The organism is Nonomuraea sp. NPDC050404 (genome assembly GCF_040655495.1).
GTDB lineage: Bacteria > Actinomycetota > Actinomycetes > Streptosporangiales > Streptosporangiaceae > Nonomuraea.
Window position 1 is genome coordinate 173,015 of record NZ_JBFAKB010000014.1, and the last position, 108,492, is coordinate 281,506.

The 108,492-nt window shown below is 68.9% G+C and carries 119 protein-coding genes, 7 tRNA genes and 2 pseudogenes (2 of these 128 only partly in view); 73 read left to right on the plus strand and 55 right to left on the minus strand.

The genetic code is table 11. The annotated features are described in order from the left end of the window. Positions 1–147, minus strand: the 5' portion of a protein-coding gene (locus tag AB0I81_RS34925; protein WP_360665632.1) for a helix-turn-helix domain-containing protein. Its footprint begins 66 nt before the window's first position; 147 of the gene's 213 nt are visible here — the first part of the coding sequence; the start codon lies at positions 145–147; the stop codon falls past the left edge of the window. 259 nt (positions 148–406) lie between these two features. Between AB0I81_RS34925 and AB0I81_RS34930 the strand changes: the two genes are divergently transcribed. Then, positions 407–1,648 (plus strand): site-specific integrase, encoded by a 1,242-nt coding sequence (locus AB0I81_RS34930; protein WP_360665635.1) that lies wholly within the window; start codon positions 407–409, stop codon positions 1,646–1,648. A 500-nt stretch (positions 1,649–2,148) separates the two neighbouring features. On the opposite strand, the gene AB0I81_RS34935 is transcribed toward AB0I81_RS34930, so the two are convergent. The 3 genes from AB0I81_RS34935 to AB0I81_RS34945 all read right to left on the minus strand — a co-directional run bounded on the left by AB0I81_RS34935 (position 2,149) and on the right by AB0I81_RS34945 (position 5,427). Further along, complete coding sequence (locus tag AB0I81_RS34935) at positions 2,149–2,751, minus strand: hypothetical protein (protein WP_360665638.1); 603 nt, start codon at positions 2,749–2,751, stop codon at positions 2,149–2,151. Between the two features lie 737 nt (positions 2,752–3,488). Then, positions 3,489–4,205: a creatininase family protein gene (locus AB0I81_RS34940; protein WP_360665641.1), complete on the minus strand. Its 717-nt coding sequence runs from the start codon at positions 4,203–4,205 to the stop codon at positions 3,489–3,491. Between the two features lie 28 nt (positions 4,206–4,233). Beyond that, complete coding sequence (locus AB0I81_RS34945) at positions 4,234–5,427, minus strand: hypothetical protein (protein WP_360665644.1); 1,194 nt, start codon at positions 5,425–5,427, stop codon at positions 4,234–4,236. Positions 5,428–5,633: 206 nt separating this feature from the next. Here AB0I81_RS34945 and AB0I81_RS34950 point away from each other — a divergent pair, with 206 nt between their 5' ends. From AB0I81_RS34950 to AB0I81_RS35025, 16 genes are all read left to right on the plus strand, one after another. Then, complete coding sequence (locus tag AB0I81_RS34950; protein WP_360665646.1) at positions 5,634–5,951, plus strand: hypothetical protein; 318 nt, start codon at positions 5,634–5,636, stop codon at positions 5,949–5,951. A 106-nt stretch (positions 5,952–6,057) separates the two neighbouring features. Further along, positions 6,058–6,231 (plus strand): hypothetical protein, encoded by a 174-nt coding sequence (locus AB0I81_RS34955; RefSeq protein WP_360665649.1) that lies wholly within the window; start codon positions 6,058–6,060, stop codon positions 6,229–6,231. Positions 6,232–6,347: 116 nt separating this feature from the next. Further along, complete coding sequence (locus AB0I81_RS34960; protein ID WP_360665652.1) at positions 6,348–6,566, plus strand: hypothetical protein; 219 nt, start codon at positions 6,348–6,350, stop codon at positions 6,564–6,566. A 126-nt stretch (positions 6,567–6,692) separates the two neighbouring features. After that, a complete protein-coding gene (locus AB0I81_RS34965; protein ID WP_360665655.1) occupies positions 6,693–7,640 on the plus strand; it encodes a hypothetical protein in 948 nt (315 codons plus the stop codon). Positions 7,641–7,730: 90 nt separating this feature from the next. Continuing rightward, positions 7,731–8,591, plus strand: coding sequence for an FtsK/SpoIIIE domain-containing protein (locus AB0I81_RS34970; RefSeq protein ID WP_360665658.1), 861 nt, complete (start codon positions 7,731–7,733; stop codon positions 8,589–8,591). 13 nt (positions 8,592–8,604) lie between these two features. Beyond that, entirely contained in the window at positions 8,605–8,808 is a 204-nt protein-coding gene (locus AB0I81_RS34975; protein ID WP_360665661.1) for a hypothetical protein, read from the plus strand. Next, the gene (locus AB0I81_RS34980) at positions 8,798–9,013 is read left to right on the plus strand and encodes a hypothetical protein (RefSeq protein ID WP_360665664.1); all 216 of its coding nucleotides are present in this window, start codon (positions 8,798–8,800) and stop codon (positions 9,011–9,013) included. Before AB0I81_RS34975 ends, AB0I81_RS34980 begins: the two co-directional genes overlap by 11 nt. Then, positions 9,010–9,378: a hypothetical protein gene (locus tag AB0I81_RS34985; RefSeq protein WP_360665667.1), complete on the plus strand. Its 369-nt coding sequence runs from the start codon at positions 9,010–9,012 to the stop codon at positions 9,376–9,378. Before AB0I81_RS34980 ends, AB0I81_RS34985 begins: the two co-directional genes overlap by 4 nt. A gap of 2 nt (positions 9,379–9,380) precedes the next feature. Continuing rightward, a complete protein-coding gene (locus tag AB0I81_RS34990; protein WP_360665670.1) occupies positions 9,381–9,614 on the plus strand; it encodes a hypothetical protein in 234 nt (77 codons plus the stop codon). 87 nt (positions 9,615–9,701) lie between these two features. After that, a complete protein-coding gene (locus tag AB0I81_RS34995) occupies positions 9,702–10,052 on the plus strand; it encodes an RRQRL motif-containing zinc-binding protein (RefSeq protein WP_360665673.1) in 351 nt (116 codons plus the stop codon). Beyond that, positions 10,049–10,306 (plus strand): hypothetical protein, encoded by a 258-nt coding sequence (locus tag AB0I81_RS35000; RefSeq protein ID WP_360665676.1) that lies wholly within the window; start codon positions 10,049–10,051, stop codon positions 10,304–10,306. The genes AB0I81_RS34995 and AB0I81_RS35000 overlap by 4 nt, the downstream gene beginning before the upstream one ends. Then, complete coding sequence (locus tag AB0I81_RS35005) at positions 10,303–10,719, plus strand: RRQRL motif-containing zinc-binding protein (protein ID WP_360665679.1); 417 nt, start codon at positions 10,303–10,305, stop codon at positions 10,717–10,719. Before AB0I81_RS35000 ends, AB0I81_RS35005 begins: the two co-directional genes overlap by 4 nt. Further along, entirely contained in the window at positions 10,710–11,306 is a 597-nt protein-coding gene (locus tag AB0I81_RS35010; protein WP_360665682.1) for a hypothetical protein, read from the plus strand. Before AB0I81_RS35005 ends, AB0I81_RS35010 begins: the two co-directional genes overlap by 10 nt. 4 nt (positions 11,307–11,310) lie before the next feature. Further along, entirely contained in the window at positions 11,311–12,939 is a 1,629-nt protein-coding gene (locus AB0I81_RS35015) for a replication initiator (RefSeq protein ID WP_360665685.1), read from the plus strand. Between the two features lie 31 nt (positions 12,940–12,970). After that, on the plus strand, positions 12,971–13,189 hold the full coding sequence (locus tag AB0I81_RS35020; protein WP_360665688.1) for a helix-turn-helix domain-containing protein: 219 nt from the start codon (positions 12,971–12,973) through the stop codon (positions 13,187–13,189). After that, positions 13,189–14,382 carry a tyrosine-type recombinase/integrase gene (locus AB0I81_RS35025; protein ID WP_360665691.1) on the plus strand — a complete coding sequence of 398 codons (1,194 nt, stop codon included), beginning with the start codon at positions 13,189–13,191 and terminating at the stop codon, positions 14,380–14,382. The genes AB0I81_RS35020 and AB0I81_RS35025 overlap by 1 nt, the downstream gene beginning before the upstream one ends. 66 nt (positions 14,383–14,448) lie before the next feature. Here AB0I81_RS35025 and AB0I81_RS35030 read toward each other — a convergent pair. Further along, positions 14,449–14,523, minus strand: a tRNA-Val gene (locus AB0I81_RS35030). A 458-nt stretch (positions 14,524–14,981) separates the two neighbouring features. Between AB0I81_RS35030 and AB0I81_RS35035 the strand changes: the two genes are divergently transcribed. Then, the gene (locus tag AB0I81_RS35035; RefSeq protein ID WP_020547189.1) at positions 14,982–15,398 is read left to right on the plus strand and encodes an SsgA family sporulation/cell division regulator; all 417 of its coding nucleotides are present in this window, start codon (positions 14,982–14,984) and stop codon (positions 15,396–15,398) included. Positions 15,399–15,488: 90 nt separating this feature from the next. On the opposite strand, the gene AB0I81_RS35040 is transcribed toward AB0I81_RS35035, so the two are convergent. Further along, a complete protein-coding gene (locus AB0I81_RS35040) occupies positions 15,489–16,109 on the minus strand; it encodes a DUF305 domain-containing protein (RefSeq protein WP_360665694.1) in 621 nt (206 codons plus the stop codon). Between the two features lie 80 nt (positions 16,110–16,189). Here AB0I81_RS35040 and AB0I81_RS35045 point away from each other — a divergent pair, with 80 nt between their 5' ends. Further along, positions 16,190–17,572, plus strand: a complete 1,383-nt coding sequence (locus AB0I81_RS35045; protein ID WP_360665697.1) for a hypothetical protein — start codon at positions 16,190–16,192, stop codon at positions 17,570–17,572. Between the two features lie 194 nt (positions 17,573–17,766). Here the strand turns inward: AB0I81_RS35045 and AB0I81_RS35050 are convergent, their stop codons facing one another. The 4 genes from AB0I81_RS35050 to AB0I81_RS35065 all read right to left on the minus strand — a co-directional run bounded on the left by AB0I81_RS35050 (position 17,767) and on the right by AB0I81_RS35065 (position 21,175). Continuing rightward, positions 17,767–18,240, minus strand: coding sequence for a hypothetical protein (locus AB0I81_RS35050; protein WP_360665700.1), 474 nt, complete (start codon positions 18,238–18,240; stop codon positions 17,767–17,769). 194 nt (positions 18,241–18,434) lie between these two features. Further along, positions 18,435–19,265, minus strand: a complete 831-nt coding sequence (locus tag AB0I81_RS35055) for an aminotransferase class IV (protein ID WP_360665703.1) — start codon at positions 19,263–19,265, stop codon at positions 18,435–18,437. Beyond that, positions 19,266–20,291, minus strand: a complete 1,026-nt coding sequence (locus AB0I81_RS35060) for a chorismate-binding protein (RefSeq protein ID WP_360665706.1) — start codon at positions 20,289–20,291, stop codon at positions 19,266–19,268. Further along, entirely contained in the window at positions 20,258–21,175 is a 918-nt protein-coding gene (locus tag AB0I81_RS35065; protein ID WP_360665709.1) for a LysR family transcriptional regulator, read from the minus strand. The genes AB0I81_RS35060 and AB0I81_RS35065 overlap by 34 nt, the downstream gene beginning before the upstream one ends. Before the next feature lie 7 nt (positions 21,176–21,182). Here AB0I81_RS35065 and AB0I81_RS35070 point away from each other — a divergent pair, with 7 nt between their 5' ends. After that, positions 21,183–22,400: a Rid family hydrolase gene (locus AB0I81_RS35070; RefSeq protein ID WP_360665711.1), complete on the plus strand. Its 1,218-nt coding sequence runs from the start codon at positions 21,183–21,185 to the stop codon at positions 22,398–22,400. On the opposite strand, the gene AB0I81_RS35075 is transcribed toward AB0I81_RS35070, so the two are convergent. Next, positions 22,397–22,729, minus strand: coding sequence for a helix-turn-helix domain-containing protein (locus AB0I81_RS35075; RefSeq protein WP_360665714.1), 333 nt, complete (start codon positions 22,727–22,729; stop codon positions 22,397–22,399). The two genes, AB0I81_RS35070 and AB0I81_RS35075, sit on opposite strands and share 4 nt — an antisense overlap. Positions 22,730–22,888: 159 nt before the next feature. On the opposite strand from AB0I81_RS35075, the gene AB0I81_RS35080 reads away from it, so the two are divergent. Both AB0I81_RS35080 and AB0I81_RS35085 read left to right on the plus strand, forming a co-directional pair. After that, a complete protein-coding gene (locus AB0I81_RS35080) occupies positions 22,889–23,326 on the plus strand; it encodes an STAS domain-containing protein (protein ID WP_360665717.1) in 438 nt (145 codons plus the stop codon). A gap of 72 nt (positions 23,327–23,398) precedes the next feature. Next, positions 23,399–23,608 (plus strand): hypothetical protein, encoded by a 210-nt coding sequence (locus AB0I81_RS35085; RefSeq protein WP_360665720.1) that lies wholly within the window; start codon positions 23,399–23,401, stop codon positions 23,606–23,608. An 85-nt stretch (positions 23,609–23,693) separates the two neighbouring features. Here the strand turns inward: AB0I81_RS35085 and hutH are convergent, their stop codons facing one another. From hutH to AB0I81_RS35100, 3 genes are all read right to left on the minus strand, one after another. Next, complete coding sequence (gene hutH, locus AB0I81_RS35090) at positions 23,694–25,244, minus strand: histidine ammonia-lyase (protein ID WP_360665723.1); 1,551 nt, start codon at positions 25,242–25,244, stop codon at positions 23,694–23,696. 16 nt (positions 25,245–25,260) lie between these two features. Beyond that, complete coding sequence (locus tag AB0I81_RS35095) at positions 25,261–25,968, minus strand: helix-turn-helix domain-containing protein (protein WP_360665726.1); 708 nt, start codon at positions 25,966–25,968, stop codon at positions 25,261–25,263. Positions 25,969–26,203: 235 nt separating this feature from the next. Then, positions 26,204–26,755 (minus strand): hemerythrin domain-containing protein, encoded by a 552-nt coding sequence (locus AB0I81_RS35100; protein ID WP_360665729.1) that lies wholly within the window; start codon positions 26,753–26,755, stop codon positions 26,204–26,206. Positions 26,756–26,866: 111 nt separating this feature from the next. On the opposite strand from AB0I81_RS35100, the gene AB0I81_RS35105 reads away from it, so the two are divergent. From AB0I81_RS35105 to AB0I81_RS35125, 5 genes are all read left to right on the plus strand, one after another. Continuing rightward, entirely contained in the window at positions 26,867–28,069 is a 1,203-nt protein-coding gene (locus AB0I81_RS35105; protein ID WP_360665732.1) for a hypothetical protein, read from the plus strand. Between the two features lie 186 nt (positions 28,070–28,255). Then, positions 28,256–28,981: an SDR family oxidoreductase gene (locus tag AB0I81_RS35110; protein ID WP_360665735.1), complete on the plus strand. Its 726-nt coding sequence runs from the start codon at positions 28,256–28,258 to the stop codon at positions 28,979–28,981. Positions 28,982–29,068: 87 nt separating this feature from the next. After that, positions 29,069–29,140 (plus strand) — tRNA-Gly (locus AB0I81_RS35115). Positions 29,141–29,155: 15 nt separating this feature from the next. Continuing rightward, a tRNA-Cys gene (locus AB0I81_RS35120) sits at positions 29,156–29,226 on the plus strand. Positions 29,227–29,231: 5 nt separating this feature from the next. Further along, positions 29,232–29,306: transfer RNA gene (locus AB0I81_RS35125), tRNA-Val, on the plus strand. 273 nt (positions 29,307–29,579) lie between these two features. Here the strand turns inward: AB0I81_RS35125 and AB0I81_RS35130 are convergent. From AB0I81_RS35130 to AB0I81_RS35140, 3 genes are all read right to left on the minus strand, one after another. After that, on the minus strand, positions 29,580–30,095 hold the full coding sequence (locus AB0I81_RS35130; RefSeq protein WP_360665738.1) for a hypothetical protein: 516 nt from the start codon (positions 30,093–30,095) through the stop codon (positions 29,580–29,582). Positions 30,096–30,213: 118 nt separating this feature from the next. Next, positions 30,214–30,669 carry a hypothetical protein gene (locus AB0I81_RS35135; RefSeq protein WP_360665741.1) on the minus strand — a complete coding sequence of 152 codons (456 nt, stop codon included), beginning with the start codon at positions 30,667–30,669 and terminating at the stop codon, positions 30,214–30,216. Between the two features lie 87 nt (positions 30,670–30,756). Continuing rightward, positions 30,757–31,125: a hypothetical protein gene (locus AB0I81_RS35140; RefSeq protein WP_360665744.1), complete on the minus strand. Its 369-nt coding sequence runs from the start codon at positions 31,123–31,125 to the stop codon at positions 30,757–30,759. Between the two features lie 253 nt (positions 31,126–31,378). Between AB0I81_RS35140 and AB0I81_RS35145 the strand changes: the two genes are divergently transcribed. Then, a complete protein-coding gene (locus AB0I81_RS35145) occupies positions 31,379–32,002 on the plus strand; it encodes a hypothetical protein (RefSeq protein ID WP_360665747.1) in 624 nt (207 codons plus the stop codon). A gap of 298 nt (positions 32,003–32,300) precedes the next feature. Then, positions 32,301–33,401: a hypothetical protein gene (locus tag AB0I81_RS35150; RefSeq protein WP_360665749.1), complete on the plus strand. Its 1,101-nt coding sequence runs from the start codon at positions 32,301–32,303 to the stop codon at positions 33,399–33,401. Between the two features lie 55 nt (positions 33,402–33,456). On the opposite strand, the gene AB0I81_RS35155 is transcribed toward AB0I81_RS35150, so the two are convergent. Then, positions 33,457–34,242 (minus strand): ATP-binding protein, encoded by a 786-nt coding sequence (locus tag AB0I81_RS35155; protein ID WP_360665752.1) that lies wholly within the window; start codon positions 34,240–34,242, stop codon positions 33,457–33,459. A gap of 344 nt (positions 34,243–34,586) precedes the next feature. Here AB0I81_RS35155 and AB0I81_RS35160 point away from each other — a divergent pair, with 344 nt between their 5' ends. From AB0I81_RS35160 to AB0I81_RS35180, 5 genes are all read left to right on the plus strand, one after another. Then, complete coding sequence (locus AB0I81_RS35160) at positions 34,587–35,438, plus strand: helix-turn-helix transcriptional regulator (protein WP_360665755.1); 852 nt, start codon at positions 34,587–34,589, stop codon at positions 35,436–35,438. A 14-nt stretch (positions 35,439–35,452) separates the two neighbouring features. Beyond that, positions 35,453–35,662: a DUF397 domain-containing protein gene (locus AB0I81_RS35165; protein WP_360665758.1), complete on the plus strand. Its 210-nt coding sequence runs from the start codon at positions 35,453–35,455 to the stop codon at positions 35,660–35,662. A gap of 304 nt (positions 35,663–35,966) precedes the next feature. Beyond that, the gene (locus AB0I81_RS35170; RefSeq protein WP_360665761.1) at positions 35,967–36,491 is read left to right on the plus strand and encodes a nitroreductase family protein; all 525 of its coding nucleotides are present in this window, start codon (positions 35,967–35,969) and stop codon (positions 36,489–36,491) included. 137 nt (positions 36,492–36,628) lie between these two features. Further along, positions 36,629–37,063 (plus strand): nuclear transport factor 2 family protein, encoded by a 435-nt coding sequence (locus AB0I81_RS35175; protein WP_360665763.1) that lies wholly within the window; start codon positions 36,629–36,631, stop codon positions 37,061–37,063. Between the two features lie 381 nt (positions 37,064–37,444). Next, entirely contained in the window at positions 37,445–39,307 is a 1,863-nt protein-coding gene (locus AB0I81_RS35180; RefSeq protein ID WP_360665766.1) for a hypothetical protein, read from the plus strand. 119 nt (positions 39,308–39,426) lie between these two features. Here AB0I81_RS35180 and AB0I81_RS35185 read toward each other — a convergent pair whose 3' ends face one another. Together AB0I81_RS35185 and AB0I81_RS35190 are read right to left on the minus strand one after the other, a co-directional pair. Beyond that, a complete protein-coding gene (locus AB0I81_RS35185) occupies positions 39,427–40,410 on the minus strand; it encodes an amidohydrolase family protein (RefSeq protein ID WP_360665768.1) in 984 nt (327 codons plus the stop codon). Then, entirely contained in the window at positions 40,407–40,775 is a 369-nt protein-coding gene (locus tag AB0I81_RS35190; RefSeq protein WP_360665771.1) for a metal-sulfur cluster assembly factor, read from the minus strand. Before AB0I81_RS35190 ends, AB0I81_RS35185 begins: the two co-directional genes overlap by 4 nt. A 71-nt stretch (positions 40,776–40,846) precedes the next feature. Between AB0I81_RS35190 and AB0I81_RS35195 the strand changes: the two genes are divergently transcribed. From AB0I81_RS35195 to AB0I81_RS35210, 4 genes are all read left to right on the plus strand, one after another. Continuing rightward, the gene (locus AB0I81_RS35195; RefSeq protein ID WP_360665774.1) at positions 40,847–41,578 is read left to right on the plus strand and encodes a helix-turn-helix domain-containing protein; all 732 of its coding nucleotides are present in this window, start codon (positions 40,847–40,849) and stop codon (positions 41,576–41,578) included. Between the two features lie 63 nt (positions 41,579–41,641). Then, on the plus strand, positions 41,642–42,289 hold the full coding sequence (locus AB0I81_RS35200; RefSeq protein ID WP_360665776.1) for an NAD-dependent epimerase/dehydratase family protein: 648 nt from the start codon (positions 41,642–41,644) through the stop codon (positions 42,287–42,289). A gap of 338 nt (positions 42,290–42,627) precedes the next feature. Next, the gene (locus AB0I81_RS35205; RefSeq protein ID WP_360665779.1) at positions 42,628–42,882 is read left to right on the plus strand and encodes a helix-turn-helix transcriptional regulator; all 255 of its coding nucleotides are present in this window, start codon (positions 42,628–42,630) and stop codon (positions 42,880–42,882) included. Between the two features lie 126 nt (positions 42,883–43,008). Beyond that, positions 43,009–43,437 carry a hypothetical protein gene (locus tag AB0I81_RS35210; protein WP_360665782.1) on the plus strand — a complete coding sequence of 143 codons (429 nt, stop codon included), beginning with the start codon at positions 43,009–43,011 and terminating at the stop codon, positions 43,435–43,437. 177 nt (positions 43,438–43,614) lie between these two features. Here AB0I81_RS35210 and AB0I81_RS35215 read toward each other — a convergent pair whose 3' ends face one another. Both AB0I81_RS35215 and AB0I81_RS35220 read right to left on the minus strand, forming a co-directional pair. Continuing rightward, positions 43,615–44,241, minus strand: a complete 627-nt coding sequence (locus tag AB0I81_RS35215) for a hypothetical protein (RefSeq protein WP_360665785.1) — start codon at positions 44,239–44,241, stop codon at positions 43,615–43,617. Positions 44,242–44,407: 166 nt separating this feature from the next. Continuing rightward, complete coding sequence (locus AB0I81_RS35220) at positions 44,408–44,989, minus strand: RNA polymerase sigma factor (protein WP_360665788.1); 582 nt, start codon at positions 44,987–44,989, stop codon at positions 44,408–44,410. A gap of 205 nt (positions 44,990–45,194) precedes the next feature. On the opposite strand from AB0I81_RS35220, the gene AB0I81_RS35225 reads away from it, so the two are divergent. Genes AB0I81_RS35225 through AB0I81_RS35235 form a run of 3 tightly spaced genes read left to right on the plus strand, consistent with a single transcriptional unit; the run spans position 45,195 to position 47,671 of the window. Further along, positions 45,195–46,283 carry an LLM class flavin-dependent oxidoreductase gene (locus tag AB0I81_RS35225; protein WP_360665791.1) on the plus strand — a complete coding sequence of 363 codons (1,089 nt, stop codon included), beginning with the start codon at positions 45,195–45,197 and terminating at the stop codon, positions 46,281–46,283. An 8-nt stretch (positions 46,284–46,291) separates the two neighbouring features. Continuing rightward, positions 46,292–46,903: an FMN reductase gene (locus tag AB0I81_RS35230; RefSeq protein ID WP_360665794.1), complete on the plus strand. Its 612-nt coding sequence runs from the start codon at positions 46,292–46,294 to the stop codon at positions 46,901–46,903. A 9-nt stretch (positions 46,904–46,912) separates the two neighbouring features. Then, positions 46,913–47,671, plus strand: a complete 759-nt coding sequence (locus AB0I81_RS35235; RefSeq protein ID WP_360665797.1) for a chitosanase — start codon at positions 46,913–46,915, stop codon at positions 47,669–47,671. Between the two features lie 108 nt (positions 47,672–47,779). Here AB0I81_RS35235 and AB0I81_RS35240 read toward each other — a convergent pair whose 3' ends face one another. Next, entirely contained in the window at positions 47,780–48,688 is a 909-nt protein-coding gene (locus AB0I81_RS35240; protein WP_360665800.1) for a superoxide dismutase, read from the minus strand. Between the two features lie 238 nt (positions 48,689–48,926). Between AB0I81_RS35240 and AB0I81_RS35245 the strand changes: the two genes are divergently transcribed. The 5 genes from AB0I81_RS35245 (at position 48,927) to AB0I81_RS35265 (ending at position 52,274) form a co-directional block, all read left to right on the plus strand. After that, complete coding sequence (locus AB0I81_RS35245; RefSeq protein ID WP_360665803.1) at positions 48,927–49,505, plus strand: hypothetical protein; 579 nt, start codon at positions 48,927–48,929, stop codon at positions 49,503–49,505. A gap of 12 nt (positions 49,506–49,517) precedes the next feature. After that, the gene (locus tag AB0I81_RS35250; RefSeq protein WP_360665805.1) at positions 49,518–50,123 is read left to right on the plus strand and encodes a cyclodeaminase/cyclohydrolase family protein; all 606 of its coding nucleotides are present in this window, start codon (positions 49,518–49,520) and stop codon (positions 50,121–50,123) included. Positions 50,124–50,253: 130 nt separating this feature from the next. Further along, complete coding sequence (locus AB0I81_RS35255; protein WP_360665808.1) at positions 50,254–51,081, plus strand: bifunctional 5,10-methylenetetrahydrofolate dehydrogenase/5,10-methenyltetrahydrofolate cyclohydrolase; 828 nt, start codon at positions 50,254–50,256, stop codon at positions 51,079–51,081. An 88-nt stretch (positions 51,082–51,169) separates the two neighbouring features. Next, the gene (locus tag AB0I81_RS35260; RefSeq protein WP_360665811.1) at positions 51,170–51,568 is read left to right on the plus strand and encodes a DUF5655 domain-containing protein; all 399 of its coding nucleotides are present in this window, start codon (positions 51,170–51,172) and stop codon (positions 51,566–51,568) included. Next, complete coding sequence (locus AB0I81_RS35265) at positions 51,561–52,274, plus strand: type 1 glutamine amidotransferase (RefSeq protein ID WP_360665814.1); 714 nt, start codon at positions 51,561–51,563, stop codon at positions 52,272–52,274. Before AB0I81_RS35260 ends, AB0I81_RS35265 begins: the two co-directional genes overlap by 8 nt. A gap of 47 nt (positions 52,275–52,321) precedes the next feature. Here AB0I81_RS35265 and AB0I81_RS35270 read toward each other — a convergent pair whose 3' ends face one another. The 3 genes from AB0I81_RS35270 to AB0I81_RS35280 all read right to left on the minus strand — a co-directional run bounded on the left by AB0I81_RS35270 (position 52,322) and on the right by AB0I81_RS35280 (position 56,366). Beyond that, positions 52,322–53,935 (minus strand): AMP-binding protein, encoded by a 1,614-nt coding sequence (locus tag AB0I81_RS35270; protein WP_360665817.1) that lies wholly within the window; start codon positions 53,933–53,935, stop codon positions 52,322–52,324. Positions 53,936–53,945: 10 nt separating this feature from the next. Further along, positions 53,946–55,256 (minus strand): NAD(P)/FAD-dependent oxidoreductase, encoded by a 1,311-nt coding sequence (locus AB0I81_RS35275; protein WP_360665819.1) that lies wholly within the window; start codon positions 55,254–55,256, stop codon positions 53,946–53,948. Positions 55,257–55,322: 66 nt separating this feature from the next. Beyond that, positions 55,323–56,366 carry an alpha/beta hydrolase gene (locus tag AB0I81_RS35280; RefSeq protein WP_360665822.1) on the minus strand — a complete coding sequence of 348 codons (1,044 nt, stop codon included), beginning with the start codon at positions 56,364–56,366 and terminating at the stop codon, positions 55,323–55,325. 38 nt (positions 56,367–56,404) lie between these two features. Here AB0I81_RS35280 and AB0I81_RS35285 point away from each other — a divergent pair, with 38 nt between their 5' ends. The 5 genes from AB0I81_RS35285 (at position 56,405) to AB0I81_RS35305 (ending at position 58,594) form a co-directional block, all read left to right on the plus strand. Further along, positions 56,405–57,067 (plus strand): endonuclease V, encoded by a 663-nt coding sequence (locus tag AB0I81_RS35285; RefSeq protein WP_360665825.1) that lies wholly within the window; start codon positions 56,405–56,407, stop codon positions 57,065–57,067. Between the two features lie 116 nt (positions 57,068–57,183). Beyond that, the gene (locus tag AB0I81_RS35290; protein WP_360665828.1) at positions 57,184–57,393 is read left to right on the plus strand and encodes a hypothetical protein; all 210 of its coding nucleotides are present in this window, start codon (positions 57,184–57,186) and stop codon (positions 57,391–57,393) included. 118 nt (positions 57,394–57,511) lie between these two features. Beyond that, a complete protein-coding gene (locus AB0I81_RS35295; protein ID WP_360665831.1) occupies positions 57,512–57,670 on the plus strand; it encodes a hypothetical protein in 159 nt (52 codons plus the stop codon). After that, positions 57,670–58,290: a TIGR00645 family protein gene (locus AB0I81_RS35300; RefSeq protein WP_360665834.1), complete on the plus strand. Its 621-nt coding sequence runs from the start codon at positions 57,670–57,672 to the stop codon at positions 58,288–58,290. The genes AB0I81_RS35295 and AB0I81_RS35300 overlap by 1 nt, the downstream gene beginning before the upstream one ends. 4 nt (positions 58,291–58,294) lie before the next feature. Beyond that, positions 58,295–58,594, plus strand: a complete 300-nt coding sequence (locus AB0I81_RS35305) for a hypothetical protein (protein ID WP_360665837.1) — start codon at positions 58,295–58,297, stop codon at positions 58,592–58,594. Between the two features lie 48 nt (positions 58,595–58,642). On the opposite strand, the gene AB0I81_RS35310 is transcribed toward AB0I81_RS35305, so the two are convergent. Together AB0I81_RS35310 and AB0I81_RS35315 are read right to left on the minus strand one after the other, a co-directional pair. Beyond that, entirely contained in the window at positions 58,643–59,446 is an 804-nt protein-coding gene (locus AB0I81_RS35310; protein WP_360665840.1) for an HAD family hydrolase, read from the minus strand. A gap of 63 nt (positions 59,447–59,509) precedes the next feature. Next, the gene (locus AB0I81_RS35315) at positions 59,510–59,986 is read right to left on the minus strand and encodes a hypothetical protein (RefSeq protein ID WP_360665843.1); all 477 of its coding nucleotides are present in this window, start codon (positions 59,984–59,986) and stop codon (positions 59,510–59,512) included. Positions 59,987–60,111: 125 nt separating this feature from the next. On the opposite strand from AB0I81_RS35315, the gene pyrF reads away from it, so the two are divergent. Next, on the plus strand, positions 60,112–60,936 hold the full coding sequence (gene pyrF / locus AB0I81_RS35320; protein WP_360665846.1) for an orotidine-5'-phosphate decarboxylase: 825 nt from the start codon (positions 60,112–60,114) through the stop codon (positions 60,934–60,936). Positions 60,937–60,940: 4 nt separating this feature from the next. Here the strand turns inward: pyrF and leuA are convergent, their stop codons facing one another. Next, positions 60,941–62,611: a 2-isopropylmalate synthase gene (gene leuA / locus AB0I81_RS35325; RefSeq protein WP_360666074.1), complete on the minus strand. Its 1,671-nt coding sequence runs from the start codon at positions 62,609–62,611 to the stop codon at positions 60,941–60,943. 208 nt (positions 62,612–62,819) lie between these two features. Here leuA and AB0I81_RS35330 point away from each other — a divergent pair, with 208 nt between their 5' ends. Then, entirely contained in the window at positions 62,820–63,515 is a 696-nt protein-coding gene (locus AB0I81_RS35330) for an FCD domain-containing protein (RefSeq protein ID WP_360665849.1), read from the plus strand. A 7-nt stretch (positions 63,516–63,522) separates the two neighbouring features. Here the strand turns inward: AB0I81_RS35330 and AB0I81_RS35335 are convergent, their stop codons facing one another. The 10 genes from AB0I81_RS35335 to AB0I81_RS35380 are packed head-to-tail and all read right to left on the minus strand — an operon-like array spanning position 63,523 to position 73,277. Continuing rightward, positions 63,523–63,768: a hypothetical protein gene (locus AB0I81_RS35335; protein WP_360665852.1), complete on the minus strand. Its 246-nt coding sequence runs from the start codon at positions 63,766–63,768 to the stop codon at positions 63,523–63,525. A gap of 47 nt (positions 63,769–63,815) precedes the next feature. Then, on the minus strand, positions 63,816–64,700 hold the full coding sequence (rbsK, locus tag AB0I81_RS35340) for a ribokinase (RefSeq protein WP_360665854.1): 885 nt from the start codon (positions 64,698–64,700) through the stop codon (positions 63,816–63,818). Continuing rightward, positions 64,697–66,028 (minus strand): ADP-ribosylglycohydrolase family protein, encoded by a 1,332-nt coding sequence (locus AB0I81_RS35345; protein ID WP_360665857.1) that lies wholly within the window; start codon positions 66,026–66,028, stop codon positions 64,697–64,699. The genes rbsK and AB0I81_RS35345 overlap by 4 nt, the downstream gene beginning before the upstream one ends. After that, a complete protein-coding gene (locus tag AB0I81_RS35350) occupies positions 66,025–67,164 on the minus strand; it encodes an ADP-ribosylglycohydrolase family protein (RefSeq protein WP_360665860.1) in 1,140 nt (379 codons plus the stop codon). Before AB0I81_RS35350 ends, AB0I81_RS35345 begins: the two co-directional genes overlap by 4 nt. Beyond that, positions 67,161–68,156, minus strand: a complete 996-nt coding sequence (locus AB0I81_RS35355; RefSeq protein WP_360665862.1) for an ADP-ribosylglycohydrolase family protein — start codon at positions 68,154–68,156, stop codon at positions 67,161–67,163. The genes AB0I81_RS35350 and AB0I81_RS35355 overlap by 4 nt, the downstream gene beginning before the upstream one ends. A 6-nt stretch (positions 68,157–68,162) precedes the next feature. Continuing rightward, positions 68,163–69,158 carry an ADP-ribosylglycohydrolase family protein gene (locus AB0I81_RS35360; RefSeq protein ID WP_360665865.1) on the minus strand — a complete coding sequence of 332 codons (996 nt, stop codon included), beginning with the start codon at positions 69,156–69,158 and terminating at the stop codon, positions 68,163–68,165. Beyond that, entirely contained in the window at positions 69,155–70,456 is a 1,302-nt protein-coding gene (locus AB0I81_RS35365; RefSeq protein WP_360665868.1) for a sugar ABC transporter substrate-binding protein, read from the minus strand. Before AB0I81_RS35365 ends, AB0I81_RS35360 begins: the two co-directional genes overlap by 4 nt. A 9-nt stretch (positions 70,457–70,465) precedes the next feature. Then, positions 70,466–71,284, minus strand: a complete 819-nt coding sequence (locus tag AB0I81_RS35370) for a carbohydrate ABC transporter permease (protein ID WP_360665871.1) — start codon at positions 71,282–71,284, stop codon at positions 70,466–70,468. Next, positions 71,281–72,183, minus strand: a complete 903-nt coding sequence (locus AB0I81_RS35375) for a sugar ABC transporter permease (protein WP_360665874.1) — start codon at positions 72,181–72,183, stop codon at positions 71,281–71,283. The genes AB0I81_RS35370 and AB0I81_RS35375 overlap by 4 nt, the downstream gene beginning before the upstream one ends. 8 nt (positions 72,184–72,191) lie before the next feature. After that, positions 72,192–73,277 (minus strand): LacI family DNA-binding transcriptional regulator, encoded by a 1,086-nt coding sequence (locus AB0I81_RS35380; RefSeq protein WP_360665877.1) that lies wholly within the window; start codon positions 73,275–73,277, stop codon positions 72,192–72,194. A gap of 693 nt (positions 73,278–73,970) precedes the next feature. Between AB0I81_RS35380 and AB0I81_RS35385 the strand changes: the two genes are divergently transcribed. The 6 genes from AB0I81_RS35385 to tgmC all read left to right on the plus strand — a co-directional run bounded on the left by AB0I81_RS35385 (position 73,971) and on the right by tgmC (position 78,261). After that, positions 73,971–74,177, plus strand: coding sequence for a hypothetical protein (locus tag AB0I81_RS35385; RefSeq protein ID WP_360665880.1), 207 nt, complete (start codon positions 73,971–73,973; stop codon positions 74,175–74,177). Beyond that, entirely contained in the window at positions 74,174–74,692 is a 519-nt protein-coding gene (locus AB0I81_RS35390; protein WP_360665883.1) for a DUF6879 family protein, read from the plus strand. The genes AB0I81_RS35385 and AB0I81_RS35390 overlap by 4 nt, the downstream gene beginning before the upstream one ends. Before the next feature lie 15 nt (positions 74,693–74,707). Next, positions 74,708–75,562, plus strand: coding sequence for a helix-turn-helix transcriptional regulator (locus AB0I81_RS35395; protein WP_360665885.1), 855 nt, complete (start codon positions 74,708–74,710; stop codon positions 75,560–75,562). Between the two features lie 241 nt (positions 75,563–75,803). Then, positions 75,804–76,142, plus strand: coding sequence for a putative ATP-grasp-modified RiPP (gene tgmA / locus AB0I81_RS35400; RefSeq protein WP_360665888.1), 339 nt, complete (start codon positions 75,804–75,806; stop codon positions 76,140–76,142). A gap of 5 nt (positions 76,143–76,147) precedes the next feature. Further along, positions 76,148–77,110, plus strand: coding sequence for an ATP-grasp ribosomal peptide maturase (tgmB, locus tag AB0I81_RS35405; protein WP_360665891.1), 963 nt, complete (start codon positions 76,148–76,150; stop codon positions 77,108–77,110). After that, complete coding sequence (gene tgmC / locus AB0I81_RS35410) at positions 77,107–78,261, plus strand: ATP-grasp peptide maturase system methyltransferase (RefSeq protein WP_360665893.1); 1,155 nt, start codon at positions 77,107–77,109, stop codon at positions 78,259–78,261. Before tgmB ends, tgmC begins: the two co-directional genes overlap by 4 nt. 213 nt (positions 78,262–78,474) lie before the next feature. On the opposite strand, the gene AB0I81_RS35415 is transcribed toward tgmC, so the two are convergent. Then, entirely contained in the window at positions 78,475–79,767 is a 1,293-nt protein-coding gene (locus tag AB0I81_RS35415; RefSeq protein WP_360665896.1) for an MFS transporter, read from the minus strand. Positions 79,768–79,790: 23 nt separating this feature from the next. On the opposite strand from AB0I81_RS35415, the gene AB0I81_RS35420 reads away from it, so the two are divergent. The 3 genes from AB0I81_RS35420 to mihF all read left to right on the plus strand — a co-directional run bounded on the left by AB0I81_RS35420 (position 79,791) and on the right by mihF (position 81,938). Further along, a complete protein-coding gene (locus AB0I81_RS35420) occupies positions 79,791–81,017 on the plus strand; it encodes an ROK family protein (RefSeq protein WP_360665898.1) in 1,227 nt (408 codons plus the stop codon). 108 nt (positions 81,018–81,125) lie between these two features. Continuing rightward, positions 81,126–81,530 (plus strand): heme-binding protein, encoded by a 405-nt coding sequence (locus tag AB0I81_RS35425; protein WP_360665900.1) that lies wholly within the window; start codon positions 81,126–81,128, stop codon positions 81,528–81,530. Positions 81,531–81,632: 102 nt separating this feature from the next. Beyond that, on the plus strand, positions 81,633–81,938 hold the full coding sequence (gene mihF, locus AB0I81_RS35430; RefSeq protein ID WP_138697789.1) for an integration host factor, actinobacterial type: 306 nt from the start codon (positions 81,633–81,635) through the stop codon (positions 81,936–81,938). Positions 81,939–82,069: 131 nt separating this feature from the next. Here mihF and AB0I81_RS35435 read toward each other — a convergent pair whose 3' ends face one another. Both AB0I81_RS35435 and AB0I81_RS35440 read right to left on the minus strand, forming a co-directional pair. Then, positions 82,070–82,717, minus strand: coding sequence for a response regulator transcription factor (locus AB0I81_RS35435; RefSeq protein WP_360665904.1), 648 nt, complete (start codon positions 82,715–82,717; stop codon positions 82,070–82,072). After that, positions 82,708–83,955, minus strand: coding sequence for a sensor domain-containing protein (locus AB0I81_RS35440; RefSeq protein WP_360665908.1), 1,248 nt, complete (start codon positions 83,953–83,955; stop codon positions 82,708–82,710). Before AB0I81_RS35440 ends, AB0I81_RS35435 begins: the two co-directional genes overlap by 10 nt. Before the next feature lie 186 nt (positions 83,956–84,141). On the opposite strand from AB0I81_RS35440, the gene AB0I81_RS35445 reads away from it, so the two are divergent. From AB0I81_RS35445 to AB0I81_RS35455, 3 genes are all read left to right on the plus strand, one after another. Next, positions 84,142–85,428, plus strand: coding sequence for an acyltransferase (locus AB0I81_RS35445; RefSeq protein ID WP_360665910.1), 1,287 nt, complete (start codon positions 84,142–84,144; stop codon positions 85,426–85,428). 98 nt (positions 85,429–85,526) lie between these two features. Further along, on the plus strand, positions 85,527–86,030 hold the full coding sequence (locus AB0I81_RS35450; RefSeq protein WP_360665913.1) for an N-acetyltransferase family protein: 504 nt from the start codon (positions 85,527–85,529) through the stop codon (positions 86,028–86,030). Positions 86,031–86,084: 54 nt separating this feature from the next. Beyond that, positions 86,085–88,583, plus strand: a complete 2,499-nt coding sequence (locus AB0I81_RS35455) for a DUF3516 domain-containing protein (RefSeq protein WP_360665916.1) — start codon at positions 86,085–86,087, stop codon at positions 88,581–88,583. A gap of 130 nt (positions 88,584–88,713) precedes the next feature. Here the strand turns inward: AB0I81_RS35455 and AB0I81_RS35460 are convergent, their stop codons facing one another. Continuing rightward, positions 88,714–89,280 (minus strand): hypothetical protein, encoded by a 567-nt coding sequence (locus AB0I81_RS35460; protein ID WP_360665919.1) that lies wholly within the window; start codon positions 89,278–89,280, stop codon positions 88,714–88,716. 17 nt (positions 89,281–89,297) lie between these two features. Here AB0I81_RS35460 and AB0I81_RS35465 point away from each other — a divergent pair, with 17 nt between their 5' ends. Further along, on the plus strand, positions 89,298–89,792 hold the full coding sequence (locus AB0I81_RS35465) for a DUF2087 domain-containing protein (RefSeq protein WP_360665922.1): 495 nt from the start codon (positions 89,298–89,300) through the stop codon (positions 89,790–89,792). A 72-nt stretch (positions 89,793–89,864) separates the two neighbouring features. Here AB0I81_RS35465 and AB0I81_RS35470 read toward each other — a convergent pair whose 3' ends face one another. The 3 genes and pseudogenes from AB0I81_RS35470 to AB0I81_RS35480 all read right to left on the minus strand — a co-directional run bounded on the left by AB0I81_RS35470 (position 89,865) and on the right by AB0I81_RS35480 (position 94,472). Next, a complete protein-coding gene (locus AB0I81_RS35470; protein WP_360665925.1) occupies positions 89,865–91,796 on the minus strand; it encodes an NPCBM/NEW2 domain-containing protein in 1,932 nt (643 codons plus the stop codon). 14 nt (positions 91,797–91,810) lie between these two features. Continuing rightward, the gene (locus tag AB0I81_RS35475) at positions 91,811–93,355 is read right to left on the minus strand and encodes an alkaline phosphatase D family protein (protein ID WP_360665928.1); all 1,545 of its coding nucleotides are present in this window, start codon (positions 93,353–93,355) and stop codon (positions 91,811–91,813) included. Between the two features lie 8 nt (positions 93,356–93,363). After that, positions 93,364–94,472, minus strand: a pseudogene (locus tag AB0I81_RS35480) (sugar ABC transporter substrate-binding protein). A 20-nt stretch (positions 94,473–94,492) separates the two neighbouring features. Between AB0I81_RS35480 and AB0I81_RS35485 the strand changes: the two are divergent. Continuing rightward, positions 94,493–95,131 (plus strand): annotated as a pseudogene (locus tag AB0I81_RS35485) (ROK family protein); the annotation flags it as partial. 25 nt (positions 95,132–95,156) lie between these two features. Here AB0I81_RS35485 and AB0I81_RS35490 read toward each other — a convergent pair. Further along, the gene (locus AB0I81_RS35490; RefSeq protein WP_360665931.1) at positions 95,157–96,125 is read right to left on the minus strand and encodes a helix-turn-helix domain-containing protein; all 969 of its coding nucleotides are present in this window, start codon (positions 96,123–96,125) and stop codon (positions 95,157–95,159) included. 35 nt (positions 96,126–96,160) lie between these two features. Between AB0I81_RS35490 and AB0I81_RS35495 the strand changes: the two genes are divergently transcribed. Further along, the gene (locus AB0I81_RS35495) at positions 96,161–96,943 is read left to right on the plus strand and encodes a phytanoyl-CoA dioxygenase family protein (RefSeq protein ID WP_360665933.1); all 783 of its coding nucleotides are present in this window, start codon (positions 96,161–96,163) and stop codon (positions 96,941–96,943) included. 61 nt (positions 96,944–97,004) lie between these two features. Here AB0I81_RS35495 and dusB read toward each other — a convergent pair whose 3' ends face one another. Further along, entirely contained in the window at positions 97,005–98,117 is a 1,113-nt protein-coding gene (gene dusB, locus AB0I81_RS35500) for a tRNA dihydrouridine synthase DusB (protein WP_360665936.1), read from the minus strand. Between the two features lie 83 nt (positions 98,118–98,200). Here dusB and AB0I81_RS35505 point away from each other — a divergent pair, with 83 nt between their 5' ends. The 4 genes from AB0I81_RS35505 to AB0I81_RS35520 all read left to right on the plus strand — a co-directional run bounded on the left by AB0I81_RS35505 (position 98,201) and on the right by AB0I81_RS35520 (position 99,156). Next, the gene (locus AB0I81_RS35505) at positions 98,201–98,851 is read left to right on the plus strand and encodes an ACT domain-containing protein (RefSeq protein WP_360665939.1); all 651 of its coding nucleotides are present in this window, start codon (positions 98,201–98,203) and stop codon (positions 98,849–98,851) included. A 66-nt stretch (positions 98,852–98,917) separates the two neighbouring features. After that, positions 98,918–98,989 (plus strand) — tRNA-Gly (locus tag AB0I81_RS35510). 17 nt (positions 98,990–99,006) lie between these two features. Beyond that, positions 99,007–99,080 (plus strand) — tRNA-Cys (locus AB0I81_RS35515). A 1-nt stretch (position 99,081) separates the two neighbouring features. Beyond that, positions 99,082–99,156 (plus strand) — tRNA-Val (locus AB0I81_RS35520). A gap of 298 nt (positions 99,157–99,454) precedes the next feature. Here AB0I81_RS35520 and AB0I81_RS35525 read toward each other — a convergent pair. The 3 genes from AB0I81_RS35525 to AB0I81_RS35535 are packed head-to-tail and all read right to left on the minus strand — an operon-like array spanning position 99,455 to position 102,562. Beyond that, the gene (locus AB0I81_RS35525; RefSeq protein WP_360665941.1) at positions 99,455–100,288 is read right to left on the minus strand and encodes a carbohydrate ABC transporter permease; all 834 of its coding nucleotides are present in this window, start codon (positions 100,286–100,288) and stop codon (positions 99,455–99,457) included. Next, complete coding sequence (locus AB0I81_RS35530; RefSeq protein ID WP_360665944.1) at positions 100,285–101,205, minus strand: sugar ABC transporter permease; 921 nt, start codon at positions 101,203–101,205, stop codon at positions 100,285–100,287. Before AB0I81_RS35530 ends, AB0I81_RS35525 begins: the two co-directional genes overlap by 4 nt. Before the next feature lie 43 nt (positions 101,206–101,248). Then, complete coding sequence (locus AB0I81_RS35535) at positions 101,249–102,562, minus strand: extracellular solute-binding protein (RefSeq protein ID WP_360665947.1); 1,314 nt, start codon at positions 102,560–102,562, stop codon at positions 101,249–101,251. A 321-nt stretch (positions 102,563–102,883) separates the two neighbouring features. Here AB0I81_RS35535 and AB0I81_RS35540 point away from each other — a divergent pair, with 321 nt between their 5' ends. Then, entirely contained in the window at positions 102,884–104,374 is a 1,491-nt protein-coding gene (locus AB0I81_RS35540; RefSeq protein ID WP_360665950.1) for an alpha-N-arabinofuranosidase, read from the plus strand. Between the two features lie 337 nt (positions 104,375–104,711). Here the strand turns inward: AB0I81_RS35540 and AB0I81_RS35545 are convergent, their stop codons facing one another. From AB0I81_RS35545 to AB0I81_RS35560, 4 genes are all read right to left on the minus strand, one after another. Further along, the gene (locus AB0I81_RS35545; protein ID WP_360665953.1) at positions 104,712–105,725 is read right to left on the minus strand and encodes a LacI family DNA-binding transcriptional regulator; all 1,014 of its coding nucleotides are present in this window, start codon (positions 105,723–105,725) and stop codon (positions 104,712–104,714) included. A gap of 119 nt (positions 105,726–105,844) precedes the next feature. Next, positions 105,845–107,302: a family 43 glycosylhydrolase gene (locus AB0I81_RS35550; protein WP_360665956.1), complete on the minus strand. Its 1,458-nt coding sequence runs from the start codon at positions 107,300–107,302 to the stop codon at positions 105,845–105,847. Positions 107,303–107,425: 123 nt separating this feature from the next. After that, on the minus strand, positions 107,426–107,815 hold the full coding sequence (locus AB0I81_RS35555) for a nuclear transport factor 2 family protein (protein ID WP_360665959.1): 390 nt from the start codon (positions 107,813–107,815) through the stop codon (positions 107,426–107,428). A 25-nt stretch (positions 107,816–107,840) separates the two neighbouring features. Then, positions 107,841–108,492, minus strand: the 3' portion of a protein-coding gene (locus AB0I81_RS35560; RefSeq protein ID WP_360665962.1) for a DUF6348 family protein. It continues 38 nt past the right edge of the window; 652 of the gene's 690 nt are visible here — the last part of the coding sequence; its start codon lies off the right edge, out of view; its stop codon occupies positions 107,841–107,843.

A 108,492-nucleotide genomic window follows, 5' to 3' on the forward strand; every position in this document is an offset into this window, starting at 1 on the left:
GCGGGGCTTCCTGCAACCTGGCGGAGCGATGTTGAGATACGGAAGAGCGCCGCTGGCAATGTGCCTGCGCACGGTCCATTCCGATACACCCCATAGCTCACCGACCTGCTTAGGCGTGAGAAGTCGGGCGCTTTCCCCGTGTTTCATGAGCAAATTCTAGCCGTTCCCTCTTGCCAAATGCTGCGCTAATCCTTCGGGAACCTGCTCGCTGTTGATCTGTTCTGACACGTAGGCTTGAGGCATGGATGATCTCTCATTCAACATCAACATCGAGTTACCTCATCGTAGGCAGTAGTTCAGAAAGTCGGTGATCATGTATCTCCGTAAGCTCCCATCCGGGAAGTGGCAGGCCACTGTCCGGAAACCGGACGGGAAGAAGGTCACTCGCACGGACAGGTTGAAGTCCGTGGTGAAGGACTGGGCCCTCAAGCAGGAGGCCAAGTTCAGGAGCGGGGACCGTCGCGACCCCCGAGCCGGCGAGGTCAAGCTCGGCGACTGGCGCAAGCGCGTACGGAACGCCTCCGGGCTGGAGAGACCCACCCTGGCCAAGCATGACTCACTCTGGCGCACCCACTGCGAGGAGGAGTGGGCCGCTTGGCCCATGAACGCTGTGACGCGCACCGAGGCTCAGGGGTGGGTCAACCGGCTCAAGGGAACCACCAGAGCCCGCCACAAGGGCCGCGTGGTCATTGAGACCGAGGGCGTGCCCCTGCTAAAGGCGAGCACCATCCATGAGGTGGTGTTCGTGATGGGCAACCTCTATGTCGCGGCCATGACTGAAGATCCACCCCTCGTGGTGACGAACCCATTCGCCAAGCTCGATTTGCCGAAGATCGAGCCTCGCACGGTGGAGTTCTATGAGCGGGATGAGGCTGATCTCCTCTACGCAACCGTCATGGAGTTGTCTGGCCTCAAGTGGCGGACTCTGATCGAACTGGGCATGGATGTTGGACTGCGGCCTGGCGAGGCGTACGGCCTGCATGCCAACCAGATCGATTGGATCCGTGGCCTGATCACCATCACCCACGTGATGACTCGGTACGGGCTGAGGGAGTACCCGAAGTCTAAGAAGTCCCACCGGACCGTCCCGGTGCCGCCGCACACGCTGAAGGCCATGCGGGAACTGATGGGGCAACGAACCGCATGGGGCGTCTGCGCCTGCCCGAAGGTGCTTCCAGACGGCTCTCGGGTGCCCGGTGGGGGTCCTTGCCCTGGCCTGATCTTCCCGGCCGCCCAAGGCGGACCGATCGACGACGGGAACTTCCGAGACCGCATCTGGAACGTCGCGGTCGAGGCAGCCCGCCCCTGTGGTCAACTCTCCCCTGGACGGGCTCAGGACACCCTATGGACGGTTGGAGAGTGCGGTCCCAAAATCTGCGACGACCCGAGTCACAAGCTCCGGCGCTTCCCGCCGAAGATCATGCGGCACACGGCGGCGAGTTGGCTCGTGCAGGATGGCGTACCTCTGTATGACGTACAGCACCTCTTGGGCCACGAGTCCTTCGCGACTACGCAACGCTATGCCCATCTGGCCCCCGAGGCTCACAGCAAGGTCATCGAGAGCTGGAAGCGGCGGGCGTCTGCGCCAAGATCTTCGGAGGATGGCGCACGTGCGGCGCACGACATGCAGGAGGCCCGCCTCTCATGATGAGCTGCGAGCCTCTGACCTGCGACCTTCGTGGTGGGCGATACTGGGATCGAACCAGTGACCTCTTCGGTGTGAAGCAATAGTGAGACATCAAGGACCGTGCGTTCGGCCTGGTAGGTGGGTTCTGAAGGTGCATGGCTGTGCACGGACAAGCACCGGTTGGCATCGCGAATGTCACTCAGTTTGTCACTCAGGGTTCTGTGCGTAATCACTGTTCAGGAGGTACTTGAGGTCGTAGTGTCTCAGGTTATGGTGACGCATATCAGAGAGTGCCTCGAACCTCAGTTGCCAGCTTGGTATAACGATCAAGGAGGAACTGCGGCATTCGGTGGGTGCAGCGCTCACGGTACTCCTCCATGTTATGAACCTATCGTGGCTAGCCTCATCCTTGAAGACGCTGGCAGCGATGACATCCGGTGGGCGGTATGCCAGCGAGGGTTGGACAGTCTGCAAGAACAGAGCAGTTGAACCACTAGAAGGATCGGCTGCTGCATGACCTGTTATTTCAACGATACCTGTATCGCCCAAATACGGTGATAACTTGTCCCATGTACTGCAGTTGACTCTTGCCCTCGATAATTCACCGTTTGATGCGATTCCCACGAGCCGATTGCCTCGGCATCGTAGCCTTGGTCGCATAGGATGTCAGCCATGATGTGCGCCAGGCGATAGTTGAAATGGTCCTCCGGGGAGCTAGATTGACTATCGTCGCCAACTTTTACAACTACAGTAACGGTTCCCGCTAAGGCTGCAGAAGGCAAATCGACTACTATTCGCTCTTCGAGTTCCGCGATCTGATTTAACTGCCACCATCTTCCTGATGTTTTGAACATGCGGCGTCGAAGGTCTTCGCCGAGATGCCAATATGTCCCCGAGGACCTGGTTCTCTCGTAAAGGTCAGAGGCTGGAGCCATCTGATCACGCAGATCGCGGAGCAGATCCGGCTGCTCAATTAGCTCCCTAATGATCTCATCCTTGAGCATCCCATCCGGGTTATAGACGGAATCCGGGTCGCTCGCAGGGCTTTCCGGCGGAGGAGACTGCTCAGCATTGGCGTTGCTGAGCAACGATCGCAGATCATCTGGATCGGGAATCCATGTCACCACCGCAACGTACTCCGTCGAGCCACAATGGACAACGTATCGAGTTAGCCAGCATATCCAGCGAAAGGGATCCCACTTCCGTTTCTGTCGGGCTCGTTGCGAGACAGAGGCCGTCGCGTCACTCGTCACCGTCTGGCGTAGCGTCTCCGTAGAGATCGCTAAGTGCCCGGAGGCTCACCATGACAGTTGCGTAGCCGAGTGGAATGGGGCTCGGCAGTCGGCGCACGTGGGCATCCTTAAAACTGAAGCCGCCCGAGTGCATGATCGGATCTCGAACAGGCTCCCTTCTCGTGGCGTATCTGATCGCCCGTACCCCTCCCGCTCCGGACAGGTGCCCAAGCTCGCGACTGCGGGGCGGGTTCTGTCAAGGGTCGAGCTTGCTCGATCGCGTAGCGACGGCCGCAGGCCGCCCTTGATGGGTTCCGACCCCGCCGCGAAACAATTTCGCACCGGGAGCGATCACCCACACGTGCGGAACGGCGGCCGACCAACTGCGGACACCTCCCGCCGAAGGTTGACACGACGACCGACTGCACGTGCGCTGATGAGAGCGACCTCGTGACCCGAGTTGTGCGCCGCTCATGTTTCGCGGCCCTGGCTTCTCGTCCGCGCCAGCCGACCGGCGTTGTGGCGGGCCGGTGCGGGAGCTCAAGTGGACGCAGCCGGCCCGCGCCGAGTCGGCGGCGCGTGCGGCCCGGTCAGGGCCGCTTTAAGTTTGTAGAGAAAGTTCTCACAGATCAGACAGCTACATCAATGCTACGGAGACATGAGGCGAATGCTTCATTGAGGTAGTCAAGGACTGCTCTACCTTTCTCAGCGGTAGCTAGTGACGGTCGGCCAATGACGCCCGTTTGGGTATATGCTTCCATGCCCTTGGTAAGGAGATCATTGCGATCGTTGGCTATGTGATCAACAGTTGCGTAGCCGTCTTTTACCAGTTCGGGGTTAGCGGCCAGGAGGATGGAAACCTCTAGCTCGCCTGCGTGCATGTCCTCATGACTACTGGTTTCCATGCTCGCCTTGGTGCGTGCAGCTTTCCAGTTAGTGTTGGTTGGAAAAAGTGCCATGCATCGTTCGTTGACGGTGGCTTCTTGTACGACGTTGGAAAGCGCATAGTTACCGCCATGAGCGTTTATCAAGATTAGCTTTTGGACGCCGGATGCGCGTAGAGAGGACTGAATATCGATGATGAGCATGGAGAGCGTCCGAGCCGAAATGCTCACTGTTCCTGGCCAAGCTTTGTGCTCGTGGGAGCATGAGATGGTAATTGGCGGCAGATGGCGGACCGGGTAGAGCTGGGCGATTTCGCGGGCGATGATAGAAGCGATAGCCGCGTCAGTGCTTAGCGGCAAATACGGTCCGTGCTGTTCAAAGCTGCCAATCGGCAGGATGGCGACGTTTGCGTTTCGCGTGTGCTCATCCGTGGTTGTTTGCGTTGGCAGCAAATGAAGCACTGTATCTCCTTGCGGGAAGTGTGTGGCGCTATGCGATGTCACGTGTGCACTGGGCTAAGAGCCTCGTCAAGTCTCGCACGGAAGGCAGTTCAGCGACAGGTGCTAGACGAGCGTGGAGGGCTCCGAGCTGTGCTCGGATTCGGGCTGAACCCGTTCTCTGGGCGATGGTCAGGGCTTGCGTTCCAGCCTGGATGGCCTGCTCGATCTCGCCTTGCACTGCGGCTGCTGTGGCTAGCCGGGCAAGACAGAGGCCCTTGTCGCGAGTCTGGGCGGCGTCGGGCCATTGCGCGAGGCTGTTGTTGAAGGCAGAAATGGCAGCGCCTGGGTTGCCGAGAAGCACCCAAGACATTCCCGCTTCCATCTCAACGTAAGACGGTGTGCAGTAACGCGCTTTGTCCGTTGAGAGTTGAGTTAGACCTTCAGTGGCCTGCTGGATGGCATGGTCTACAGCGGTTTCAAATTCGCGTGGTTCACCGAGAAGGGCATGCGCATTAGCGAGTTGCCGAAGAGAGACGGCACGGAGTCGAGGCGTGAGATTGGATGTTGTGTTGAGTGCGGCATTGGCTAGTCCTAGACCTTGACCAGGACGTCCGGCCTCGGTGGCGATGTTGCTCTTTCGCATAAGGGTGTAGGCCACGACTTGCGGGTCGGCTAGCTCTTGGGCGTAGTCGAGTGCCTGATTGGTCCAATGCATAGCGCATTCAGGGTCGCCTGAGTCTTGATAGAGCCAACCACAGAATTCGGCGAATTGAGTAGCGACTTGAAGCATCCGGCGACGGTCGCTTCCACGAGCTGAATGTACAAGCCGATCTATCAGTGGAAGTTGAGCCTGTACGGCTGGCACCAAGTAGAGAGGACCTAGAAGGGCATCGGCGCGGCTGTGTTCCGCGAGCACGTTCGACAGGTAGGCGATCACCTCAGGCGAAGGTGCATCTGGCGACGACTGCGGGAGGGTTGGCAAGGCGGCCACGATGATTCCGGTTTTGGCTTCCAGTCCGATTTCTTTCGCGGATGCCCTGTAAAGCTCACAGAATATCTGTCGGTATGCTTCGGGGACGTCGCGACGATCATTCTCGAACATGGAGAAGAGAGTGCGCAAGCTGGATCGTGATGGAACGTCGATCTTCAGCCTGCAACCGATCTGCTCGAAGCGAACGATGGCCTGCTCCTGGGACCAGCCATGCCGCTTACGGGCCTGCTTGAGCAAGTTCGGAGCACTCATTGCGCCTCACAGTTGCCCGACCATCGGTGTCAACGTTCTGGTGAATCCAGGATGCCGCATAAACGTGCCGTTCGCATGGGGTTAACGCGTTTTGTTAAGTTGCGTTGGGTTTTGTCCGCTGTCGCGATGTTGTCCATGTCAGTTCCATGAAGCTCACAGGGAGTTCGCACTACAAGGGTGCGGCCCTCAACCCGGAGGTGAGCTCTGTGAAGCTCTTCATCGAAGTCACCGGCAAGTCGTTCATGGTGACAAAGGAAGCGGTCGAGAAGACCGACCAGAACGGGCGTCAGAAGTCCGAGCGGGAGACCGGCCGACCGATGTGGGTCACGCAGGTCATGGCGCTGGACGAGACAGGCGGCGAGATGATCAACGTTACTACGGCTGGCGAAAGGCCCACGGTGACAGTTGGTTCTCAAGTCGCCCTGTTCAAGCTGGAGGCACTGCCTTGGGCGACCAACGGTCGTAACGGCGTAGCCTTCCGCGCGGCTGACATCAAGTCCGCTGGTGCTCCGGTCAGCAAGTAGACCGCGTTTCTCAGTTCCAAACGAGCAAACCCAAACCACAGTACGTGTTCACGGCACGGCTTTTCTCCACAACCCTACGATCCCGAGTTCAGACAGGAGTGTCGTCATGTCACAGACGACTAAGTTCTCCATCTGCCGGACGAACGTGAACGCCACCTACACGATGGCGTACCTGTGTCACCAGTGCTCCGAACCCGTCGTGGGGTTCGGCAACGAGGCACCCGGACCGTTCTACGGAACCTGTGCCCACGGACACCAGTCCACGGTCGTCGTCAATTAGAAACGTCTGCCACCGCTTCAGATGATGTCCCGAGGTTTCGGGACCAGCGCTCTCATCATTCAGCCTGGTCCCGTTCCGGGACCAGCAGTCAGCATCCGCCCAGATCGGAGACTGCAATGACCACCACAACGCGTCCCCTCATCCGCTACACCTACGTCCTGAGCATCGAAACTGACGAAGGTCGCAAAATTACCGACATCGGGACTGTAGACGTGTTCGAAGGCGATAGTCGGCACGCTCTCTACAAGGAAATCATCGGTGTTCGCATCACGGAGGCGCTCGGAATTACGAGCTTCGTCGTCCTGCACTTCAGCTTCGAACGTGACGCCCTGTAGGCGCCGACAGAGTCTTCTCCGAAGGCTTCTTTCAGCCTTCCCCTGCACATACGAGCGGGACCGTTCGCTTTCCCGGCCTACGGTCCCGCCCTTTTAACCCCTCAACCTCGCCACGAGGAGAGAGTCATGTCCAAGACTACCTTCGGGATGCACCAGCACAACAGAGGGAACAGTCGTGGTCGCGGCAAGGCCGTGACCGTCATCCAGGCAAACGTCCAGTACAGCTACCTACGCACCGCAAAGATCACCTTCTACGTCGTGCTGGCCGTCTCGGGCCTGGTCACGGCTGTGGTCTCCACCCAGTACCTGCACCCGATCCTGGTCGTGCCGTTCGCTCTGGCCGCCGGCACTCTCATCGGCTGTGCTGTCGCCAGCATCATCGCCATCTGGCCCGTCCTGCGCGCCATCTGGTGGTGGCTGCCGGAAATCGCCTTCGTCATGCTCACGATCGGCGGCTGGATGTTCCTGCAACACCATCTCGGCCCGATTCTCACCGGTCTCATCTACGCCAGCATCATCGCCCCCATCGGCCTCATCCCGGCCGTACGCCGCTACACGCTGGCACTGGCCTGGTGCCTCATCGTCCGGCACCGCCTGCGGACCTGCTTCATGACCTTCCTGCCCACCGACCGGCACGGTCATCTGCCGTTCATCGGCTTCGCCCTCCCGACCCCTGTCGGGGAACGCGTCTGGGTCTGGCTGCGTCCCGGCCTGTCCCAGGAACACATCGAGGCTCGGCTCGACAAGGTCGCCGTAGCCTGCTGGGCCGCCTCGGTCTCGGTGACCAGGGCCCGCACCTCCAACGCCGCTGCCATCTGCCTCGACATCAAACGCCGTCAGGTACTCGACGGCCTGGTCGGCTCTCCTCTGATCGAGGACCTCCCGCCGTCCGAGGCCCCGGCCCTTCCCCGGCCGGTTGCTGCCGTTCCGGCTCAGCTCGATTTCGCTGACGTGCCGGACACCGACGACACCACACCCACCGAGCGTCCGACCAAGAAGAACGCTCGACCCCCGGCCGTAGGCGGCACTCCCGTCATGGCCGTGCAGGACAACCCGGACCTCGACTGGGTCTGACCTGTCGTCCGCTACCGGGAGAACCCTGTTCGCCTCCCGGTAGCACCCTTCGCATTCGTTCTCGGAGACATTCCCAGAGGTGACGCTGCCATGCACGCGGCTCTTCCCGATCTCCCGGTCACGATCCCGGTAGCGCCGACCATGTCCATGTTCGACCCGGTGTTCATCGGGATCGATGAATTCGGCAACCCCGTCTATCTCGACCTGGTCTACCACAACCTGCTCGACGCCGGAGAACCCGGCGGCGGCAAATCCGTATTGATCCAAAACCTCGTCGGGCACGCCTTCCTGTGCCACGACTTCACCCCGGTCCTGTTCGACCCCAAATGGGTCGAGCTGGGGATGTGGATGGAAGCCGCCGAAGCAACCGGCGGCGTCTTCGTCGGCCCCGACATCGACAAGGGCCTGCGCGTCCTGCGACGCCTGCAAAAAGTGATGGACCGACGCTACTCCTGGCTCGTGACCCACGGCCGCCGCAAGTTCCTGCCGACCGATCACATCAAAACCATCGGTGTCTTCATCGACGAACTCGGCTACTACACCACCACCATCGGCACTCCCGAACAGCAGAAAGAGTTCGTCACGCTGATTCGTGACTTGGTTGCACGAGGCCGCGCCTGCGCCATGCCGGTCATCGCCGCCACCCAGCGGCCCAGCGTGGACATCATTCCCACCTCACTGCGCGACCTGTTCGGTTACCGGGCAGCCTTCCGCTGCACCACCCCCAACAGCTCCGACATCATTCTCGGTCACGGCTGGGCTTCAGCCGGATTCAACGCCCAGACCATCAGCCCGGCCACCCCCGGCGTCTTCTACCTCATCGCCGAAGGCGGCATCCCACGCCTGGCCAAAGCCGCCTACCTCAGCGACGAGCAGATCCACCAGCTCGTCGACTACGTCACCTGGGCCCGCCGTACCGGCGACGCCCAGCCCGTACCGCTGGCCGCGTGAACGGAGAACCACCATGTCCCACGACCCCGACACGGTCCCGGCCCTCAGTGAGGTGCCCTGGCCCGACCAGTCACCCCCCGATCCGGAGGCGCTGGCCCTGCGCTGCATCGAGTGCAGTAATGACACCTTCATCGAGATCACCATCACCACCGACCGAGGCCGCGAAAGCGCCCTGGAATGCACCTGGTGCCGGGAGGTGTACGTCCATGATCGATGACACTGACCCCCGTATCGCGTGGCTGGAAAGCCCGCTGATCGTCGAACACATCCGCTGGTACGACAAGCTCAGCCGCCCCACTGCCTGGCAGATGCCCATGTTCTGGCTCAAGAACGACACCGGCTCCTGCGCGGTCCTGAGCAGCTTGACCGAGATGACCGTCCCAGCTTCCGCCTACGACAATCCCCACTGGAGACCGCTGTGATTCACAAGGCATACCACCCCAACGGCAGTCCCGACCTCCGCAACTGGACGGTCCAGTGCGACAACCACTGCCCCAACACCATCCGCGTCCTGAACGCGACACCATCCGGCTGGATCGTCGGCAGACGCGAAAATGGGCGCTGCTACTGCCCCGCCTGCGCCACCGTCCTTGCCATGAACGTGATCTCCTGGGCTCTGGCCTGCCCGAACTGCGCCTCCCCAGACTTCACTCTCGGCATCAACAATCACGGCACCGCCGAATTCTTCCTGTGCAACGGGTGCTGCTCTGCCTACCTCGCCACCGACGGCTGGCACTGTGCCTGCTGCGGCGACCCCATCACCCCGCTCGATTCAAGCTGGGACTGACCATGGCCATCACGATCCTCGACTACGTCGCCGCCAAGGTCGGCATCCGAGAGAGCTACACCGCCGTCGATCACCTCAGCAACGGCGTTCATTTCCTCGGTGGGTGCGAATGCTGCCACGCCAGCATCGCCAGCTACAACGCCCACCCCGCGCAGTCCGGCAGCTGGCGATGCGCCGACTGCGTCGGTGACTCCGGCTACCTCACGGTCGCCGAGTTTGAAGCTGACACGTACTAGATCCGGCGTGGGGCCGGACCTCTCGCCAAAGATCCCCGGCCCCCGCCTCAGTTCACTCCCAGCAACCAGCAAAGGAGCAGAACCGTCATGCACTCTATCCCCGCTCCGGCTGCGCGGATACCGCAGCTCGATCGGCTCAACGCCACCCCCGGTACTCGGGTTGTCTTCTACGACCCCACCGGCAGTCAACACGCCCTGCCCACCTACCCCTGGAAATGGGCACCCAAGAACCTCAAGACCCGACGCCAGCTCGCCGCCCTCGGCCTGCGGCCCGGTGGCCAAACTCCCGTCGCCCAGATCCTGTGGCGCAACGGCGGACGCGTCGCCTACCTCTACGACATCGACCGCGCACTGCCCAAGCGCAAGCCCACCGGCAAGCAGCTCGACGCCCTCGGCAAAGCCCTGCACGCACGTCGCAGCAAGCGGAGCGCACCATGAGCCGCCCGATCGAAAACCCCGACTACGCCGCGTTCCTCAAGCGGATCATTCGCGCCTACAGCAAGCGCATCGCCGAAGGCGACATCGAAGCCCTCGGCGACCTGGCCGGCGTCGTCGCCGAACTGGACCACGCCATCGCCCAAGCCGTCATCCAGCTCCGCGCCCAGCACGGCTACTCCTGGACCGACATCGCCCGCCCCCTCGGCATCACCCGCCAAGCCGCCCAACAACGCTGGGGCGGTGACAACCGATGACCGGCCCCCGCATTCCCCAGCTTGACCACCTCACCCAGACCAGGGGCGTCTACCTGCAGTTCTACGACCCCACCGGCAGCCGTCACGGCGGCCTGCCCACCTACCCCTACAAATGGGCGCCACGCGGCCTGCTCACCCTGCGGCAACTCCGCGCCAAGCAGCTACGCCCCGGCGGCCAAGACATCGCCGCGCAAATCGTCTGGCGTCGCGGCCGACGCGTCGCCTACCTCTACCGCGAAGACCTCGCCAAACCCAAACGCACCGCCACCACCGCGCAACTGGCCGCCATCCAAAAGGCGCTGCGCGCCCGGCGCGTCTGCTCCACCTGCCACACCGAAAAGCCGTACTACATCGCCCGTTCTCTCGGCGAATGCAACGACTGCCACGACCGGTGGAGGTTCACATGCAGCTGAACCACCAACCCCCCTCCCGCAGTGAACAGGTTGAATCGCGGATTCAGCTCGTCATCCTGCTCCTGGTCGGCCTTATGGCCGGAGCCGCCTCCTTCACTCACGTCCACGACTGGACCATGGCCAACAGCCCTCAAGGAACCGGCGAATGGTTCGGCTGGGCCAACGCCATCATCGCCGAACTCACCCCCACCGCCTCCGGCGTGGAAGTCCGGCGACGCAAACGCAACCGGCAATCCGTCACCTACCCGATGATCGTCCTCATCGCCTCAGCCGGTCTGTCCATCGCGGCCCAAATCGCCGTCGCCCAACCCCACCCCACCGGCTGGCTCATCGCGGTCATCCCCGCCCTGGCCTTCCTCGCCCTCACCAAACTCGTGCTCTCCCGCACTCCCACCGCCCAACCGGCGTCATCCCAACCGGTCACCGCACCCGAACCCGGCCCTGAAACCACACCCCAACCTGCGGTAACCCCTTCTGGCCGTGAGCGCCAGGACCACGGACCCACCGACCACCGCACCCTCAAGGAGCGACCCCCGGCCCTGCCGGTCCTCACCCTGCCCACCCCCGCCCTGGAAGGACACCACTAAAGCCATGCACACCCAGCTCGACATCGCTTCGGCGCTGGCTCTCACCCCCGGGACCGCTTCCCCGGCCCCGAGGGTGGGGGCGAACACCGAACCCCACCCGCTCGACCCCTTCGCCTGCGAAACCCGCCAGCACGTCCGCACCGCCCTGGAACGCGCCGCACGACCCGACTACCCCGACTGGCTCCGCCACGTCGTATCAGCCGCCGCCTGCACCCACCCGATCCGCCTGCACGGCAACCTGGCCACCGTCAACACCCACACCGGCGAAATCCTCGCCTGCCAGCACACCTCAACCCTGCCGGACGGCGTCCTCTACAAAGCCTGCGGCAACCGCCGCCACACCGTCTGCCCCGCCTGCGCCACCACCTACCAACACGACGCCTACCACCTCATCCGCGCCGGACTCATCGGCGGCAAAACCATCCCCGACAGCGTCCGCACCCACCCCGCCGTCTTCGCCACCCTCACCGCCCCCTCCTTCGGCCCCGTCCACACCCGCCACGTGCCCCACCACACCTGCCGCGACAAAACCCGCTGCACCTGCCGCCCCGCCCCCTGCCACGCCCGCCGCGACCACCCGACCTGCCCTCACGGAACCCCACTGGTCTGCTGGCAACGTCACGATGTCAGCGATGAGCTACTCGGCCGGCCGTTGTGTGCCAACTGCTACGACCACGACCACCACGTTGTCTGGAACCACCACGCCGGAGAACTCTGGCGCCGCACCAAACAACACGCCGAACGCCACCTCAATCAACGCGCCCGGCAACGCGGCCTCCCCAAAATCCGGCTCTCCCACGGCAAAGCCGCCGAATACCAAGCACGCGGAGCCGTCCACTTCCACATCCTGCTCCGCCTCGACGGCATCGACCCCGACCAGCCTGACACCATCGCCCCTCCCCCAGACGGCATCACCGCCGACGACATCATTACCGCTGTCACCCTTGCCGCCACCACCATCGCCTACACCACCGGCCCTCATCCCGCCCAGCTTGACGGTTGGCGCATCACCTGGGGTGAGCAGCACGAGATCCGGCCCATCACCCTGTCCGCCACCGGCGACGCTCTCGACGACCAAGCCGTAGCCGCCTACCTGGCCAAGTACTCCACCAAAGGCACCGAAGTCACCGGCCACACCTCCCAGCGGCTCACCGACGCCACCATCACCCTGTACGCCAACCCCACCGGCACCCACCCCGAACGCCTCATTGCTGCCGCCTGGAAACTCGGCCACACTCCCGAATGGGCCGGATTACGCAGGTGGGCCCACATGCTCGGCTTCGGCGGACACTTCCTCACCAAAGCCCGCCGCTACTCCATCACTTTCGGCTCCATCCGCGAAGAACGAGTCGCCTACAGACGCGCACACGCCCTCAACACCGGCCCCCCAAGGGCAGAGGGACACCCCGAGAGAACGCGATTCCAGCGTCAAGCCGCCCTTGACACCAAGACCGAGGAAACCACCCTCGTCATCGGCTTCCTCACCTACGCAGGCACCGGCTGGCACACCACCGGCGACCAACTCCTCGCCAACACGGCAGCGGCACAAGCCCGCGAACGCACCCGAGCAGGACGCGAAGAACTCGCCCACCACACCCGGGAACAGAGTCCGTCCACACCGCTCGCCGCCTGATCAAAACTCAGACCGCGAACGGAGTTCCACCGTGCCAACCACCCGTGACAAGACTGTCGTTTATCCGGGGCAAGCCTTGTACGACGTCGAAGAAACCGTCGTCGTACTTCGCCTGTCCCGTCGATACCTGTACGAACAGATTCGCTCCGGACGCCTGCGCAGCGTCAAGGCCGGACGTGCCCGCCGCGTGCCCGCCTCCGCCATCGCCGAGTACGTCGCCCTCCTCGAACGGGAAGGGCAATCCGTCTGATGACCAAGCGACGAAGCAGGGGAGACGGCGGGCTGTATTGGAGTGAGAGCCGCCAACGCTGGATAGCCGAAGTCACCATCGGGTACACGCCTGCCGGTAAGCGCATCACGAAGAAGGCCGCCGGACGCACCAAGACCGAGGCCAAGACGAAACTCAAGGAAGTCATCCGTGATCTCGATGACGGGCTCACGCCGACCAGTGGTTGTCACGACACCGTCACCACCGCCGTTCGCGACTGGCTGACCTTCGGGTTGTCGGGCCGTGATCCTCAGACGATCGAGACCAAGCGCATCCTTGCCGAGAAGCACATCGTCTCGCGGCTGGGAGCACGGAAGCTCCGCGAGCTGTCGGCCGACGACGTGGATCGATGGCTCGCCGAACGAGCGCGGCACGTCTCCACCCGAACACTGCAAGAGGTGCGCTCGATCCTCAAACGGGCCATCACCAGGGCCCAAGCTCGTGACAAGGTTAAACGGAATGTCGTGTTGCTCTGTGAGCTGCCGAAGGGCAAGCCGGGCCGACCTTCCAAATCCCTGACGCTCACACAGGCTGAGACCGTACTCAAAGCCGCCGAGCAAGCGAAACCTTGGCTTCGGGCGTACGTGACCCTCTCGTTGCTCACAGGTGCTCGTACGGAGGAGCTACGGGAACTCGCCTGGTCGCACGTCGTCGCTTACGACCAAGCTCGCCAGGAGTGGCGGCCGGTGGTCGAGGCCGGATGGGAACATGACGACTTTGCCGTTTACGTCTGGCGGTCGGTCCGTTCCACTGGAGACACCAAGACTCCCAAGTCGCGGCGCACGCTCCAGCTTCCTCATCGTTGCGTGCAAGCCCTGATCGCCCTCTGGGATCGTCTGAAGACCCGTGAGCCCGCGCTGAGCGTCGGTCTGGTGTTCGGCACCCGCAACGGCAGCAAGATGAGCGCGGGCAACGTACGGCGGGAGTTCCGACGAGTGGTTACCCGAGCTGGCCTGATCGCCGCTGACTGGACGCCCAGGGAGATGCGGCATAGCTTCGTCTCGCTGTTGTCAGCGGACGGCGTCCCGGTCGAGAACATTGCCCGGCTGATCGGACACGCCGGAGGGTCGGCCGTCACCGAGAAGGTCTATCGTCACCAGATCAGACCCGTCATCCAGGATGGTGCGACCGTCATGGATCGGATCTTTCCAGGTGAGCCTCACGGAGACCGGTAGTCACTCACTTAGTCACTCGGAAGATCAAAAGGGCCACCTCCCGTGACAGGAGGTGGCCTTTGACCTTGGTGGGCGATACTGGGATCGAACCAGTGACCTCTTCGGTGTGAACGAAGCGCTCTCCCGCTGAGCTAATCGCCCGCCCTGCCGGTCCCTTGCGGTTCCGACGGGGAAAACAATACCGCACTCGTGCAGCCACGGCGAACCGATAGCCCACGGGAACGATCAAGGGGGCCGGGGGTGGCTCGTCAGAGGGATTCGGGTGAAACGCGGCGGTTGCCCATCGGCGCGGCGGGCGTGTGGCATACCATCGTCGTGTCCCGGAAGGCGTCGGCCATGATCTTCCGTGAAAAACGTTCATGGACGGCGCGTCCGGGGCAGGTTCCACAGCACGCAAAACCCTTGCAAATACGACCCGATTGATGCCGTTTAGCCTGGTAGATGCCTAAATGTCCAGCTGTGATCTGCGTTACAGAAGGCCCTAGAAGCGGAATCTTTCCTACAGGTTTCTTCGTTCCGCGTCATAGCTCAGGACGAAGTCCGTCAGAGCAGTGAAAGCCCCGAAGAGGGGACCTACGAACGAAAAGGTTTGGCTGACGATGAACAGCACCACCGTCTCCGCCGAGCTTGGCCTTCGGCTTGTGGTCCCCGACCGTACTACCGTCCCCCTGCTCGCCGGACTGAGTTACACAGCCGACGATCCGTACGCCATCCGCATGGCCTTCCACGTAGGGAACGACGAGCCGGTCGAGTGGATCTTCGCCCGCGAGTTGCTGACCGTGGGCATCGTTAGGCGTGTCGGCGACGGCGACGTGCAGGTCTGGCCCGCACGCGCCGATGGCGAGCGCACGCTCCACATCAGCCTCACCTCTCCGTTCGGGCAGGCGCTCTTCGAAGTGCCGCTGGCCCCGCTCACGGAGTTCCTCCACCGGACCTACGAGAAGGTGCCCGCCGGGCGGGAGACCGACTTCATGGACCTGGACGCCGAGCTGACCAACATGCTCTGGCCGTCCTAGCACCACACGCGCATGCGTCAGTCCTAGCGCCACACGCGCCTGCGTCAAAGGGGGAGGTTCCGCCCGATGGAGCCTCCCCTTCCCCTGTGTCTAGGCCGGGAGTGACTCCAGGACCTCGCGCATGCGGGCGATCTCGATGCTCTGCCCCGAGTACACGTCCTTGGCCAGCAGCCGCATGCGCTGGTCACGCCCCCCTGCCAGCTCCTCCCCCGCCATCTTCACCGCGCCCTCGTGGTGCCTGGTCATGAGCTGCAGGAACAGCCGGTCGAAGGGTCCTCCCCTGGCCGCGCGCAGCGCGTTCAGCTCCTCCTGCGTCGCCATGCCGTAGCTCGCCCCCTGCTCGTGCCCGTGCCCGGCCGGTACGGGGCGGCCCAGTTCGGTCAGCCAGCCGGACATGGCCTTGATCTCCGGGTTCTGGGCGGCGGCGATCTGGCGGGCGAAGGCGCGGATGGACGCCGTGGTCGTACGGGCCTCCACCAGGGACGTCATCTCCAGGGCCTGCCGGTGGTGCGGGATCATGCCCTCCGCGAAACGCACGTCGGAGGCCACCGTGGGCGAGGGCGTCTGCCCCACCCGCTCCCCCGGCGTGGCCGTACGGGCCGGTGAGCCCGGTTGGCCCGGCACGATGACCGGCGCCTGCGTGCCCACGGGGTTCGGCCCCACGGGCCGTGCGGGCTGCTGGGAGCAGGCAACGAGGGTCAATGTCGCCATAACCGTAATGAAGACCGTACGCGGCCCATAACCTCCTGACATAGCTTCCATAGTGAGCTACTAGACAAAGGGGATGCGCGTTGATCTCTGCCAAGATGCGCGGAGCGTTGTTGTGTGCGGTGCTGTTGCTGGTCTCCGCATGCGCGGCGGGACCGTCGGCGGAGCCGGCGCCCGCCACCAGTTCGCAGAGCAGCGGCGCGCCGGCCACCACGTCCGCCACGCCGCCCGAGAACGGCGTGATGAAGAGCGACAACATCAGGCACGTCGCCAACATGCCGCTGACGGCCCCGTTCGACGGCGAGGACGACCTCAACACCGACCTGGCCTTCCAGGGCGACCACGTCTATGTGGGGAACTTCGGCGGCTTCTCGATCTACGACATCAGCGACCCGGCCAAGCCCCAGCTGGTCAGCCAGGTGGCCTGCCCCGCGCAGCAGAACGACGTGACGATCTACGGGAACCTGCTGGTCCTGTCGATCGACGAGCCGCGCGGCGGCCCGGAGTGCGACTCGGGCGACGGCGAGCGGAAGTGGGAGGGCCTGCGGATCTTCGACGTCAGCGACAAGAAGAGCCCCGAGTACGTCGGCGCGGTCCAGACCGAGTGCGGCTCGCACACGCACACGATGGTCCCGAATGGTGAGACGCTGTACGTGTACGTCTCCTCCCCCGGCCCCGAGCCGGACTCGGCGACCTGCCCGGCGCCGCACGAACTCATCCAGATCGTCGAGATCCCCACGAAGTCGCCGCAGTCCGCGAAGGTCGTGGCGAAGCCTGACATCTTCCCGGATCGCCAGCAGTCCGACTTCGCCTCCGGCTGCCACGACATCACCGCCTACCCGGAGAAGAAGCTGGCCGCGGCCGCCTGCTTCGGCGACGGCGTGCTGCTCGACATCTCCGACCCGGTCAAGCCGAAGGTGCTGCAGCAGCTCACCGACACGGAGAACTTCCAGATCTGGCACTCGGCGACGTTCAACAACGACGGCACGAAGATCGTCTTCAGCGATGAGTTGGGCGGCGGCGGCCAGGCCACCTGCGACCGCAACACCCCGGACACCAAAGGCGCGAACGCCGTCTACGACCTGGTCGGCGGCAAGCTGGAGAAGCGCGGGTACTTCAAGATCCCCCGGGAGCAGCAGGAGGAGGAGAACTGCGTGGCCCACAACGGCTCGCTGATCCCGGTGCAGGACAAGGACATCATGGTGCAGTCGTGGTATCAGGGCGGCGTGTCAGTCTGGGACTTCACCGACTCGGCGAACCCGAAGGAGATCGGCTTCTTCGAGCGCGGGCCGCACGAGAGCGGCGGCCTGGCCGGCTCGTGGTCGGCCTACTACTACAACGGCTACATCTACTCCAGCGACATCACCGAGGGCCTGGACGTGCTGGAGATCACCGACCCGCTCACCGACCCGGCCAAGCAGGTCAAGATGGACGACTTCAACGTGCAAACCCAGAAGACCTACTAACCCCATCATTCATTACGGCCGGCCAACTGAACTCCACCCGCCGCCCCGCCCTGACGCCCTTCCAGGGAGACGCTCCGCCGCCTCACCGCCGCGCCGCCGTGACGCGCGCAAGGCCGGCCGGCGACGTGGTGCCCTGTCGCCCGTCTTCGCGGCGGGCGACAGGGCACCACGCGCCCCCTGCTGGTCGACGCCGGTCAGGAAGCCGGCCAGCAGGTCGGGGACCGGGCCGCCGCCCTCGCGATCGCGGCCCCGTCCAGGGTGACGGCCGTGGGTGCGATGCGGGCCCACGGCCATTCCATGACGAGCTGAAAATCCTCGGCCGGTGGCAGCGGAAACAGCCACAACGGCATCTGATAAAGCGTGAACGCGGCATCTCCGCGCACCCCTCCGGGAAACCAGGAAAGGCACGGCGGCGCACAATCGCGATCATCGCCGGAGGCGACTTCGACGCCGTCCGGGTAGTGCAGCGCGATATGCAGCGACGTGCTCTCCTCACCGGAGAACGCGGCGTCGAGTTGTACCGCCAGGCCGCGCGGAGCAGCGGCGTTACGTGCTACGACGTCGAGGCTCAGCAGGCAGCCGACGTCGTAGGCGGCGATCATCGGAAGCAGGACGGCGAGCGCTGGAGTGCGTGCGAGCACGCGCTCCACGGTCACGATCGCGCCCATTCTTGAAATCGGCGGCACTGGCGCGCCGCCATCCCCACTCATCAAGAACTCTCATCATGTCCGGGCGAATCTGCAGCGAAAGCGTAACGCCGCTTTCCAGGGACACGAAGGCATATGCGGAAAATGTAGGGCGAATGTAGAGCCCGAAACCCGACCGGACCGGCTGTCACATTCGCCCCGCATGATCGGCCGGGTTACGGGTTCAGGTCCTCGGCGGAGCGCTCGGCGAAGATGCGCATGGCCTTGGTGGTGATCGGGCCGGGCGCGGACGGGAGCACCGTGTCGTCGACCAGCTTGATCGGCTGGACGTCGCGCGTGGTGGAGGTGAGGAACGCCTCCTCGGCCTCGTACAGCGCCTGGAGGGGTACGTCGGTCTCCGCGGCGTCGCACCACTCGGCCACCAGCGCCCGGGTGACGCCGGCCAGGCAGCCGGACTCGATGGTGGGGGTGAGCAGGCGGCCGTCCCGCACGATGAAGATGTTGGAGCCGGTGCCCTCGCACAGGTTGCCCGCGAGGTTGCCGAAGATGGCCTCGCCACCGCCGCGCTTCTTGGCGTACAGCAGGGCCTTGGCGTTGTCCCCGTAGGAGGTGCTCTTGACGCCCGCGAGGGCGCCGCGCTCGTTGCGCGGCCACGGCACGACGGTCACGCTGGCCGTGGCGGGGAACGGCTTCTGCTCGTCCACGATGACGACGGAGGTGGTGCCCTGGTCGCCGCGGTCGGAGCCGAGGGGGCCGGGACCGCTGGTGTAAGTGACGCGGATGCGGCCCAGCGCCCACGCGGGTGCCGCCTCCAGGAGCTTGCCGATGCCGTCGGCGATGGCCTCGACGTCGGGGTCGGGCAGGTCCATGCGCTGGGCGGAGAGCGTGAGCCGGTCGAGGTGCCGGGTGAGCGCGAACGACCTCCCGTTCACGATCTTGATGGTCTCGAAGACGCCGTCACCGACCATCAGCCCGTGGTCGAACACCGACACGGTCGCCTGCGCGGGGTCGAGCAGTTCCCCGTTGACCCAGACAGGGATGTTCATTCAGATTCCTCCTGTGGATGCCAGTGCGATCAGCCTGGCTGCTTTGAGCTCGGTTTCGAGCCATTCGCGCCCGGGGTCGCTGCCCCAGGTGATGCCCGCTCCCGTGCCGAAACGGATCTCGCTCTGCCGGTGGTCCAGCGAGGAGATCCAGAATGTTCTGATGCCTACGGCCAGCGCCGCCCTGCCTCGGTCGGCGTCGACCCAGCCCACGGCTCCACAGTACGGGCCGCGGGGTGCAGCTTCGAGCTCATCGATGATCCGCAGAGCCGACGATTTGGGGGCACCCGTGACAGATCCGGGCGGGAAAGTCGCCCCGAACAGCTCCGGCCAGCCCACTCCGGGCGCGAGCCTGGCGCGCACGGTGGAGACGAGGTGGACCAGCCCGGGGTGCTCCTCGACCGCGCACAACGACGGCACTTCCACCGACCCGACGTCCGCGACCCTGCCCAGGTCGTTGCGGACCAGGTCGACGATCATGACGTTCTCGGCGTAGTCCTTCTCCAGCAGGTCGTCCGCGGTGGCGCCGGTGCCCTTGATGGGCCGCGACTCCACGGTGTCGCCGTCGCGCGAGAGGTAGAGCTCCGGCGAGGCCGAGACCACGCTCAGCCCGGGGATCCGGATCACGGCCGCGTACGGGGCGGGGTTGCCCTCGGCGAGCCTGGCCGCCAGGGCGAGCGGGTCGGCGTCGTGCGGGACGGGCGCGGTCAGCACCCGGCACAAATTGGCCTGGTAGACCTCGCCCTGCTCGATGTGGGAACGGATGGCGCGCACGCCGCGCTCGTAGGCGGCCCGGTCGAGCGAACTGCGCCACTGGTCGGGGCGGGGACCGTGCCAGGGGGCGGCCGGCGCGGGCAGGGGCGCCCGCCGCACCCGGTCGAACCGGGCGCACGTCACCTTGCCCTCGTAGTCCACGACGACAGCCCACCAGCCCTCGCCGTCGAGCGCGGCGAGGTCCGAGGTCACCTCACGCAGCCCGGTGGCCAGGAAGTTGCCTAAGTGGGCGAAACCGTCGTACACACGTCCCATTCTCCCAGCATCTCGACCAACTCCTGCGCGGCGGGCAGTGGCGTCTCGGGCAGGGCCGCGTAGACCCTGCGTACGGGCACCGTACCCATCAGAGGTCTGAGCACCAGATCGGCCGGTACGGCCCGCGCCGCGAGCTCCGGCACCAGCGTCACCCCGAGCCCGGCGGCGACGAATCCGAACTTGCCCGACCATTCCGCCACCCGCAGGCCGCCGCGCGGCGCGAATCCGGCCGCCGCGCACGCCGTGGCCAGCAGCGTCGGCTGCCCGCGCGGCGCGGCCTCGATCCAGGTCTCGCCGGCCAGGTCGCGCAGGTCCACCTCCGGCTCGGCGGCCAGCCGGTGCCCGGCGGGCAGCGCGACCAGCAGCCGGTCCTCGCCCAGCGGCACGGCCCGCGCCGCCTCGGCGGGCAGCCCGGCCGGGTAGTCGCTGATCACGGCCACGTCGAGCGCCCCGGCGTGCAGCCGTTCCAGCAGCCGGGCGCTGAGCCCCTCGGTCAGGCGCAGCTCGACGTGCGGCCGGCGGCTCACGAACCGCTTGAGCGCACGGGGCACCAGGTCGACGTTGGCCGTGGCGAACGCGCCCACCCGCAGCACGCCGCCCTGCCCCCGGTGGATGGCGGCCAGTTCCTCGCCCGCGCGGCCGAGCCGGTCGAGTACGGCGACGGCGTGCCGGTGCAGGGCCGTCCCGGCGGGCGTCAGGCGCACGCCGCGGGCCAGGCGCTCGAACAGCGGCCCTCCGGCGGCGCGTTCGAGGGCGGCGATGCGGCGGGAGACCGCGGACTGGGTGTATCCGAGCAGCTCGGCGGCGGCGGTGAAGGACCCGCTCCTGGCGACCTCGTCGAAGAGGCGCAGCGCGCCGGTGTCGAAGGCATTCGTTTCAGGCATGGCTGACATGCAATCTAGTCGCTTGTGGAATGTCTCGCGCACGGCTTCACTGAGGCACGTGATTGCTTTTCTTGGACAGGGACGCATGGGCGTCCCCATGGCCCGGCGTCTTGAGGCGGCCGGGCACGAGGTGACGACGTGGCGGCGGGCGGACGGCGTACCGGTGGCCGGCGCGGTGAAGGGCGCGGAGCTGGTCATCACGATGCTCAGCGATCCGGCGGCGGTGCGGGAGGTGCTGACCTCGGCACTGCCGGGGCTGGCGCCGGGTGCGACGGTGGTGGAGATGTCCACGATCGGGCCGGAGGCGGTGCGGGAACTGCGCGCGCTGCTCCCGGCGGAGGTGGCGCTGGTGGACGCGCCGGTGCTGGGCAGCGTGGGTCCTGCGGCTGAAGGGAAGCTGACCGTGCTCGCCGGTGGCGACCTGTCGGGTTGCCGCGAGGTGCTGTCGGCGTTCGGGACGGTGCGCGAGCTGGGGCCGCTGGGGTCCGGCGCGGCCATGAAGATCGCCGTCATGAGCGCGCTCGTGCCCGTCCAGGTGCTGCTGGCCGAGACGTTCGGGTACGCCGAGGCGCACGGCGTGGACCGTGGCGCGCTGGTCGAGGTGCTGTCGGGCACCCCCTTGGGCCAGCTGGCCGAGCGGCTGCGCGAGCCCTCCGCGCAGACCCGGTACTCACTCGCGCACGCCGCCAAGGACCTGGAGCTCGGGGCATGGGAGGGCGCCTCGATGGCCACGGCGGCCAGGGCGCGGCTGCAGGAGGCCCGGGCGGCCGGGCTGGGCGGGCGCGACCTTACGGCCATCGCGGAACACGTCGCCGGGGCGCTCGAAGGTGGCGGGCGGGCGGTGCCGCTCAATCTCTCGACGATCCCCGCGACGAACGGCTACTACTCGCACGCCGTCCGCGTGGGCGACACACTGCACATCTCCGGCCAGGCCGCCTTCGACGAGCGGGGTGAGGTGGTCGGCGAGGGCTCGATGACGGCCCAGGCCGAGCACGTCTTCCAGGTCATCTCACGCATCCTCGCCGACCAGGGGGCCACCTGGGAGGACGTGGCGTTCATCAGGACGTACCTGACGAACATGGACGACCGCTTCGAGTACGGGCAGGTGCGCAGGAAGTACATCACCGGCACGCCTCCGGCCAGCACGACCGTGGAGGTGCCGAAGTTGTTCATGCCGGGCCTGCTGCTGGAGGTGGAACTGGTGGTGGCGCTGCCCGCCCGCTAGCCGGGCGGCGCCTGGGCGCCGGACTTCGGCAGATCGTGCTGGGCGAACATGTCGATCAGGAGGCGGACCGGCAGGTTCGCCTCCGTCCGGTAGCGGAAGTGCGCGTCGAGGTTGAGGCTGTACTCATTGCGCCGGCCCACCCGATCGATGGTGACATAACCGGCCTGGTGCAGATCGGACACGATGCCCTGGACGGCCCGGTCGGTGATGCCGATGCTGGCGGCCATGTCGCGGACCCGCGCCTGAGGGTCGCGGGCGATCTCCAGCAGCACGCGGGCATGGTGGGTCAGGAAGGTCCACGTGCCGGGACGGTTGACGGACGTACTCACGAACCCTCACTTCTACCAGACTCGCGCGCCGGCGCCGATGACACGGCCGGGCACCTGCGCAATAATGATCACACGAAGAAGACTTCCGGTAATATCTTTCGCGCATTATGCTTCAGAAGAGGAGAATCGAGACACACCTCCATGCTCAAGAAGGACGCCATGCACGTTCACTCCGCTCGTCTGCCTGGCGACAACCCCGAACCCGCCAGGACACCCCTGACGTTGGGCTGCCACCGCCTGGACGGTGGCGTACTGATCACTGTGATCGGCGAGGTGGACACGACCAACGCCGGCCAGTTGGAGAGCTACATCCGGCGGCGGATGTTGCCGGGCATGCCGGTCGTGATCGACTGCCGGCTGCTGACGTTCATGGAGAGCAGCGGCCTGCGCGCCCTGACGAACCTCCACACGGCGCTGACCGAGCAGGGCTCGACCCTGCATCTGGCGGGCGTGCACGGCATCCCGGCCCGGCTCCTGCGCGTCACCGGCATGTGGCCGCTGCTGAACATCCACGCCGGCACGGCCGACGCCATGCTCGGCCTCCTCAGCCCCGGGCGTCCCACGCGCACGGGCGATGACGTGCCGCAAGCCTGTTGAACGGTTTCAACGCGTTCTTTCTGGAAAGAAGCCTGCGCGATTACGGCTGGTTGACTTGTCCCGGGAGATCCCATGCTCATGCCCACCGCCCCCACCCCTTTTGAGTCGACCAAGAGTGACCGGCCCGCTACCGTGAGCCGACGACGCGGGCCTCGGGTGCTCTGTTCCGGCGATCCGTTCGATCTGACCGGCAGTGCCCATATGTGGAATGAGTTCGGCGAGGACAACCAGGGCACGATCTACCGTTGCGAGATCTGCGGCGTGATGGACGTGAGCACCTGACCGACGCGGGATCTGCGGCGTGATGGACGTGGGCGCCTAACCGAGTTCGCCCCTGACCGAGCCCGCACTTGACGAGAGGCCGTACCTAAGCGAGCGGGCCCGTGATCGTCTCCGCCGCCGCGACGACGCCGCCATCGGCCACCAGCCGCACGGCGGAGTCGATCTCCGGCGCCAGGAACCGGTCGGGGCCCGGCGCGGGCACGGTCTCGCGCAGCGCCCTGACCACGGCACCGGTGGCGGGGGCGGGCTCCAGCGGGGCGCGCAGGTCGAGCGCGCGGGCGGCGGTGAGCACCTCGATCGCCAGCACTCTGGTCAGCCCGTCCACGGACCTGCGCAACTTGCGGGCGGCCGACCAGCCCATGGACACGTGGTCCTCCTGCATGGCCGAGCTGGGGATGGAGTCCACGCTGGCGGGCACGGCCAGCCGCTTCAGCTCCGAGACGACGGCCGCCTGGGTGTACTGGGCGATCATGTGGCCGGAGTCCACGCCCGGATCGTCGGCCAGGAACGCGGGCAGCCCGTGGTTGCGCGCCACGTCCAGGAAACGGTCGGTGCGCCGCTCGGACATCGAGGCCAGGTCCGCCGCCACGACGGCGAGGAAGTCCAGCACGTACGCCACGGGCGCGCCGTGGAAGTTGCCGTTCGACTCAACCCGCCCGTCGGCCAGCACGGCCGGGTTGTCGATGGCGCTGGCCAGCTCCCGCTCCGCCACGGTGGCGGCGTGCGCGATCGTGTCGCGGGCGGCCCCGGCCACCTGGGGCGCGCAGCGCAGGGAGTAGGCGTCCTGGACCCGGGTGCAGTCCGCCGGGTCGCGGTGGCTGGCCATGACGCCCGAGTCCCGCAGCACCTTCGTCATGTTGGCGGCCGAGAGCGCCTGGCCGGGATGCGGCCGCAGGGCCTGCAGTTCGGGGGCGAAGACGCGGTCGGTGCCCAGCAGCCCCTCCACGCTCATCGCGGCGCTCACGTCGGCGGTCCTGACCAGCCGGGTGAGGTCGTCGATGGCCAGGATGAGCATGCCGAGCATGCCGTCCGTGCCGTTGATCAGCGCCAGGCCCTCCTTGGCGGCCAGCTCGACCGGGTCGATCCTGGCCTGCTTGAGCGCCTCGGCCGCCGGCTGCACGGTGCCCGACGCGTCCCGTACGACGCCTTCGCCCATGAGCGTGAGCGCCACGTGGGCCAGCGGCGCCAGGTCGCCGGAGCAACCGAGGCTGCCGTACTCGTGCACGATAGGGGTGATGCCCGCGCTGAGCAGCGCGGCCAGGGTCTTGGCGGTGGTCGGCCTGATGCCGGTGTGGCCGGTGGCCAGGGTGCTCAGGCGCAGCAGCATGAGCGCGCGGACCACCTCGGTCTCCACCTCGGGGCCGCTGCCGGCCGCGTGCGAGCGCACCAGCGAGCGCTGCAACTGCGCGCGCAGCGCCGGGTCGATGTGGCGGGTGGCCAGCGCGCCGAACCCCGTCGAGATGCCGTACGCCGGCACCGGGCTCTCGGCCAGCTCGTTCACCCGCTGGCGGGCCGCCGCGATGGCGGCGATGGCGTCGTCCGTGAGCTGGACGGAGGCTCCGTGTCGGGCCACTTTGATGACGTCGTCGAAGGTCAGCGGCTCCGGACCGACGTTCACGACCCCGTTGTCGCGCATGTTGCGTCTCTCTCGCTTAGGTAACCGGCGTAACCGATGTTAGCTCCTTACTCCGGAACAACGCCGACAGCCCCTGCCTGCCTTCCTCGGTGAGCACCACCGCCCTGGGCACGCTCCCCCGCCGGTACCATCCCCGCTCGAACAGCACCTCCGTGATCGCCGCGCCCAGCGCCCCGCCGAGGTGCGACCTGCGCTCGGTCCAGTCCAGGCATTCCGGTGCGAACCGCCTCCTGGACCTGCGCGCCCCCGCCACGTCCACACCCAGCCCCGCCAGCAGTCGCTCCCCCGCCGCCGTCACGTCGTGCCCGTCGTAGTAGCCGCCCTCCTTGAGGCGGTCCAGCAGGCCCACGCCCGCCCGTCCCGCGAGGTGGTCATAGCAGGTACGGGCCTCCTCCAGCAGCCTGGCCTGCCTGGACTGGCGCAGCGAGCGCACCGGCGGGCGGGCGCTGATCCTGGCCAGCACCTCCAGCACCTCGGCGATCTCGTGGCCGGCCAGGCGGTAGTAGCGGTGGCGGCCCTGGCGTACGACGTCCACGAGGCCGCCTTCGAGCAGCTTGGCCAGGTGGGCGCTGGCGGTGGCGGCACTCACCCCCGCCACCCTGGCCAGTTCGCCCGCTGCCAGCGCCCGGCCGCCGAGCAGGGCGGTCAGGATCGCGGCCCGGGTGGGGTCGGCGATCAGGGCGGCGACGGGGGCGATGTCGGCGTCACGGGCGATGGGCTCCATACCTTCGACGCTAATACACCGACATTTCGCCCGTCATCGAAGGGTGGACACCGTTCAAAGGCAAGCGACCGTCCGGGGCCGGTGACCGTCCAAAGGCGAGCGACCGTCCAGAGTCGGTGACCGTCCGAAGATGGGCGACCGTCCGAAGATGGGCGACCGTTCGGGGTCGGTGGCCGTCCGAGGGTGGATGGGCCTGTCCGAGAGTGGGCGACTCCGTCCGAGCGACGTCCCAGGGTCAGCGTTTGCCCAGGGCCTTGCGGATCATTTCGCGGGCCCGGTCCATGAGCGCGAGGGGCGTGCCCATGAGCATGTTCATGGCCGCGGACTCGGTGCCGGGATGCGGGCGGACCGGCGCGAGCGACTCGGCCGCGCGTACCGCCGCCGCCATGGCCCGCCGCTCCACGGTGGAGGTGTTCGCGCGCAGCCTGGGGAACTCGTAGCGCTCCTCGCCGCGCGCGTGCACGGTCACGAAGGTACGCAGCTCGGCCAGGCCGTCCCAGAACCGCGGATCGTCCACGCCCGCCTTGTGCAGGTCGAGGAGCAGGCGTTTGGCCTTGTTCTCCTCGGCCAGACGGTCGGCCACCACGCCCTGGCCGTTGTCGAGCTTCCTGCGCGCGTACGGGTGGACGATCTCCTCCTCGGCGGTCTCGTGCACCGACAACATGCGCGTCAGCCGGTCGAACGCCTCCCCGACGTTCTCCACCGGCGCCTGCTCCACCTCGTCGAACAGGTCCCTGATGCGGCCGTGCTGGGCCACGAGCAGGTCGATGACATCTTGTTCAGCCACGTGCGGGCCATACCCGCGCCCCGGCCCGCGATGCCCGGCCTTACCGAAAGCAGGCCGTCAGCGTACCGAAGCCGGAGGTTGCCCTGTCCGGCGCCGGGTACGCGCAGCGGCATGACCTTCGACCCACTACGGGAGCGGGGCATCCCGCTGGACGATCAGTTGCGGAACTGGCGGGAGCTGAACGTCACGCCGATCGATCCCGACCACGCCGACCCGTACACGCGGTGCCGGATCATCACCATGAACGGGATCGAGACGGAGGCGGTCCTGTTCAGCCACCAGTTCGCCCGGCACTGCCCCGATCTGGAGATCAGGCAGCAACTCGCGCGGGTGCGCTACATCGAGGCACAGCAGCAGAAGGTCGTCAACTGGCTGCTGCCCGGGGTGGCGTCGGTGCTGGAGACGACGATCGCGTACGAGCAGGTCGCCGTGGACCTGACCGCCTGGGTGGCCCGGATGGAGCCGGACCCCTACCTCAAGCAGGCCTACCAGTTCGGCGTGCTGGAGGACTTCGACCACCTCTACCGCTACGCCAACCTGTACGAGATGATCGAGCACCGCAAGGCCGAGAAGATCGTCGACGGGCTCACCGAGGTCATGCCGGGCCGCCCGACGTACCGGCACCATCGCGACCCGATGGACAACGTGCGCCAGCCCTACGACCGCTCGATCACCGAGCCGCTGTCGCGCCTGCACGCCCTGACGGTCATGTCGGCCGAGCAGCAGACCATGAACTTCTACAACAACGTCGGCCCGCTGTACATGGAGCCGATCGCGCGGCAGCTCTACCAGGAGATCGCGCTGATCGAGGAGGAGCACGTCACCCATTACGAGTCGCTCGTGGATCCGGGCGAGAGCTGGTGGGAGATGCTGCTCAACCACGAGTACAACGAGTGTTACCTGTACTACTCGTTCATGGAGACCGAGTCCGATCCCAAGGTGAAGAACATCTGGGAGCTGCACCTCGGCATGGAGCTGGAGCACCTGCGGCTGGCGGCCGAGTTGTTCCGCAGGTTCGACGGCCGCGACCCCGACCAGGTGCTCGCTCCCGCGCTGCCGCCGCCGGTGACGTTCGAGCCGAACAAGGGCTACCTGCGCGATCTGCTCGCCACCCAGATCGACCTCACGACCCTGGGGACGGGGTACGTAGGGGAGGCGCACGAGCGCTTCACCCGGATGCAGGAGGCGGTGATGGGCGGCGAGCAGCCGGCTTCGGAGCGCGTGATCGAGGACAACCGGGCGATCTCCGGCCGCGAATACCGCCTGGAAACGGAGGGCCCGTCCCCTGCCGGCCTACAACCCGGCAGCCACTGACCACCCACACCCCTCCACCACTCTCCGCCGCCCATCACCTCAGGAACTGCCCTTCACCAACCTTCACCGCAGGAACTGCCCTTAACTGACCTTCACCGCAGGAACCGCTCTTCACTCACCTTCACCGCAGGAAGCGCCCTTCACCGTCCCTTCGTTGCAGGAATTGCCCTTCGCTAAGTTGACCTCATGACAGCAGTCGCGCTCATCACCGGCGCCTCGCGCGGCCTCGGGGCCGTGATCGCCCGCAGGCTCGCCGCCGACGGCCTGGCCGTGGCCGTCAACTACCATTCCGACGCGGCCGGGGCCGAGAAGGTGGTGGACGGCATCCGCGCCGCCGGCGGCATCGCCGAGGCGTTCGCCGCCGATGTCACGGACGAGTCCGGCGTCGGCGGGCTGATCACCTCCGTCACCGACCGGCTCGGCCCGGTGGAGGTGCTGGTGATCAACGCGACCGGCCCGCAGCCGACCGTCGCCGTCGAGGATCTCACCTGGCAGGCGCACCTCGACCAGCTCACCTTCTTCATCAAGAGCCCGACGCTCCTCGTACAGGCGGTGCTGCCCGGCATGAAGGAGCGGGGCGGCGGGCGCGTCATCCAGATCGGCTCCGACATAGTGGACCGCAAACTAACCGGTACGTCCGCCTACACCGCCGCCAAGGCCGCCCAGCACAGCCTCACCGACGTGTGGGCCAGGGAGTTGGGCCCGCACGGCATCACGGTCAACGTGGTCGCACCGGGCTGGATCCCGGTGGAGCGGCACGCGGGCATCGACGAGACCGACTACCGGGCGGAGGTGCCGCTGAGGCGGATGGGCACTCCTGAGGACGTGGCGGGCGCGGTGTCGTACCTGGCCTCGGAGAGCGGCGCGTTCGTCACCGGCCAGCGCCTCACCGTCAATGGCGGGCACACCTGACCTGGGCAGGCGTATTCCAGTTTGGGGACTCGGCCGAGATTCGCTAGAGTTCTCTCGTCGCCCGGCGGTGAGAGCCGCGGGGTTGATGCGGAAGTGGCTCAGTGGTAGAGCATCACCTTGCCAAGGTGAGGGTCGCGGGTTCGAATCCCGTCTTCCGCTCGGAGCTTCCGGCTCGGTGGCGTGGCCGAGAGGCGAGGCAGCGGCCTGCAAAGCCGTCCACACGGGTTCAAATCCCGTCGCCACCTCGTAAGGACGATTAGCTCAGCGGGAGAGCGCTTCCCTGACACGGAAGAGGTCACTGGTTCAATCCCAGTATCGTCCACCAGTCTCCACAACAGGCCAGGTCCGACCTGGTCACAGGAGTTATAGCCCCAGCTCACGGCCCATACCGGGAGTCTGGGGCTTCTTGTTATCCCAGGTTGATCAGGTTGGTGTCAGCACCGGTGCTGACCTCGAAGGACGTACAGACCGGTTCTCGGGCGACACCCAAGCCTCCCCTTGACGCTCCAGTCCCGCAGGGCGCAGGCTCACCGTGACAGGGCAACATTGGGTCCCGCGCGCGATGGCCCGCCCTCTGGCCGGGGTCTCTGTTTCTCAGCTAGTTCGACGCCTGGACCTCAGCATGAGCCGAGGTGTCCCGGATCACGCCGGACAACCAGCCGATCACCGCGACCAGGGTCACGACACCGACGCCGACCAGCGCGGGAAAGTGCCACTCAGCGACCATGCTGCCACGGGCGCTGTCATCGTTGAGTTCCCACAGCGACGTCGTGGGATTGGCCGCAATGGCCAGGGCGAGAGTCAGCAGGTAACCAATGCCCGCGACCGCCCGCGGCAGGACGCGGGCGACGCTGGGACGGCGGTTCAGCCAACCATGCAGAGCGCCGAGGAAGGCCGCGGCGGCGGCGAGGATGGCGGCGATGCTGAACGTCCACATCCGCATCGACTCGAGTTCCCGGTCCGGTTGGCCCAGCATCCAGTCGTTATAGGGGTCTTCGATGCCTGGATGCGGTCCGGCCGCCTGGATCGCGATCAGGTTCACCACCACGTAGAGCGCAGGGGCTGCCATGGCGCACAGCAGCGCCGGTGAGCGTTTCGCATGCTGTTCTCTCATGATCGATGAGACGGCCGGGCCGGTCGGCGGGTTCGATGTCTTCGCGGCCCGCCTTGGGCGTGCGTCAAAGTTGATCAGGGTCGTTCGTCGATGGCGGCGACGTCACAAATGGATCTGATCAGTGGAACTCGTCCGAGGCTCTGCAGGTCATGATCCCGTCCAGAGCCAGGCCCCCGCCCAGCACGCCTTCTACGTATCCACATCCCACCAGGTGGTTGCCTCGCCTGGCGACCGCGGCGAAGACCGCCCCGGAGAACAACTGCCTGCCGGCGGGGTTGGAGATGCGTGGTTGAACGCTGCACCGGCGGGCGTTGTTACAGGTCTTCGTGCTGCGCTTGCTTGTCAGGGGGACCGTGTGGCGGGTGGCGTCCGCTGAGACGATGATGCGGCTCTGGACCCGATCGCATACGACGACGTACGAGGCGACGACGGCAGAACCGCTCTTGTAGATGCTGGAGACATTTCCGCGGCAGTTGTCGCGGTTGGAGGCGGCCGCCTGTGCCGGTAGCGCGCCGGCGAACAGGGATCCTGCGGCGAACGTTGCCGCGAGAGCGACCCTTATGCCTTTGTTCATGGAAACCCTTTGCGATCGGGGAACGTTGGAGATGTCGCCTCTTGGTGGAACTGCGGTCGGGAAATGCGCAGCGGTTTTGTCTGAGCGTCAGTTCTCGAAGGTGAACGTCCCGCGCAGAACAGTGCCTCGCCCGCTCCAGTAGCTCTCGTAATCGGCCCGGTAGGTGACGTCTTCGAAGGCGGCGAGCACCTCGCAGGTGGCGCCCGGGTGGCGTATGTTGTCGTCTCTGATGACGATGGGCCGTCCGATCACGCCGGGGCGGGTCAGGGTCACCTCCACCCAGGCCGTTCCTGTGGTGTCATCCGCCCGGACGCACAGTTCGTTGGCAGGGTCGGCGTAGCGGACGATTCCGTCTCCGACGTCCCGTTGAAAACTCGCCGCCAGGGCCGGTTGCGCAAGAATGACGCTCGCCACCGCGACGGCGACGCCGACGGTGATGGTTCTGAGCGGGTTCATCGTTTCTCCTTCTCTCGGACGGAGATCGGCCTCCGAAGCGCCTGAGATATGGCCATCAGCCGGATTTCTTCGTCATGCTCAAATCCCTCTGACGCGAGCGATCTCCGGGCCGAAGTTCACTGGGGCGATCGTCGCACCCGTCGGCAGCACCGTGGAATACGAGGGGAATATGCCTGTTCAGCCGGCGCTTCTGCTTGGCTGAACAGGTGCGGCATCATCAGCTGATGGGGCTGCTGACCTTGAACGCCTTCTTGTGGGAATCAATGCGATGAATATCAGTCAAGACCCCTATGACCTGCTGGAATCCCATTGGCCGGCGATCGCCCATGGTCTGGCGGCCGTGTGGAGTGAGGGCGTCGGCGTCGAGGAGGTCGCACGGCGACTCGGCGCTGATCCCGCCAGCGCGACGCGGGTGACACTCGCCGGTCTTCCCGCCGGATTCGAGGGCGAGAACATCCCGGGAGACCATGACGGCATTCTGCTCATCGGCGAGTTCGGCGAGTTCGGCGCCTGGACGCTGACCCTGCAGATTCAGTGGGCGGACGTGGCGGAACAGTGGGCGTTGGAGTCGTTGTCCGCAGATGGCGGGCGGGCCGTCGGCGTCCGTTGGCACGGCGGCAGTGGATATCGCGTCTTCTACGCGCATGACGGGGAGGTCGCAGCGGATTCGCCCATGACGATGATTCCGGCGGCCCTCTCACCCTATGCCGACGGGCTGCCGACAGAGCCGGACTGGGATGTGGCCGGCGAATACGGCTCTCCGATCGCCCAGATGATCTCTACCTGCCTGGTCATCATCGGGCGGGTCACGGGAGAGGAGATCAGCCGGCAATGGTTGGAGAAACAGCACACGCGCTACATCATCCGGCGCCCATAGAGCCTCGATAAGCGGCCGAGCGGCTCGGTGCCCGCCCGGCCTCAGGCGCTCGCGGACCGTTCGGCCGACGACGGATCCATCCGACCGGCCGGCCACCGGCTCTGTCTTCTTCCGTCTGCCTCTTCCTTCCTTCCCTCTGGCGCGTCGGCTCGTCGCGGTTCCGGCACGCGCCCTGTAATGCCAGGGGAGGGCGATCTACCGCTGAAGACACTAAACGTCACCATCAATGACGTTGTGTTACTTCCATGAGGGGGATCTTCGCGCTGGGATTTCACATTTCGACCACGGAGGAGTCATCTTGACACGCTCACCCAGCCACCCCAGCCTGTTTCATCCGACCGGCCTGGGAACTTCGGCGGCGCACATCACAGTTGCCCGGCCGGCCCGGAAGGAGGTAACTGCTGATGCTGACGACAGTGGGCCGCGTTTCAGGGTTCCGTGGCCGGCTCGGCTGAATCCCGAGGTCGAGCAGATGCGCCGGCGCAGCCTCCAGTGGGCGGAGTCGTTCGGGATGGTCAACAGCGCGGAAGAGGTCCGGCTACTCGACGAGCCCCGGTTCGACCTGCTCGCGGGCTACGCCAACCCCGACGCCCGAGGGCTCGGCGCCCAGTTGGTCTCTGACTGGATGTTCTGGTACTTCCCCTTCGACGATTGGTTCGACGGTCCTCTCGGCGACGACCCCGCGGCGGTCAGGGCAGTCGTTGAGCCGATGATCCGCTTCGCGTACGGCGACTCAGGCGCTCTGCCGTTGCTCTCCCCGCCGCTCGTGCGCGCCTTCGCGGACCTGTGCGGGCGCACCCGCATGGGGATGTCGCCGACCTGGCAGTCCCGGTTCGCGCAGGACATGTCCAAATACCTGTTCTCCTACAGCCTGGAGGCCGCGATGCGCCGCGGCCTCACAGAGCAGAATCCGCCGAATCTGGATCACGTGATCGAGATTCGTCGTGACGCGATCGCCATCCGGCCGTCAATGGCCTACGGCGAGAGCGCCGAAGGCCGCGAACTCGCCTTCCCTCTCGCCTTGAGCGAGACGTTCCACCAGATCCGCAAGGTCTGTGCGGACACAGTGGTCGTCCAGAACGACGCGTACTCCCTCGGCAAGGACCTCCACCAAGGCGAAGTCAGCAACCAGGCAGTCGTCCTCATGAGCCGAGACGGAATGACCGCCAAGGAGGCCATCCGGGAGCTGGAGCGCACCCATGACCGGCTCATCACGCAATACCTCGACCTCGAGGCGATAGCCCGTACGCTTCCCCGCGACTACGGACTGCCTGAGCAGACCCCCATCGTCGCCGGCTATCTGTCGAACAGCCGATGTTGGACCAGCGGCAACAACGCCTGGAGCAGGAACACCAAGCGCTACACCGTCCACCACCAGACGACATCTGTGGCTGCCTAGAGCGGTCCAGCGATCGCGCAGGCCAGCCCGAATCGCCCCGGTTCGGCTGCCGCCGCTACCGCGCCTTCCCTTCAAGCAGGTCGTCCCACAGCCGCCTGACCTCCGACTCCCGTACCCACGGGCTCTCGCTGACCCGATCGCCGTCGGCCGTCCGCTCGGTGCGGCGGATGTGCCCCAAGCCGCCCGCCGCGCACAGCTCGTACGTGACGGATTCCCGGTCGCAGGTATGAGCCCGGACCCGGATGGACGCAGACCTGCCCACCGACGCGGACCAACCGATCTTGGCGTGCTCCTCCCTCGGGGGCTCCGGGTGCGGGCCGTGGAAATCCTCAATGCTCATGCCGACCTCCAAGGGGTTGCGAAGGCGTGGGAGACATGCTGTTTCGGGCAGAGGCCGCACTGCGTGTGACGAACTGAGTTGTTCAGGTGCCACGAGTTGGCACCAGACCGTCTTGCCGCCACAGCGCGGCCGACGACAGCCCCAGCCCTTGGCCAGGCGATCAACCAGAAGCAGCCCTCGGCCGCCTTCTTCGAAGTGATCAACATTTTCGGGCAGGACCGGCAAAACGGGGTTCGGATCCCACACCTCGATCACGGCCAGGGCGTCCACTACGATCAGGCAAACCCTGATCATGCCTATCCGTGAGCGAGACAACGCCGTAGCAAACGAGCGCGTCGCCTTGATCGCGTTCGTCACCAGCTCTGACGCGAGAAGTTCGGCGTCTTCGATCAAGTCGCGACGCTTCCAGTTCAGCAGCGACTGTCTGATGAACACACGCGCCAGCGGCACGGCGTTCGGAACCGCAGCCAGGGGCAGACAGTTCGTGAACGGGGATTCCATTACCGGAAGCGCCAATCTGATGCAGGCCGAGTCTGGGGCAGGCCTTCTGCCGGTGAAAGTTGGCTCCGATTCCGGCCCGCACAGACACCTGACGAAGTCAGCTCGCTTACTGATCAGTGCTGCCGGGGCCTCGGGGCGCGTGTCCTGAGGTTGAGACTCTTGCCGTCGAGCCGTGCGGAAATCCCTGTTCGATGTGACCTGCATGGCGAATCCTCCTCAACTACACACTCACCGTTTGTGACGAGGCCTGCACGATAGGTTGCACCCATCATGCGCACACCTGCAAGGCGAACGCAATGATTGCGTTCGCTTTGCTTGAGCTAGCCTTCGCTACGATGAGCGTCATGTCTCGCCCACGCCATACGCCCACGGTCCGCCTTCGCCGTTTGGCCGCCGAGCTTCGCCATCTCAGGGCGTCAACGGGCCTGACCCGTGAAGAAGTCGGTGGGCAGACGAACATCAACGCCGCGACGCTGTACAGGATCGAGTACGCGAAGGCCAAGCCGCAGGTCCGTACCCTGGTCGCCCTACTGGACGCCTACAACGCGAGCGACGATCAGCGGGCTGAACTGCTGGCGCTACTGCGGGAATCCGGCGAGCGCGGCTGGTTGCAGCGGACCGACCTTCCCGAGCCGTACAGCAACTACATCTACTTCGAGTCGGAGGCCTCGGCCCTGCTGGACTTTGAGGCATTGTTCGTACCTGGCCTGCTCCAGACTGAGGAGTACGCGCGCGCGGTGATTCGGGGCACGGTGCCGGACCTCAGCAAGGACGAGGTTGAAAATCGGGTACGAGCCCGACTCGAACGCCAGGCCCTGCTGAAGCGCGATGAGCCACTGCGGCTCTGGGCGGTTGTGGACGAGGCGGTCATCCATCGGCGCGTCGGTGGCCGGCAGGTGACGCACGACCAGTTGGCTCACCTTCTTGCGTGCGTCGAGGAACCCAACATCACGTTGCAGGTCATCCCCTATGATGCGGGCGCGCATCCCGGCATGCCCGGCTCCTTCTGCATCCTGCAGTACGAACCGGGAAACCCCGATCTCATCTACGCCGAAGGGATCGCCACAGACATGTTCCTCGAAGAGGAATCAGACATCGTGCGCTATACCATGGCTTTTGAACACCTGCGGGCAATCGCGGCAAGCCCCGAGACAACAGGACATCTGCTCGCCGCAGCCGTGGACGAGTTGAAGTGAGAGGATGTGCAGGCATGGCCGAGACCCCCGACCTGTCCCACGTCGAGTGGCGTAAAAGCAGCAAGAGCGGCGGAAACGGTCAGTGCACCGAGGTCGCCTTCCTCGGCGACAAGGTGGCCGTCCGAGACTCCAAGGATCGCAGCGGCCCCATCCTGGTGTTCACGGCCGACGAGTGGCGTGCATTCATCGGCGGCGCGAAACTGGGAGAATTCGACCTGCTGTAAGTTCTCGCATCGAGCCTTTCGCTGTTACGTCCCGTTGCGACAAGATGAGCAGTCGTGCAGGTCGGCAGGGGCGCCGACTCGAGGCTGGACAACGGCTGCTCCGACTTCACCGCATTGTCGGGCTGTCTTCGTAGGTGACCCTCTGGATGGCCCTCGGCGGGATACGGTTCCTGGGGTTCTTCGAGCTCGACGTACTCGGACAGCTCCGATAGGAGCGGGGCCGAGCGAAGCGAGGCGGATTTGGGTTCAGCCGGTAAGCGGCTCACGGGTGGGTGGCTTTTTGGGTGGGGGTTAGCCTGCACTTATGTCTCTCGAACTGATCAAAGGCCTTAGGGCTACGCGGGTTTTCAGTGACGTGCCTGTTGGGCGGGAGCAGGTTAGGGCGGTGTTGGAGGTGGCGCGGTGGGCGGGGTCGGCGCGTAATCGGCAGCCGTGGCGGTTTGTTGTTGTGCGTGATCAGGGGTTGTTGCGTGAGTTGAGCGTGCTCGGTGCGTATGCGGGGCATCTGGCGGGGGCGTCGGTGGTGGTTCTGCTGGCTGTGGATGGCACGGTGAGCGCTGATGACGCCGAGTTCGACGCCGGCCGGGCTGCCCAGAACCTGATGCTCGCCGCCCATGCCCTTGGGCTCGGTAGTTGTCCCGCCTCGTTCTTTCCCGCCGTGAACGTTCGGGCGGCCACTGAGTTGGCGGGGCTTCGGGAGCCCTGGAGAGTTCGTACGGGGATCTCGTTGGGTTATCCGGCCCCGCCTCTGCAGGGGAGCCCGGCCATTCCTCAGGGACGGCTGCCGCTCAGTGATCTGGTCATTGAGCCGCCTCAGAGGGACGGCTGACGTGGGTGATCCAGTGGTCGTCGGGCTGTCTTTGAGAAAACGGCTGACGTGGGTGGGGAGGGTGTCGGGCCGTCTTTGAGGGGACGGCTGTCCTGAGTGATCTGGTCATCGGGTCGTCTTGGGGCGACGATCGGCACATGGACAATCAGGAGATCGCCGACCGATTAGAGATCACCGGTCTGCTGGCCCGCTACACGCACGCTATCGACTCGGGGCAGTGGGATCTGCTCGACGAGGTGTTCAGTCAGGATGCGGTGATCGACTACAGCTCCTCCGGCGGGATCAGGGGGACCAGGGATGAGGTCAAGGCGTGGCTGGCCGGGGTGCTGGTGCACTGGCCGGCTCGGCTGCACCTCATCGGGGCCGCGCGTATCGACTTTCAGGACCGCGGCGAGGCGTTGGTGAGCGCGCCCTTCACCGACACGCTCGCCCCGACGCGGGAGATGGTGGCCGTCGGGACCGAGGGTTTTCTGCACGGGGGTGGCTACTACCATCACCGCATGCGCCGTACCCCGGACGGCTGGCGCAGCATGGAGCTGGTGGAGGAGCAGAGCTGGCGGACCGCCCGATGAGCTGACCCATCGTGGCCGGGGAGGCTGACCCTGGTGGGTGAGTTTGGCGGGTCAGTGTGCGGGGTTGGTGGGTCGGTGTGCGGGGTTGGTGGGTCGGTGTGCGGGGTTGGTGGGTCGGCGGGGAGGTTCTGGTTCTGGGGTGTGCGAAGTGGCTGTGGTGGGGCGGCCGCGCGCCTTGGGTGGGTCAGCGGCCCGCGGATGGGACTTCTTACTAAATCCGGTTCCGAAACTTTCCAGTTTGAGGTGGAATTGAACTGGAGGCGGATGGGAGCCGTCTTCACGGATGTTCACCCATGGTTCATCGGCCGGGGGAGCGGAGGGGGCCCCGCTACTCCACAGGGTGCGCGAGAAAAACTTCGCCACACTACGGGGGTAGGGCCAGTGATCGAGGCATTGGAGTGGGCTCTTCTCGAAGGAGAGCAAGCGCTGCTCGTCAAGGGAGACCTGCGACGCGCGCGCGAACGGTTCGACCGCGCCTACCGCGAGGCGCTGCAGCAGGGCGACGCGTACGCGATGGCCCGCGCGGCGCTGGGCCTCAGCGGGATGTGGGCGCACGAGCACAGGACGGCCGCCGCGGCGGCCATGGTACGGGTGCGGCAGCGCAACGCGCTGGCGCTGCTCGACGCGGACACGTCCCTGTCGCTGCGGCTGCGCATCAGGCTGGCCGCCGAGGACGACTACCTGAGCGGCGGCCATGACGCGATCCTGGCGCTGGCGGCGCAGGCCAGGGCCGCCGACGACCCGGTGGCGCTGGCCGAGGCGCTGCACCTGGCGCACAACTGCGTGCTGGGTCCCGGGCGCGGCGGGCAGCGGCGGGAGCTGGCCAGGGAGCTGATCGGGGTGGCCTCCCGTACGGGGCGGCGCGCCGATCTGCTGATCGGCCTGCTGTGGCACGCGGTGGACCTGCTCATGGAGGCCGACCCGCACGCCGAGCGGGGGCTGGGTGAGTTGCGCGCCGCGATGGAGGGCGAGGAGAACCAGGCCATCGCGTACGTGCTCCGCGCGATCGACGTCATGCTGAGCACCCGCGGCGGCAGGTTCGAGCAGGCCGAGCAGCGCGCAGCGGCCTGCCACGAGCTGGGTGAGGCGACCGGCGACAACGACGCGACCGGCTGGTACGTCTGCCAGCTCGCCGCCATCCGCTGGTTCCAGGGCCGGATCGGCGAGATGGTCCCGGTGCTGACCGGGCTGCTGGACTCGCCCGACCTGCCGACCGTGGACGACTCGCCGTACGCGGGACTGGCGGTGGCCGCCGCCGCGGACGGGGATCGGCGGCTGGCCGAGGGCATGCTGGCCAGGCTGCGCGGCAGCGTCCTGGCGGGCGGGCCGCGGACGAGCACCTGGCTGATGTCGATGTACGCGATCGTGGAGGCCGCCGACCTGCTGGGCGACGCCGAGCTGGCGGCCAGGGCGGCGGAGTTGCTGGGCCCGTACGCGGAACTGCCGGTCATGACCAGCCCCGGCATCGCCTGCTTCGGCTCCGTCCGGCACAGTCTGGGCGTGGCCGCGATCACCACGGGTGATCTGGACCGGGCGATCGGCCATCTGCGCGGGGCCGTGCACGACAACCTGGCGCTGGGCCACTGGCCCGCGGTCACGCTGTCGCGTTCGCGGCTGGCCCAGGCGCTGGCGCTGCGCGACGGGCCCAGGGACGAGGAGGCGCGCAGGCAGCGCGCGCTGGCGGCGCAGGAGGCCAGGGCGCTGGACATGGAGCTGCCCCGGTACGCGGCGGGCCGGGTGGGGTGCCGGCTGGCGGGCCAGCAGTGGCGGGTGGAGCTGGGCGGGCGCAGCGTGCTGGTCGACCACAGCGTGGGCATGCAGCACCTGGCGGTCCTGGTGGCCAATCCGGGCAGGGAGATCCCGGCCGCCGACCTGGCCGCGGGCTCGCCCGACCCGGCGCCGATGCCGGTGCAGCAGGTGCTGGACGGGCCGGCGGGGCGGGCGTACCGGCGCAGGCTGGCGCAGCTCGACGCGGAGATCGACGAGCTGGAGGCCAACCACCAGCGCGGGCAGGCGCAGGCCCGGCGGGACGAGCGGGACTGGCTGGTGGCGGAGCTGGCGTCGGCGACCGGGCTCGGTGGGCGGGCGCGCGGCTTCGCCGGCAGTGAGGAGCGGGCCCGTACGGCGGTGGGCAAGGCCATCAGGCGGGCGGTGGAACGCATCGCGATAGCCGATCCCGTCATCGGCGAGGAGTTGCGCGCGACCGTGCGCACCGGCTCGCGCTGCACGTACGACCCCGGCTGAGCCGCGGCGATGGCGGCGGGTACGGAGGCGTCCCGTTGGTGACCGCGGCGATGGTGGTGGGCGCGCCGCTGGTTGTCGGGGGCGCCCAAACGGTCGCCGGGCTGCTGGCCGTGGGGCTGTTACAGGCCGTGCACCGGAGCAAGCCCATGCAGCCGTAGCAGGTTCTCGCCCAGGATCTTGCGCTTGGCCTGGTCGGTGAGCTGCGGGTAGCCGTACCCGTCGCACAGGTCCTGCGGGATGGTGAAGTCCCTGAACGCCCTCAGCGCCCACTGCGGGTGGAAGATCGGCGCCTCCGAGCCGTAGATGATCTTGTCTTCGCCGCACCAGAAGAGCAGCTTGCCGATGATCTCGGCGAACATGCGCGGCGCCCTGACGATGAAGTTGATCGTGGCCGCGAGGTCGGCGTACAGGTTGGGGTAGCGGATGAGCTGCCAGCAGGTCTCGTCCAGGAACGGCAGGCCGACGTGGAAGATGACGAAGTTGATGTCGGGGAAGTTCGCGGCGGCGCCGTCCATGTCCCACGTCTGGGTGTGCTCGATCGGCTGCGGGCCCAGCGGGACGCCCTTGTGCACGCCGATCAGGTTGACGCCCAGGTCACGGGCCTTCTCGAAGATGGGGAAGGCCACACGCGGGTCGTCCATCCGCCACGGGTACGGCGAGCCGTAGTCGTAGCGCACGTTGTACAGCTTGAAGGCGCGCGCGTTGAACTCCCCCACCTGGCGTTCCATCAGGTCCAGCGCCTTGCGGCCCTCCAGCGGGTTCACCGTACCCCAGAAGACCGTGCGGTCCGGGTCGCGGGCGGCCAGCTCCGCGCACTCCTGCCACGGCGACAGGCCGTCGTGGTAGAGGTCGGTGAGCGGCAGCGGCATGGCGACCAGCATGTCCGTGTCGGACTCCTCGAAAACCATGCGGCGGATGTCGTCGATCGTCCACTGCCGCAGGAACTCCTCCGGCGGCAGCTTGGTCTCGCCCTCCGGGGTGAGGGTGGTGTGGAAGGCGTACAGGTGGTTGGAGAACATCTGGCCCGCCGGGCCGAAGGCGTTCTTGGCCTCGAAGTTGAAGATGTGCGCCACGCTGTCGAACACGAAGAAGTCGTCGATCACCGTAGTTCCCTCCTCCTGATGTAGTCCTCCTTGTCGGGCACCTGTGCGGGGGCGGGCAGGAAGCGCAACATCCGGGCCGCCCTCGGGGAGAGCCGGTCGGTCGTCCACACCTCGTCCCAGACGACCTCGACCTCCGCCTCGCGGATGCCGGGCTGCTCCTCGATGCGTTCGCGCACCTCGGTGAGCACCCTGGCGGCGAACGGGCACCAGCCCGAGGTCAGCAGCAGCTCCACCCGGGCCCGGCCCGCATCCACCTCGACCGATCTGACCAGGCCCATCTCGACGACGGAAATGCCCTTCTCCCTGCAGCACGGGTCATAGACCCCGGACAGTGCCTGACTGGCCCACTGCGGTATCTCCGGCATGGCCTCATCGTCGGACGGGTGTGCCTGTTGGGGTAGGCGTCCGGTTTTCAAATGGCGCAGATGCTGGGAGGATGACCGGCGAACAACCCAGCGATCTGATCCGCAGCGTCTCGCGCGCGCTACGCGTGCTGGAAGAGGTGTCGCGGGCCGACCGACCGCTGTCGGTCAAGGTCATCGCCCGCCGCTGCGGCCTCAACCTGTCCACCTCCTACCACCTGGTCCGCACCCTGAGCTACGAGGGTTACCTGCGCCGGCGGACCGACGGCGACTACGTGCTCGGCTCGCAGGTGGCCGAGCGGTTCCACGAGATGCTGGACGCCTTCGACCGGCCGCCCCGCGCCGCCGCCGTGCTGCGCCACCTGGCCGCCGTGACCGGGCACACCGCGTACCTGGCGGCGATGGAGGATGGGCGGCTCGTGGTGCTGGACGTGGCCGAGGGGCCGCGCTCGCCGTGGCTGGAGGACCTGCAGGCGGGCCTGGAGACGGCTCCGCACGCCACCGCGCTGGGCAAGGCGCTGCTGCTCTCGCTCCCGTCGCGGGCCCGGCGCGGCGTCCTGACCGAGTACGGCCTGCGCCGCTTCACCTCCTGCACCCCCGCCAGCGTGGAGGACGTCGAGGAGGAGTTGTCGGGCCTGCTTCCCGGGCAGGTGGTGGAAGAGCACGGTCAGTTCAGGGACGAGGTGGCGTGCGCGGGCGCGGTCGTGCCCGGCACGGAGTGGGCGATCGGCATCTCCGCGCGCGGCCTGTCCATCCCGGCGATCGCCCGCATCCGGCTGGCCGAGGCGATCCGGGACCTGACGTGACCGGCCGTCCGCGAGGGGGCCGGCTGCCGGAACGATTATTGTCGTCAAGATGAGGAGCGTGCCATGAGGGTGATCCTGTTCGGCGCGACCGGGATGATCGGGCGTGGCGTGCTCAGGGAGTGCCTGCTCGACGACCGGATCAGCGCCGTGCTCGCGGTCGGCCGCTCCCCGACCGGGGTGACGCACGCGAAGCTGCGCGAGGTCCGCCACGACCTGCTCGACCTGTCCGGGCTGGAGGGGGAGCTGGGCGGGTACGACGCGTGCTTCTTCTGTCTGGGGGTCTCCTCCGCCGGGATGCGGGAGGAGGACTACCGGCGCGTCACGTTCGACCTCACGCTGTCGGTGGCACGGACACTGGCCCGGCTCAGCCCCGGCTCGACCTTCGTGTACGTGTCCGGGGCCGGCGCCGACGCCCACGGGCGGGCCATGTGGGCCAGGGTGAAGGGCGAGACCGAGGTCGCGCTGCTGGTGCTGCCGCTCAAGGGATTCATGTTCAGGCCCGGCTACATCCAGCCAATGTACGGCGTCACCTCCCGCACCAGGCTCTACCGGGCGGTCTACGTCGTGACGCGGCCGATGTTCCCGATGCTGCGACGGCTGTTCGGCGGCGCGATGACCACGACCGAGCAGGTCGGCAAGGCCATGATCACGGTGGCCGAGCGGGGCGCGCCCAAGCGGATACTCGGACCCGCCGACATCAACAGCCTCTGACAGCGACCGTGCGGCGGTCGCCTCGCGGGTAGGTGCGACGCCGGCCTGCGCGTCCTGGATGTTCCGTATTTGTTACGGCCCTGCCTCAAAACAGGGTTCATTGTGCAGCTAATTCCGTTCCGGATTCCTTACCCTGCAATTCTGTGACCCGACATCTCACCATGAGAGAAAGACGGTTGTCGGGCTCGACTGACTCATGATAGTCAGTTCGTGATGCGTCGGGGACATACGGTCGATAAGACCCTCGGGGGGATGCAGCAAATCAGTCAATTGGGCGCGATCATGTCCTCCTGTGTCCGGCGTTTCGACATGTGCCACAGGGAATATGGAGGGGCCCGTTGGCAGCCATTCAAGATCATGTCCCGCGTGATGATGTCCGATCGTCCGTCGCGCTGCTCACTCCGCGTCAGCTTGATGTGTTCCTGCTACTCGGAAAGGGAATGTCCACCCGGCAGATCGCGCATCGGCTGACCGTCACAGAACACACCGTCAAGGCGCATACCGCCGCCATTCTCAATGCTCTTGGACTGGAATCCCGGCTGCAGGCCGGATTGGCGGCTTACGCGTACGCGAGAGCCGTCGCACAGGACTAGCGGGTCGCCTTACCCAAAGGTCTAATTGAGTCCTGCCTTTCGGTGGCGCACTCTGGTTACGGACGCACTCCGACCAGCTCAGAGTGCGTCCGACGATTCGATCGCCGCATCTCGGAAGGACATCCCGTGAAACTCAGAACTCTCCTGGGACTCATCGCCGGCATCTTCGCGATGGCGTTCGTGTTAGCGCCGACCGGCACCGCATCGGCCACGGTTACCAAGGCCGACCCGGGCGCGAGCGTCGTCAGCAAGTCGGAGACCGAAGGCACCAGAACGCACAATGACGCGGTCGCGTCGAAGACGAAATCCAGCGACAGGTCCGCCGCCGCGGCCGGCCAGGTCGTACCCTTCGCCGCCAGTTGTTACAATGGCTGGACCTCGGGTCGTAATTTCTATATGACCTGCACCAGTGACTCGACCGGCTATCGGGTTTACGTCGACTGCAGCAACGGTGTCCGCTACCGCTTCACGGGGACTCGGTACTACGGCACCTGGAACCACACCCTGACCTGCCCGGTCGGCACCAACGCCGTCTGGGGCGGCTGGTTCCAGTAGAACCGGTGAACAAAAGTGCCTTCGGCCCGGCCGAGGGCACTTTTTCATGCCCGAATTCTTTCCCCCTGGCGGTGATTCCCGGTGAGAAGAAGTCCTCAGCCGGTGTTACGGACCAACCAAAATGGCACGAGGTACGGCCCCCCGAAAGCGATCGCTCCCGGGAGGCCGCTGTTTCCATCACGAGGCCGCCGGATGATGCACGCCGCCGGGCTTGACCGGTTCGACCTGCACCGCATCGTCGCCGGGCACCACCGTGCACGGCGGCACGGCCCCTTCGGCGACGCTCAGCGAGATGCTGCCCGCCCGCGCCGGATCGTCCTCGGCGAACGTGGCCACGAGGACCAGCGTCTGCCCGGACTTCACCTGCCCGGCCCGGATGCGGAACGCCGTACCGCCGTCCGCCGGCTGCTCGGCCGCGAGCTGGGCGGGGACGGTACGCAGAGCGCGCGCCCGGCAGGCGCTGCCGAGCGGCAGGTAGGTCACCTCGGCGTTGACGCCGGCGGCACGCAGGCTGTCCCGCAGCTTCTCCGGTTGCAGGAACTCGTGGATCCTGACGGTCACCGTGCCATCGGCGAGCCTGTCCACGGCGTAGACCGGGGTGCCGGACAGCAGCGGCACCGCCGCCGCGGCGGCCACTGCGGCAGCCGCCGCCACGGCCGCGACCCGCAGGCCCCGGCGCGGGGAACGGGCGGCCGGCGCGCCCGCGGCGCGGGCGATCAGCCGTGCGTGAATGCGGTCGCGGGCCGCCTCGGAGAGTGGCGGCACATCACCGCCTATCCTGCTGAGCAGGTCGATCTCGCTCATGGTAAGGGCCGTGCCTTCCTTGGGGGTGGGCTGGACGGCGAACGATCAGATGGTGGACTGGACGCCGGAGTGCGAGGTGGTGGGGGCGGGTGCCCGGACGCTGAGGTGGTGGTCAGGTGCCGGATGTCGCGAGGGTGAGTCAGGTGCCGGGCGCTGCGAGGGTGAGTCAGGTGCCGGATGTCGCGGTGGTGGGCTGGAGTGCGGCGCGTAACTGCGCGCGGGCGCGGTGGATCCGTGATCGGACGGTGCCGACCGGGATCTCCAGCGTCGCGGCGATCTCCTCGTACTTCAGGTCCGCCCACGCGTAGAGCAGCAGGGCGTCACGGTCGCCGGGCGCCATGCCGCGAATGGCGCGGGCGGCCGAGCGTACGACGTCGCCCGCGTCCACCCGCTCCGCCACCTGGTCGGCGGGCGACGGCTCACTGAGGCCGCCCAGGTCGGCAGGCATCCGCGCCAGCGCCCGCCAGCGCCGGGCCTCCGCCCGGCCGTGCCCGCGCAGCAGCGTGGTGGCGATGCCCATCAGCCACGGCAGCGCCCCGGTGGGGCTGCGCTCGGCCGAGAAGCGATGCCGCTGCTCGAAGGCGGTCAGGAAGGTGTCGGACACCAGGTCCTCGGCCACATCGGGGCCGACCCGCCGCGCCAGGTAACGGTGCACTTGATCGGCGTGACGGGCGAAAACCTCGGTGAACACCTCCGGCGCCCTGAGCGATTCCTCGATCAGGGCCGCGTCGGTCAGCTCGGTCGTCATATGTCACCAGATCGCTCGTTCCGCCGTTGTCTTCTCCTGTTATTGGTACGGCGCGACGATCCGGTTCACGAGGCCCCCGCCCGAGGCGATCGGCCCCCGGTGCCCCTGCCGGTCATAACGGGACATGCCCGATGATGGAATATCCGCGGAGCCTGTGGCGCTACCGTAGCCGTCAAAGATTCAACAGTCATGGATGGTGACTAAAGTGCAGTTCGGAATCTTCAGTGTGGGCGACGTCACCACCGATCCCACCAACGGCACGACCCCGTCCGAGCACGAGCGGATCAAGGCGATGGTGACGATCGCGCTCAAGGCCGAGGAGGTGGGGCTCGACGTGTTCGCGACGGGTGAGCACCACAACCCGCCCTTCGTGCCGTCCTCCCCCACGACCATGCTCGGCTACATCGCCGCCAGGACCGAACGCCTGCAACTGTCCACCGCCACGACGCTGATCACCACCAACGACCCGGTGAAGATCGCCGAGGACTTCGCCATGTTGCAGCACCTGGCGGACGGCCGGGTGGACCTCATGCTGGGCCGGGGCAACACCGGGCCGGTCTACCCCTGGTTCGGGCAGGACATCAGGCAGGGCGTCCCGCTGGCCGTCGAGAACTACGCGCTGCTGCACAAGCTCTGGCGCGAGGACGTCGTGGACTGGGAGGGCCGCTTCCGTACGCCGCTGCAGGGCTTCACGAGCACGCCGCGCCCGCTGGACGGGGTGCCGCCGTTCGTCTGGCACGGCTCGATCCGCACGCCCGAGATCGCCGAGCAGGCCGCCTACTACGGCGACGGCTTCTTCGCCAACAACATCTTCTGGCCGAAGGAGCACTTCATGCGCCTGATCGGCCTGTACCGCCAGCGCTACGCGCACTACGGCCACGGCACGCCCGAGCAGGCCGTCGTGGGCCTGGGCGGCCAGGTGTTCATGCGCAGGAACTCCCAGGACGCGGTACGCGAGTTCCGCCCGTACTTCGACAACGCTCCCGTGTACGGCCACGGCCCCTCCCTGGAGGACTTCATGGCCGAGACCCCGCTCACCGTGGGCAGCCCGCAGCAGGTCATCGAGCGGACCCTGGAGTTCAGGGAGTTCTTCGGCGACTACCAGCGCCAGCTCTTCCTCATGGACCACGCGGGCCTGCCGCTGAAGACCGTGCTGGAGCAGCTCGACATCCTCGGCGAGGAGGTCGTGCCCGTGCTGCGCCGGGAGTTCGCCAAGGACCGCCCGGCCGAGGTGCCGGACGCGCCCACCCACGCCTCCCTGCTCGCCGCCAAGAACACCCCCGTCACCGCCTGAGGAGACCCATGAAGCTCGTCGTCGTCACGGCTGGACTGACCCAGCCGTCCTCCACCCGCCTGCTCGGCGACCGCCTGGCCGAGGCGGTCGCCCAGCGGGCGCAGGGCACGGAGGTGCGCGTGGTGGAGCTGCGCGAACTGGCCGTGGACATCGCCAACAACTTCGTCACCGGCTTCCCCGCCGCCAGGCTGCGAGCGGCGATCGAGGCCGTGACCGGGGCCGACGCGCTCATCGTGGTCACGCCGATCTTCAGCGGCTCCTACAGCGGCCTGTTCAAGTCCTTCTTCGACGTACTGGACAACACCGCGCTGACGGGCAAGCCGGTGCTCATCGCGGCCACCGGCGGCACGGCCAGGCACTCGCTGGCGCTGGAGCACGCGCTGCGCCCGCTGTTCGCCTACCTGCGTGCCGTGGTCGTCCCGACCGCCGTGTACGCGGCCTCGGAGGACTGGGGCGGCGGCCGTGACGCGTTCACCGACGGGCTCGGCGAGCGCGTCGCCCGCGCCGCGCAGGAGCTGGCCGATCTGGCGGCGCACCGCGCTCCCCGGCCGGAGGAATCGCACAACGGGGAGGTCGTGCCGTTCGAGCAGCAGCTCGCGGCGCTGCGCCCGCTGGAGTAAGGTCCACCCGTGCTGACCGCTGCCGTTCTGGCCCTGTCCCTCACCGTCGCGCCCTCGGCCGACCTCACAGATCCACACAAGAAGGACATCGCCATGCGGCTGGTGTCCAGTGCGGAGAACTCCTCGCTCGACTGGAAGGCCCAGTACGGCTACATCGAGGACATCAAGGACGATCGCGGCTACACGGCCGGCATCATCGGCTTCTGCTCCGGCACCGGCGACATGCTGGAGCTGGTCGAGCTCTACACCCGGCGCAAGCCGGGCAACGTGCTGGCCGCGTACCTGCCCGCGCTGCGCAGGGTCAACGGGACCGACTCGCTCAAGGGCCTGGCCCCGCACTTCATCAGGGACTGGAAGACGGCCGCCAAGGATCCCGTCTTCCGCAAGGCCCAGGACCACGAGCGGGACCGCGTCTACTTCGGCCCGGCCGTACGGCAGGCGAAGAAGGACGGGCTGCGCGCGCTCGGCCAGTTCGTCTACTACGACGCCGTCGTCATGCACGGCCCCGGCCAGGGCAGGCACAGCGTCGGCGCGATCAGGAAGGCCGCGGTGGCCAAGGCCAGGACGCCCGCGCGGGGCGGGGACGAGGTGACCTACCTCAACGCGTTCCTCGACGCCCGCAGGGCGGCGATGAAGGCCGAGCGGGCGCACCGGGACACGACGCGGGTGGACACGATGCAGCGGGTGTTCCTTAACGACCGCAATCTCGACCTGCGGCCGCCGCTGACCTGGAAGGTCTACGGCGACAAGTACACGATCAAGAAGTAGGGGGCGCGCCCCGGAGGCCGGGGCGCGCGGTGAGGGTCAGGGCTTGACGGCCACGACGTCGTAGGTGGTGTCGGGGTCGGGGTCGTGGTGAAGCGGGCGTGGTGAGGGTCAGGGCTTGACGGCCACGACGTCGTAGGTGGTGTCGGGGGTCGGGGTCGTGGTGAAGCGGGCGTTGGGCAGGTAGAGGCGGTGGCCGTACGCGGCGACCGTGGTGGGCACGTCGAACCTGTCGTCGGTCAGCCGCTCGGTGACCTTGCCGGAGGCGCCGTCGCGGGCCAGGCCGATCACGGCGATCGTGTTCAGGCGGTTCTGCACGGCGTACAGGGTGCGGCCATGCAGCAGGAGGCCGTCGCCGTTGGTCAGCGCCTCGCCGCCCAGGTCGACCTCGGTGGTGACGCCGGAGGACGGGTTCACCTCGAACAGCTTGCCGGTGTTGGACTGCACGATCAGCAACGACCTGCCGTCGGGGCTCGGGGCGATGCCGTTGGCGTTGTTGCCGGTCGTGTACTGGATGGCGCCGCTGAGCGGGATCTTGACGGCCTCGTCGGGCAGCGCGCCGCCCCGGCCGAGCTCCAGCTTGTACAGCACCGGGTTGGCCGAGTCGGTGAAGTACGCGGCGCGGCCGACGAGGATGACGTCGTTGACGAACGACGTGCCGGTGGCGAGCTGGTAGGACTTGATGACCTCCCCATCGCGCAGGTCGATCACCCGCGCGTTCCCGGCGTTGCCCCCCGCCACGAACAGCCGGCCGCGGCCGTCGGTCTTGAGCCCGAGCGACTGCGTGCCCGGCCCCTTGCTGATGACGGCCCCCTTTCCGGTACGCAGGTCGGCCCGGTAGATGTCACCGGTCGCGCGTGAGCCGAAGTAGGCGTGGTGGCCCCCGATCGCTATCCCCTCCGGCTGGAACCCGTTGGGCAGCGGGAACGTGTCGGGCTTCGTGGCCGCCTGCGCCGGTGTGGCGCCCAGCATGACGGCGACCATGACGCCGAGTGCGGTCTTCAGGATCGCGGATCTCATGCGGCCCACGATGCCCAAGTGATCGGGCGCCGCAAAGCCCTCCGGGCCGCTTCACAGGAGGTTCTCAGTAAACGCCACAACCAGGCAGGATAGTCGGGAAATCCGGCGTACCCGATCACCGGCCGCGACAGGGCTTCGTTCCCCAAGCTGATCGGCGCCCGGCTCGACTCGGAGACCGCGCCACGCTGAACGAATCCGGCGAGTAGGTTGGGACGGAGCCGAACAAACGGGGTTAGTCATGTCAAACGGTGCCCGTCACGCTCTGGGAGTGCTCGCGGGACTGCTCCTGCCGCCCATCGTCGCCGCCGGCCTGTGGTACGGGGTCGGCGACCTCCAACTGCAACTCACCTCATCGTTCCGGATCTCCTGGGTCGCGGTCGGCGTGCTCGCCGCGACGGCGATCCTGCTGGCCTTCCTGCTCGGCTCGCGCCTGTCGCCGGTGGCCTCGCTGCTCGGCGGCCTGGCGTTCGTCGCCGTGGGGGTCCTGCCGTTCGTGGAGATGACCACCGGACTGAAGCTGCTGCCGACCGACCTGCTGCCCGGCAGCCTGAGAGCGGGGTTCACGGCTCTCGGGTACTCGGGGATGCAGACCGTGCTCGGCGTGGCGCTGCTCGTCGTCTCGTTGTTCCCGTCGCGGTGGCGCGGCAGGGTGCGGTACGCCGAAGCGGCGCCGTACGAGGCGGGGCCCTACGAGGCCGGGCAGTGGGGTCACGAGCCGTCGACGTTGTCCTCGCCGTCGCCGTACCTGCCGCCGCCGGTCAGCAATCCGGAGGACACCACCCGGCCGATGTTCCGGGATGACCCGCGCCGGGCCTGAGAGAATGTCGCCATGCGCGACATGAAGATCGACGATTTCCTGGCCGAGCTGGCAGGCCGCGTACCGGCTCCGGGCGGCGGCGCGACGGCGGCCCTGCACGCGGCGCAGGCCGCCGCGCTGCTCGGCATGGTGGCGCGCTACAGCACCGGGGAGAAATACGCCGACCACGCCGACACCGTCGTCGCCGTGATCGCCGAGACCGACACCCTGCGGGCGCGGGCGCTGAGGCTGGCCGAGGAGGACGCGGCGGCGTTCACCGCGGTCACCGACGCCTACCGGCTGCCCAAGGGCGAGGAGCGCAGCGCCACCATCGCCAGGGCCCTCGCGGGCGCGGCCGAGCCGCCCGCCCGGGTGATCGAGGCGGCGGTCCGCCTGGTGGAGCTGTGCGAGCTGCTGCTGCCGATCGGCAACCGCAACGTCGTCACCGACGTGGCCGCCGCCGCCGAGGCCGCCCGCGCCGCCCTCACCACCGCCAGGGTGAACGTGGAGGTCAACCTGGGCGGCATCAAGGACGAGCGAGTACGCGAAGAGCTGAACATCCGCATGTCGGGCGTGGACGCCTCCGTCGCCAGGGCAGACTGGGTAACCGCCGAGGTACGCGAGGAGATCAACGCGTGAAGGCGCCGACCGGAGAGGAGACCGGACGCGTGCGGATGCCTACCAGGCGGGAGGACCGGACTCGTGCGGACACCCACCGGCAGGCGGACCAGACTGTCGTGAAGGCGCCGAGCGGCGAGGAGAGCACATCTTGAGGACGCTGACCGGCAAGGACCTGGCCGCGGCCATCAGGGCGCAGACGCAGGCCGAGGCGGCGGCGGGCGTGCAGCCGAGGCTTGCCGTGGTGGTGGCCACCGCCGACGAGGCGAGCCTGTGGTACGTCCGCTCGATCGCCAAGGCCGCGGCCGGCGTCGGCATCGCCTGCGACGTGGTGGACCTGGGGCCCGGGGCGGCCCCCGACCAGATCGGCGAGACGCTGACCAGGCTCGGCGCCGACCCCAACGTGCACGGCCTGATGTTGCAGACCCCGCTGCCCGAGGGCGCCTCGGCGCAGGAACTGGCCGCGAACATCGACCCGCGCAAGGACGTGGACGGCGCCAACCCGCTCTCGCTCGGCCGGCTGGCCGCCGGGCTGCCCGCCTTCCCGCCCGCCACGGCGGCGGCCGTGATGGCGCTGCTCGACCACTACGAGGTGGAGCTCGCCGGGCGGCGGGCCGTGGTGGTCGGCCGCTCTACCGTGGTGGGCAAGCCGCTGGCGCACCTGCTGCTGGACCGGCACGCCACCGTCACCGTCTGCCACTCGCGTACCCGCGACCTGGCCTCCGTCACCGCCGAGGCCGACGTGCTGGTCGCGGCCGTCGGGCGGGCGGGGCTGATCGGGGCCGGGCACGTGGCGCCCGGCGCGGTGGTGATCGACGTCGGCACCAATCCGACCGACGACGGCGGGCTGACCGGCGATGTCGCGTTCGAGGCGGTCGCGCGGGTGGCGGGCGCGCTCACCCCGGTGCCCGGCGGCGTCGGCCCGGTCACCACGGCCCTGCTCCTGCGCCACACCGCCAGGGCGGCGAACCTGCCGTGACCCGGCGCGCCCTCGCCCCGCCAGCGTGCGGCGCGTCCCGATCCGCTCCGCCCACCCGCCCCTCCCCCGCCCCGCCGGGGAGCGGGCCGTGACGCGGTGGGTGTGCCCGGAGTGTGACCGGGAGTTCGCCCGTACGCGGCAGTCGCACGTGTGCGTGCCCGGCTGCACCGTGGAGGAGACGTTCGCGCCGCACCCGCCCGTCTACCGGGAGATCTACGACCGGCTGCTCGACGGACTCGGCCCGGTGCACGAGGACGCGGTGCGGGTCGGGGTGTTCCTCAAGAGCGAGCACAAGTTCGCCGAGATCCGCCCCAAGGCCCGCAGCCTGTCGCTCGCGCTGGTGCTCCCCCGGCGGGTCGAACACCCGCTGGTCTCCAGGACGTTCCCGATGCCGGACGGGCGCGTGTGGCACATGTTCAAGCTCAACCGCGTGGCCGACGTGGACGAGCACATCCTCGACCTCATGGCGGAGGCCTACGATGGCTGACATCCTCGTCGTCCAGAACAGCAGGAGCGGCGGCCTCAGCCGCATGGGCGACTGGCTGGGGGCGGAGGCCGGGCTCGGGCTGGACGTCGTGCCCGCCCACGAGGGCGCTCCGCTGCCCGAGCGCCTCCACCACGACGGCATGATCATGCTCGGCGGCGGCTACCTGCCCGGCGACGACGACCGGGCGCCGTGGCTGCGTGACGCGCGGCGGCTGATGAGGCAGGCGCTGGACGAGGGCGTGCCGGTCTTCGGGATCTGCCTGGGCGGGCAGATGCTGGCCGAGGTCGCGGGCGGTGAGGTGACCGGCGACACCGGCGCGCCGGAGAACGGCAGCCTGCCGGTCACGATCAGGCCCGAGGCCGCCGGAGACCCGCTCTTCCACGGGCTGCCGCCGGTCGTGCCCGCGATCGAGCACCACAAGGACGCGATCACCCGGCTGCCCGGCGGCGCCACGCACCTCGCCGAGACCGCGGCCTGCCCGTACCAGGCGTTCCGGGTGGGCGAGCGGGCGTGGGGCGTGCAGTTCCACCCCGAGGTGCTGCCGGCCCGCATCAAGGAGTGGCGGGCCGACGGCTTCGATCCCGCCGAGGTGTACGCGCGGGCGGTGGCGGACGAACCGGTCTCCACGCCGGTCTGGCACCGGGTGACCGGCCGGTTCGCCACACTGGTGTCCGAACGGGCGGGCGCCGCACTCGACAGAGCCTGACCCACGCACGACCCACCCCGGGCGCACGCCTGACCCACACCAGATGGTCAGGCGTTGCGTACGGCGGCCGCCGACTGGAGCCCGAGCAGTTCCACCGACCGCTCCCGCATCTCGACCTTCCTGATCTTCCCGGTCACCGTGAGCGGGAAGGCGTCCACGACGTGCACGTACCGGGGGATCTTGAAGTGCGCCAGCCGCCCCGAACAGAACTCCCTGACCCGCTCGGCCGTCAGCGGCCGGGCGTCCGGCCGCATGACGACCCAGGCCATGACCTCCTCGCCGTACTTCTCGTCGGGCACCCCAATGACCTGAACGTCGGCGATGTCCGGATGGCTGTAGAGGAACTCCTCGATCTCGCGCGGGTAGACGTTCTCCCCACCCCTGATGATCATGTCCTTGATCCGGCCGACCACGTTGACGTAGCCGTCGTCGTCCATGGTCGCCAGGTCTCCGGTGCTCATCCACCGCGCCGCGTCGATGGCCTCGGCCGTCTTGCCCGGCTCGTCCCAGTAGCCGAGCATGACCGAGTAGCCGCGCGTGCACAACTCGCCGGGCTCGCCCCTGGGCACGGTGAGGCGCGTCTCCGGGTGCACGATCTTCACCTCGACGTGCGGCATCACCCGCCCCACCGTCTCGGTCCTGCGCGCCAGGTCGTCGTCGGACCTGGTCATCGTGGACACCGGGGAGGTCTCCGTCATGCCGTAGCAGATGGCCACCTCGCGCATGTTCATCTCGCCGACGACACGCTTCATCACCTCCACGGGGCACGGCGAGCCGGCCATGATGCCGGTACGCAGCGTGGACAGGTCGAACTTGCCCGCCAGCGCCAGCTCGGCGATGAACATCGTGGGAACCCCGTACAGGGACGTGCACCGCTCCTCCTGCACCGCGCGCAGCGCCGCCTCGGGGTCGAAGCCCGGTGACGGGATCACGATGCAGGAGCCGTGCGAGGTCGCGCCCAGGTTGCCCATGACCATGCCGAAGCAGTGGTAGAAGGGCACCGGCAGGCAGACGCGGTCCTGTTCGGTGTAGTGGATCAGCTCACCGACGAAGAAGCCGTTGTTGAGGATGTTGTGGTGCGACAGCGTCGCGCCCTTGGGGAAGCCGGTGGTGCCAGAGGTGTACTGGATGTTGATCGGGTCGTCGAAGGCCAGCTCCGCCATGCGGGCCCGCAGCGCCGCCGGGTCCGCCCTGGTCGCGGTCAGGGTCTCCCAGCTCGGGTCGTCCAGGTGGACGACGCCGGTGAAGCCGACCTCGGACACCATCGCGCGGTAGTCGCTGCCCTTGTGCTCCAGGGCGCTGATCAGCAGGCGCAGGCCCGACTGCTCGATCACGTACCGCAGCTCGTGGGTGCGGTAGGCCGGGTTGACGTTGACCAGGATCGCGCCGATCTTGGCGGTGGCGTACTGGACGATCACCCATTCGGCCCGGTTGGGCGCCCAGATGCCCACCCTGTCGCCCTTCGCGATGCCCCTGGCCAGCAGGGATCGGGCCAGGTCGTCCACGTCGGCGTTGAGCTGCGTGTAGGTCCATCTGCGGCCCGCGGGCACGTCCACGAGGGCTTCCCGGTCGCCGAATCGGGCCACGGTCCGTTCGAGGTTCTCGCCGATGGTCTCGCCCAGCAGGGGCGTCCCGGCGGTGGCGCTGGAGTACGACAGCATGAGCACAGTGTCATTCGGCCTCGGGCGTACGCACCAGTCCCCGGCCGCGACGCGCCGCGAATCCGAGTGCGAGCAGCGCCGCGCCCCCCAGCGCGGCGGCCACCCGCTGGCGCGCGATGCGCCGCGCCACCCGCGAGTACGGGGTCGTCGAGAACGAGACCAGCTCATAGCGCGAGACGTAGCCGGGCAACACCCGTTCCAGCGCGTGGTCCAGGCGTTTGCCCGCCAGGAACATCCGGGAGCCGACCTTGTCGCGCATCTCCACGAAGTTGTCCAGCGCCAAGCGGGCGATCACGTCGGTGTCGGTCTTGCGCCGCTCGAACAGTTCCAGCGCGCGCGGAAAGTCGTCGCCCGCCTCGTCCAGGCAGCGGTCCAGCTCCACGCAGTCCTCGAACCCGCAGTTCGCGCCCTGCCCGTAGAAGGGCACGATGGCGTGCGCGGCGTCGCCGACGAGCCCGACCGTGGCGGCCCCGGTGGTGACGTGCCAGGGCGAGCAGCGCATGGTGACCAGGTGGCCGACGGGGTTGCCCCGGTAGGCCGTGACCAGGTCGGGCATCATCTCGAACGCGTCCCGGTAGTGCTCGGCGAAGTACGCCCTGACCCGCTGCGGGGTGTCCAGCGCGGCGAGCGTCTCGTGCGGCCAGAACAGGGTGCAGGTGAACGAGCGGTCCGGGTTGGGCAGGGCGATCATCATGGAGCCGCCGCGCGGCCAGATGTGCAGCGCGCCCGGGTCCAGGGCGAACTCGCCGTCCCTGGGCGGGATCGACAACTCCTTGTAGCCGTAGTCGAGGTAGTCCTGACTGAAGTTCACCCCGGGCAGCTGCTGCAACCTGGCCCTGACCGCGCTGTAGGCGCCGTCCGCCCCGATCACCACCTCGGCCCGCTCCTCCCCCGACTCGAAGCACAGCGTGCCCGTGCGCTCGTCCAGGCCGGTGAGCCGGTGCCCGAAGCGGACCTCCACGCCCGGCTGCGCGGTCGCCGCGTCCAGGAGCTCCAGGTTGAGGTCGGCCCGGTCGATGGAGTTGATCGCCTTCGTCCTGTCGGCGCTGTAGGGCTGGAAGGTGAGAGTGCCGTCGGGGGCGTGCATCATCCTGCCCGCCATGGGCAGCGCGGCGGCCAGGATCTTGCCGTCGAGGCCGAGGCGGCGCAGGGCGTCGATGCCGCGTTCCGAGATGGCCAGGTTGATCGACCTGCCGCGGTCGGGGCCCTCCTCCCGGGGGTCGGGGCGGCGCTCGTACAGGGTGACGCGGTGGCCGCGGCGGGCCAGGTAACAGGCGAGCAGGCAGCCGACAGGTCCTGCGCCGACGATCGTGACCTCCATCTCTCCTTCGTACGGCGGCGCGCGGCTGCTGTCCAGCACGTTCGCACGGCGGAGCGCGTCCCCCGCCTACCTGAGGGCCGCGGCGATGGCGTCGATCGCGGACTCGCAAATGGGGGTGTCAGGGGCGATCACCTCGAAATGACCGCCGGGCATTTCGAGATATGTCACCTCATCGCCCGCCTCACTGGCGGCCCTGGCGTAACGGCGGCCGAAGTCGACCAGATCGAGGTCGTCATCCGCGCCCTGGACGACGAGTTGGGGGACGCCCAAGGGGAGGCGGAGGAGAGGTGAGGAGGCACGCAGGTCGCCGCCCGCCGGACCCATGGCCGCCGCGACCGCGCCATTGCTCATCCACCGGCGCTCGCACTGCACCAGATCGAGCACCCCCGCCAGCGACACCGCCAGCGACGCGCGCGCCCCGTCGGCGATCGCGCGCAGGGCCAGTTGCGCGCCCACGGAGTGCCCGGCGACGGCCACCCGGCCCAGGTCGAGCAGGGGGTGTCCGGCGGCGTGCAGGGCGGCGAGACCCGCGGTGACGTCCTGGACGGTGGTGGCCCAGGTGTGCAGGTCCGGGCGGCGATACTCCAGGTTCCACACCGCCAGCCCGCGCCCGGCCAGACCCGCGCACAACGACTCCACGGTGTCGGCCGCCCAGATCGACCGCCAGTACCCACCGTGGACCAGGGCCACGACCGGCACGGCCGCCGATGTGACCGGGTCGGGCAGGTACAGGTCGGCCCACTGCTCCGGCGACGGCCCGTAGGGGATCCGCCGTACGTCCGGATGACCCGCCCGGTGCGCGGCGTGCCGGATCGCCCAGGCCAGCCCCTCGATGCCGCGCCCGTGGATGTGCGGCGCGCCGTCGGCCCGATCGAGGACCGCCCGCACCAGCACCGAGGGCCCGGTCAGCGCCGGCTCCCGCTCGTCCGACCCGGTGAGCACGACGACCGTGTCACCCTGGCGGGCCAGGGCGCGCAGATGGGCGCTGTCCCGGGCGTACGCGAGCCTCCCCCGCGTCCCGAGCGCGGCGAACTCGCGAGCGGCGATCTCGGCCAGCAGCCCGGCGTCGGCCACCACCCCGGGAGCGACGATCACCAGGACATCCTCCATACCGCCGAACCCTACAGAATCGGCGATATTTTGGGTCGATGCAGGTGAAGCGGCTCCACCCCTGGCCCTCGGACGCGGCACAGGCGGAGGAGATCCAGGACCGGCTGCGCGGGCGGGTCGAGCTGACGGGGCCGGACACCTTCGCGCTGGTCGCGGGCCTGGACGTGCACTACCGCGGCGACGACGAGCTGACGGCGGCGGTGGTCGTGCTCGACGCCGCGACGCTGAGGACGGTGGAGCAGGTGGTGGAGCACGGCCGGGTGGCCTTCCCCTACGTCCCCGGCCTGTTCGCCTTCCGCGAGTTGCCCGCGCTGGTGACGGCGCTCGAACGGCTCAAGGTGACGCCCGACCTGCTGGTCTGCGACGGGTACGGGCTGGCCCACCCGCGCGGCTTCGGCCTGGCCTGCCATCTGGGCGTGCTGACCGGGCTGCCGGCGCTGGGCGTGGGCAAGACGCGGTTCGTCGGCACCCACGAACCGCCCGGCCTGGAGCGCGGCGCCTGGACGCCGATCGTCCACGAGGGCGCCACGGTGGGCCGGGCGCTGCGCACGCAGCGGGGCGTCAAGCCCGTGTACGTCTCGCAGGGGCACCGCATCGCGCTGGACGTGGCCGCGAGTCAGGTCCTCCGCCTGGCCAACCGCTTCCGCCTCCCCGAGCCCATCCGCCACGCCGACCACCTGGCCCGCCATGCGGCCTTCTAGGCAACAACGGCCTCACCGTCAAGCGCAGGTAACACTTTACTTAAACGATGTGTTGCCGAGGCATTACTCTGGGTAGCTAGTCGGCGGTTGTTGTTTACCGATACCCAGGAGGTTCCATGCGCTTCGCGTCCCCCCGCAGACTCGCCGTCGCCGCGCTCGTCGCGGGCGGCCTGACCGTGCTCGCCGCCCCGGCCGCACACGCCTTCGTCGACCCCGCCGCCGTGCTCATGTGCCTGGCCGAAACCCCGACCGCTCTCGCCGGAGGCGTCGATCCGACTGCGCTGACGATGCCGGAGCTCACACCGACGAACTGCCTCGCGCCCTGACCCACGGGCCGGGAAACCGCTCGGGACCGCCCCTCGACACGGCGCGGACGGCGTGATCACCACGTCGCCCGATCCCAGCCATCCCCATAGCGTGCACGCAGAGCAGCAAGGAGTTCCGTTGAAGGTCCGATTCCTGATAGCCGTCGCCACGCTGGCGCTGGCCGGCGGCGCGCCACCGATCGTTCTCGACAACCTTCCCGGCCTCACGGGAGGCGGCCAAGCCCCGCTCGTCGAGGTCCAGACCTGGGTTCAGCACATCAACGCCCTGACGTCGTAGTGAAACTCGCTCAGCTGCCTGTGGCCAACACGCCGGCCGGGCCGCAGACACCGCTGAGGCGCGTCGGCTACGTCATGTTCCTCAGCCGCTGGATCCAGGTGCCGCTCTACCTGGGGCTGATCGTCGCCCAGGTCGTGTACGTGTGGCGCTTCATGATGGAGCTGCTCCACCTGGTGCAACTGGGATTCGGCGGCAAACCGGCCGAGACCACGGTCATGCTGATCGTCCTCGGCCTCGTGGACGTGGTGATGATCTCCAACCTGCTCATCATGGTGATCATCGGCGGCTACGAGACGTTCGTCTCGCGGCTGCGCATCGAGGGCCACCCGGACCAGCCGCAATGGCTTTCCCACGTCAACGCGAACGTGCTGAAGGTCAAGCTGGCCATGGCGATCATCGGCATCTCCTCCATCCACCTGCTGCAGATCTTCATCAATGCGGCCAGACCCTCCATAACCGACAGGGAGCTCATATGGAAAACCCTGATCCACCTGACCTTCGTCGTCTCGGCCCTGGCGCTGGCGCTGATCGATCGCATGATGGGCGGACGACCGCAGCAGGAGGCCGGCGGCTGCGCGGAGCAACCCGTGCGGACGCGGCAGGATCGGCTGGCCGTCTAGACCGGTGGCACGGCGGGTGGCGGTGCCCCGGATGGCGGACCGGATGCGGGTGAGCGCTCCCGCGGCCGCGGGGCTCGGCGCCGTCGTGGGCGCGCTGCTGTGCTGCACCAGCGCGTACGCCGACGGCGCCGCCCCCGCGGAGCCAAGTCCCAGGCCCCTCATCGGCGATGTGATCATCTTCAACGACGAGATCATCGAGCCGGTGTCGCTGCCGCTGAGCACGTGCGGCGGCCTGGTGCCACTGTTCAGCAAGTCGCCCGCCACCTGCGACGGAGCCTCGCGGGTGTCGGACGACGACGCGTGATGTCCGACGTGCCCGCCCGCGGGGGTGGGCGGGCACCAAGGTGAAGGCTCAGCCGAACAGGTTCTCCAGCACCACGGCCACGCCGTCCTCGTCGTTGGACAACGTCCGGTGTTCGGCCGCCGCCAGCAGCATGGGATGGGCGTTGGCCATCGCGTAGCCCGCGCCCGCGTACAGCAGCACGGACAGGTCGTTGGGCATGTCCCCGAACGCGACCACGTCGCCGGCACCGACGCCCCGCTCCCGGCAGAACCGGTCGAGCGTGGCCGCCTTGTTCACCCCCGGCGCGCTGATCTCCAGCAGCCCCTCCACGCCGGAGTGCGTGACCTCGGCCAGGTCCCCGATCGCCGCAGACACGGCCGCGTGCAGCCTGTCGGCCGTGTGCTCCCGTGACAGGGCGAGCAGCTTGACGATGGGCCGGTCATCGTCGAAGACCGAGGCGACCTCGCGGTAGGCCGCCAGGTCGTCCTCCACCCGCCTGGTGTAGGCCGCCTCGACCAGCAGGTTCCTGCCGGTCTCGACGGCCAGGCCGATGCCGGGCAGCGCCAGGGCGAGCGCCTCGGCGACCTTGCGGGCCGCTTCCGGCGCGAGGGCGGTGGTCTCGATGATCTCGTCCGTGGCCAGGTCGTAGACGAGGGCGCCGTTGCTGCAGATGACGGTGCCGGTGACGCCGGCCTGCTCGGCGATCTTCGGGACGCTGCGCGGCGGTCTGGCGGTGACGAAGACAATCTCGGCGCCGGCCGCGCGGGCGGCCCGGAGCGCCTTCCTGGTGCGTGGGGTGACGGTTCCGGTAGAGGTGAGGAGGGTGCCGTCCAGGTCGGTGGCCACGATGCGGGGGAGGGATCCGGTGCTCACGCGGGTCATTATTCCGGCCCGCCGAAATCGATCATTCTCCGGGTGGTTGACGGGGTGTGACGGTCAGATGCGCATCTCGGTGGGCAGCAGCCGGGCCGCGTCCGTGAGCTCCAGGCCCAGGAGTTGCCCGGAGTCGCCGAAGTCGAGGACGACGTCCTCCGCCACGACCTGACGCATGGCCTCTCCCGGCACTATTTCGTGCTTCATCGCGAGATAGGCGATGTTGCGCTCCCCGTCCACGCTCACGTACACCGTCTGCGCCCGCTGCCGCACCGGCTCCTCGTCCCAGGCCAGCAGCCCCTCCCTGGCCTCGTGCGACCCGGCCAGCGCCGCCCTGACCATGACCATCGCCAGCTCGACCGCCTCCAGCGAGTCGAACCCGGAGACCTTCCGCTCGTGCTCCCACCCTTCGAGCCCGTCGATCCGGTACGGGCAGGACCACTCGCCCGTGGGTTCCTCATAGGGCACGCCGACGGTGACCACGACGTCACGCGGCGGGTCGGTGTGCAGTGAAAGCACTCGATGGGCGATCTCGTACATGTGGCACACCTACCCCCTGGGCCGCCCGCGGAAGACTGGGCCGGGCACCGGTTGGGCAACAGGGGCTCGGTACCATATCGTCTCCGGAATACCTTTCATGCCCGCTGCCGACCGTGGAGCGCCAGATGGACGAGTCTTTCGGAGCCCGGCTGCGAGCCAGACTGGACGCGTACGGGCCTCTCTGCGTGGGCATCGATCCCAGCCCCGCCCTGCTCAACGGATGGGGCCTCGATGACTCCCCCGCGGCGCTGGAACGATTCAGCCGCACGGTCGTCGAGGAGGTGGCCGACGTGGCCGCCGTGGTCAAGCCCCAGTCGGCCTTCTTCGAGCGCTGGGGCAGCCGTGGCATCGCCGTGCTGGAGCGCACCATCGCCGACCTGCGCGAGGCGGGCACGCTGGTGCTGCTCGACGTCAAGCGCGGCGACATCGGCAGCACGATGGCCGCCTACGCCGAGGCCTACCTCGACAAGGGCAGCCCGCTGGCCGCCGACGCCGTGACGCTCAGCCCGTACCTGGGGTTCGGGTCGTTGCAGGGCGCGATCTCCTCGGCGATGGCCAACGACGCGGGCGTGTTCGTGCTGGCCCGCACCTCCAACCCGGAGGCGGCCGAGTTGCAGCGGCTCGTCGCGGACCAGGTGCTGGCGGGGGCCGCGGCGGCGAACGAGGGGCATGCCCCGTTCGGGCCCGTCGGGGTGGTCATGGGCGCGACGCTGCCCTCGATCGAGCACTCGCTGACCGACCTCAACGGGCCCATCCTGGCGCCCGGGCTCGGCGCCCAGGGGGCGACCCCGGCCGACGTGGCGCGGCTGTTCGGGTCCGTACGCCACGCCGTACTGCCGTCGGTCTCCAGGGCCGTGCTGGCCGACCCGAAGCGGGTGCGCGCACGCACGCTTCGCTATCGCGAGGAGTGCGCGGCGCACCTGTCGGCCGGCGCCGCCGCCCAGAAATAGGGGCTCAGGCCCGTTCGATGGCCCGGTTGACGGCGGCCAGCACCGCGTGCACCGAGGCCGTCAGTATCGAGGTGTCCCGGGCCGCGCCCCACCGGGTGACGCCGTTCACGCGGGCCTCGACGTAGGCGATCGCCCGGCTGCCCCGGCCCGGGTCCAGGGCGTGCTCGGCGTAGTGCATGATGTCGACCTCAATCCCGTCGGCGGCCAGCGCGGCGGTCAGCGCGGACAGCGGGCCGTTGCCCGTGCCGTGCAGTTCGCGCCCGCTGCGCAGCGTGCCGGTGAACTCGTGCGTGCCGGGCGCGCTCTCCACCGTGTTCCAGGCGGACAGCGCGCTGATCTCCCCCGGCGCGAGGTAGGTGGCCTCGAAGAGCTCCCAGAGCTGCCCGGCGGTGATCTCCTCGCCGCTGCCGTCGGTGGCCCGCTGGACGACCGAGGAGAAGTCGATCTGCAGGCGGCGCGGCAACTCCAGGCCGTGGTGGACGTTGAGCAGGTAGGCGACGCCGCCCTTGCCCGACTGGCTGTTGACGCGGATGACCGCCTGGTAGTCGCGGCCCACGTCGGCCGGGTCGATCGGCAGGTACGGCACCTCCCACGGCGCCTGCTCGGGCGGCACGCCGAGGTCGGCGGCCCGCTTGGCGTGGTGGGCCATGCCCTTGTTGATGGCGTCCTGGTGGGTGCCGGAGAAGGCGGTGTAGACGAGGTCTCCGGCGTACGGGTGGCGGTCGGGCACCGGCAGGCGGTTGCAGTGCTCGACGATCCGGCGCACCTCGTCGATGTCGGACAGGTCGATCATGGGATCGACGCCCTGGGAGTACACGTTGAGCGCGAGCGTCACCAGGTCCACGTTGCCGGTGCGCTCGCCGTTGCCGAACAGGCAGCCCTCCACCCGCTGCGCGCCGGCCAGCACGGCCAGCTCCGCGCAGGCCACGCCGGTGCCGCGGTCGTTGTGCGGGTGCACGGACAGGATCACCGAATCCCTGCGGTCGAGGTGGCGGTGCATGTACTCGATCTGGTCGGCGTACACGTTGGGCGTGGCCACCTCGACCGTCGCGGGCAGATTGTGGATCACCGGGCGGTCAGGGGAGGCGTCCCAGAGCGCGGTCAGGTCGTTGCAGACCTCCAGCACGTAGTCCGGCTCGGTGAGGTTGAACACCTCGGGCGAGAACTGGAAGCGGATGTCGCGGTCGCCGGCCAGGCGGGCGACCTGCCCGGCGGCGTCCCTGATCAGGGCGTGCAGCTCGCGCCGGTCGTGCCCGAGCACCACGTCGCGCCAGGTGGGCGCGGTGGCGGTGTAGAAGTGCACGACCACCCGTGACATGCCCTCGATGGCGGCGAACGTGCGCTCGATGAGGTCCCGGCGCGCGGCCGTGAACACCACCACGGTCACGTCCTCCGGCACGACGCCCGGGGTGGCCAGGTGGCGGACGAAGTCGAAGTCGGTCTGGCTGGCGGAGGGGTAGCCGACCTCGATCTCCTTGAAGCCCATGCGGACGAGCAGGTCGAACATGCGGCGCTTGCGTTCCGGGTCCATCGGCTCGGCCAGGGCCTGGTTGCCGTCGCGCAGATCGACGGGCACCCACAGCGGGGCGCCGGTGATGCGCCGCGACGGCCAGGCGCGGCCGGTCAGCGGCACCTCGACGCGCTCGTGGGCGGGCTTGTAGCGGTGGTACGGCATGCTGCCGGGGCTCTGCCTGTTCCAGTCGTACACGTACGTCTTCCTTCTGATCTTGACGGGGAGACCGGCGGGCGCCCGGGACCACCGCGGCGGGGTGCCGGTCCGGTCAGGCCCCGCCGCGGCGACCAAGAAGGAGGAGGCCGTACGACGTCATGGGCGGTAGACTAACCACAACACAGGTCCTCAGACAAGCTGAGAGGTTCTCTCCATGCCGCTCGCATCACTCCGCCCCAGCCCACTCGTCGAGCAGGCGACCGAGCGTATGCGCGCGCAGATCACCGAGGGCGAGTGGCCGGTGGGCACCCGCCTGCCCGGGGAGAACGCGCTGGCCAAGACGCTCGGGGTGGGCCGCTCGACGGTGCGGGAGGCGCTGCGGGCGCTGGCCGGGGCGGGGCTGGTGCAGGCCCGGCAGGGGTCGGGCGTGTTCGTGATCGCCACGGAACCGGCGCAGGACTGGCCCGGACGGCTGCGCCGGGCCGCCATCACCGACGTGTACGAGGTCCGCATGATCGTCGAGACGCAGGCGGCCAGGCTGGCGGCGGAGCGGCGTACCGAGGAGGACGTGGCGGCACTGACGGCGGCGCTGGCCGGACGGGAGCGGGCGGCGGCGGGCGACGACGCGGCCTTCGTCGACGCCGACATCGCGCTGCACGCGGCGCTGGTGGCGGCCGCGCGCAATCCGGTGTTGTCGGACCTGTTCGCGGAGTTCGCGCCTGCGCTGCGGGAGCGGCTGATCGACCTGGTGGAGCTGCTGGGGCTGCGCGAGCACGAGCGCAACCCCGGGCACGACACGCATGCGGCGCTGGTGGCGGCCGTCCGGGAGGGCGACAAGGACGCGGCCGAGGACATCCTACGGACGGAACTGGAGCAGACCCTCGCCCACCTGCACCGCCCGCGCCCCTGACCGCTGATCAGCCGGTTTCCGCGTCCGACCGGATGACGTCCTCCTCCTCGTCCTCGTCATCCTCTTCGTCGTCCGGCTTCTCCCCTTGCTCGGACCTCTCCCGCGTACCGGGCGGGTCCTGCTTGTCGGGCGGGTCGGCGTGCACCGGGCGGCGTGACCTCGGGGTGTCACAGCCCGCCCGCTCGGCGATCACGTCACTCTCGCCGTCCACTCCACCGATCGCGTCGGGCAGCTCTTGGGATGTCTCGCTCATGGCTGCCACCTGCCCCGCAGGCAAGGCCCGAACCGGGGGCGCGCGGGTCAGCTCAGGGCGTCCTCGATCTCCAGGCGGGTCGGCATCGAGGTGCTCGCGCCCTCGCGCTGCACCGACAGTGCCGCCGCCGCGGAGGCGAAGGCCAGGGCGTCCGCCATGCCGTGTCCCTCGGCGCGCGCCACGGCCAGCGCGCCCACGAACGTGTCGCCGGCCGCGGTCGTGTCCACCGCGTTCACCTTCACCGCGGGCACCCGCAGCCGCTCCCCCGAGCGCGACCCGTACAGCGCGCCCTCGGAGCCCAGCGTGATCACGGCCTCCTCGACCAGTTCCAGCAGCGCTTCCAGGGCGCCGTCCGCGCCCGTCACGCCGGTGATCGCGGCGGCCTCGTGCTCGTTCGGGACCAGCGTCGTGACCGCCTCCAGCAGTTCGGCGGGCAGTGGCCGGGCGGGCGCGGGAGTGAGGTAGACCGGCACGCCCGCCACCCTGCCGGCCTGCGCCGCCGCCGCCACGGCGCTCATGGGCAGCTCCAGTTGCAGCAGCAGCGCGCGCGAGGAGGCGATCGCGGCCAGGTCCTCGCCCGAGGGGCCGGTGACGGTGCCGTTCGCGCCGGCCACGATGATGATCGAGTTGCCGCCCTCGTCGTCCACCACGATGTGCGCGATGCCGCTGGGCCCCGGCACCTGGCGCAGGCCGTGCACGTCAACCCCGGCCTGCTCCAGCGTGGCCCGCATCTCCGTGCCGAACGCGTCGTCGCCCACGGCCCCCAGGAACTTCACCTCGCCGCCCGCGCGGGCCGCGGCGATGGCCTGGTTGGCACCCTTGCCGCCGGGCACGGTGCGGAACCGGTGCCCGGTGACCGTTTCGCCGCGTTTCGGGGCTTGGGAGACGAACGCGACGAGGTCCATGTTGGCGCTGCCGAAAACCGAGATCATGCCTTCATCATCTCCTGCGTACGGTCCGCCAGCACCGCAAGACCCACCCCGTCGAACCCGGTCAGGCTGCTGGCCAGGCTGTCGCGCATGCGCCAGCGGTCCGGCACGCCGCCGTTCAGCGCGCCCGCGACGGACCCGGCCGTGGCTCCGGCGGAGTCGGTGTCCCAGCCGCCGGCCACCGCTCCGGCGATCGTGGCGGTGAAGTCGCCCCGGCCGTGGATCAGCGTGGCGGCCACGAGGGCGGCGTTGTTGATCGTGTGCACCCAGTGCAGGCCGCCGTGGCGTTCGTGCAGGCGGTCGATGACGCGTTCGAAGTCGTCCTCGCGGGCGGCGTCGGCGGCGGCCAGGCTCACGGCCTCGTGCAGGCGCGAGCCCCGGGGCACCACGGACAGGCCCGCCCGTACGACCTCCTCCGGCGAATCGGCCACCAGCGACGCGGCGCACATCGCGGCGGCGAACATCGCGCCGTAGATGCCGTTGGCGGTGTGCGTGAGCCGCGCGTCGCGCCAGGCGTGCCCGGCCGCCGCGGCCGGGTCGCCCGGGTTGATCCAGCCGTAGACGTCGGCCCTGATCAGCGCGCCGATCCACTCCCTGAACGGGTTGCGGTAGGTGGCCGTGGCCGGGGGCTCGACGCCGTCCAGGAGGTTGCGGTACGCCACCCGCTCGGCGGTGAAGGTACGGCCCGCGGGCAGCTCGTCCAGCCACAACTTGGCGACGTCGTCGGTGGTGAAGCCGCGCCCGTGCCGCTCCAGCAGGGACAGGGCCAGCAGCGGGTAGTTGAGGTCGTCGTCCTCGGGGACGCCGTCGATGTTCTCGGCCAGGGAGTTGACGGCGCTGCGGCGGTTCCACGGCCAGCGGCGGGCGATGTCGTCCGGCAGGCCGCGCGCGGTGAACCAGCCGCTGATCGGCCAGTTGCCGGTGGCCTCGGCGATCTGCCTGATGCCCGCGCGCGGGATCTTCTCCACCGGCTTGCCCAGCACACATCCCGCCGCCCGCCCCAGCCACGCGCCCAGCACCCGCGCCGGATCCACTTCGACGCTCGTCTGTGGTGACTCGGGCCAGTCCGGGCAGGCGGCGATGATGCCCGTCAGGTCCGACGGTTCGGGCAGCGGGGACGGGAGCGCGGCCAGCTCGTCCAGCAGCTCCTCCGCCAGCCCGCGCAGGCGCACGGCGTCCGGTTCGGAGGCGCCGGCGCGCGGCGGGGCGTCGTGCCCGCCAGCCGCCCGCCAGCGGGCCGCGATCTCGCCCGCGTCGCGGCCGTCCTCGGCGGCCTGGCGCAGCTCGTGGCCGACGAGGTCCTCGGGCTGGACCCAGGTGAGCCTGATCATGCGCGGTCGAGGCCGGCGAAGGCCGACTCGTGGGCGCGGCGGCGTACGAGGTCATCGGCGTGCACCCGGCGCGCCACCCCGGCGGCGGCGAGCCCGGGAGCCACCAGATCCGTACGGCTGGCCACCCCCACCCGCTCCACCCACTCCGCCGGCACGGACGACAATCCGCCCAGCGCGCCCGCGATGGCGCCGCCCATGGAGGCGATCGAGTCGGCGTCGCGCCCGTAGTTGACCCCGCCCAGCACCGTGTCGCGGTACTCGCCCTTGGCGATCACCAGGAATCCCAGCGCCAGCGGCAGTTCCTCGATGCTGTGCACCCGGCTCGGCCTGCGCGCGCCGAGCCCCTGGTCGCGGTAGGTGTCGGCGACGGTGTCGTACGGCTTGACGGCCGCGCGCAGCGTCTCGAACGAGCCGTCCCAGTGGCCGAGCCCGGCGGCGGCCTCGCAGACGGCCTCGATGGCGGCCCTGGTGCCGTCCTTGGCCAGGCGCAGGCAGGCGGCCACCACGGAGTCGGCGGTGGCGCCGGGACGCATGGCCTCGGCGACGGCGGCGGCCATGACGCCGGCGGCCTCACGGCCGTAGCTCGACTGGTGGGCCCCGGTCAGGTCGATGGCCTCGGCGTAGGCGGCGTCGGGGTCGGCGGCGTTGACGATGCCGACGGGGGCCACGTACATGGCGGCGCCGCAGTTGACGATGTTGCCGACGCCGGCCTCGCGCGGGTCGGCGTGGCCGTAGTGCAGGCGGGCCACGATCCACTTCTCGGCCAGGAAGATCCGCTGCAGCGGCAGCGCCTCGGCCTCCAGCTCGGGAATCCAGCGGCGCTCGCCCATCAGCTCGGGCACCAGGTGCTCGGCCATGGAGTACGCGTCGAGGTGGCGGCCGGCCTTCTCGTACACGCGGATCAGGGCGTGCGTCATCAACGTGTCGTCGGTGATGTGGCCGTCGCCCTTGTGGTACGGCGCGATGGGGCGGGCGTTGGCCCAGTCCTCGTTGTACGGGGGCACGATGCCCTCGACGCGGCCCCCGTACCGCTCGACGATCTGTTCGGGAGTCCAGCCCTCGGTCGCGCCGCCCAGCGCGTCACCGACCGCCGCCCCCGCCACGCAGCCAGTGGCCCTGTCTTCAAGCGGCGTCATGCGATTCCTTCCAGTAGTTCGATCAGATCTCGGCCCGCCAGGTCAGGCAGGCAGCAACCGGCCAGCGTACGGGCCGAGGCGGTCCACCCCTCCGGGATCGCCTCGAACCCGCCGCAGGCCCCCGCCAGCGCTCCGGTGAGCGCCGGCGCGGAGTCGGCCAGCGGGGCCAGGCACGCCGCCGCCGGCACGGCTCTCATCAGCTCGCCGCCGGCCGCCTCGGCCAGCGCGAGCGCCACGGGAACGGTCTGCGCCGCGCCCACGCCGTAGCTGTAGACGTGGTCGAGCAGCGCGGCGTCCAGCGCGGGGATCGCGCCGAACGGGTCGCCCGCCTTCCTGGCCGCCGCCACGGCCAGGCGGGCGTTGTGCCCGATGGCGGTGTCCTGCGGCAGTACGGCCAGCGCGGCCTCGACCGCGTTCGTCACCTCGCCGGAGGCCACCGCCTCGGCCACGGCGGCGGCCATGGCCAGGGCACCCAGCACGCCGTCGCCGGCGTTGGTCACCTGCGCGTCCGGCGTCGGGTCCCTGCCCAGGACGCCGAACGCGACGGCCCGTACGGCGGCGGCGTCGTCGAAATGGTGTGGATTGTCGTGCCCCGAGGCGGGTGGCTCGACACCGCCCGCCAGGTTGTCCAGCGCGGTCGCCACGGAGATCCGCGCCCTGATGGGCGGCGGACTTGCCGCACCCGCGTCCTGTCTGCCCGGGATGAGCTCCCTGAACGCCTCGGCGCGCGGGCGGTCGATGGTCAGCGCCGTCCACGCCAGCCACTCGGCGTCGTCCGACGGGCCCACCCGCAGCGGCGCGGTGGGCTGGTTCAGCGCGAACGGCACCGGCAGGGTCGTGACCCGGTGCTCCTCGGCGAACGCGTCCAGCTCGCGGTGCAGGCGGCGGCTCCAGGGCGCGTGCAGGGCCGCCCGGTGCCTGGCCGCCGGCCAGCCCGCGGCGTCACCCACGGCGAGCCCGGCGAAGGCCCCCCTGATTCTGTCCCCCGACATTACGATCTACAGTCCTTCCGCCAGTTCATCCGCGAGTTCGTCGGCGAGTTCGTCCGCGACGTCCAGCACGTGTCTTCCGGCCACGACGGGCAGGCACTTGCCGGTCACGGGGCCGATCTTGGCGGCCCAGCGCGCGGGCACACCCCGCTCGCCCCGTCCGGCTCCGGCGATGGCCCCGGCGATGGCGCCGATCGTGTCGGCGTCCCTGCCCAGGCTCACCCCGAACGTCACGACCGCCTCGACGTCGCCGTCCCCGGCCAGGTACGCGGCCAGCGCCAGCGCCACGGCCTCGGGGGCGACGTCGGTCCAGGGGTAGTGCCTGACGACCAAGGCCCTGTGCAGCGCCTCGACGAGGTCGGGCGCGGCGTTGTCGAACACCTCGCGGGCACGTTCCACATTTCTGGCCGTCCACGAGTCCGCCGGGATCACCGACAGCGCCGCCGACACCACCTCGCGCGGCGCGGCCCCGCCCATCGCGGCGGCCACCGCACCGGCGACCGCCCGGCCGCCGAGTATGCCCTCGCCTGAGCCGCTGACCAGCCCGTCCTGTTCCACCAGCCGGGCCGCCTCCGCCGGGTCTCCCGGGCAGAAGACGCCGTAGGACGCGGCCCGCATCGCGAGCCCGTCAGACCAGCCGTGCGAGTGCGTCAGCCCCGTCATGGGCGGCTGGAGGCCGCGCCGCAGGGCCTCGATGGTGCCCAGTTCGGAGAAGCCGGCGCCGCGCATCGGCCCCGTCACCAGCGGAATGATCTGCGAACGGTAGGCCGCCGCCACGTCCGCCGCGGTCAGCTCGTGCCCGTGGCGTACCAGCAGCGAGGCCGCGAAGATCGCGTATTCCGTGTCGTCGGTGCCGCCGCCCTCGATCTCGGTCAGCCTCCCCCACCGCCGGCGGATCTCCGCCGGCGTGAGGTTCTCGGCCGGCGCCCCGAGGGCGTCGCCGGCCGCCAGGCCGAGCAGGCACCCCCGGGCCCTGTCCCGCAGTACGTCGTGCGTAACCGTCACCGCTGGTAACGCTCCAGAACCTCGTTGCCGTCCTCGACCAGCCGCTTGGCGGCCTCGTCGAGCGTGACCTTGTTCGCGAAGTACTCCTGCAGGGCGGGCGTGGCCACCTTGCTCTTCCACTCGTCGAACCCGTTGACCTTGAGGAACGGCGCCACGACCAGGTTCTTGCCCGAGGCGGTCGCCACGTCCCAGCCGTTCTCCTCAGTGGTCATCGCCGGGTCGGCGGCGGCCTTCTGGGAGGTCGGCAGCAGCCAGTCGCCCTTGGCGAGCTTGGCCTGGTTCGCGCCGTTGAGGAAGAAGGAGATGAACTTCATGGCCTCGTCCGGGTGCTCGCTCTCCTGCGCGACCGACAACGTCTGCGAGACGGCCCCCTGCTGGGCGCTGGTGCCCTTGGGGGCGGGCAGCGTCACCCACTCGAAGTCGTCGGGCGCCTGCTCGACGACCTGCTGGCGCAGGTAGACGCCGGTCGGCAGCAGCGCGAACTTGCCCTGGTAGAAGGCCGGCAGCGGGTCCGCGGTGCCCTGGCCGAGGGCGGTGGGGTCGGCGGACTTGTCCTTGTGGAGCTGGTCGTGAATGCGCTGGAGCACCTCGCGCTCCTCGGGGCCGACCTTGGCGGTGGTCTTGCCGCCCGCGGTCTGGAAGAACGTGCCGCCGAAGTTGAGCGCCAGGTTGAGGGTCTTGTTGACCGGCGACTTCATCGGCCAGGCGACGCCGTACGTGCCGCCCTTGGTCATCTTCTTGGCGGCGGCGGAGAACTCCTCCCAGGTCCACGGGTTGTCCGTGGTGGGCACGCGGACCTTGGACGCCTCCAGCAGCTTCTTGTTGGCGATGATGACCTGCGACTCCTGCAGGAACGGCACGCCGTACACGCCCTGGCCGCCCTTGCCGTCGTCGAAGGTGGTGGTGTCCCAGGCGGTCTGCGGGATGTCGCTCTTCAGCTCGGCGGGCAGCTTGTCCTTCAGGTCCAGCAGGTAGCCGTCGGAGGCGAAGCCGGACAGCGCGGGCGAGTCGTTGTGGATGACGTCGGGCGCGGTGCCGCCGGAGAACTGGGTGACGAGCTGGTCGTTGACGTTGTCCCAGCTGCCCTGGACGTAGGTGACCTGGATGTTCGGGTTGGCCTTGTTCCACTCGTCCACGAGTTGCTTGTTCGCGGCGACGGACTCCTTCTGCCACGCCAGGCTGAGGAAGTCGATCTTGACCGGCCCGTCGGCGGAGGACGACTCGCCGCCTCCCCCGCCGCCGCATGCCGCGGCGAGCGTGAGCATCGCCGCCGCCGCCAGCGCGGACTTGATTCGCATGTGGGCCTCCTAGCCTTTCACGGCGCCGGCCATCAGGCCGGACTTCAGTCGCCGCTGAATGATTGCGAAGAAGATCAGGCTCGGGATCGTCGCCATCAGCGACGCCGCGGCCAGCGGGCCGAGCCTGGCCACCCCCTCGGGGCCGGTGAACCTCACCAGCGTGAGCGGGAGAGTCATGACGTCGGGGTCCTGCAGGATCACGAGCGCGAACATGAACTCGTTCCAGGACGAGATGAACGAGAACAGCAGCGTCGCCACCACACCGGGCGCCAGCAGCGGGGCGACCACGCTGGCGATCGAGCGCAACCGGCTCGCCCCGTCCACCGCCGCGGCCTCCTCCAGCTCGGGCGGCACCGCGCGCACGTACCCCTGCAACATCCACAACGCGAACGGCAGCGTGAACGTCACGTGCACGATCACCAGCCCCGGCAGCGTGTTCACCAGCTCCATGTCGCGCAGGATCATGAAGAGCGGAATGATGATCAGGATGAACGGGAACACCTGGCTGACCAGCACCCATCCGATGGCGATCTTGTTGATCAGGCTGCGGTGGCGCGCCATGGCGTAGGCGGCGGGCAACGAGATCAGCACGGTGATCACGCTCGCGAACAAGGCCACGACCAGGCTGCGCAACGACGCGCCGACCAGGTCCTGCTCCCCGAACGCGTCGCCGAAGTTGGCCAGCGTCGGCTCGCGCGGGATCCACGTCGGCTCGGTCAGCGCCATCTCCTGCGGCGTCTTGAGCGCCGTGGACAACAGCCAGAGCAGCGGGAAGGCCAGGAAGACGACGTACGCGACCAGGGCGACGTACTGCGAAACACGTTTCACTTGGTCTCCCTCATCTGCCGCCACAGGTACAGCCCGAGCACCGCGAGCACGACGATCGCCATCGCGAGGCCGAGCATCGAGGCGTAGCCGGCCATGCGGTACCTGAACGCCTCCTCGTAGGCGAACAACATCGGCAGCCGTGTACGCCCGCCGGGGCCGCCCTGGGTAAGCACGTACACCAGGCCGAACTGGTTGATGTTCCACACGAAGTCGAGCGAGGTGATCGCCACGATCACCGGCCGGAGCTGCGGCAGCGTGATGCTCCAGAAGCGCCGCCAGGTGCCCGCGCCGTCCATCTCACCGGCCTCGTAGAGCTCCTTGGGCACGTTCTGCAGGCCCGCGAGCAGCACGACCGTGGTCTGCGGCATGCCCGCCCAGATGCCGACCACGATGATCGCGGGCAGCGCGAGGGAGAAGTCGGCCAGCCAGTTGATGTCGGTGCCGAGCAGGTCGTTCAGCACGCCCGCGTCGGGGTGGTAGACGAGCTTCCACATCAGGCCGATGACCACCGGCGGCATCGCCCACGGCACGACCGACAACACCCTGGCCACGGCGCCGCCGCGCAGCTTCTCGTTCAGCAGCAGCGCCAGGCCGAGCGCGGCCAGGAACTGCAGCACGGTCACCGAGATCGACCAGATCGCGCCGATCTGGAAGGAGGCCCAGAAGTCCTCGTCGCCCAGCAGGCGGGTGAAGTTCTCCAGGCCCACGAACTCGGTCTGGTGTACGCGGGTGTTGCGGGCGTCGGTGAAGGCCAGGCCGATGCCGTACAGCAGCGGGCCCACGCTGAACAGCAGCACCGGCACCAGCGCCGGCAGCATCAGCACCCACATCTCGCGCGATTGGCGCGAGACCCCCCGGCGCCTCGCCCCCGGCCGCCGGGGCGGCGCCGGTCTCGTCACGGTCGCCGTCACTCCTCGTTCTCCTTGCTCGCCTTGTTGTCCGTACGGGTGCCGCCGGTTTCCGTCCTGGCCCGGTAGGTGCGCTCGTACTCGGCGCCCGCCGTGGAGGCCCGTACCGACAGGCGGGGCGGCACGGTGACCACCCGGGGCTCGCGATCGCCGCCCCGCAGCCGTTCGAGCAGCAGTTCGGCGGCGGCCTTGCCGCGCTCGGCCGAGCCGAGCGAGACGCTGGTCAGCGACGGCCAGGAGGCGGCGGCCAGGTCGGTGTCGTCCATGCCGACCACCGCCACGTCCTCCGGCACCCGCCGGCCCGCCGCGCGCAACACGTCCAGCGCGCCGAGCGCGATCAGGTCGTTGGCGCACATCAGCGCGTCCACGTCGGGCACCCTGGCGAGCAGGTCCGCCACGGCGCCGCGGCCCTGCCGGCGGTAGAAGTCGCCGATCTGCACGAGGTCGTCGTCGTAGGGCAGGCCGAGGTCCGCGAGCGCCTCACGGTAGGCGGCGCCGCGCGCGGCGCCGGGGACGGTGTCGAGGGGGCCGTTGACCATGGCGATGCGGCGGCGGCCGAGCTCGTAGAGGTGATCGACCGCGAGCCGTACGCCGGTCCGCGAGTCGGCCCGCACGTTGTCCACCCGCGTGCCCTCGGGCACTGAGCCGATGATCACGACGGGGGCCCTGGCCGCGGCCAGCATCTCAAGGTGCGCCTCGGTGACGCGCAGGGGGCTCATGATCAGCCCGTCCACGTACCGCTCGCCCAGGCTGTGCAGCACGTCGATCTCGTCCGCCACGACGGCGTCGGTCGAGTGCAGCACGAGCCGGTACCCGGCGGCCTTCAGCACCGGCTGGATCTCGCGCAGCATGGCCAGGTAGGCCGGGTTGCCGATGTCGGCCATGGCGAAGGCGACCTGATGGGTGCGGCGCGACTTGAGCGACCTGGCCACGGCGTTGCGCACGTAGCCGAGCTCGTCGGCCGCGGCCATCACCTTGCGCACGGTCTCCTGCCTGGTCGGCAGGCCGTTCAGCACCCGCGAGACGGAGGCGATCGAGACACCGGCACGCTCGGCGATCGTGTTGATCGTGGGTCCGTCGGCCAAGGCTGTCCTTCCTCAAACGGTAAACGTTTACGGAACGATCTCTGTAAACGTTTACGGTAGTGGGGACATGAAACCTGGATGTAACTTGCAGGTCAAGTCACGATCGCATAACACCAGGTCAGTAGCATAGAACGCAAATCAAGCTGCACTTCAGGCCGTGCAGGGCCCAACCGCAAGGACTGTCCAGTGAGACGCGCTTCGCGCGATGGAGTTCAGACCGCACGGGGCTCAACTGCAAGGGCTTCCCAGTGAGACGCGCTTCGCACGACAGGGCTCAGGCCGCGCCCAAGCGGGGCAAGCCCCCGCACCCCCGGCGAGAGGTCTGCCGACCCCTCGCGCTCCCCGGACGCAACGCCCAGCACCATGAGGCCGCAGTCCCAGCCGTGATGTCGCCCAAGAAAACAGCTCACCCAATCACCAAAAGGTAGCGCTGACCTTCACGCCAGCCTGGAACGCTCGCGAGCGACCATCACGCGAAACTGCTGCAAAGAGAAGGTCCCTCACTGTGCGCGCAAATCTGGCAATATCGCAGCGCCATTGCTATTCACGCAATGAGGTCGCCGTCCCGATGTAGTCGAACAATGCCTGCTCACCACCACCTTTATACCGGTCATACGTCAAAGGCTTGACGGCTTTCCCATTTCGAGCGACCATCTCATGGCCTGCAACAACCTGCAATATGAGGGAGCACCCATGAAGATCACACTCGTCGCCAAGGACCCGAACTCGCAGCCGCAAGGCTCCCCCACGCTCTACAAGACCGATCGCGGCTCCTGGCTCGTCCAAGGATGGGCCGTCACGGATCCCACCGTTCTCGCGGAGATGAACATCCCACCCGGCGAGATCGCTTGCGAGATTCCCGACCGGCTCGTCCCGTTCTTCGCGCAGGACGACCGATGAGCCTCGACTACGAGGAGTTCAACGCGCTGTTCACACAGTTCGAACGGTCCGCCATACATCTGGAGATGCGAGACTCCTACGGCACAGCGATCGAACTCCCGCACATGGCCAAGTGGGCGGCCGGCGAGCCCGATGACCTCGCGTGGCTTCAGGGGTGGTGCGACCTTGTCCGTGAAGGCGTCCAGGCGGGGAAGACGTTCAAGCGCGCCCACGTGGTCAGCGAGCCGTTGAGCGACTATCAGCGGTGGTCCCACAGCATCATGCAACCTCACATTGAGGCCGGCTCCGAAGTCTGCTGGGTACCCCGGCGGCGCGTCTCGTCCGTCGCCTTCCCCGGCAACGACTTCTGGTTGTTCGACGACCGCCTGGTCGTGTTCCACCACTACGCGGGCAACGGTCAGAACATCGACTTCGTCACCTCTACGGACCCGCACGACGTCCGGTTGTGCGCATCGGCCTTCGAGGCTGTTTGGGAACTGGGCATCCCACACAGTGAGTACAAACCGTCTGTATGACGAGAAGATCGCTCAGTGACCAGTTCAGCCCAGAAAGCTAGACAGGCGTTCGGCAACCGCCTCCGGGAGATCCGCTTGGACGCTGGTCTCTCGGGAAGGCAACTGGCGGTTGCCGTGGGTATTCACTTCACGAAGGTGAGCCGCGTCGAGCACGGCGGCCAGTCCCCTACCGACGCTGAAATCCGCGCCTGGTGCCGCGCCTGCAACGTGGAAGACCAGATCCCGGACCTCGTCGCGCAGGCGCGCACCGTGGACTCCCTCTATCGAGAATGGCGCAAGCAAGCCCGCGGGGGCCTCCGGAGACTCCAAGACGACATCCAACCGCTCTATGAGCGCACGAAGCTGTTCCGCGTACACGAGCACTGGAGCATCCCGGGGCTCCTCCAGACTGCGGCCTACTCGGTCGAAAGCATGGCCTATTGGGTTCGCCTCCTCGATCTTCCAGACGACCGTGAGGCCGCAACGGCTGCTCGGCTGGCTCGCCAACGTGTACTCAACGAGGGCGACCACCGCTTTGTTTTCCTCTTGGCCGAGCAAACGCTCCGCACAAGAGTGGGTTCCATCGAGATCATGTTGGAGCAGCTCGATCGCATCCTTGCTGCCATGAGCCTGCCTAATGTCTCTATTGGGATCATTCCGTCAGATGCCGGCTTGGGTGCACACACTCAGACCGCTTTCTGGATCTTCGATGACAGTCTCGTGAAGGTGGAGACGCTCACAGCGGCAGTCGACATCACGAGGGAGGAGGAGATCCACATCTATATGACAGTTTTCGAACAGATGGCGCAGTGGGCCACCTTCGGAGACTCTGTTAGAGCCCTTATTCTCCAGCTCAAAAGAGAGTTTCTGCAACAAGCTGCAACACTATAGCGGGCTGACGCTTCCAGCTCTTACGGTCGTGGCATGCCGCCGAAACAGCAGGCCAGCGCCCGACTGACCCCATAGGAAGCGAGGCCCCGGCTCTCCCCCGCGCAGAAGGCCGTGAGTGCCCCAACCGACGGTCTTCGGCCGGGAAGGCGTCGCGCATAGACGGCCTCGGCGGAGGGGGTTCATTGGAACTGCTGACCCCTCAAGGCCGGGGAGCAAAACCCCGAGTTAGATGGAGGAGCTCATGCATGTGCCCCACGCCCCCACCCCCGCGAACATCGGGGCAGGGTCTCCCGGGAACCTTCTCACGCTCAAACCCCGCCCGTGGGGGCTGTCGCAGATGGCCCCATTCATCCGACAGGACGACGGCAGCGCCTACGTCCCGTACCGCGTTCACCTGGATCCGGTGAAGCAGACGGGCGTCTACACCGACCCTGTCACCCTCAAGCCGATCGAGGCTGCCGGTAAGCACGGCAGCAACAAGCCGACGACAAGCCAGACCGTACCGCCTACCGGTGACGGGCAGGATCCCGACATGCCGAACGGGAAACCGGACACCGTCACGGACTACGAACAGGACTGACCTGCATGAAGGCACCCGTCCTGGTCGTCGCGTGCTTGGACGATCCGACCACTGACCTGGTGCTGGACGAACTGCACGACCGGGACATCCCGGTCGTACGGTTCGACCCCGGCGCTGACTTCCCCGACGAGATCACCCTGTCCGCCTACCTCGACAGGTCGGGACTGACAGGATCGATCGACACGCCGACGCGCCACCTGAATCTGTCCAACGTCAGCGCCGTCTACTGGCGTCAGCCCACACCGTATCGGCCGTCGCCGAACCTGGACCCTGGCAGCGCAGCCTGGACGGCCGATCAGGCCCGCTACGGCCTGGGCGGAGTCTTGGCGGCCCTCCCCGGCACGTTCTACCTGAACCACCCGTTCCGCAATCGCGATGCCAAGTACAAACCGCTCCAACTCGCCACCGCGGCCGCATGCGGCTTGACCATCCCACACACTTTGATCACCAACCGGCTCCGCAGCGCCGACGGCTTCATCTCGCGGCCGGGCAGAACTGTGTTCAAGCCGCTGTGGTCCACCCCGTACAAGTCCGAAACTGGCAAGTGGCGGACCATCTGGGCTCACCGTATCGACCACGAGGACCTGGACGAGACGGTGAGCGGGGCGGCCCACTTGTTCCAGAAGCAAGTGGAAAAGGTGGCCGACGTTCGAGTGACGATGGTGGGTGACCGCGTTTTCCCAGTGCGCATCAACGGTGCCCCCGCCTTGGATTGGCGGCTCTATTACGACTCGCTGTCGTACGAGCTGATCGACGCTCCTCCAGCCGTCGTCAAAGGCATGCGAACCTACTTGGACCGATTCGGATTGGTCTTCGGCGCGTTCGACTTCTGCCTGGAGCCCGAAGGCGAATGGGTGTTCTTGGAGTGCAACCCCAACGGCCAATGGGCATGGTTCGACGACCCAATTCCCCAGCAGATCGCCAGCGCCATAGCCGACATGCTGACCCGCCCGAAAGGATCGTCATGAGTCCCACCCCGAGGCAGCTCCGCCAGGAGTTGGCCGATCTCCTGGAGAGGCTGGGCGCGCTGACTGATCCCGGCTGGCGTCGCGCCATCGAAATGGTGCCGCGCGAACGGTTCCTGGGCGAAGCCGTCTTCACCCAAGAGGAAGGGGCGGCGGGTGACGAGTGGCGTTCCATGCTGCGAGGCCGCATGCCGAAGGAGAAGTGGTTGGAACTGGCCTACTCCGACGAAACGTGGGTTACGCAGGTGGATGGCACTCCGGCCGAGGCCGCCGGGAGCACCACGCTCGGCGACCCCACGTCATCCTCCACGATGCCAAGCCTGGTCGTGATGATGCTGGAACGAGCCGGCATCAAGGACGGCGAAAGCGTCCTGGAGATCGGGACGGGTACGGGGTACTCCACCGCACTCATGTGCGAACGCCTGGGCGACTCGTTCGTGACCAGCATCGAGTATGACAAGTTGGCTGCGGCTCGCGCCCGCACGGCACTGGAGGCCGCCGGGTACGCTCCCACGCTCATCGCCGGGGATGGCCTGCACGGTTACGACAAGAACGCCGAGTACAACCGTCTGATCGCTACCTGCTCAGTGCGGTACATCCCGCTGCCGTGGATGGAGCAGGTAAGCGACGGCGGCACCATCACAACGCCGCTGTCCGGATGGATGCTCGGCAGCGCGCTGGCACACCTCACCCTGGCCGACGACGGCACCGCCAGCGGACGATTCTTGGCTGACGGCGTGTCGTTCATGCCCGCCCGCCCGCACGCACGCCCACCGCGGTCGTCGTATGTGCTCGGACTCGGCGTCGAACGCGAGAGCACGATCGATCCGAATCTGCTGCACGGTCGGACCGGTAGATTCGTCGCCCAGCTCGGCGCTCCATCGGCTGAGAAGATGGGGTTCGGTGACCAAGTCATCCTGCTTGACGTAGCCACCGGTTCTCAGGCCACGACACGCCGCAATCCAGACGGCGAAGGATGGCTGGTCCGACAGCACGGCCCGCTGAAGCTGTGGCACGCCGTGGAGGATGCCGTCCTGACCTGGCTGGCCGCAGGCGCCCCGGACCAGTCAGGCTTCGGGCTCACGGTGACGCGCGAGGAACAAAGGGTTTGGCTGGGTAACCCTGACGGGCCTTTCTGGAATCTTCCCGTCTAGGTGACCTTGCCGAGTCTGGTGGTCCGCATTCTGCGACGCCACACGGCCACAAGGACGGCTCCGTAGCATGGATCGCGGGTCTTCATCCAGCCGGACGGTGCCATCCGCGTGGTCCGAGCCGGATGGCGCAAAGTCGTCCGGCGACGTGCTCGCTGTCCCGTCCCATGAGTCTCCCAGTGGCAATACGGGAGTGGAGAAGCCGACAAAAGTAGGTCAGTCGCGCGCGGGCTCCCGCTCGCCACCACGCGCGGGCTCACCCCCGGCAGCAACCTCACCGCCAGAACCGGCGGGCACCACGGCCGGGGCAGGGGTGGTCAGCCGGAGTAGGGAGCGGATGGCGGGTGAGCCGGCGAGCGTCACCACGGCGGCCATCACGGCCGGGATGATCAGCGCCACCGGGAGCGACGCCGACTTGGCCACGAAGCCGAGCACGGCGGGTCCGAGCAGCAGTCCGCTGTAGCCGAACGCCGTCACCATGGCCAGTGCCCGTCCGACCCGGCCGCCCGCCGCGCCGACGGCGCTGAACAGGACGGGCACCACCGTGGCCAGGCCCACGCCGGCCAGCGCCCAGCCGCTCCACGCGCACGCCACCTCCAGCGACTCCCCCACCGAAGGCGAGATCAGCACGAGCACGTACCCGGAGGTGGCGAACAGGCCGGCGAGCTGGATCGTCCGTACGGAGCCGAGCCTGGCGCGGATCGGGTCACCCAGCAGCCGCACGGTCGTCATGGCCACCGAGAAGATCGTGTACGCCAGCGGCGCCATGGCCGGATCGGTCAGCAGCACCTCGCGGGCGTGCAGTGCCGCCCAGTCGATGGCCGCCCCCTCGGCCAGGTGCCCGGCGAACGCCGCCAGCCCGAGCACCGCGATGAGCCCGTAGCCCAGCGAGTTCCCCGACGTGGAGGTGGCCGCGGCTTCGCCACCGGACTCGTGCCCGGGTGTGTCCGGCAGCAGCAGCCACGCCGCGGGCAGGTACAGGAACGGCACCACCAGCGCCGCCGCGATCAGCAGCCACTGCCCGTCCAGCCCGATCTGCAGCGCCAGGGCGGTCAGCCCGCCGCCGGCCGCCCCGCCCAGGCTCCAGACGCCGTGGAAGGCCGAGATGATCGGCCGCCCGTAGCGGCGTTCGACCTCGACGGAGTGGGCGTTCATGGCGACCTCGGTCACCCCCAGCCCGATCCCGAACACGATCGCCAGCACCACCAGCGACCAGTACGAGGGCGCCAGCGCGGGCCCGAGCAGCACCAGGCCGGAGAACGGGCCGGCGAACCAGCACACCCGCCGGCTCGTCCACCTGTCCACCAGCGGCCCGGCGACCAGCATCGACACCAGCGCCCCGCCCGAGATCAGCAGCAGGACGGTGCCCAGCAAGGCGTAGTCGAGTTCGAGCCGGTCGTGCAGGGAGGGCAGTCCCGCGGCCCACAAGCCCATGACAAAACCGGCGAGGAAGAAGAATCCGAAAACACCGACACGAGCTCTTTTGGCATCAATGAGGCTTTTGTTCACGGCAAGAGCATAAGCTGTCCCTCGTGACCGGAGCTACCACCAGCGGAGAATTGCGCGCGCACAACCGGGTGCGGCTGCTGCGGGCCGTGCACGACGGCGGCGCCGCCCACACCCGGTCCCGGCTCACCCGCGATCTGGGCCTGGCCAGGGGTACGGCCTCCGTGCTCGTGGCGGGGCTGGCCGAGGACGGGCTGCTGCATGAGGAGCCGGCCGCCGAGCACACTCGCGGGCGGCCGACCCAGGTGCCGGGGCCGCATCCGCGCGGGCCGATCGCGCTGGCCGCGGACGTCCGGGAGGACGCCTGGGAGCTGGCGGCCTGCGAGCTGGGCGGCCGCGTCACGGTCCTCGATGTACGCCCCCACGACGGCACCCCGGAGGGCGCCCTCGGCCCGCTCGGCGAGGCGATGACCGGGCACGCGCGGCGGTTCGGCCACCGGGTGATCGGCGCCGCCGTCGCGCTGGCCGGCCCGGTCCGGCACGGCGGCCTGGTGGACATCGCCCACCTGGGCTGGCGCTCGGTCGATGTCCCCGCCCTCCTTGGCTTTTCCGGCTCCCCCATCGTCGGCAACGACACCGCGCTGGCGGCGCTGGCCGAGGCGCGGCGGGGCCGGTTGCGGGGGGTGCGGGTGGGGCTGCATCTGCATGTGGACTTCGACCTGGGCGGTGTGCTGGTCGTGGACGGCCACCCGGTCGCCGGGGCGAGCGGCTCCGGCGCCGAGTTCGGCCACATGCCGCTCACCGGGAACGAGCGCCGCTGCCCGTGCGGCGCCGTCGGCTGCTGGAGCACCGACGTCGGCGCGAACGCCCTGCTGCGCCACGTCGGCCTGGCCTACGGCGGCGGCAGGGGCCGCGAGCAGGCGGAGCACGTCCTGGCCACGAGCGAGGAGGCGGTCACCGCCAACGCCACGGCCCTGGGACGCGGCATCGCCGCCCTGGTGAACGCGCACGACCCCGAGGTGGTCACCCTGTCGGGCCACGGCGTGGAACTGCGCGAGCGGGCCGGTCAGGCCCTGCTGGCGGCCTGCGGGCCGGGGCTCATGGCGATCCGCCGCGACGCCCCGCCCAGGATCGAGGGCTCGGCGCTCGGCTGGCGCGGCTCGCTCCTGGGCGCCATGGAGTCGGTCTTCGACGCCTTCCTCACGACGGAGGGTATTGAACTCTGGCGTAAAAACCACCCTGACCAGGGTCTCGACACGCCCGACCGGCAAAGTGTGACGCATTCCACCCCGACCGGAAAAAAGGCGCCATAACGCCTCCTCCCAGGTCACGAAGTCGATCTTGCACAACCGGGCCTCCTGACGGGTACTGAAGCAAGCGTCAGATGCGCGAACCAATCATGATCCACAAGGGACGATCGGGTGAATCTCGAACTCGCGCTCCGCATGACTGAAGCGGCCATCAAGCAGGCGTTCCGGGAGGGCGCGACGGTCTCCGTCGCGATCGTGGACGGGGGAGGGAATCTGGTGTCTTTCCAGCGTATGGAGGGTGCGGCCATCTCCGGACCGGTGCTCGCGCCGGGTAAGGCGTACACCTCGGTGGCCCTTCGCAGACCCACCTCGGAACTGCCCGCGCTGACCGCGCCGGGGGGTGAGCTGTCGGGCCTGGCGGGGGGCCGTTTCGTCTGCTTCGGAGGTGGCATTCCGCTCTGGTCCGGCTACGGTGAGGAAGAACGCGTGGTCGGCGGCGTAGGGGTCAGCGGCGGCACGCTCACGCAGGACATGGTCTGCGCGGAAGCGGCCGCGTCGGTGTGGGGAGCACGCTGAGAGCGCACTTTCCGCAACACACACCGCTGGCATCCGCCATGATTAGCCACTGCACCACGGGTAACAACAACCCGAACGTCAACTCCCCGAGGAGATAACGAGATGGCACTTCCCACTCTCACCCCCGAGCAGCGTCAAGCCGCTCTGGCCAAGGCCGCCGAGGCCCGTGCCGCCCGCACGGCCCTGCTGGGCAAGGTCAAAGCGGGCGAGCTGACGTTCGCTCAGCTGCTCGAGCGCGATGACGACATCGCCAAGAAGATCAAGGTGTCCCAGGCCCTGCGCGCCGTCAAGGGCGTCGGCCCGGCCAAGGCCACCGCGCTGATGGAGGAGGCCGGCGTCGACGAGAAGCGCCGTCTCGGCGGCCTGGGCGCCCAGCAGCGCAAGAAGCTGGTCGACGCGCTCGGCTAAACCCGAGCGGCCAGGTCCGCGCGCGACGCCGCGCGGACCGGCCAGCGACCCCTCACCGGCCAGGGAGGGACCCGCGAGCGGAGCCGCCCCCGCTCGACGGCGGGCCGGCCGGAGGGTCCGCGAACGGCCGATCAGGAACGCAGATAGGTCAGTACGGCGAGCACCCGGCGATGCTGGTCACTGTCCTCCGCGTAGAGGCCGAGCTTGTTGAAGATGCTCCTGATGTGCTTCTCCACGGCTCCGTCACTGATCACGAGCTGCCGCCCGATGGCCGGATTGGACTTCCCTTCGGCCATCAGCCCGAGCACCTCGCGCTCGCGCGGCGTGAGCTGTGCGAGCGGGTTGTCCTTGCGTCTGCGCACCATCAACTGGGACACCACCTGGGGATCGAAGACGGTCCCGCCCGCGGCCACCCGCCGCAGACCCTCCAGGAACTCATCCACGTCGACGACCCGGTCCTTGAGCAGGTAACCCACCGCGCCCCTGGCGTCGGCGAGCAGGTCGTCGGCGTAGGAGACCTCGACGTACTGCGACAGGATCAGCACGGGCGTCCCCGGCACCCGCTGCCTGGCCCGTACGGCTGCCTTGAGCCCCTCGTCGGTGAAGGACGGCGGCATCCGCACGTCCACCACCGACACCTCCGGTTTGTGCTCGGCGATCGCCTCCACGAGGGCGTCACCGTCACCGACCGCGGCCACCACCTCGCAACCGAACTCCTCCAGCAATCTGACCAGGCCCTCCCTGATCAGCACCGCGTCATCGGCCACGACTACCCGCACGGAACCTCCGCCATGATCAATGTGGGCCCGCCGTCGGGCGACTGGACGGTGAGCTCACCGTCCACGGCGCGGAGCCGGTCGGCCAGCCCGGCGAGCCCGTGTCCCTTGGCGACGTGCGCGCCGCCGACACCATCATCCCCGATCGAGAGCATCAGGACATCACCGAGGCGAATGAGCTGAACGGTGCAAACCGTGGCACGGCTGTGCTTGGCCACGTTGGTGAGGGTCTCGGCGCAGACGAAGTAGATGGCGTTCTCGATGGCGGCCTGGTAACGCTCGACGGTCTGCACGTCCAGGTCCACGGGTACGGTGCAGCGGCCCGCCAGGGCGGCCAGGGCGGGCGCGAGGCCGCGGTCGGACAGGATGGGCGGGGCGATGCCACGCGAGAGCGCACGCAACTCGTCGAGCGTCTCGCGGGTGGCGCTGATCGCGTTCGTGAGCGTGGCCTTGGCCGCGTCGGGGTCCTTGGCGAGCTGCCGCTGCGCCCTGGACAGCTCCATGGCCAGCGAGACCAGCCGCTGCTGCGGCCCGTCGTGGATGTCTCGCTCCAGCTTGCGCAGCGCGTTGGCCTCGGCGGAGACGGCGGCGGCCCGGCCCTCTGCCAGGTCCTCGATGCGCTCCTGCAACTCGGCCACGCCGGTCAGCAGCGCCCTGCCGAGGCCGGCCCGCATCAGCGCGGCGCCGCGTACCACGAACGGCATGAGCGCCAGGAAGACCAGGCCCGCGACGACGTAGAAGAGCGCGGTGACGGGGTAGCCCCCGCCGATGCCGAGCAGTTCCGGCAGCTCCATGTTGCCCTCGATGCGCATGATGAAGTAGCCGTACAGCGGCCAGGTCAGCGCCGCGAGGGGCAGCAGCCAGAACGTCACGGTGAGCACGAACGACAGGATCGCGAACGGCAGGTTGAGGATGCCGTGCAGCAGGTCGAGCCAGGACTGCCCGCTCGTCAGCGGGTTGACCATCTTGCGGAAACGCCCGGCGCCGGGCGGCACGGGCTTGTAGCGGGGCCGTACGGGCGGCCGCTGCAGCACGTCGGACAGCCAGCCGCGCTCGGCGTCGGCGAAGCCCCTGGCGATCATCAGCGTGCCGGCCAGCAGGGGCACGCCGATCCACACGACCGCGGTGCCCAGCCCGGCGGCGAAGCCGGTGAGCATGAGCACGAAGCCGATGAGCGTGGTCGGGAAGCCGACCAAGGTGTACCTGGTGTCCAGCAGGACACGCCTCGTCAGGGAGCGCATGCCCTAAAAGGTATGACGCCGGGAGGTTCGCGGACGACCCTGCACTCCGGTGTGCGCGGGTAGGGCCAGCCCTACCATGACGGGTGGTGTGGCCTCGACCACAAGAAGGGCGGTTCGCGGCAATGTGCGCGCGGGCCCTGGAGCGGGAGTGTTGTGGGCATTCGCCCCCGCTGAATCGAGGCTCCCATGACCGTCCTGCTGGACCGCCCCACGGCCGCGGCCGTACAGCCACGCCGCACGGCGGTCGCCCGCCCGGCGGGGCGCGATCCGTTCATCGACCTGCTGCGTGTGTTCGGCATGGTGCTCATCGTGTTCCAGCACTGGACGATCCCCGTCCTGTCCTTCGACGACGGCCGGCTGACCACGGGCAACGCGCTCGCGACGCCCGGCGTGTGGGTGGTGACGTGGCTCAGCCAGGTGATGCCGCTGGTGTTCTTCGCGGGCGGCGCGGCCAACGCGATCAGCTTCGGCGGCGCGGCCAAGTCCGGCAGGGCCGCGCCCGCGTGGCTGGCGGTGCGGCTGCGGCGGCTGGCCTGGCCGCTGCTGCCGCTGGCCGCGGTGTGGATCCCGCTGCCGCACCTGCTGCTCTCCTTGGGCGTGCCCGCGCAGCCGCTGGCGGTGGGCTCGAAGCTGACGGGGCAGCTGCTGTGGTTCCTGGCCGTGTACCTGATCGCCGTCCTGCTGACCCCGTACGCGCTGCGCCTGCACGAGCGGCACGGCTGGCGGGTGGTCGCGGTGCTGGCGGCCGGGGCGGTGCTGGCGGACGTGGCCAGGTTCGGCACCGGCGTCGATGCCCTGGGCTACGTGAACGTGGTGTTCGTCTGGATGGCCGTGCACCAGCTCGGCTTCTTCTACGTCGAGGGGCGGCTGCGGCGGGCGGCCTGGCCGATGGCCGTCGGCGGGTTCGGGATCGCGGCGCTGCTGGTGGCCTACGGCCCCTACCCGGGCAGCATGATCGGGCTGCCCGGCGCCGAGGTGTCCAACATGGCGCCGCCCACGCTGGCCATGCTGGCGGTCGGGTTCGGGCAGGTCGGCCTGGCCGTGCTGCTGCGCCCGGCGCTCCTGCGGCTGCCGACCGAACGCCTGCTGGCCTGGACGGGCCCGCGGATCATGACGATGTACCTGTGGCACATGCCGGCCCTGTTCGTGGTGACCGGGGTGCTGGTGGTCGGCGCCGGGCTGGACACGCCGCGGCCGGGCAGCGCGTTGTGGTTCGCCGGGTGGCCGATCTGGTTCGGGCTGCTGTGCCTGGTCATGTGGCCGCTGCTGAAGGGGTTCGCCAGGTTCGAGACGCCGCCGGCGCTGCCGTACGGGACGGCGGGCTGGCGGGGCATGCTCGTGGCGTCCGGGCTGGTCGGCGGCGGGGTGCTGACGCTGACGATCGGCGGGTTCGTGCCCGGGGCGGCGCCGTTCCTGGCACTGCTGGCGCTGCTCGGCGGCCTGCTGCTGACGGCCCCCCGGGTGAGCGCCTGACGATCGGGGCGGGTGAGCGCCTGACGGCCCCCCGGGTGAGCGCCTGGCGGCCCAGGGTGAGCGCCTGACGGTCGGGGCGGGCGTGCAGAATATCGGCCATGACCGAAGTGCGCGCCCTCACCGACGCCGACCTCCCCACCGTCCGTGACATCTACGCCCACTACGTGACCGAGACCGTGGCCACGTTCGACGAGACGCCGCTCACGCGGGAGGACTGGCGGGTCAAGGCCGGCGCCGTCACGGCGGCCGGCCTGCCGTTCCTGGTGGCCGAGGCGGACGGGCAGGTCGCCGGGTACGCCTACGTCGCCCAGTACCGTCCCAAGCCGGCCTACCGGCACACCCTGGAGGACTCGATCTACCTGGCCCCCGGCCACACCGGCAGGGGGCTCGGGCGGCTGCTGCTCGGCGCGCTGGTCAGCGAGGTGAGCCGGACGCCCGCCCGCCAGGTCGTGGCGGTGATCGCCGACTCGGGTGACCCGGCCTCGGCTCGGCTGCACGAGAGGTTCGGCTTCGCGCCGGTGGGCCGGTTGACGGCCGTCGGGTTCAAGCACGGCCGCTGGATCGACACCCTGCTGCTGCAGCTCGATCTGAAGACGACTTGACCGAGTTGGCCGCCCCGGGTCCGACCACCCGGCAAACTTCGGCAGGATAGGAGTGTGAGCCTACTCGTTGACCGCCTGCCAGAAGACATCGACGCTGATCCCGACGCCATCTTCGACGCGTTCGTCGCCTGGAACGCCGAGCGAGGGCTCACCCTCTATCCCGCCCAGGAGGAGGCCCTCATCGAGGTGGTCTCCGGCAACAACCTGATCCTGGCCACGCCGACCGGCTCCGGCAAGTCGCTGGTGGCCGCGGGCGCCCACTTCGCCGCGCTGACGCGCGACCTGCGCACCTTCTACACCGCGCCGATCAAGGCGCTGGTGTCGGAGAAGTTCTTCGACCTGTGCGCCATCTTCGGCACCGAGAACGTCGGCATGATGACCGGCGACGCCAGCGTCAACCCGGGCGCGCCGATCATCTGCTGCACGGCCGAGATCCTGGCCAACGTGGCGCTGCGCGACGGCGCGGCGGCCGACATCGGCCAGGTCGTCATGGACGAGTTCCACTTCTACGCCGAGCCCGACCGCGGCTGGGCCTGGCAGGTGCCGCTGCTGGAGCTGCCCGGCGTGCAGTTCATCCTGATGTCGGCCACGCTCGGCGACGTGTCGATGTTCGAGCGCGACCTGACCCGCCGCACCGGGCGGGAGACCGCGGTGGTCAAGCACGCCGAGCGGCCGGTGCCGCTGATCTACTCCTACCGGATGACCCCGCTGCACGAGACGCTGGAGGAGATGCTCTCGACCGGCCAGGCGCCGGTCTACGTCGTGCACTTCACGCAGGCCGCGGCAATGGAACGGGCGCAGGCCCTGATGTCGATCAACATGGCGACCAAGGCCGAGAAGGAGGCCATCGCCACCATGATCGGCGGCTTCCGCTTCACCACCCGCTTCGGGCGGGCGCTGTCGCGGCTGGTCCGCCACGGCATCGGCGTGCACCACGCCGGCATGTTGCCGAAATACCGCCGCCTGGTGGAGCGGCTGGCCCAGGCGGGGCTGCTGAAGGTCATCTGCGGCACCGACACGCTGGGCGTCGGCGTCAACGTGCCGATCCGCACGGTGTTGTTCACGGCCCTGTCGAAGTACGACGGCAACAAGGTGCGGCGGCTGCGCGCCCGCGAGTTCCACCAGATCGCCGGCCGGGCCGGCCGCGCGGGCTTCGACACCATCGGCTACGTCGCCTGCCAGGCCCCCGAGCACGACATCGAGAACGCCAAGGCGCTGGCCAAGATCGGCGACGATCCCAAGCGGCGTCGCGGTTACGCCCGCAAGAAGCCGCCGGAGGGCTTCGTGGGCTGGAGCGAGGACACCTTCACCAAGTTGCAGGAGGCCGAGCCGGAGCCGCTCAACTCCCGCTTCAAGGTCAGCAACGCCATGCTGCTCGCGGTGATCAACCGGCCGGGCGACTGCTTCCAGGCGATGAAGCACCTGCTGACCGACAACCACGAGGACCGCAAGTGGCAGCGGCGGCACATCAGCCAGGCCATCGCCATCTACCGGTCGTTGCTGGCCGGCGGCATCGTGGAGCAGTTCGCCGAGCCCGACGAGCAGGGCCGCAGGGCCCGGCTGACGATCGAGCTGCAGGAGGACTTCGCGCTCAACCAGGCGCTGTCCACGTTCGCGCTGGCCGCCTTCGACCTGCTCGACCGCGAGGCGCCGGCCTACGCCCTGGACATGGTCTCGATCGTGGAGTCCATCCTCGACGACCCGCGCCAGATCCTGTCCGCCCAGCTCAAGAAGGCCAGGGGCGAGGCCGTCGGGGAGATGAAGGCCGACGGGATCGAGTACGAGGAGCGCATGGAGCGGCTCGCCGAGATCATGTACCCGATGCCGCTGGAGGACCTGCTGCTCGGGGCGTACGAGACCTACCGGCACGGGCACCCGTGGGTGGGCGACTACACGGTCAGCCCGAAGTCGGTGGTGCGCGACATGTACGAGCGGGCGATGACGTTCAGCGAGTACATCCAGTTCTACGAGCTGGCGCGGTCCGAGGGCACCGTGCTGCGCTACCTGGCCGACGCCTACCGGACGTTGTCGCGCACGGTTCCCGAGCACCTCAAGACCGACGACCTGGTCGACCTCATCGAGTGGCTGGGCGAGCTGGTCCGCCAGGTCGACTCCTCGCTGATCGACGAGTGGGAGAAGCTCACCAACCCGGCGACGGCGCTGGAGGAGCACCGGCAGCTGGAGGCCAAGGTGCGGCCGGTCACCGCCAACGTGCGGGCCTTCCGCGTGCTGGTGCGCAACGCCATGTTCCGGCTGGCCGAGCTGTGCGCGCTGGAGAAGGAGGAGGAGCTGGAGGAGCTGGCCCCCGACGTGGACTGGGGGGCGGCGCTGGACGCGTACTACGCCGACCACGAGGAGATCTTCACCGACGCCGACGCGCGCGGGCCCGCGCTGCTGCGCATCGAGGAGGAGAGCGGGTTGTGGAAGGTGCGCCAGACGATCAAGGATCCGGCCGGCGACGGCGACTGGGGCATCGACGCCCAGGTGGATTTGGCCGCCTCCGACGAGGAGGGCCGCGCCGTCCTGCACGTGCAGGGGCTCAACCGGCTGTAGAAAAAGGACAAGCCGTGTGCCGGAACGGACTGGCAAGGGCGCCCCGGCACAGGCCTGTCGATTAAGTCTCCCCCGGAGAACGTCGGGGTCGTGTCATGACCGTGTCCCAAGATCGAGACATTCCTTGCCTCTAGCAGTCGGCGATGGTGCAGATCTTGGCGAGCATGCGCCTGGCGTCGCCGGTCTGCCGCTTGAAGTCGGCCTTGGCGGGCTTGCCCCACTCGCCGGAGACGTTGTAGAGGATCAGGGCGTTCGCGCGGCGGGCCACGATGGCCCGGTCGCCGCCGATGGCCGGCTTGCCGTCCTGGTAGGCCTGCCCGGTCACCGACAGCCCCCGGTCGCCCAGGCCGGTGGTCCTGGCGGCGGAGTAGCGGTAGCCGGTGGAGCCGCAGGCGCGTACGGCGGCCTCCAGGTCGCGCATCGCCCTGCCCGCGGCGGCCGCGGAGGAGTAGAGCACGACCTGCTCCGACTTGGCGTAGTCGGGCACGGAGGTGTAGATGAGCGTCCTGGCCCCGGTGCGCCCCTTCTGCCCGAGTCCCGCCTTCTGGCAGGGGTTGACGACCAGCCGGGCCGACCTCTTGCCGCTGGCCGACCAGGAGGTCTCCGGGTTCTTGTCCTTCTTGGCGGCTTCCTTCTCGTACAGCAGGAAGTTGCCCGGGATGGCGACCGCGGCCGCCAGTAAAATTGCTGCCATCATGCGACAAAATGGTATGAGTGAATGACGATGAAATCAGGCGTGTGCTCGGGCTCCTGTACCAGGATGACACGCTGAAGACATTCGCCTCCCTGGTGCTCGGGGCCGGTGACGGGCTCCCCGAGAAGTCGTTGCGCAAGCTGGAGAGCGGCGGCCTGGCGGCGTGCGACGAGAGCGGCGAGTGGCGGGCCACCCCCGGACGTTTCCGCGACCTGCTGAAGGCGACGGCCGAGCCGGCCGGGCGGCTCAGCCCCGAGGAGCGGGTGCTGCGCACGTTCCTGGTGGACGGGCGGCTGACGACCATGGGGATGCGGCGCGACAAGCGGCTCGTCGTGCTGCGGTACATCGTGCTGGTCTTCGAGCCCGGCGTGCGTTACCCGGAGAAGGACGTCAACGTGGCGCTGCGGGCCTTCCACGACGACTACGCGGCGCTGCGCCGGTACCTGGTGGATGAGGGGTTGTTGTCGCGGGAGGGCAACGTCTACTGGCGCAGCGGCGGGCACGTCGAGATCTAGCGTGTGATCGTGCCCGCGCCCGAGCCCGGCTCGTGCCCGCCGGGCCCGGAAACGATCATCAAGGCGCCGCGGTCACTCGCAGGTGATGGTGGCGTCGGCGAAGTCGACGTGGTCGGAGGTGGCGTTGTCGCCGCCGTTGGTCGCGACCAGCCGGATGAACCGGGCGCCCTCGACGGAAGCGGTGACAGAGCGGGCGGGCATACTGCCGGTGAGCAGGCCGGAGGACGCGACCCTGCCTCCGTCGGCCCAGACCTCGAACCCGGCCGAGCCCGCCGCGCCGACCTCGTCGTCGATCCCGGCCCGGAACTCCACCGCCGAGCAGCGTCCCGCGACGTAGAACTCGATGTCGGCGGGCGCGTGCGCGCCGAGCCCTCTGGCGTACGTGACGCCTTCGATGGTGATCGGCCGGCCGTCGCCGGCCGCCCGCTCGCCGTTGCTGGCATCCCTCTCGACGGGGCCGAAGTGGTTCTTGGCGCTGGTCCAGGCCAGGTCGCTCAGGTACGTCCTGCCTGGTCCCGGTGCCTTGGCCACCGTGACGACGGCCGTCGCGGTGCCGTTCCCCTGCCGGAAGGTCAGCTCGTACGTGCCGGGGGTCTCGGGCGGGGTGACGGCCCACCGCACCGTGAACGTCCGCCCGCCGGCCAGATCGCGGGTCCTGGACGGGGTGCGGGCCTCGATCCGCCAGCCCTCGGGCGCCTCGGCCGTGACCTCGACCTCCCGCAGCCGGGCGGTGGCCCCGGTGTTGGTGACCCGGGTGACGATCTCACCGCGCACGCCCGGCTCCAGCACGGAGGGCTTGTCATCGCCCAGGAACTTGGGCGGATCGGCCTCGAACGCCACCAGGGGCGGCGCCTGCTCCCTGCTCCGGCCGACCCGGTAGAGCAGCGCCCCGTGCGCGGGCACCTGGGCCGCCAGCTCCCCCGTGGTCGAGGCGACCGCGCCGGACCACAGTTCCTCGACCCGGTGGCGGCCGTCCCCGAGCCGGGTGGAGATCGTGGCCGCCCGGTCGCTCTCGTTGAACAGCGCGATCGCCCGGTCGCCGTTCTCCAGGGGCTTGGACAGCACGTGATACCAGCCGTCGGTGCTGACGAACGTGCCGTGCGCGCCCAGCGGGTCCTGGTCCACGGCGATCACCTTGGGATTGGCCACCACAGAGGCCGGCGCGCTCGCCGGGTCGGCCTGAAGGATCAGCGGGGCCGCCCCCATGGCCCAGAGGGTGAACTGGGTGCGGTACTCGGCCTCGGTCATCCCGCCGCGCCCGGCCTGGACCAGGTCCGGGTCGGCCCAGCTGCCCCGGCCCGCGTACTCGGCCCTGAGCTGGTTGAACTCCCAGATGTCGACCATGGTGGGGTAGCTGTCGGCGATGGGCCGGTTGTGCACGTTGGTGCGCCAGGTGGTGGCGCCGGCATCCTTGCCCCAGAGCCAGGGGACGGTGCTGCCGTCCTCGTTGTTCATGGCGAACACGATGTCCCGGCCGAGGGCCTGGCGCATGGGCGGGTAGAGGGCCTGGGCGATCTGCTGCACGTTCCTGCCGGGGAAGTCGGCGGTGGGGATGTTGCACCAGTCGTACTTGACGTAGTCCACGCCCCACGCCTGGACCTGGGCGGCGTCGGCGGCCTCGCTGCGGTAGGAGCCGGAGCCGCCGCCCGTGCAGGCTTTCGTGCCGGCCGACAGGCTCACGCCCAGTTTCAGGCCCTTGGCGTGCAGGTCGGCGGCCAGCGCGGCGATGCCGCCGGGGAAACGGGCGGGGTCGGGGGTCAGTGCGCCGTCAGAGCGCTGGCCGGCCAGCCAGCAGTCGTCGATGACGACGTACCGGTAGCCGAGCGGAGCCAGCGGGGCCAGCGCGTCGGCGGCCCCGCGTACGGACTCTTCGGAGACCGAGCAGCCGAGCGAGCGGCTGCTCCAGCCCATCGGCGGCGTCCGCACCTCCTCCGCGGCGCTCGGTAAGGGCAGGAAGGGCAGGGCGAGCAGGGCCGCCGCGGCGGCGGCCGTCATGGTGCGCATGAAACGTGGTCCTGTCAGGCCGGATTGAGCGCGGGGTTGCCCGGCTCGATGACGAATGAGCCGGAGGTGTAGGCGGGGGCGTAGGGCTCGGTGACGCGGGACAACGAGCGGAACTCGACCTTCATCTCCTGCTGGGTGAGTTTGGTCCGCACGTAGCCGCGGCGGCCGTTGAAGAACTTCACGTGCGGGTTCTCCCGCAGCAGGTTCTGCGTGTCGGGGTACTCGTCCAGGCCGTTGCCCGCGCTCGTCACCGAGGTGGTGACCAGCTCGACGGCGACGGACTTGGACCCGGGGTCCTGGTGGTCGCGCTTGACCTCGCCGGCCCAGTGCGAGTGCACGTCACCGGTGAGCACGACCGCGTTGCGGCGGTAGGCGTCGATGGCGGCGGTCAGGCGGTTGCGGGAGGCGACGTAGCCGTCCCAGCCGTCGTTGGAGTAGCCCTTGCCCTCGCCGTTGGTCCAGTCCATCTCCATGAAGAAGACCTGCTGGCCGAGCAGGTCCCAGGTGGCGCGCGAGCGTTTGAGCCGCTCGTCCAGCCACGCCTCCTGCTCGCGGCCGAGCAGCGTCCTGTTCGGCTCGAAGCGCTCCATGCAGTCGGGGCCCACCGTGCCGCTCTTGCCGGTGCAGGCGTACAGGTCACGGTACTGGCGGGTGTCGAGCAGGTGCAGGTTGGCGACCTCGCCCCACCGGATGCTGCGGTGCAGCGTGAGCGCGGACCCGCGCGGCCGCTGGGCGCGGCGCAGCGGCATGTTCTCGTAGTACGCCCGGAACGCCTCGGCCCGGCGCTTGAGGAAGGGCGGGTCGGGCTGCTCGGGTACGTCGCCCGCCCAGGCGTTCTCGATGTCGTGGTCGTCCCACACCACGACCCACGGGGCGACGGCGTGGGCGAGCTGCGACTCGGGGTCGGCCTTGTGCTGGGCGTGGCGCAGGCGGTATCCGGCCAGGTCGAAGCACTCGCCGCCGGCCTGGTCGCGGACGGGGTACTTGTAGTCGCCGTACTCGTAGATGTAGTCGCCGAGGAAGGCGATCAGGTCCGGCTGGTCCTCGGCCATCCTGCGGTACGGGGTGAACCAGCCGGCCTGGTAGTCGGCGCAGGAGGTGAACGACAGGTTCAGCGGCCTGCCCCGGGTGCCGGGAGCGGGGGCGGTGAGGGTGCGGCCGACCGGGCTGAGGTCGCCCGCGGCCCTGAACCGGTAGAAGTACTCGGCCCCGGGGTCGAGACCGTCGAGTTCGACGTGCACGCTGTGCGCCGCGTCGCGGCGGGCCACCTCGGTGCCGCGGCGCACGACGCGCCGGAAGTTCTCGTCCTTGGCGAGCTGCCACTGCACGGGGACCGGGCGGTCGGGCATGCCGCCGAACCCGTCGGGCGCGATCGGGTCCATGGCGAGCCGGGTCCAGAGCACCACGCCGTCGTGCGTGGGCTCGCCGGAGGCGACGCCGAGAAGAAAGGGGTCGGACACGGGGGCGCGCCGGGCCGCCGCGCGCACGGGGGTGACCCCCAGTGCGGCGGACAGGCCCAGGCCGGCGCCCCCGGCGAACAATGAACGCCGGGTGAGCATGGGGGTCCTTACTTGACTGTGGCGTTGCCTTCGGCGACAGCTTGGTCGGCCGCTTGTTGCGGAGAGAGTTCACCGAGGTACATCTCGTTGAAGATCTGATTAAGCTTCGTCTCAAAGCCGGTGAAACCCCTGGTGATCGGCAGTGGGAAGGTCGTGCCCGCCGCCTCCTCGACGAACGGCGAAACGTCGATCTTCTTGGCCTTCCAGTGGTCCACGTAGCCCTGGGACAAGCCGTTGAGCGCCGGGAAGACGTAGCCGCCGTCGGCCATCAGCTTCTGGGGTTGCTCGGTGCCGAGGTAGGCGGCCAGCTTCATGGCCTGCTCGGGGTGCTCGCTCTTGGCGTTGACGACCTCGGCCAGGCCGTTCAGGTTGACCGCGCGGCCCGCCGGGCCCTCGGGCATCGCCGCGACACCGATCTCGAACGTCGAATCCGGGGCCACGAACGGCAGCAGCGCGTTGTTGGCGGGGAACATCGCGATCTGGCCCGCCTTGAACATGTCGGTGACCTTGCCGGTGGGCGGGTTGGTCCGGGTGGCGGGCGGGGAGACGCGGTGCTTGTTGACCAGGTCCACCCCGAACCGCAGGGCCTGGACGGAGGCGGCGTCGTTGAAGGTGTACGTGCCGAACGGCTTGTCGACCAGCTTGCCGCCGTTGGAGCTGATCCAGTTCATCCACTGGGTCTGGTAGTGGTTCCAGGAGGCGAAGCCGCACGTCGTGACCTTGGCCGGGTCGAAGCCGTCCTCGCCCGGATGCCTGCCCGCCTCGTCCACGGTCAGCTTGCGCGCCGTGTCGAGCAGGGTGCCGCCGCCGTCGGCCGTCCAGGTGAGCTTGTCCGGCATCTCCACGCCGGCCTTCTCGAACAGGTCCTTGTTGTAGAGCAGGCCGACGACGCCCCAGTCCTTCGGGACGCCGTACAGCTTGCCCTCGTAGGTGAACGAGCCCACCACGGTCCGGTGGTACTTGGCGGTGTCGGCCTGAACGGGGGCAGCACGCCCTTGGTGACGTACTCGGGAAACTGGGTGGGCGTCATCCAGAACACGTCGGGCGCCGTGCCGGCCACCGCGTCGGCGGTGAGCTTCGTCCAGTACTGGTCGTACGGCAGCAGCTCGATCTCCACGTCGATCCCCGGGTTGGCCTGCTCTCGACCTGGCGGGCGAGCTTCGCCGCAGGTTCCCCTGCCAGGTGCTCATCGAGAACGACAGCCGCCTGGCCGCCATGGCGGAAACCAGACGGGGCATCGCCAGAGGCGCCGACAACGTGGTGTTCCTGCACGTCGGCAGGCGGATGGGAGCCGGCATCATCCTCGGCGGCAAGGTGCACAGAGGCTTCGGCGCGGCGGTCGGCGAGATCTCCATGTTGCCCGAGGCCCGCTGGTTCGACGCTCCGGAACACCTCAACACCTGCGCGTCCGTGCCCGCGGGCACACCGCGGGAGGACGCGGCGGGCCACACGCTCGCCGCCGCGCGTGACGGCGACCCGGTGGCGATCGAGGCGGTCGAGCGCTACGTCGACGACCTCGCGGTGGGCACGGCCGCGATGGTCCTCACCCTGGACCCGCAGATGGTCGTGCTCGGAGGCGGGTTCTCGCGCTCGGCCGATGTGCTGCTGGAGCGGTTGCGCGCGCGGCTGGAACGCACATGCGTCCGCATGCCGGAGGTACGCGCCTCCACGCTGGGCGAGGAGTGTGTGGTCATGGGGGCCATCGACTACGCCGTGGAGCATTTGGACGAGCAGCTCTTCGCCCCCGACGCGGGACCGCTGCCGGTCACCCGCTGACCGGCCCCGGACGAGGGTCCGGACGTCAGCCTGACGCGGGGCGCAGGCGGGCGCGGTAGTCGCGGGGCGGCAGGCCGTACTCCCTTCTGAAGGCGCGGCTGAAGTGGAACGGGCTGACGAAGCCCGAGACCGCCGCCACCTGGCCGATGTCCAGGTCGGTGACCTCCAGGAGGCCGGCCGCGTGGCGTACGCGCGCCCTGCGTACGGCCTGCATCGGGGTCTGGCCGGTCTCCTCGGCGAACAGGTGGGCGAAGCGGGAGGGGGACAGGGAGACGGCGCGGGCGAGTGAGGTGACCGAGTGCGGGGCGCCCGGCTCGGCCGCGATCATCGCCAGGACCCTGCGGATCCGCTCGTCCCCCTCCTCGCCGCGCCCCTCGGGCCGCGCGGTGGCGGTGGCCAGGACCAGCACCTCCTCCACGGCTCCCAGGACCAGTTCCCTGGCCGCGCCGCCGTACACGACGGCCGGGGTCCGCGCCTCGACGGGCGGGCCCACATGAGCCGCGCCGGACATGCCGGACATGCCGGGCGTGGCGGGCATGCCCGGCGTTTGGTGCGTGTCGGGCAGCGCGGGGGTGTCGGGGGTCCAGCGGGCGTCCTGCAGGGCACGGAGGAACGCCAGGGCGATCCGCTCGTGCACCGCCTCGGGCACGCCCGCCACCAGATGGCAGCCGCCGCCCTTGGCGTGGGGGGCCAGCCAGGCCGTCCAGGAGGCGCGGGGCTGGAAGTGCACCCACCAGAACCGCCACTGCCGCGCCCCGGCCGGCACCCGGTAGTGCTGGGCCATCCCCGATCCCAGCACCGCCAGATCCCCCGGCCGCACCTCGAACGACGCCTCGCCCTGTGTCACGTGCCCGGTGCCCGACTCGGTCCAGAGCAGCAGCCAGCTCGGCGAGCCGCCGGCGCGGCGGGTCGCGTAGCCGGTCCCCTTGTCGTAGTGGCCCACGATCATCAGCTCGGCAGCAGGAACAGACAGGTCCTCAGCGGTCACAGTCATACCGTTGCACGATCCGGCTGCTTAGCGTGGAAGGCATGAGGCTCAACGACTTCCACGAACAGGGGTACCTGATGGTGCCCGGTCTCCTCGCCCAGGAAGAGGTGGCCGAACTGCGCGACGAGTTCATGGCGCTGCACGCCGGGGGCCCGATTCCCGGTCACTTCGCGCCGCAGCCGCAGGTGCCGGGGCAGCCGTACGACGTCCTGCGCGACTATCCCCGGATCATGCACCCCCACCAGGTGAACAACCTGGCCCTGCGCTACCTGCTCGACACGCGCATCGGCGCGATACTGCGCGACATCCTGCAGGAGGAGCCGATAGCAGCCCAGAGCATGTTCTACTTCAAGCCGCCGGGCGCCAGGGGCCAGGCGCTGCACCAGGACAACTTCTACCTGCGGGTGGAGCCGGGCACCTGCGTGGCCGCCTGGGTGGCGCTCGACCGGGTGGACCGGGCCAACGGCGGCCTGGAGGTCGTCCCCGGCACACACCTGATGGACCTGTTCTGCCCGGAGGACGCCGACGAGGGCGTCTCCTTCACCCGCGAGTACGTGCCGCCGCCGCCCGGCCTGGAGAAGGTGCCCGTGGACATGAATCCCGGGGACGTGCTCTTCTTCAACGGCAGCCTGGTGCACGGCTCGGAGCCGAACAGCACCGAGGACCGCTTCCGCCGCAGCTTCATCTGCCACTACGTGGGCCGCTCGGCGGAGCGGATCGCCGAGTGGTACCCGACGCTGACGATGTCGGGCGAGCCCGTCCGCCTCGAACCGGCCGTCGGCGGCGGCCCCTGCGGCACGGAGATCACCGCCGGCCCGCACTAACCGCCCGAACGCCTCGCGGCTATCCTCGCCAACCAGCACCCACGACCCGGCAACCAGCCGCTTAGCCGCCGGAAATGTCGGACTCCGCGTCGCCGTCAGGGAGGGGGCAGTCCCAGGGGTCGTCCAGCCAGCCTTCGGGCAGCAGCACCTTGGTCCGCTCCCCCGACTTGCCCCTGGGCGTGTCCGTGTTCGGCGGCCACGGCTGGTCGTGCTCCAGCTTGGCCAGCGCCTCCCGCAGCCCGTCGAGCGACTCGGCGGTGGCCAGTTCCCGCCGCAGCTCGCTCCCGACCGTGAACCCCTTCAGATACCACCCGACGTGCTTGCGGAAGTCGGCCACGGCATACCGCTCGATGTCGAAACACTCGGTGAGGCCCTCGGCGTGCCTGGCCATCACCTCGGCGACCTCGCCGAGCGTCGGCCGGACCCGCTCGGGGCCGCCGTTGAAGGCGTTCTCCAGATCCCGGAACAACCACGGCCGCCCCAGGCAGCCGCGCCCGACCACCACCCCGTCGCATCCGGTCCGCCCGACCATCCGCACGGCGTCGTCGGCGGACCAGATGTCGCCGTTGCCCAGCACGGGGACCTCGGTCACGGCCTCCTTCAGCCTGGCGATGGCCTCCCAGTCGGCCACGCCCCCGTAGTGCTGTTTCGCGGTGCGGGCGTGCAGCGCGATCGCCGCGACGCCCTCCTCGGCGGCGATCCGCCCGGCGTCGAGGTAGGTCAGGTGGTCGTCGTCGATGCCCTTGCGCATCTTCATCGTCACGGGCAACGACCCGGCGTTCGCCACCGCCTCACGCAGGATCCGCCGCAGCAGATTCCGCTTGTACGGCAGCGCGGACCCACCCCCGCGCCTGGTCACCTTGGGCACCGGGCAGCCGAAGTTGAGATCGACGTGGTCGGCCAGATCCTCCTCGGCGATCATCTTGACCGCCCGCCCGACGATGCCGGGGTCCACCCCGTACAGCTGGATGCTCCTGGGCCGCTCGGACTCGGCGAACCTGATCATCCGCAGCGTCTTGGGATTGCGCTCGACCAGCGCCCGCGTCGTGATCATCTCGCACACGAACAGCCCGGCGCCCTGCTCCCTGCACAACACCCGGAACGGCGCGTTGGTGATGCCCGCCATGGGCGCGAGCACCACCGGCGGCCATACTTCGATCGGCCCAATCTTCACCCGTTCAGTTGTAGCGCAGCTCAAGCCGCAACCGGTATTCGCGGATAGTCTGTGATCGGCATCTTTCGGCTGAGGGGGGATGGATGCTTCTTCGTGTGCGCGTCGCGCTGCCCGACCGGCCGGGGTCCCTGGCACACGTGACCAAGGTCCTGGGCGTGGCGGGAGCCGACATCACGCAGGTGACGGTGCTCGAACGCGGGGCGGGCCGGGCCGTGGACGACATCACCGTCTTCTGCCCGGACGACACGACGCGTCAGGCCCTGGTGAAGAGCCTGCAAAGTGTCGAGGACGTGACGGTCGAGGGCGTCTGGAACACCCGTGAGGCGCCGGGCACGTACCCGGAGCTGGAGATACTCAAGTACATCACCACGGCGGGCGACCGGGCGCTGACCACGCTCATCGACTCGCTGCCCGTCCTGTTCAGCGCCGACTGGGCGGCCACCACGACGGCGGAGCACCGCGTGGTCTACGCGAGCTGGCGCGCCCCGCGAGAAATCGTCATCCCGGAGGAGGGGGCGGCCGCCCGCCCGGCGGCCATGACCCTCGACGACGGGCTGCACCTCATCCACGCCCCGCTCCCGCCGCTGGCCCTGGTGCTGCTGCTGGCCCGCTCGGACGGCCCGGCCTTCCACCGCATCGAGGTGCACCGCCTGACCAGAATCCTGGAGATCTTCCTCAGCCTGCCGGCCACCGAGCGCAGCGTGGCCCGCCAGCTGCGCAAAGAGCCCCGCTGAGCCGGGGCGGCGGCTCGCGAGTAAGCATCCGGTCGAGAAACACGCTATTGTTGACCACACAGCAACGCGGAAGTGGCTCAGTGGTAGAGCATCACCTTGCCAAGGTGAGGGTCGCGGGTTCGAATCCCGTCTTCCGCTCGGAGATGGTTTGACTCGGTGGCGTGGCCGAGAGGCGAGGCAGCGGCCTGCAAAGCCGTCCACACGGGTTCAAATCCCGTCGCCACCTCCAAGGACGATTAGCTCAGCGGGAGAGCGCTTCCCTGACACGGAAGAGGTCACTGGTTCAATCCCAGTATCGTCCACCACACTGAAGAAGCCCCAGCTCACGGCATAGACCGGGAGTCTGGGGCGCAGTGCTTTCCGGGCCTCATCCGGCGGGCAGGGCGCCGGCGATAGGCGCCGCCCCCATCAGGCCGAGCATGGAACGCCGGGACGGCTGCCGGAGCATGAAGTGCTCTCCGTTCGTCGGGTGGATCGGTGATGAGTGCATCAAGCCCGTGATCGAACACCCCGCCGTGTTTCCCTGGCGTTTGCAACCATGGCGCGAGGCCCCCGGGCGGTAGGCGTCCGGGGGCCTGGGTGCGGCGTCCTACTGGGGGCCGGTCACTGGCCGGCCAGGCCCGTCTGGGCGACGCCGCGTACGATCTGGCGCTGGAACAGCACGAACACCACCAGCAGCGGCAGCCCGGCCAGCACCACCGAGGCCATGATCTGCGCGTACCGCAGGCCGAAGGTGCCCTGTACCACGTTCGCCAGGCCCACCGGCAGCGTCATCGTGTTCGGGTCGGTGGAGACCAGGAACGGCCAGAGGAAGTTGTTCCAGGTGTTGATGAAGGTGAAGATCGACACGGCGGCCAGCACGGGCCGCGACAGCGGCAGGACGATGGTGAAGAAGACCCGCCAGCGCCCGGCCCCGTCCACGAAGGCCGCCTGTTCCAGCTCCACCGGCACGTCCTGAAAGAACTTGACCAGGATGTAGACGATCAGCGGCGCCGCCACCTGCGGCAGGATGATCGCCCACCAGGTGTCCACCAGGCCGAAGGCGACCATCTCGGCGAACAGCGGCGCGATCAGCACCTGCGGCGGCACCATGATCCCGGCCAGGATCAGCGCCAGCAGCGCCCGCTGCCCCTTGAACCGCGTGCGCGCGAACCCGTAGGCCGCCATCGCCGAGAACAACACGGTCATGAACGTGACGACCACCGCGGTGACGGTGGAGTTGACCGCCCACTTGAGTATCCCGCCGGTCTCCAGGACCAGCGCGTAGGAGTCGAGGGTGATCGAGCTGCCGAACCACTCCAGCGGCAGCTTGGTGGTCTCGGACTCGGGCTTGAGCGAGGTGGCCACGGCCCAGGCGATGGGGGCCAGCCAGATGGCCGCCAGCACCAGCGCGGCCACCAGCAGGACGAGCTGGCTGAAGCTGAACCGCTTGGTCACGACGCGACCTCCTCGCGCTTGCGGAACAGCCGGAGCTGCCCCAGGGAGACGATGACGATCAGGGCGAAGAGGATGTACGACACGGCCGAGGCGTAACCGGTGCGGTAGCCGGTGAAGCCGACGTCGTAGGCGTACTCGATGATCGGCCTGGTGGAGTCCTGCGGCCCGCCGCCGGTCATCAGGTAGATCTGGTCGAACACCTTCAGCGAGGCCACCAGCTGCAGCACCACGATGAGCGCGGTGGTACGGCCGAGCAGCGGCAGGGTGATGGAGCGCAGCTTGTCCCAGGCGGTGGCGCCGTCGATGGCGGCGGCCTCGTACAGGTGCTGGGGGATGGCCTGGAGGGCGGCGAGGTAGAGCAGGAAGTTGAAGCCGACCGTCCACCAGACGGTGGTCAGCACGACCGACCACATGGCCACGGACGGGTCGCCCAGCCAGAGCACGTCGGTGCCGAGGGCGCCGTTGATCAGGCCGTAGTCGGGCGGGTAGATCATCTGCAGCCAGAGGATGGACACCACGGCGGAGGGCAGCAGGAACGGGCCGAAGAACGACAGCCGCCACAACCACTGCATGAAGCGCAGGTGGTGCACCAGCAGCGCGAACACCAGGCCGAGGAAGACCAGCGGGATCGTGCTCAGCACGGTGAAGACCACCGTGTTCCACAACGAGCGCCACATGCGGGGGTCGGTGAACGCCTCGGCGTAGTTGCCGAAGCCGACGAAGTGGTCGTTTCCGCCCGCGATGTTCACGCTGGAGAAGCTCATCTTGAAGCCGAGCAGCGTGGGCCAGACCAGGAACACCACGTAGATGAGCAGGAAGGGCCCCACGAACAGGAGTCCGTGCTGGGTCCAGCCGCGCCGGACCTTGGGCTTGGCGACGGGGGCGGCGGTGGCGGGGGCCGCGACGGTGGTCGTCATGACTCTTCCTCCGTGGGTCCCGTGACCTTGACGAACTCGGTCATCAGCGCTCCTCGTCGGGGAAGGGGTTCGGGGCGGTCAGCAGCCGGTTCAAGGCGGCCTTGGCGGCGGCCAGGCCCTCCTCCGGCGTGCGCGTGCCGCCGATGATCGGGGAGAACGCCTCGCCGAACTCGATCCACAACCGCGAGGCGGAGCCGGCGAACCACGCCTGCGGGTCGAGCGCGACCTCGGTGATCACCGAGCGGTACTCCGACTGCGGCTGCAGCGCCAGGTAGTCGGGCTCCTCCAGAGCCGGCAGGTACGCGGGCACGTGCCCGGCCACCGCCCAGTCGGCGCTGTTCTTGATGAGGTAGGCGATGAACTGGTACGTGGCCCGCTCCACCGCGGGATCCCTGTTGCGCTGGTGCGGCAGCACGAAGGCGTGGCAGTCGGCCTGCGCGGCTCCGGTGCCGAAGACGCTGGGGAAGCGGGTCATGCTGAACGGGGTCCCGCGGTCCTTGAGCCCGGTGGTCTCCCAGTCGCCGTTCCACAGGAACGCCGCCTGGCCGTTGGTGAAGTTCGCGACCGAGGCGCCGTAGTCGGTACGCCAGTCGACCAGCCCCTCCTCACCCAGCCGGCGCATGAGCCGCAACGCCTCCAGGGCCTTGGCGTCGTCGATGGCGACCTTGGTGTTGTCGGGCGACAGCAGGGGGCCGCCGCTCTGGGCGTACAGGGACCACCACACCCGCCACGGTCCCACCGTGCCCAGGCCGAGCGCGTCGAAGGCCAGCGGCGGCTTGCCGCCCATCGCCTCCTTGGCCTTGGTGAGCTGGGCCATCAGCTCGTCCACGCCCTTGGTGGGGGTCAGCTTGCCGTCGGAGCCGAGCAGCCCGGCCTTCTGGCAGATGTCGGTGTTGTAGTACAGCACCATCGGGTGGGCGTCGAAGGGGATCGCGTACAGGACGCCGTCGAGATGGGCACGCTCCCAAATGGGCGGGCTGAAATCGGCGGCCCGCAGGCCGGCCTCCTCCATCAGCTTGACGTTGATCGGGTCGAGGATCCGGCCCGCGCCCATCCCGGCCAGCCGGGCCAGGTGGAAGGTGGCCAGGTCGGGCGAGCGGCCGCCGGAGCCGGCCATGGCGATCTTGGTGTAGTACGGCTCGCCCCAGGCGAGCACGTTCTCCTCGACGAAGGTCTCGGGGGTGGCCTTGGCGAACGCCTGGACCATCTGGTTCATGATGATGCCGTCGCTGGCTCCGAGGAAGTGCCAGTACTGCACGCGGGTCTGGGACGAGCCGAGCCCCACGGGGATCGCGCATCCCGTGGCGGCGGCGCCGAGCAGCGCGAGGCTGCCGCCGAGAAGATGCCGACGGGTCAAATCGGGGGGTCCGTGCACTGGGGCCTCTTCCTTCACCGAGCTATCGCTAGGCCATGTTCTCGCTAACATCAGGAGGGTTCAGGGCAGCCGTGAATGGACCTCTCGCGCCGGGCGCGGAGGGCAGGGCGAGCCGTCCGGATCACGGAGACCGCCGTACGCACCCCGTTGTTTCTGCGGGGTTACCCGAGTGTTAGCGGTAACAAGCGGTGTGTCAAGGCCCAGGCCACAACCGGTTGCCGCGATCGGCGACCCCTTGACCCGGCCCAGTGATAACGCTAACAATCGGGACCACACAACGTCAGTGAACGAGGAGACGCCTTCGTGCATCAGGCCAAACTCACCCTCGATCCCGCCTTCAAGGTCGCACCCGTCAGCCGGCGCACCTTCGGCACGTTCGTGGAACACCTCGGGCGCTGCGTCTACACCGGCATCTACGAGCCCGGCCACCCCATGGCCGACGACGACGGCTTCCGCCGCGACGTGCTCGACCTGACCAGGGAGCTGGGGGTGTCCACCGTCCGCTACCCGGGCGGCAACTTCGTCTCCGGCTACCGGTGGGAGGACGGCATCGGTCCGGTCTCCCAGCGCCCGCGCCGGCTCGACCTGGCGTGGCACAGCACCGAGACGAACGAGGTGGGCGTCGATGAGTTCGTACGCTGGTGCCGCAAGGCCGGCGTGGAGCCCATGATGGCCGTCAACCTCGGCACCCGGGGCATCGCCGAGGCCCTCGACCTGCTCGAATACTGCAACCACCCCTCCGGCACGGCCCTTTCCGACCTGCGCACCGCCAACGGCGCCAAGGAGCCGCACGGGATCAGGATGTGGTGCCTGGGCAACGAGATGGACGGCCCCTGGCAGACCGGCCACAAGACCGCCCGCGAGTACGGCCGCCTGGCCGCCGAGACCGCCCGCGCCATGCGCATGGTGGACCCCGGGCTGGAACTGGTGGCCTGCGGCAGCTCCAACTCCGGCATGCCGACGTTCGGCGCGTGGGAGGCGGAGGTGCTGGAGGAGTCCTACGACCAGGTCGACTACATCTCCTGCCACGCCTACTACGAGGAGCGCGACGGCGACCTCGGCAGCTTCCTGGCCAGTTCGGCCGACATGGAGTACTTCATCTCCTCGGTCGTGGCCACCGCCGACCACATCGGGGCCAAGCTCAAGTCCGCCAAGAAGATCAACGTCTCCTTCGACGAGTGGAACGTCTGGTACATCTCGCGCTTCCACGACACCGGCACCCCCGAGGGCTGGCCGGTCGCGCCGCCGCTGCTGGAGGACCACTACCACCTGGCCGACGCGGTGGCGTTCGGCGGGCTGCTGATCACGCTGCTGCGCAACAGCGACCGGGTCACCGCCGCGTCCCTGGCCCAGCTCGTGAACGTGATCGCGCCCATCATGACCGAGCCGGGCGGGCGCGCCTGGCGGCAGACCACGTTCCACCCCTTCGCCCAGACCTCCCGGTACGCCGCCGGGGACGTGCTGCGGGTGGAGCCGGAGACGCCGTCGTACGAGACGAAGGCCTACGGGCAGCAGCCGCTGCTTGAGGCGGTGGCCACGCACTCGCCTCAGGGCACCACGCTGTTCGCCGTCAACCGCTCGACCGACGGGCCGCTTTCGCTGGAGATCGACGCCAGGGCGCTGGGCGGCGTACGCGTCGTCGAGGCCACCACGCTGACCGGCCCGGACGTCTACGCCCGCAACACGGCCGACGACCCCGAGCGGGTCGTGCCCCGGCCCAACCCGGACGTCGAACCGGACCCGCTGCGGGTTCTGCTGCCTCCGGTCTCCTGGAACGTGATCCGGCTCGGCTGACGACCCCACACATCCGGATCCACCCCGCCCGTCCACTGACCCGCCGCCCCTCCCCACCCGCCGTACTTCGGCGAGGTCCTTTTGGGGAAGGGCACCCCGAAGAGCGGACGGGTCCCCAGCGGGGAGACGGGCGAGAGAGGCGGCGTCGCGGCACACGGCGCTGTGAGGGGTCCGGCGCCGTGAAGGGTCGCCGGACCCGGCGCCGTGAAGGTCGCGGAACGCGGCGCTGTGGAGCGCAGCGTCGCAGGACGGCGGGCGCTGTGGGGCGCGGCGCTGTGGGGCGCGGTGCTGTGAGGCGCGGTGCTGTGGGTGGTGGGGGCTCGGGTGGGGCGGGGGGTCAGTGGGGGGCGGGGCCGGTGCTTTCGCGGACGACGAGTTCGGGCTCGACCAGCCGACGTCCCTCGGGCTCCGCGCCCGCCATTCGGTCCAGCAGCATGTGGAAGGCGTAGCGGCCGACCGCGCCGAAGTCCTGGCGTACGGTCGTCAGCGGGGGCCAGAAGTAGGCGGCCTCGGGGATGTCGTCGAAGCCGGCCACGCTCACGTCCTCGGGCACCCGCCTCCCCGCCTCGCGCAGCGCGCGCAGCACGCCGAGCGCCATCTGGTCGTTGGCCACGAACACGGCCGTGACCTCGGGGTCGTCGGCCAGGCGGCGGCCGAGCTGGTAGCCGGAGCGGGAGCTCCAGTCGCCGCGCAGCACCTCGGGCACCGGCCGCCCGGCGCTCTCCAGGACGCCGCGCCAGCCCTCGATGCGCCCGTTGGCGTCGAGCCAGTCGGCGGGCCCCGCCACGTGCCACACGCTGCGGTGGCCCAGGCTGAGCAGGTGGCGGGTGACGCGGGCGGCCCCGACCGGCTGGTCCACCTTGGCCACGGGCACGGGGAGGTCGTCGCCGGCGTCCACCGCGACCACCGGCATCTCGGGCGGCAGGTGGCGCAGCCCGTCGGCGGCCGACTCGTGCGGCGCGACGATGATCACGCCGTCCACGGCCTGGGTGCGCAGCCGCTGCAGGCCCTCCTCCATGGACTTGCGGTTGAGCGAGCTGAGGCTGGCGATGCTGACGTTGTAGCCGGCGTGCCTGGCGGCCTGCTCGATGCAGTAGAGCGTGGAGGCGGGGCCGTAGAGGGTGGTGTCGATGCTGACCACGCCGAGCACGCCGGAGCGGCCGGTGACGAGCTGGCGGGCGGCCTGGTTGGGCCGGTAGTCCAGCTCCTGTACGGCGGCCAGCACGCGGGCCCTGGTCTCGGCGCGTACCAGGTCGGGCGAGTTGAGCACGCGCGAGACGGTCATGGTGGAGACTCCGGCGAGCACGGCGACATCCATCAGCACCGCAGGCCGGCCGGGCTTCGATTTCACCGCGGCTCACCCCCTCAGCGGTAACGCTAACAGGCAGAGGGGGCGAACGCGCGATCATTACCGGCGGCCCGCCGGACGGGTCCTACAGGCCCCTACCGGGCGGGTCGTACCGGCCGCTGCTAGGCGGGGCGTATCGACCACTGCTGGCAGTTGTTGTTCAGCCAGCTCCACAGCCGCACGTCCGCGCCGTCGGCGGTGCCGCAGTCGGCCACGTCGGCGACCTTGCCGGTGGCGGCGTTGACGATCCTGACCCAGCCGCCGCTCGCGCTGTAGACCAGGCGGAAGCGCTGGCAGGTGTTGTTGAGCCAGCTCCACTGGCGGATGTCGGTGCCGTCGGCGGAGGCGCAGTTGGTCACGTCGGCGACCTTGCCGCTGGCCACGTTGACCAGCCTGCTGGTGTCGTCGGCCTGGTCCTCGACGCGCCAGCGCTGCCCGGCACCGCCGTTGCAGGTCCACTGCTGGATGTTCACGCCGTCCCCCGTCCCGCCGCCCGCGACCTCCAGGCACTTGCCGCTGTTGCGGTTGACCAGCGTGTACGCCGTGGGCGTGGCGGCCGTCTCCCCCGCGGGCGCGGGCAGCGAGGTGCCGGTGGCGACCGGGGTGCCGAAGTTCGGCGTGCCGTCGGAGTTCCAGGTGAACTTCTGCGCGCGGGTGGTGCGGTTGTTGTCGCAACCGCCGCCGCTGGAGCTGTTGGCGTGGTAGACGATCCAGTTCTCGGCGCCGTTGGGCGAGGTGAAGAAGCCGTGGTGGCCGGGGCCGTACACGCTGCCCGAGCGCTGGAACACCGGCGTGGACTTCTTGACCCAGCTCGACGCGGCGAGCGGGTTGCCGCCGTTGTGGGTGAGCTGCCCGAGCTTGTAGTCGGGGCCCCAGCAGGCGCTGGCCGAGTAGACCACGAACGTCTGCCCGCCGCGGTGCAGCGCCACCGGCGCCTCGTTCACCGTGCCGCCCTGCGTCTCCCAGCTGTGGGTGGGGCTGGAGATGCGGGTGAAGGCGCCGCTGATCGTGTACGGGTTGCTCATCGGCGCGATCACCAGGCTCTGCTGGCTGCCCGCGATGAACCCGCTGCCCAGCAGGTAGAGGGAGCCGTTCAGGCTCATGGGGCTGGCGTCGATCAGCCAGCCGCCGGGGGTGAGGCTGGAGCCGGTCAGCATGTTCCGGTAGGTGTAGGGCCCGAGGGGGTCGCTGCCCGCGCTCTCCAGCACGTGCGTGCGCTGGCTGTCGCAGCAGGCCGTGCCGACCGCGCCGGCGGAGTAGTAGATGTACCAGCGGCCGTTGAACTGGTGCAGTTCGGGAGCCCAGAAGTTGGTGCCCCGCGAGGACGTGGAGTCCTGCCAGACCTGGATGCTGGGTGCGGTGTTCAGTCCGCCGAGGGTGGGCGAGCGGCGCACGACCAGCGTGTCGGAGAAGCTGGTGGTGATCAGGTAGTAGTTGCCGTCGTGCCACCGCAGCCAGGGGTCGGCGCCCTTCTGCGACTTGATCGGGTTGGTGTAGGAGGTGGCCGCCGAGGCCGGTCCCGTCCCGGGGACCAGGGCTAAGAGCAGGAGCGACAGGGCTGCCAGGGTTCTTCGGATCATCGGTGCGGACTCCTTGGTAGCGCTAACATTTCGCGGCTTCTCTGCGGGGCTCGCCATACGTGTTTCCTGGGATTCCGCGATTGTTAGCGTTCACGTTCGGAGTGTCAATGAGGGGTGAAACTTTCACCGCTCGTAGCAGTCGTAGTTGCGCTGGGCGATGATCCGGCCGTCGCGGAACTCCAGGAAGACCGCGAGGTGGGCGCGCATCGTGTGCCCGGCCGGGAGTGCGCCCACCGGGATCGCGAGCGTGCCGGTCCACAGGACCTCCAGCGCCACCTGGTCCCCCGCCGCGACCGCGTTCCTCACCTCGAAACGTTGCTCGCTGACCGTCTTGGCGCCCTTCTCCGACGCCTCGCGCACGCCGTCGAGATCGCGTACGACACCGTCGGGGAACAGGGCGTTGGGCAGCTCGTGGTGCACGATGTCCTCGTGCAGGTAGGGCTCGATGCTCTCGCCGCGCGCGACCGCCTCGTGGTAGCGGACGGCGATGTCGATGTTCGGATGCCGCTGCATGGGCGCCACGGTACGCCTCGCGGGGTCAGCCGTCCTGGTGCACCAGCAGCAGGAACGTACGGGCGTAGGAGACGCCGCCCGCCGGTCGCGGCCAGTCCAGCTCGGCCAGCGCCCGCGAGGCGGCCTCATGGACGACGCCGCCGACCCGGATCTCGGCGATCTCCGTGCCGTCCCCGCCGCCGAAGAACGCCTTGACGCCCACCAGGCGCTCGCCCTCGATCGTGCCCTTCAGCTCCGGGGCCAGGTGCGGCAGCAGCACGTGCTGGACCGCCCACCGCTGCACGGCGTCGTGCTCGTCGCCCGTGCCCCAGCCGACGATGCCGCCGTGCACGGCGTGCCAGCCGGGGAAGCCGTCGGGGTCGCCCGCGGCGAAGTGACCGGCGTGCGAGCCGTCCTGGAGGAGGAGTTCGAGCAGGGCGCTGCCGGTCGTGCCCAGCCACAGCTCGATGGCCCGCTCCACCGCCCGCTCTGCGGTCTCGCCGTAGCCGGTCACGCAGTCGCTGACCGTGGTCTCGGCGCGGCGGTCGAGGTTGAGCACGAAGTCGAGGTCGAGGTGGGCGGGGCTGCCGGTGTGGTCGGGGCCCAGCGTGACGCCGAGGGTGCCGGGGCCCTTGGCCATGCCGTCGCGCACCTCCCACGGTCTGCCCATGGCGGCGCTCAGGCGTTCGGCGACCTTT

Bases quoted from the DNA above. Each gene is read 5' to 3' on its own strand.
- AB0I81_RS35050 (WP_360665700.1), bottom strand. From the start codon at position 18,240: ATGGGCGCGATCGTGACCGTGGAGCGCGTGCTCGCACGCACTCCAGCG.
- AB0I81_RS35275 (WP_360665819.1), bottom strand. From the start codon at position 55,256: ATGGAGGTCACGATCGTCGGCGCAGGACCTGTCGGCTGCCTGCTCGCC.
- AB0I81_RS35355 (WP_360665862.1), bottom strand. From the start codon at position 68,156: ATGTCGGGGGACAGAATCAGGGGGGCCTTCGCCGGGCTCGCCGTGGGT.
- AB0I81_RS35385 (WP_360665880.1), top strand. From the start codon at position 73,971: ATGAAGATCACACTCGTCGCCAAGGACCCGAACTCGCAGCCGCAAGGC.
- AB0I81_RS35265 (WP_360665814.1), top strand. From the start codon at position 51,561: ATGGCTGACATCCTCGTCGTCCAGAACAGCAGGAGCGGCGGCCTCAGC.
- AB0I81_RS35490 (WP_360665931.1), bottom strand. From the start codon at position 96,125: ATGACTGTGACCGCTGAGGACCTGTCTGTTCCTGCTGCCGAGCTGATG.
- AB0I81_RS35070 (WP_360665711.1), top strand. From the start codon at position 21,183: ATGCAATCTAGTCGCTTGTGGAATGTCTCGCGCACGGCTTCACTGAGG.
- AB0I81_RS34955 (WP_360665649.1), top strand. From the start codon at position 6,058: ATGTCACAGACGACTAAGTTCTCCATCTGCCGGACGAACGTGAACGCC.
- AB0I81_RS35055 (WP_360665703.1), bottom strand. From the start codon at position 19,265: ATGAACATCCCTGTCTGGGTCAACGGGGAACTGCTCGACCCCGCGCAG.
- AB0I81_RS35240 (WP_360665800.1), bottom strand. From the start codon at position 48,688: ATGAGATCCGCGATCCTGAAGACCGCACTCGGCGTCATGGTCGCCGTC.
- AB0I81_RS35025 (WP_360665691.1), top strand. From the start codon at position 13,189: ATGACCAAGCGACGAAGCAGGGGAGACGGCGGGCTGTATTGGAGTGAG.
- AB0I81_RS35110 (WP_360665735.1), top strand. From the start codon at position 28,256: ATGACAGCAGTCGCGCTCATCACCGGCGCCTCGCGCGGCCTCGGGGCC.
- AB0I81_RS35160 (WP_360665755.1), top strand. From the start codon at position 34,587: ATGTCTCGCCCACGCCATACGCCCACGGTCCGCCTTCGCCGTTTGGCC.
- hutH (WP_360665723.1), bottom strand. From the start codon at position 25,244: ATGCGCGACAACGGGGTCGTGAACGTCGGTCCGGAGCCGCTGACCTTC.
- AB0I81_RS35470 (WP_360665925.1), bottom strand. From the start codon at position 91,796: ATGCGCACCATGACGGCCGCCGCCGCGGCGGCCCTGCTCGCCCTGCCC.
- AB0I81_RS35195 (WP_360665774.1), top strand. From the start codon at position 40,847: ATGACCGGCGAACAACCCAGCGATCTGATCCGCAGCGTCTCGCGCGCG.
- leuA (WP_360666074.1), bottom strand. From the start codon at position 62,611: ATGCCGTACCACCGCTACAAGCCCGCCCACGAGCGCGTCGAGGTGCCG.
- AB0I81_RS35060 (WP_360665706.1), bottom strand. From the start codon at position 20,291: ATGGGACGTGTGTACGACGGTTTCGCCCACTTAGGCAACTTCCTGGCC.
- AB0I81_RS35165 (WP_360665758.1), top strand. From the start codon at position 35,453: ATGGCCGAGACCCCCGACCTGTCCCACGTCGAGTGGCGTAAAAGCAGC.
- AB0I81_RS35505 (WP_360665939.1), top strand. From the start codon at position 98,201: ATGCTTCTTCGTGTGCGCGTCGCGCTGCCCGACCGGCCGGGGTCCCTG.
- AB0I81_RS35335 (WP_360665852.1), bottom strand. From the start codon at position 63,768: ATGAGCGAGACATCCCAAGAGCTGCCCGACGCGATCGGTGGAGTGGAC.
- AB0I81_RS35095 (WP_360665726.1), bottom strand. From the start codon at position 25,968: ATGGAGCCCATCGCCCGTGACGCCGACATCGCCCCCGTCGCCGCCCTG.
- AB0I81_RS35445 (WP_360665910.1), top strand. From the start codon at position 84,142: ATGACCGTCCTGCTGGACCGCCCCACGGCCGCGGCCGTACAGCCACGC.
- AB0I81_RS35130 (WP_360665738.1), bottom strand. From the start codon at position 30,095: ATGAGAGAACAGCATGCGAAACGCTCACCGGCGCTGCTGTGCGCCATG.
- AB0I81_RS35190 (WP_360665771.1), bottom strand. From the start codon at position 40,775: ATGCCGGAGATACCGCAGTGGGCCAGTCAGGCACTGTCCGGGGTCTAT.
- AB0I81_RS35345 (WP_360665857.1), bottom strand. From the start codon at position 66,028: ATGATCAGGCTCACCTGGGTCCAGCCCGAGGACCTCGTCGGCCACGAG.
- AB0I81_RS34960 (WP_360665652.1), top strand. From the start codon at position 6,348: ATGACCACCACAACGCGTCCCCTCATCCGCTACACCTACGTCCTGAGC.
- AB0I81_RS35040 (WP_360665694.1), bottom strand. From the start codon at position 16,109: ATGGCGACATTGACCCTCGTTGCCTGCTCCCAGCAGCCCGCACGGCCC.
- AB0I81_RS34980 (WP_360665664.1), top strand. From the start codon at position 8,798: ATGATCGATGACACTGACCCCCGTATCGCGTGGCTGGAAAGCCCGCTG.
- AB0I81_RS35290 (WP_360665828.1), top strand. From the start codon at position 57,184: ATGCGCTTCGCGTCCCCCCGCAGACTCGCCGTCGCCGCGCTCGTCGCG.
- AB0I81_RS34945 (WP_360665644.1), bottom strand. From the start codon at position 5,427: ATGAGTGCTCCGAACTTGCTCAAGCAGGCCCGTAAGCGGCATGGCTGG.
- pyrF (WP_360665846.1), top strand. From the start codon at position 60,112: ATGGACGAGTCTTTCGGAGCCCGGCTGCGAGCCAGACTGGACGCGTAC.
- AB0I81_RS34965 (WP_360665655.1), top strand. From the start codon at position 6,693: ATGTCCAAGACTACCTTCGGGATGCACCAGCACAACAGAGGGAACAGT.
- AB0I81_RS35350 (WP_360665860.1), bottom strand. From the start codon at position 67,164: ATGACGCCGCTTGAAGACAGGGCCACTGGCTGCGTGGCGGGGGCGGCG.
- AB0I81_RS35550 (WP_360665956.1), bottom strand. From the start codon at position 107,302: ATGATCCGAAGAACCCTGGCAGCCCTGTCGCTCCTGCTCTTAGCCCTG.
- AB0I81_RS35330 (WP_360665849.1), top strand. From the start codon at position 62,820: ATGCCGCTCGCATCACTCCGCCCCAGCCCACTCGTCGAGCAGGCGACC.
- AB0I81_RS35250 (WP_360665805.1), top strand. From the start codon at position 49,518: ATGCGCGACATGAAGATCGACGATTTCCTGGCCGAGCTGGCAGGCCGC.
- AB0I81_RS35475 (WP_360665928.1), bottom strand. From the start codon at position 93,355: ATGCTCACCCGGCGTTCATTGTTCGCCGGGGGCGCCGGCCTGGGCCTG.
- AB0I81_RS35215 (WP_360665785.1), bottom strand. From the start codon at position 44,241: ATGAGCGAGATCGACCTGCTCAGCAGGATAGGCGGTGATGTGCCGCCA.
- AB0I81_RS35230 (WP_360665794.1), top strand. From the start codon at position 46,292: ATGAAGCTCGTCGTCGTCACGGCTGGACTGACCCAGCCGTCCTCCACC.
- AB0I81_RS34970 (WP_360665658.1), top strand. From the start codon at position 7,731: ATGCACGCGGCTCTTCCCGATCTCCCGGTCACGATCCCGGTAGCGCCG.
- AB0I81_RS35175 (WP_360665763.1), top strand. From the start codon at position 36,629: ATGGACAATCAGGAGATCGCCGACCGATTAGAGATCACCGGTCTGCTG.
- AB0I81_RS34990 (WP_360665670.1), top strand. From the start codon at position 9,381: ATGGCCATCACGATCCTCGACTACGTCGCCGCCAAGGTCGGCATCCGA.
- AB0I81_RS35285 (WP_360665825.1), top strand. From the start codon at position 56,405: ATGCAGGTGAAGCGGCTCCACCCCTGGCCCTCGGACGCGGCACAGGCG.
- AB0I81_RS34975 (WP_360665661.1), top strand. From the start codon at position 8,605: ATGTCCCACGACCCCGACACGGTCCCGGCCCTCAGTGAGGTGCCCTGG.
- AB0I81_RS35555 (WP_360665959.1), bottom strand. From the start codon at position 107,815: ATGCAGCGGCATCCGAACATCGACATCGCCGTCCGCTACCACGAGGCG.
- AB0I81_RS35035 (WP_020547189.1), top strand. From the start codon at position 14,982: ATGAACAGCACCACCGTCTCCGCCGAGCTTGGCCTTCGGCTTGTGGTC.
- AB0I81_RS35010 (WP_360665682.1), top strand. From the start codon at position 10,710: ATGCAGCTGAACCACCAACCCCCCTCCCGCAGTGAACAGGTTGAATCG.
- AB0I81_RS35460 (WP_360665919.1), bottom strand. From the start codon at position 89,280: ATGATGGCAGCAATTTTACTGGCGGCCGCGGTCGCCATCCCGGGCAAC.
- tgmA (WP_360665888.1), top strand. From the start codon at position 75,804: ATGCATGTGCCCCACGCCCCCACCCCCGCGAACATCGGGGCAGGGTCT.
- AB0I81_RS35450 (WP_360665913.1), top strand. From the start codon at position 85,527: ATGACCGAAGTGCGCGCCCTCACCGACGCCGACCTCCCCACCGTCCGT.
- AB0I81_RS35135 (WP_360665741.1), bottom strand. From the start codon at position 30,669: ATGAACAAAGGCATAAGGGTCGCTCTCGCGGCAACGTTCGCCGCAGGA.
- AB0I81_RS35440 (WP_360665908.1), bottom strand. From the start codon at position 83,955: ATGCGCTCCCTGACGAGGCGTGTCCTGCTGGACACCAGGTACACCTTG.
- tgmC (WP_360665893.1), top strand. From the start codon at position 77,107: ATGAGTCCCACCCCGAGGCAGCTCCGCCAGGAGTTGGCCGATCTCCTG.
- AB0I81_RS35080 (WP_360665717.1), top strand. From the start codon at position 22,889: ATGCACGTTCACTCCGCTCGTCTGCCTGGCGACAACCCCGAACCCGCC.
- AB0I81_RS35530 (WP_360665944.1), bottom strand. From the start codon at position 101,205: ATGACGACCACCGTCGCGGCCCCCGCCACCGCCGCCCCCGTCGCCAAG.
- AB0I81_RS35280 (WP_360665822.1), bottom strand. From the start codon at position 56,366: ATGGAGGATGTCCTGGTGATCGTCGCTCCCGGGGTGGTGGCCGACGCC.
- AB0I81_RS35245 (WP_360665803.1), top strand. From the start codon at position 48,927: ATGTCAAACGGTGCCCGTCACGCTCTGGGAGTGCTCGCGGGACTGCTC.
- AB0I81_RS35065 (WP_360665709.1), bottom strand. From the start codon at position 21,175: ATGCCTGAAACGAATGCCTTCGACACCGGCGCGCTGCGCCTCTTCGAC.
- mihF (WP_138697789.1), top strand. From the start codon at position 81,633: ATGGCACTTCCCACTCTCACCCCCGAGCAGCGTCAAGCCGCTCTGGCC.
- AB0I81_RS34995 (WP_360665673.1), top strand. From the start codon at position 9,702: ATGCACTCTATCCCCGCTCCGGCTGCGCGGATACCGCAGCTCGATCGG.
- tgmB (WP_360665891.1), top strand. From the start codon at position 76,148: ATGAAGGCACCCGTCCTGGTCGTCGCGTGCTTGGACGATCCGACCACT.
- AB0I81_RS35495 (WP_360665933.1), top strand. From the start codon at position 96,161: ATGAGGCTCAACGACTTCCACGAACAGGGGTACCTGATGGTGCCCGGT.
- AB0I81_RS35000 (WP_360665676.1), top strand. From the start codon at position 10,049: ATGAGCCGCCCGATCGAAAACCCCGACTACGCCGCGTTCCTCAAGCGG.
- AB0I81_RS35005 (WP_360665679.1), top strand. From the start codon at position 10,303: ATGACCGGCCCCCGCATTCCCCAGCTTGACCACCTCACCCAGACCAGG.
- AB0I81_RS35140 (WP_360665744.1), bottom strand. From the start codon at position 31,125: ATGAACCCGCTCAGAACCATCACCGTCGGCGTCGCCGTCGCGGTGGCG.
- AB0I81_RS35015 (WP_360665685.1), top strand. From the start codon at position 11,311: ATGCACACCCAGCTCGACATCGCTTCGGCGCTGGCTCTCACCCCCGGG.
- AB0I81_RS35220 (WP_360665788.1), bottom strand. From the start codon at position 44,989: ATGACGACCGAGCTGACCGACGCGGCCCTGATCGAGGAATCGCTCAGG.
- AB0I81_RS35085 (WP_360665720.1), top strand. From the start codon at position 23,399: ATGCTCATGCCCACCGCCCCCACCCCTTTTGAGTCGACCAAGAGTGAC.
- AB0I81_RS35390 (WP_360665883.1), top strand. From the start codon at position 74,174: ATGAGCCTCGACTACGAGGAGTTCAACGCGCTGTTCACACAGTTCGAA.
- rbsK (WP_360665854.1), bottom strand. From the start codon at position 64,700: ATGATCTCGGTTTTCGGCAGCGCCAACATGGACCTCGTCGCGTTCGTC.
- AB0I81_RS35200 (WP_360665776.1), top strand. From the start codon at position 41,642: ATGAGGGTGATCCTGTTCGGCGCGACCGGGATGATCGGGCGTGGCGTG.
- AB0I81_RS35170 (WP_360665761.1), top strand. From the start codon at position 35,967: ATGTCTCTCGAACTGATCAAAGGCCTTAGGGCTACGCGGGTTTTCAGT.
- AB0I81_RS35155 (WP_360665752.1), bottom strand. From the start codon at position 34,242: ATGGAATCCCCGTTCACGAACTGTCTGCCCCTGGCTGCGGTTCCGAAC.
- AB0I81_RS35315 (WP_360665843.1), bottom strand. From the start codon at position 59,986: ATGTACGAGATCGCCCATCGAGTGCTTTCACTGCACACCGACCCGCCG.
- AB0I81_RS35105 (WP_360665732.1), top strand. From the start codon at position 26,867: ATGACCTTCGACCCACTACGGGAGCGGGGCATCCCGCTGGACGATCAG.
- AB0I81_RS35365 (WP_360665868.1), bottom strand. From the start codon at position 70,456: ATGCGAATCAAGTCCGCGCTGGCGGCGGCGGCGATGCTCACGCTCGCC.
- AB0I81_RS35270 (WP_360665817.1), bottom strand. From the start codon at position 53,935: ATGCTGTCGTACTCCAGCGCCACCGCCGGGACGCCCCTGCTGGGCGAG.